The following is a 90,211-nucleotide window of genomic DNA, read 5'->3' on the forward strand; positions in this document are numbered from 1 at the left end:
GGCCCTGATCTCGCTCGGGACGGTACGGCAAGGCACCAACATGGTCTTCTTCACGCCGCCGGTGCAGAACCGCGCCGCGCTCGCGGCACGCATGGCGGGGCAGGGTGTGCGGATCAGCGATCCGGGCGAAGGTGCGATCCGGCTGGTGGTGCACAGGGATGTGGACGACGCCGCCCTGACGGCCGCAATCGCTGCGTTCGAGAGTTGTCTCTGACCTTCGTCTGAGGGTGACGAAGCCCGTTCGAACGGGCTTGACCACGCGATTTGGAAATCGCGTCCCAAGCGCCTTGCAAGGCGCTTTATCAAGGCGTTTCGAAACGCCTTTTTGCCGTCAGTGCACGGGCTTGATGAAGGTGCCGTTGTTGAGATCCCGCATCGCTTGCTGCAGTTCGGCGCGGGTGTTCATCACGATCGGCCCATGCCACGCCACGGGCTCCTCGATCGGGCGCCCAGAGACCAACAGGAACCGGGCGCCCTCGGGGCCCGATGTCACCGAAATCTCGTCCCCAGTGTCGAAGCGAACCAGCGTGCGATTGCCCGACATGTCACGGATGTTGATCTCCTCTCCGGCAACCTCCTTCTCGACGCGCACCCCCACGGGCGCGGAAGCGTCGCGGAACCGCGCCGCCCCTGCGAATACATAGGCGAAAGTGTTGGCGTAGGTGTCCACGGGCAGGACGCGGCGCGTGTTTGGCGGCATGGAAATGTCGAGATACTGGGGCTCGGCCGCGATCCCGTCCACGGGGCCGCGCACGCCCCAGAAACTGCCGGTGATCACGCGGGCCCGGGTGCCGTCATCCTCGATCACTTCGGGAATGTCGCTGCCCGCGATGTCCTGGTACCGCGGCGTGGTCATCTTCTGCGCACTGGGCAGATTTGCCCACAACTGAAACCCATGCATCTGCCCGGCGGCATTCCCGCGAGGCATTTCCTGGTGCAGGATCCCCGACCCGGCGGTCATCCACTGTACCGATCCTGCGCCAAGCGTGCCTCGATTGCCGAGGCTGTCACCGTGGTCCACCTCACCTTCCAGCACATAAGTGATCGTCTCGATCCCCCGGTGCGGGTGCCAGGGGAAACCTTTTTCATAGGCCCGCGGATCGTCGTTGCGGAAATCGTCCAGCAACAGGAAGGGATCGCTGTCGGACGGGTCGCCGAAGCCGAACACGCGGTGCAGGTGAACGCCCGCACCCTCCATCGTGGGTTGCGCCATATGTGTCGATTTCACGGGGCGAAAGGTCATCGCGCATCTCCTGCTGTCTGGCTGGAAACATGGCGGCCTTCGCGAGGCCCGGCAACGCGCGGGACGCACAGGGCTTGTGCGTCCTCACTCCTTCTTCATCGGCACGCCGTAGAGTTCGAGCTTGTGGCCCTTCAGCCGGTAACCCAGCTTCTCTGCGATCTTTTCTTGCAGCGCTTCGATCTCGGGCGAGACGAATTCGATCACCTTGCCCGAATTGAGGTCGATCAGGTGGTCGTGGTGGTCGCGCTCGGCATCCTCGTAGCGCGCGCGGCCATCGCCGAAATCGACCTTCTCAAGGATCCCGGCCTCCTCGAACAGTTTGACCGTGCGGTAGACCGTGGCGAGCGAGATGCTGGGATCGAGCGCGGTGGCGCGCGCGTAAAGCTCTTCCACATCCGGGTGGTCCCGCGCCGCGTCCAGAACCGTCGCGATCACGCGGCGCGGTCCGGTGATGCGCAGGCCCTTGGTCTCGCAGCGGCTGAGGATCGTATCTGTCATGTGCGTCCCGTGGATGGTGCCAAGACTGATACGCAATTGCGCCGCGCAGTTCCAGTGCCAAGGAACGGCCGCGCCTGCACCGTCTGCCCGGGGGCTTGCAGGTTTCGGATCAGCCCGGAAGCGTCGGCGCGCCCATCTGCCGGTGCAGGGCGGCACGCTGGGCTGCCGTCAGACCAAGCGCGGTGCAAAGATCGGTCAGGAAACGCGCCTCGGCCGGGCTGTCGAGCCTGATCGTCATCAGCGCCGCGCCGTAGACCCGGTCGCGCAGCCCCTCCGGCGTGTCCGCCGCGAGGCCTGCAGGATCGAGCGGGGCCTGCATCTGTGCCGTGACGAAAGCGACCTCGCCGGGGCTGGCGTCGCCCACGGTGGCGAGGATGCGTTGTTTCTCCTGCATGTCGATGCCGCCGTCGGACTTGGCCGCTTGGATCATCGCCCGGAGCAACAGCTTGGCGGTGTCCTCCTCCTCCCGGCCGGCCGCACCGTCGTCGATATGGCCCGACAGGATGTCGCCGAGGCTGGTGGTCGCGGCCGCCGCGCCGCCTGCCAATCCCAGAACGCCCGCGAGCCCGGCAAGCCCAAGCAAGCCGCCATCCCCTTCACCTCCGGCACCATCGCGCAGATTGTCGAACACACCGCCGAGGCCGCCGGACCCGTCACCGAACAGCCCGCCAAGGGTGCCTTCGGTCTCGGCCCCGCCGAACAGGCTGCCCGCCTCGGCCTGCCCACCGCCGAGCAAAGTTGCCAGCCCTTCGCCCCCGGACAGCTTGTCCACTCCCCGGGCCGCGGCGTAGCCGATGGCCACCTTGGCCAGCGTTCCCATGAAACTCATCCGATCTCTCCCTTCAACTGGGCACCAGCTTGCCACAGGCAACGCGGCCGGTCATCCGGGAAAGCCGTGGGGAAGCAAGCCAGGGCTCACCTCTGCCGGGGTGCTTGCATATCCTGCGGTCCCGACTCCGCAACCTACGCGCGCGGGGCCTTCTGCGCGGCCCGTGCCCGTCGGCTGAGCGCCCGGGCCAATGGCGCCACTGTCAAACCTTGTACCACGATCGAGAAGATCACGACCACATAGACCGCCGTCAGCAGCACCTGCGTCCACTCGGTTTCGGGCAGGGATAGAACCAGCGCCACCGAAATCCCGCCCTTCAGCCCGCCCCAGGTCATGATCGGGATCGCCTCCGGGGTCAGGTCGGCGGGACTGCGTACGAGATAGAGCGGGATTGCCACCGCCGCGAGCCGCGCGATCAGCGACAGGACAATCGCGCCGACGATCAGCCCGAAAGATGCGTGACTGAAGGTGACGGCGAAAATCTCGAACCCGATCATCAGGAAGAGGATCGCGTTCAGGATCTGGTCGATCAGGTGCCAGAACATGTCGACCTGGGTCCGCGTCAGCTCGGACATGCGGTGCTCGGACAGAACCTCGCCGATCATTAGCCCTGCGACCACGGCCATGATTGGAGCCGATACCCCCAGCCACACGGACAGGGAATACCCTCCGAGCGCCAGTGCCAGGGTCAGCATCACGTCAAGCGCGTAATCGTCCACCCGAACCATCAGCTTGAAGGTCAGCCAACCCAGCACCAGCCCGACCAGCGCCCCGCCCCCCGCCTCCCGCACGAACAGAAAGACCGCGTTGAAGAACCCCGCGTCCATGTGGGCCTGCGCCGGAAAGGCCAGTCCCACGAGGATCAGGAACACCACGTAACCGACCCCGTCATTGAACAGGCTCTCGCCCGCGATCTTGGTCTCCAGGCTCTTGGGCATGTTCGTCGAGCGCAGCACGCCCAGAACGGCGACGGGGTCGGTGGGCGAGATCAACGCCCCGAACACCAGCGCAATCAGAATGGGTGCGCCCGCAAGCGCCCAGAACCCCAGCCCCGCGACCAGGGTGGAGATCACCACCCCGAGGGTCGCCAAAAGCAGCACAATGCGGCCTTCGTGACGCAGATCCGAGATATTCACATGCAGCGCCCCGGCAAAGAGCAGCAGGCCCAGCATCCCGTCGAGCAGCGCGTCGGAGAACTCCAGCCGCGCCACCATTCCTGTCACGGCCTCGCGCATGACGCTCTGCGGAAAGAGCGCGTCGATCCCCATCACCGAGAGCGAGGCAGCAAGCGCCACCAGCAAGATCCCGATCGAGGGGGGCAGGCGTAGGTACAGGTGATTGATGACACCGAAGAGAGCGGCGATCACCACCAGCAGCGACGCGATCTGAAAGAAATCCATGGGCGGGCTCGTCCTCGGGTCCGGGTTGCGACTGCACCGGCAACGGAGTACCGAGAAGGGCGCTGACCGGAGATTTGCATGCCCCCCCGCGAGAGTATAGACGCCTTCGGTGCCGTGGCGCTGGTGGGCTTCGCCCTGCTGATGGGGCTCAACCAGGTCGCGATCAAGATCGTGGGCGATGGCCTGCAGCCGGTCTTTGCCGCAGGACTGCGCTCGCTGGGCGCGGTGATCTGCATCTGGCTCTGGATGCGGTTTCGCGGGCTGCCTCTTAAGGTGGCGGCGGGGACGGTCAAGGCGGGGCTGGCAATCGGAGCGCTCTTTGCGATCGAGTTCCTGTGCCTGTTCATCGCGCTCGACATCAATAACGTCACCCGGGTCAGCGTTCTGATGTATTCCATGCCAGTCTGGCTGACGTTGATTGGCCATTGGGTTCTGCCGGGCGAGCGGATGTCCGCGTCCAAGGCGGTCGGGCTGGCCTTGGCCTTCGCCGGGGTGATCGTGGCCTTTGCAAGCCGTGGCAGCGACCTGGTCACAGGGAGCTTCTGGGGCGATCTCTTGGCCCTCGGGGCGGCAATCAGCTGGGCGGGGATCGGACTGCTTGCCAAGGCCTCGGCGCTGAAGACCGTGCGCCCCGAGATGCAGCTGATGTGGCAGGTGGCGGTCTCGGCGGTGGTACTTCTGGCGCTGGCGCCGTTTTTCGGGCCACTGGTGCGGGATCTCGCGCCGATCCATGTCGGCTCGCTGCTGTTTCAGATCGTGGTTATCGTCTCTGCGGGCTACATCTTCTGGCTCTGGCTGTTGTCGATCTACCCCGCCGGAGGGGTGTCAAGCTTTGCCTTCCTGATGCCGCTGAGCGGTTTCGGGTTCGGCTGGCTGTTGCTGGACGAGCCCCTGAGCGCGAGCCTGTGGCTGTCTCTGGGGTTGCTGCTGGTGGGGCTCGTTCTGATCAACCGGCCGCGTCGGGCGCGCTGAGCGGGCCAAGCCCGTTGCAACGGGCTTAAGCGCCTTGCAAGGCGCTTGGCCCGGCTCCGGCCATCGGCGCGGATCAATTCAGGTAGGGCACCGGGTCGACGCTTTCGATCCCTTCGCGGATCTCGAAATGCAGGAAGGACGGATCGCCCGTGGCCACGGTCGCGACCTGCTGTCCCCGACGCACCGTATCGCCCTTCTCCACGGCGATATCTCCCACATTGGCGTAAACCGTCAGCAGGTTGTCGGGGTGCCGCAGCACCAGGATCGGCACCTGGTCCGTATCACGGGTGATCGCGGCGACCTCGCCGTCGCCCGCCGCCACCACGGGCGTGCCCGGGTCGGCAGCGATGCCGATGCCGTCGTTCCGGCCCTTGTCGTAATCGCGGATAATCCGGCCCGCGACCGGGAAGGCGAAGCTCGCACTGTCCGAGGCCTCGGTCTGGAACTGCCCCATGTCGGGCGCGTCGGGCACGGCGGCCACGGGTTCCGGCTCGGGCAGGGGGGTACTGGCACTCGGTGGGACCGGCGCGACGCTACCCTGCCCGGGCGCGGGCTGCTCGGGGGCGGCGGCAGGGGCCGCAGCCGCTGTGGTCAGCGGCACCAGCAGAACTTGTCCCTCGCGCACCGCGAGATCCGGACCCAGTCCGTTCCAGTCCGCCAAAGCTCGCACCGAGATGTCGTAGAGCCGCGCGATGGAATAGGCTGTCTCCCCGCGCTGCACCTTGTGTTGCATTGGTGTCGGGCCGGACAGTTCCGCCGAGGGCACGGCGCGCACCAGCGGGGTGTCTACGCTGCTGGTGCCTTCGGGCAGCTCCGCCCGTTCGATCGCGCCCGAAGCGAGGGCCGCGATATCCGTGGTGCCCACAGGCTCTGCCACCCGGGTCGGCAGGGCCAGAACCTCGCCCTCTCGCAGCACGGTTTCCGGGTTCAGCCCGTTGAACCGTGCCAGCGCGCCCGGGTCGACCCCGAGCCGCGCGGCGATGGTGTTGGCGGTGTCGCCCTGCCGCGACAGGACCACCTGATAGTCGGCATAGGAAATCACCCCGCGCTCATCGGGCTCGGGCCGTGGGGCGGCGGGCGCCCCCACTGCGCCGGCAGTCGAGAACGGGCCGCCGAATGCGTCCCGCATGTCGAAATCCATGGTCGAGGTGTCGCAGCCCGCCAGGGCCAGGGCGCTACAGATCGCCAATACCGAGGCGGTGCGCCGCGCGCCGCACTTGGGAGGCTGGGAGATGTCGGTCATGGGCTCAAGCCTTCTGCTCTTGTCGGGCCGTGGCGCGCCTCTTTTCGGGTCGCTGCGCACGACATCCTTCCTCGGGGGCCGGGACGCGCATTCAGGCGCTGTTCTCCGGCGCGATGCCTTCTACCAGGGGGACAAACCGCACGCTGCGCATCTCTTCATAGTCGAAACCGCTCTCGGTTCGCGTGACCTTGATCAGGCTCTGCACCGCATCCGACTGCCCCACCGGCACGACCATGATACCCCCCTCGCGCAGTTGCGCCAAGAGCGGACCGGGGGGATCTTCGGCGGCTGCGGTCACGAGGATACGGTCGAACGGGGCCTGGTCGGGCAAACCGAAGCTCCCGTCACCGGTCAGAACCGTCACATTGGTCAGATCGAGCGCCTTGAACCGGGCCTCGGCGGCACGGGTCAGGCGGCGGTGACGGTCCACGGTCCACACGCGGCGGGCAAGTTGGCTGAGGATCGCCGCCTGGTAGCCTGCGCCTGTGCCCACTTCGAGAACATGGTGGCGGGGCCCGATCTCGGCGGCCTGTGTCATCAACCCCACGATCGAGGGCTGGCTGATGGTCTGGCCACAGGCGATGGGCAAGGGCACGTCCTCATAGGCGCGGCCCGAAAACACGCCTTCGACGAAGAGGCCGCGGTCGATCTTTTCCATCGCCGTCAGGACCGCCCTGTCCCGAACCCCGCGCGAGCGCAGAGCATAGAGGAACTGCATGACCTGTTCCGGCGATGGGCTCATGCCAGGGCGGCCTCCAGGTCGGCGAGTTTGTCATAGGCGGTCAGGTCGGCGCGCATGGGCGTGACCGAGATATAGCCGTCGAGGTTGAGACTCACGTCGCTGCCTTGCTCGGCCGGCACGTTCTGTGCACTGCCCTGGACCCACAGGAACCGCCGGCCAGACGGCGACAGCTGCGCCTCTACCCGGAACCGCGCATGCGAACGAAGTCCTTGTGGGGCCGCGCGCACCCCTTTCACACCGGCGGCCAGCACCGGCGGGAAGTTGACGTTGTAGAAGGTGCCGTAACCCGGCCCACCCCACTGATCCGCAGCCAGCAGTTTGCGCACCACCGCGACCCCGTGGCGGCGAGCGGCGTCAAACGGGTCGTCGGCAGTCGCCATGGCGGGCCCGTAATACTGCGACAACGCGATGGCCTTGTGGCCTTGCAGCGCACCCTCCATGGCCCCGCCCAGGGTGCCGGAATAGAGTGCGTTCTCCCCGGAATTGTTACCCCGGTTCACCCCGGACAGGATCAGGTCCGGCGCATCCCCGTTCATCACGTCATAGAGACCGGCCATCACGCAATCGGCCGGGCTGCCCTCGGCGGCATAGCGGCGCGGGCCCAGCTCGGCGATCATGGTGGGTTGGGTATAGCTGATGCAATGGCCCACACCCGACTGCTCGAACGCCGGGGCCACGGTCCAGACCTCGCCGCCCGGACCGGCGATCTCGGCGGCGATTTCCGCCAGGACCTCGAGCCCGGGGGCGTTGATACCGTCGTCATTGGTAATAAGGATGCGCATGATCTGCCCTTGTGTCTGCCCTGATCCCTGTTAGCGGCGGCGCGCGGCGGGGACAAGGGAGGCCGGGCAGCGGGCGCGCCCCCGCCCTGCGCAGGGCACTCAGGCGTCTAGCAGGGCGAGCAGGCGTTTGGCCTCTGCGGCAGGCGCGCTCAGGCCGGTACGATCCTCGCCCGGGAAGAACCGGGCACGGGTGGCCGTGGGCATGGGCGCGGGAGTGAAGCTTGCGACCTTCGGCCCGGTCCGAACGGTCTCGGCGGCCCAGCTGGCCACAAGGGCCGCCTCGGCCGCCTTGGAGGCCCCGTAAAGCCCGAAGAATTTCTCGCCCGCCCGCGGATCGGCGCAGAAGATAGCGCGCCCCTCGGCGGCTTCGTTGAGCAGAGGCGCGACCATGCGGATCACTCGCTGGGTGGCCTCCACATTGGTGGCGAATGTCTTGGCGTAGTCCTTGGGGGCGGCGTGATCGACCGGCGACAGAGTGGGTGCATGGACCGCGCAATGCACCAGCAGGTCGATCCGGCCCCAGCGGTCGTAGATCGCCCGGCAGATCCCGGCAACCGCATCCTCCTTGGTCAGGTCGATCGGCGCGAGCGTCGCGCTGCCGCCCGCGGCCTGAATCCGGTCGTCGAGTTCTTCGAGCGCGCCCACGGTCCGCGCCAGTGCGATCACATGGGCGCCGCGCGCGGCCAGGGCCTCGGCCACCGCGTGCCCCAGCCCGCGGGAGGCGCCGGTCACCAGCGCAATCTTGTCGGTCAGATCATATGCCATGGGCGAGGGTGTAGGCTTGAGCGTCGGTGGAGCGCAAGGGGGTGTGTACCTGCGTCGCGCTTGACTTTGGCGTGCGCGGACGGAACAACCGGTGTAACCTCTGCAACGACAGGATGACAGCGATGAGCACCACGACCCTCTCCCAAGCCGCGTTCGGCGAGACGACACTTCTGCGCAAGGCCCTGCTGGTTCTGGGCGGATCGCTGTTCATCGCCATTGCGGCGCAGGTCAGCGTTCCGATGTTTCCGGTGCCGATGACCCTGCAGATGCTGGCGATCCTGCTGGTGGGCTTTGCCTTCGGCGCCCGCCTCGGGGCGGCGACGGTGCTGGTCTATCTCGGCCAGGGCCTGGCGGGGCTGCCGGTCTTTGCCAACGGCATGAACGGACTGGCCTTTGCCGGCCCGACCGCAGGCTTTCTGATCGGCTTCGTGACCGTGGCCTATGTCGCCGGGCTGGCCGCCGAGCGCGGGTTCGCCAAAGGGTTCGTCGGCACGACGGTGGCGGCCTTGGTGGCCTCGGCGCTGGTCTATATTCCCGGCGTGGCCTGGCCGATGCTGGTGGCGTCCTCCTTCGGGCTCGAGGCTGGCTGGGTCGGCATCGGCGCCGACAAGGCCTGGGCCTGGTTCATGGGGCCCTTCCTGATCGGGGATGCGGTTAAGGCCGTGATCGCCGCACTGGTTGTCTCCGGCGCCTGGAAAGTGCTGCGCCGCGCCTGACGCAGCCTCACCGAATAGCTAATTGCGAAACGCGGCCCATTGGGGCGGCGTTGTCGTTCGTGCAGGGGCCAAGCGCCTTGGAAGGCGCTTAAGCCCGTTGCAACGGGCTTGCCCCAGCGGCCGACGCGCACGCCAGCGGCACCGATTGGAGAGCCTCCGGGTTCTCGCTGCTCTCTGCCGAGAAGGCTGGGATCGTCTTGATCGGATCTATCCGGGCTCACGGCGTGAGGTCTGATCCGAAACCACGGTCCGCGCGGGATGCCTCGGTGGCTCTGACTTCTGGTGCCGCGTCCCGGTCGAGCGACGGCGTGTCCATGACCGTTCGCGACTGCCGCAGCCGCGCCAGCGCCGCCTTGCACATCCCCATCTCCAGCCAGCGGCATCCGGCGCAGATCCGGTCCAGGTCGTCAGGCACCAGCCGCGCCATGCGGTCCTGCGCCTGCCCCCAGGTGATCACCTCGCCTGCCGCCAGATCGAGCGCCGTGCCATGGGCCCGGTCCAGCCGCGCGATCTTGCCTTGATCCACACAAAGCCGTCCGCGCCGCTTGGGGCAGGGCGCGCAGATCGCGTCCGTATGGGCAGTCACGCTGATCTCGGTCGCGTCGCCACCGGGCGCGCGCAGGCGCGTCACCACGATCTCGTGCATGTTGGCCGTGAACCGGTCGGAATAGCCCTTGCCCTCGAACCCCAGGGCGCACAGGAAATGATGCGGCCGGAACCGGATCATTCCGCCGCGGGGCGCAGCTGGAACCCTTTCTCCAGCATGTCCGACGGGGCCACCGGATATTCGCCTGAAAAACATGCGTCGCAATATCGAGGGGCCGCCGGGTCCCGGCCTTCGGGAACGCCCGCGGCGCGGTAAAGCCCGTCCAGCGTGATGAAGCGCAGGCTGTTGACCCCCAGATGAGCGCACATCTCGTCCTCGGACATGGTGGCGGCCAGCAGCTTCTCCCGCTCCGGCGTGTCCACACCGTAGAAACACGGCCAGGAGGTCGGGGGTGACGCGATCCGGAAATGCACCTCTGCCGCTCCCGCATCGAGGATCATTTCCTTGATCTTGCGCGAGGTCGTGCCGCGCACCACCGAGTCGTCCACCAGGATCACCCGCTTGCCCTTGATCAGCGCGCGGTTGACGTTCAGCTTCAGGCGCACGCCCATGTTGCGGATCTGCTCGGTCGGCTCGATGAAGGTCCGGCCCATATACTGGTTACGGATGATTCCCATGGCATAGGGAATGCCCGACTCCTGGCTGTAGCCGATGGCGGCGGGCGTGCCACTGTCCGGCACCGGGCACACAAGGTCCGCGTCCACGGGCGCTTCCTTGGCCAGTTCCACCCCGATCATGCGGCGCGTGTCATAGACCGACCGGCCGCCGATGATGCTGTCGGGGCGGGAGAAATAGACATGCTCGAAGATGCAGAAGCGGCTGGCGCGACGCTCGAACGGGAAATAGCTTTGCACGCCTTCGTTTTCGGTGATTACCACCATCTCGCCCGGCTCGATCTCGCGCACGAACTCGGCCCCGATGATGTCGAGCGCGCAGGTCTCCGAGCTGAGCGCCCAGCCATCGCCGAGCTTGCCCAGCACCAGTGGGCGCACGCCCAGCGGATCACGCACGCCGATCAGCTTGGTGCGGGTCATGGCGACCACGGAAAACGCCCCTTCGCAGCGGCGCAGGGCGTCCTTCATCCGCTCGGGGATGTTGCGCTGCAGCGACCGTGCCATCAGGTGAATGATGCACTCGCTGTCCGAGGAGGACTGGAAGATCGAGCCGCGGTCGATCAGTTCGCGACGCAGGGCATCGGCATTGGTGATGTTGCCATTATGGGCGATCGCCGCGCCGCCCATGGAAAACTCGCCGAAGAATGGCTGCACATCGCGGATCTGGGTGTGCCCTTTGGATCCGGCGGTGGAGTATCGCACATGCCCGATGGCCAGATGGCCGGGCAGGGTTTCCATCAGTGACGCCTTGGTGAAGTTGTCCCGCACATAGCCGAAGCGTCGCGCGGAGTTGAACCCGATCCCCGGCGCATGGCTGACGATGCCGCCGGCCTCCTGGCCGCGATGCTGCAGCGCGTGCAGGCCGAGGGCCACGAAATTCGCCGCCTCCGGCAGGCCGACAACGCCGAACACACCGCATTCTTCATGCAGCTTGTCGTCGCCGTCATCGGAACGCACGGCGTCGAAGTCAAACGGATGGGCCGGGGGCATCTTGGGCGGCCGGTCGGCGGGCGTGTCTGGGTGGGACAACGGGCGCTCCGATTCCTTGGAGAGGTCGGGCTCGTCATACTGCGTCGCAGCGCGTCTGTCACGAAACTATCATGGAAATTGCGGGACGCGGCCGCGGGCGCGCTTAGCCGGACTGGCCCAAAGGCTCGAGGCCGCTCCCGATCGCGCTCAGAACAGGATCGCGCGGCTGCCCCGAGCGGTGGGGGTTTCAAGCTGGCGCAGGGCCTCGGCGGCCGCGACCTCGTCTTCGCAGGGCCAGCGGTCATATTCCGCCAGCCGGATCTTCGGGGCGTAGTCGCATGTTGCATCGCGTTCGATGAAATAGGTGACCTCGCAATCGTCGAATGCGTGGCCGTTCTGGTCGAAATAGGTATTGCGCACCCGCATGGAAAACCGTGCCTGGGCGAAGCGCGGGGTGCCCATCACCGTGGTCTGGATGAAGGCGAGCCCCGCCCGCACCAGGATGGAGCGATAGCTGCTCAAGGCCGCGTGCAGATCCTCGCGCGACTGCAGGACGAGAATGCGGTCGCCGAAATAGACCGCGACCGGAGTGGCATACATCTCGGTCAGGTCCATCAGCTGGCCCCGGGTGAAACGGTCGACGATGCAATTTGCGAAAACGTGAGAAGCGGGCGTCATGATCGATACTCCCAAAACGGGGCGGCGCCGCATCCGATAATCCGGATGGGGCGGTGTTACTACAGGTTGTCAACTGGGGCCCGCACCTGAGTGAAGGGTGCCGCAGCCGGGTCGTGAGCTTGCTGCGGGAGCGCTAACACCAAACCGCTTTGAACGTCTCTAGGCAAAATTCTCAATTGTGGATGTGACGTAGCGTTACGCTGGGAGGTCGCGGGGGATCGGTACCGAGGCCGCGCGTCGGTGCCCCGGAAAACCGGGGCGAGCGGCGCCGAAACGGGCCGGTTGTGCGTGATTCTGTCCCGCGGCCCCGGCCGATCAGGCGCCGCAGTTGCCCACCAGCTCTTCGTACCGCCCGACGATCCAGCCAGTCGCATCCTCGGGGATCTGCGCTTCGATCTGTGTGGTGAGCGAGCCGAACACCTCCGCCGACCGGCTGTCCTCGACCATCGCCATGCTGTCGCTGACCATGATGCGTTCATAGGCCAGCAGCGCCACAGCCACCAGCAGGATGCCCCGCACCGCCCCGAACAGGAAGCCGAGCCCCTGGTCCACCCCGCCGAGGGCCGTACGGTGGATCAACCCGGAAAAGAGCGGCGTGAAGACTGACACCACGATCAAAGTGACCGCAAAGACCCCGGCAAAGGCGGCGATGATCGCCAACTCGCAACTGTCCTGCAAGATCGGTCCGACATAGGGCAGTTCCTTGATCAAGGGCTCGACATCCCCGGCGAACAGGAAGGCCACGATGGCCGCCGCAATCCAGCCCGCGATCGCCATGACTTCACGCACGAGGCCCCGGGAAAACGCCAGCAGCGCCGAGATCACGATGACACCGGCAACGATGCCGTCCACCAGAGTAAAACCGTCCATTCCCGCGCGTCCCCTGTTGGGCTTATCCTGCCCCGAACATGTCCCCGACCACCGTGGCCAGATCCGGCATCTGCCGTGTTTCCAGCCCCGAGGTGGTCCCCGTCTTGCTGCCTGCCGGGGCAAGCGCCTTGGTGAAACCAAGTTTCGCGGCCTCTTTCAACCTGTTTTCGGTCTGGCCAACGGGGCGCAGGGCGCCCGAAAGGCTGATCTCGCCGAAGACGACCATCTCCGCCGGCAGGGCGATATCCTCCCGCGCCGAGAGCAGCGCGGTGGCCACGGCGAGGTCCGCCGCCGGCTCGCCGATGCGCAAGCCGCCCGCAACATTGAGATAAACATCAAGCCCGGTGAACGGGATGCCGCAGCGCGCCTCCAGCACCGCCAGGATCATCGACAGCCGCCCGCTGTCCCAGCCGACCACCGTGCGCCGCGCATTGGCGAGCGCCGAAGGCGCGACCAGCGCCTGCAATTCGCACAGTACCGGCCGGGTGCCCTCGATGCCCGCGAACACCACCGAGCCGGGGGCAGGCGCGTCGCGCCCCGACAGGAACAGCGCCGAGGGGTTGGCGACCTCGGCCAGCCCTGCGCCGGTCATTTCGAACACGCCGATCTCGTCGGCCGGGCCGAACCGGTTCTTGACCGAGCGCAGAATGCGGAACTGGTGGCCGCGCTCGCCCTCGAAATAAAGCACCGTGTCGACCATGTGCTCGACCACCCGGGGCCCCGCGATCTGTCCCTCCTTGGTCACATGGCCCACCAGGATCACGCTGGTGCCCGACCGCTTGGCAAAGGTGACCAGCTCATGGGCGCAGGCCCGCACCTGCGCCACCGAGCCCGGCGCGCTGTCCACGGTGTCGGACCAGAGCGTCTGGATCGAATCGAGAATGGCGAGATCCGGCGCCTCGGCCTCCAGCGTGGTGAGGATGTCGCGCAAGTTGGTCTCGGCCCCGAGCTTGACCGCCGCATCGGCCAGTCCCAGCCGCCGCGCGCGCATCCGTACCTGGCTCGTCGCCTCTTCGCCCGAAATATAGACGGCCTTGGCCCCCGCCCGGGCAAAGCTCGCCGCCGCCTGCAGCAAGAGCGTCGATTTCCCGATCCCCGGATCGCCGCCCACAAGCACGGCGGAGGCATCCACCAGCCCGCCGCCCAGCACCCGGTCCAACTCTTCCAGCTGCGAGGTCCGGCGCGGCGGCGGCGCGTCCTCGCTTGCCAGATCGCCCAGGGGCACTTTCTTGCCCCGGATCCCGCCCAGGCTCTTCTTCGACGGTCCCGCGCTCAGGGGCACCTCTTCGGAGATCGAATTCCACGCCCCGCAGCCGTCGCACCGGCCGGACCACTTGGAATGGGCGGCGCCGCACTCGGCGCAGACGAAACGGGTGGCGGGTTTGGCCATGTCAGGCGCTCCGGATGATGGGACGGCTCAAAGCCCACGTCACGGGCCGTGCGGGGCAGGCGGGTCCTGTCTCTTGCCTGATACTGCGGCGGGGGTCAAACCGCCCGGACGCTCCGCGAGATAGCTGAAAAGCAGTGACGCCAGAACACAGGCCGTGAACAGCCCCAGCCCCCAGGCGACCTCCACCCGCGCCAGCCCGACACCTTTGACGATGACCACGTAGAGCGCGATCAGGAACACGTCCGCCATCGCCAGCCGCCCGAGCCAGATCAGCCAGACGGGCTTCGTCGCAAGCAGCCCGAATTGCACGGCCGCCAAGGTCAGGGTCTTGGCATAGGGGGCAAGAATGGCAAGCACCGCCACCAGTGCGGCCAGCGCCGGGGCGCTGTCCCACAAGCTCGCGACCCCCGACAGTACCGAAATCTCGGCCAACCCGAAGATCGGCAACAGCCCCGCGCGCAAGAGCGGCGCGGTCCAGGCGATGGGAAACAGAACCAGCAGCGACAGGTTGGCCCAGGCCAGCACTCGCGCGTTCACATCCCGACCCCGCATGCTGCCGGTGCGCCCGCATGGCGCGCCAAGCGCCTCGGGGCGCAGTCGATCACCGTCACCATCATCCCGTCAGCTTAGGCAGCCACAGCCGGGCGGGCAATCCGACGCGGGACGACAACCCGGCTGAGGCTGGCCCGGGCGCACGGCCGCCCGCCCTTGGACAAGTCGCTCAGGGGGGCGGGGCGCTGCGTGCGGGCTTCTCCCGCAGCGCCCAGAGAACCAGCAACGGGGCTTCGACGGCGCGCATCGCATGCACGACGTTGAACGGATTGTACCAGGTGCCGCCTTGCGGGACGTGGACCCAACCCGCGCGGCCCTGCTGAAACTCCCCCGGGCTGAGAACGAGATAGGTCTCTTCGGGGCTGTGCCTGTGATCGGGGTATTGCACATGCGGGGCCAGCAGCGACATGCCGATCCAGACATCGTCGCGCGGCTCCAGCCCGCCGGGGCCGACGAGCATGGCATTGGCGTGGGCGTCGGCGAAATGCGCGCTCGCCCCCGGACCGCCCCCCTCGCGGCGGCGCCACTGGAGCGCGGGCTCAAGTGCGGCAAAGCACTCCGCAAGGTGTCGCAGGTCCGGCGAGTCGAACCGCGCAGGGTTGAGGAGGGCGTCGAGATGCGTGCAGACGGGCAACCGCGCGCCGATGGGGGCCGCGTTCGGGGCCGCTGTCTCGAGGCTGTTGAAGATACGGTCGAGCGACCGCGCTGAAACTGGCTCGGTCGCGCGGGCGGCATAACTCTGCCGTGCGGCGTCCAGAAACGCCTGCAGGGCTTGGATGCGTTCGGTCATTTCCGGATCCCGGCTCCAGGAGAACGTGCCGCCAATCGCGGCGGCATTCCCAGTCTAATCCGTGTACGGGCCCGGGCCCAAGGCGTGATGTCGTATCGCAAGCGACCTGCCGCCAAATGAAGCTTGGCGGCCACTCGACATGACGCGACCAGCGCCAAGTCGGCACTGGTCGCGGGGTTTGAGGCTGCGCGCGGATGCGCGCAGGCGTCAGTTCTTGATGATGTTGTGCTCGGGGCCGAAGGGGAACCCGGTGATGTTTTCCACCGTGTTGTCGTCGTTGATGACCAGGATGTCATGCTCGCGGTAGCCACCGGCACCCGGCTGACCCTCGGGGATCATCACCATCGGCTCCATGGACACCACCATCCCTGGCTTCAGCTCGGTTTCGATATCCTCGCGGAGCTCGACGCCCGCCTCGCGGCCGTAGTAGTGGCTCAGCACACCGAAGCTGTGCCCGTAGCCGAAGGAGCGATACTTCAGCAGGTCCCACTCGCGATACATCTCGTTGAGCTCGATCGCGATGTCCATGCAGCGCGCGCCGGGCTTGATCAGCTGCAGGCCACGCTCGTGCACCTTCACGTTCTTTTCCCAGATGTCGAGGCTGGCATCATCCACATGGTCACAGAACAGGGTCCGTTCCAGCGCGGTGTAATAGCCGAAGATCATCGGGAAGGTGTTGAGGCTGAGGATCTCGCCGGACTGCACCTTCTTGTTGGTCACCGGGTTATGGGCGCCGTCGGTGTTGATGCCGGACTGGAACCAGGTCCAGGTGTCCATCAGCTCGACGAAGGGGAAGGAGTTCGCGATCTCGCGGATCATCGCGGTGGTGCCGGCGATGGCCACTTCATGCTCGGGGACACCGGCCTTGACCGCTGCGGCCACGGCCGCGCCACCCACGTCGGCGACGCGCGCGCCTTCCTTGATCAGCTTGATCTCTTCGGCGGACTTGATGGTGCGCATCCACATGGCGGGCTGGCCGACATCGACGAACTCGACGCCCGGCAGCGCATCCTGCAGCAGCTGGCGGTACTCGAGCGAGACATGGTCGAACTCGATGCCGATGCGCTTGGCGCCCGGGGTCAGCTGCTGGATCGCGCGATAAAAGTTGTCGCGGCGCCAGTCGGTGTAGGTGATGTTGTTGCCAAAGCTCCGGCGGAAGGGCTGGCCGCCATCGATCCCGGCGGAGATCGTCGTGGCGTTCTTCTGGTCGATGACCATGCCGTATTTACGGCCGAAATAGCAATACAGCCAGCCGCTGTAATAGTTGATGCAGTGATACGAGGTGAAGAGCGACGCATCGACATCGTTCTTGGCCATCCAGTCGCGCAATTCGTTTTGCCGACGGGCCATCTCTGTGTCCGAAAAGGGCGAGAACTCTTTTTCGCCGTTATGCCATTCCATGACGTGGAGCATGTCGTCGACGTTGGTATTACCGTCCATCTCGAAGATCCTTCCTGCTGACAGTGACCCTGCTTGGGTAACAGCGCGCCGAGCGGAGGAAAAATTAATTGAAATGATTATACCATTAGCAATGCAAATGTGGTTATCGGCAAGCGGACCTCACTTGGTGCGCGCGCGCGTCGGAAGCCGGAAGGTGGACACATCCTCGGTAATCTTCTCGATCAGTTTCAGGGCGGCGTCGGACATCTTCACATGTTTGTAGAACAGGCCCACATGGATGTTTGCGAGGTTGGGAAACCCCTCGCCGGGGCTCAGTAGCCGCATTCCGGGCAGCAACGTCTTCTTGGTCAGCGCCGTGACGCCCATACCGTCCAGCACCGCCTTTTGCAGGGCAGACACGCCCAGGCTCTCGAACGAAATCCGCCAGTCCCGCCCTTCGGTGTTCAGCGCGTCGATCATGCGCTTGCGGTAGAAGCAGCCGTTGGGATGCGCGACGACCTTGAGCGGCTGGTCCGGATCGATTCTGTGGTCGCGGGCGCAGACCCAGACCGGATGCTCGGACCAGTAGACCGAGACATGGGGTGCGGGCATCGAATCGGTTATGGCTATGGTCATGTCGAGGTCGTCCACATGCAGCGCCGATAGAAGATCCGGGCTGCGGTTGCAGCGAATGTCCAATTGAACGGCAGGGTTCTCGCGGGCGAACCTGGTGATGATGCTCTGAAAATACTCGATCGCGTAATCCACCGGCAGGCCGACGCGGAGCGTGCCCAGGATGGACGCTTGCTGCAGGTTCGCAACGGCCCGGTCGTTGAGGCGCAACATCTCACGGGCATAGCCCAGCAGGGTCTGCCCGTCCGGCGTCAACTCCACCTGCTTGCCTTGTTGGGCCAGCAGTTTCTTGCCGGTGATCTCCTCGAGCCGCTTGATCTGAAGCGATATGGCCGGTTGCGTCCGGCCGAGAATGCGCCCGGTTTCCGTATAGTTACGCAGATCAACCACCGTCACGAAGGTCCGCAGCAGGTCGGTTTGCAGATTGGTGAATTTGCGCGCCATTAACAATCCTTATCCCGGCATTGTTACTATGAATTTTTGGCAGAGCACAAGCTACCGTAGGCTTCGGCGCATCTTTTGTCTCTGGGGGTGCCATGCCACGTTCGACCGTTTTTGCTGCTGAAATGCCCTGGCCGGACTATCAGAAACGGGTGCAATCGGGTGACGTGCCCGTTCTCATCCCGCTGGGATCGATGGAACAGCACGGCCATCACATGCCGATGCATGTGGACGTCCTGCTGCCGACCGAATTCGCCCGCCGCGTGGCCGAGAAGGTCGGGGCCCTCGTCGCACCGCCCTTTACATACGGATACAAGTCCCACCAGAAGTCCGGCGGCGGCAACTTCTTTCCCGGCACGACGAGCCTCGATGGTGCAAGCCTCGTGAACGCGCTCAAGGACGTGGTCAAGGAATTTGTCCGCCACGGCGTGCGCAACCTGTGCATCGTCAACGGGCATTTCGAGAACTCCTGGTTCATCACCGAGGCGATCGACCTGGCGTTGCGCGAACTCGGCTGGGGCGGCGTGCATGACGTCAAGATCGTCGTGCTGTCCTATTGGGACTTCGTGGACCAGGCCTCCATCGAGAAACTCTATCCCAATGGGTTTCTGGGGTGGGACATCGAACATGGCGGTGTTCTGGAAACATCGCTGATGCTGCGCCTGCACCCTGATCTGGTGTCGCTGCAGGACGCGGTTGAGCACGCGCCCGCGACCTTCCCGCCCTATGACGTCTACCCGGCCAAGCCCGAATGGACCCCGGCCAGCGGCACCCTGTCCTCGCCGAAAGAGGCGACCGCCGAGAAGGGCGACATCCTGCTGGAGGTGTGCACCGCGGGCATCGTCAACGCGCTGCAAACCGAGTTCGCCATGACCGCAGGCCCGTCCGGCAGCAACTGAACAACAGCCAAGAACAAAGAGAAAAATTCGTCCCAACAAGGAGTTTTCCAATGCCGACCAACCTGATCCGGCCCAGCCGCCGCAGCCTGTTGAAGATGACCGGCGCCGCGGCTCTCGCCACGCCGTTTCTGTCGATCCGTGCCGCCGCACAAACGACCGAGCTGTCGATGCTGGCCTGGTACGGTCACGCCGAGCCCGACATCGTCGGCGCGTTCGAAGAAGCCAACAACGTCAAGTTCGTCCCGAAATACTACACCGGCGGCGACAACATGCTGGGCCTGATAGCCCAGTCGCCGCGGGGCACCTTCGATGTGATCCTGTCTGATGCCGAATATGTGCAGCAGCTCAATGCCGCGGGCTTCATCGAAGAGCTCGATCCGGCCGATTACGCCTTCGACGATTTCTTCCCCGAGTTTCAGAAATTCCCCGGCCACTGGCAGGACGACAAGCTGTTCTCCGTGATCACGCGCTTCGGGTTTCTCGGCGTCGCCTACAACACCGATGCCTTCACGGCGGAAGAAGCCTCCAGCTACGATCTCTTTGCCGACGAGCGTCTGACCGGCAAGCTCGGCCATTTCGACTGGCACCTGCCCAATCTCGGCCAGATGAGCCTGCATGTGGGCAATGCCAGCCCCTACGACATCGACGAAGCCGCCTGGGAGCGCGTGCAGGAGCATACCATGGGTCTGCGCCGCCAGGCGGGCGGGTTCTTCGACTATGGCGGCACCTTCTCGTCGCTCGACAACGGCCAGATGCTGGCCTTTGCCGGGATCGGCGACTGGATCACCGGCACACTGGAGAAAAACGGCAGCCCCGTCCGCTCCGTCATCCCGGAACAGGGCGGCCTGCAATGGACCGAAAGCTTCTCGATCGGGAAGGGCTCGCGCAACCAGGAGATGGCCAAGAAGTGGATCCAGTACATCACCTCGCCCGAGGGCCAGGCAAAATCCGCCGACATGGCCGCATACCCCGCCATCGTGCCGTCGCAGGCTGGCTGGAAAGTGCTCAACGACACCAATCCGGCCGAGGCGCGGCGCCAGAACATGGTCCTGGGTGAGCGCAACGCGATGGACATGATCCGCGAGGGCCTGATCCAGTATCGCCAGCTCCCGGTTCAACAGAGCCTGGAGGACTGGAACGACTTCTGGTCCGACTACAAGGGCGCCTGACGCATACGCGGGGCGGGGGCGGCGGATCCAAGGCTGCCCCCGCATCGCATCCCGATTGCAGAGCCATGGGATTTCATATGACCAAGCGCCCGACATTCTTTTCCCTGATCCTGTCTCTGCCACTCCTGCTCTGGCAGTTGACCTTCTTTCTGTTTCCGCTTCTGTTCCTGGTCGCGATCAGCTTCTGGACAGTGCGTAATTTCCAGATGACGCCGGATCTGAACTTCGCCAACTGGGAGCGGATCCTGACGCGCGGCGTCTTCTGGGACGCCTATTTCCGCACGATGGTCCTGGCCACGACCGCGGCCGTGATCACCAGCGTGATCGCCTTCCCCGCGTCCTACGCGATCTCCTTCAAGATGAGCGAGAAAGCCAAGCGGTGGATGATCTTCATCCTGATCATCCCGTTCTTCACCAGCTACCTGGTGCGGGTCTATTCGTTGCAGGTGTTCCTGTCCGACGCGGGCATCGTGAACGCTGCGCTGGGCTATCTCGGCCTCGGACCCTTCACCATGCTGAACAACGCCTTCGGAATTCTCGTCGGCATGGTCACACTGACCCTGCCGCTCGTGATCCTGTTGCAGACCTTCAGCCTGAATTTCGTCAACCGGGACCTGATCGAGGCCGCGCACAACCTGCGGTGCGGGCGGCTGCGCACGGTGTTCGCGGTGATCGTGCCCTCGGCCAAGGTCGGCCTTGTGATCGCGGCACTCTTTGCCTTCATCCTCAGCTTCGGGGATTTCGTCAGCCCGCTTTACCTCGGCGGCGGCAACCCTCCGACGCTGTCGATCATGATCACAGACATCACCAAGTCCGGACAACAATGGCCGCGCGCCGCTGTGGTCGCGATCATGATGATCGCCACCCTGCTGACCGTTGCCTTCGCGGCGATCACATACGCCTACAAGGAGCGGGGCAAGTAAGATGGGCAACGAAAACCGTATCATCAACATCCTGCTCAAGGTGCATATCGCGCTTTGCCTGCTGTTCATTTTCGCGCCGATCGCGGGCAGCTTCGTGTTCTCGCTCAACTCCGACCGGTTCCCGTCCCTGCCTCTGGGGGAGTTCTCGACCGAGTGGTACCGCCTGATCTGGGAGGACCCGCTGGTCTGGCAGGGCTTCGGCAACACGCTGGTGGTGGGCCTGACGGTCGCCGTCATCGCGACCTTGCTGGGCTTCGGCGGGGCGTATACCGATTTCCGCTACAAGTTCACGGGCAAGTCCTTCTACGTGGCCTTGGCGCTCTTGCCGCCGACGATCCCGGTCGTGATCCTGGGGCTTGCAATGCTGGCCTTTCTCAGCCGGGTGAACCTGTCGGGCACGACGATTTCGGTCATCATCGCTCACGGTGTCATGTGCAGCCCCTTCGCCATGGCGATCATCCGGCTGCGTCTTTCGCAGATGGACCCGGACCTCGAAGCGGCCTCGTGGAACATGGGCGGCAACCAGTGGCAAACCCTGCGCTATGTCATCATCCCCTTCGCCAGACCCGCGATCTTCGCGGCGCTCTTCATCACCATGGCCGTGTCCTTCGATGAATTCGCGGTGGCCTGGTTCGTGTCGGGGCTCAACGAAACCTTGCCTGTCAAGATCCTCGGCTTCCTGCAAGGCCAGGTCAGCCCGCGCATCAACGCCATCGGGTCGCTCGCCTTCCTGAGTTCCATGACGCTGATCATCTTGGCCCAGCTTCTGCTGCGCAGCCCGGAGGACAAGAAATCATGAAAGCGAACGCACAAATGGACCAGTCGTCAGAACCGATCGTGAAGTTCGACAATGTCGTCAAGCGGTTCGGCAGCTTCACCGCGGTCAAGAAGGCGGATTTCGAGATCGGGCGCGGCGAGTTCCTCGCCATCATGGGCTCCTCGGGCTGCGGCAAGACCACGACCCTGCGGATGCTTGCCGGTCTTGAGGACCCTACCGAGGGGGCGATCTATCTCGATGGGGAGCAGGTCAACGGCAAGGCGACCTGGGATCGCGACACGCCGATGGTGTGGCAATCGCTGGCCCTGTTTCCCTTCCTGACCGTGCAGGAGAACGTCGAATTCGCGCTGAAAATGCGCGGCATCGGCAAGCAAGAGCGGCGGCAGCGTGCCGACAAGTGGCTCGACAAGATGCAGATCACCGAGTTCGCGGATCGCAACATCAACCAGCTTTCGGGCGGCCAGAAGCAGCGCGTGGCCCTGGCCCGTGCTCTCGTGACCGAGCCGAAGATCCTGTTGCTGGACGAGCCGCTCTCCGCGCTCGACGCGCATCTCAAGGTCCGGATGCAGTCGGTCTTGTCGAACCTGCAAAAGGACCTTGGCATCACCTTCGTCTACGTGACCCATTCCATGTCCGAAGCCTTCTCCATGGCCGACCGCGTGGTCATCATGAGCCGTGGCCAGATCGAACAGATCGGCACCCCCGAAGAGATCTACCGTGAGCCGCACAACCGCTTCGTCGCGGAGTTCCTCGGGTCCGCCAACATCTTCGACGGTGTGGTCGAGGGGCCCGCCGAGGACGGCGGCTGGCGCGTCAGCTACGAAGGCGGCGAAACGGTTCTGGACAAGTCCGAGCTGGCCGAGGCCCGCAAGGGACAGGCCGTGACCTTCATCGTCAGTGCCGAGAACATGCAACTGAGTCTGCCCGACAGCGGCCAGCCGGGGATCGCGGCGAGCGTTGCGGGCGAGGAATTCATCGGGGGCACCGCGATGGTGTTCCTGGAAACCGCCACGGGCCAGGAGCTCAAGGTGCAGAAAACCCACGAGGAGCTTTCGCAGCTCGATCTGCATGCCGGATCGCGCATCATCGTCCACTGGGCGCCTGACAGCTGTCACGTTCTGCCCGGCGAGACCGGCGCGCGGGACTAGACCGCGCGCGGCCCCGCTCGCGCCAGCCCGGCGCGGCCCGGGGCCGAGACCGAAAATTTGCCGTGCTGTGCCCGGTCGCGTGTATCCTGCGGAATGACGGACCAGAAAGACGGGCACCGGCATCGAAAAAAGGCGTGTGGGCGAGGAGGCTCGCGCGCGAGACCCGAAACAAGGGAGGACTTTCATGTTGATCCGATCAGGACCGTTCCGGGGGGTGAATCCACACACATCCCTGATATCGGCAGGGATAATCCTGCTTTTCGTGTTGCTTGTGCTGGCGTTTCCAAGCCGTTCGGCCGACTGGATCGACGCCGCCAGAACCCTTATCACGTTCTATTTCGGCTGGTGGTACGTGCTGCTTTCGGGCGTGTTTCTCGTATTCCTGATCGCAATCGCGTTCAGCAAATACGGCGCGATCCGGCTCGGAGACGCGGACGAGCGCCCGAAATACAGCTACTTTACCTGGTTCGCGATGCTCTATGCCGCGGGGCAGGGGATCGGGATCATCTTCTGGTCCATCGCCGAGCCGATGTTCCACTACTCGGGCGGCACGCCCTTCGCCGATGGCAGCGGCACCGCGGCCGCGGCGGACATGGCGATGCAGGTGACCTTCTTTCACTGGGGCCTGAACGCCTGGGCGATCTACTGCATCGTGGCCCTGGCCTTGTGTCTGGTCAGCTACCGGCTGAAGAAGCCGCTCGGCATCCGCTATACCCTCTATCCGTTGTTCGGGGACCGTGTCGAAGGCCCGCTGGGCGTGGTGATCGACGTGGTGGCGGTGTTCGCAACCATCTTCGGCATCGCGACCTCCCTTGGCCTGGGGGTCACGCAGATCAACGCGGGCCTCAACCACCTGTGGGGCGTTCCGATCTCCGAGACGGTCCAGCTTGTGCTGATTGCCGCGATCACGGCTGTGGCGCTGTGCTCGGTCCTGTCGGGCCTTGACCGAGGCATCAAGTGGCTGTCGCAGGTCAACATGTGGCTGACGATCGCCCTGCTGGTCTTCTTCTTCACCTGGGGGCCGACCCAATACCTGCTGGTGAGCCTGGGCGAGGTGACGCTGGCTTACTTTGTCAGCCTCTTCTCCTTCAACGTCTACATCGAAAGCGTGCCCGCCGAGGCAACCCGCTGGAGCGACATGTGGCAGGGCTGGTGGACGACCTTCTACTGGGGTTGGTGGATTTCCTGGGCGCCCTTCGTGGGGGTGTTCGTGGCGCGCGTGTCGCGGGGCCGGACGGTGCGGGAATTCATCCTCGGCGTCGTGGGCGTGTCCTCGATCCTGTCCTTCGTCTGGATCGTGGCCTATGGCGGCACCGCGCTCTGGGCCGAGGTTCTGGGGCCGGGGGGCGTGTCCGACGCGGTGAGCGCGAATGTCTCCATGGCGCTCTTTGCCACCTTCGATGCGATGGATGTGGGGGCCATCGGCTTGGTCGCCGGCGTGTTCGGCACGATCCTCGTGACGACCTATTTCGTGACCTCCTCGGATTCCGGCACGCTCGTTGTCGCCACGATCCTCAGCGAGGGCAACGAGCATCCGATGTATCGCCACCGCATGATCTGGGGCACGTTCGAAGGTGTCGTCGCCGCCGTCCTGCTGGTCGTTGGCGGGAGTGCCGCGCTCAGCACGCTGCAGACCGCGGCGATCATCGCCGCACTGCCGTTCTCGGTGATCATGGTGCTTATGTGTTTCGCGATCATCCGCTGCCTTGCGCTCGAACATGGCAAAGAGGCGATCAGATCCGCCGACAAGACCGCCTGATCCTGCGGTATCGGGTGGGCGCGGGAGCGCCCGCCCGTTCAGGCGTCGGCGTCCTCCGGGACCGCCTGGCGCCGCCAGGTTTCGGGGGGCACACCCTCGCGGGCCCGGAACACCTTGCTGAAATGGGACGCATCGCAAAACCCCGTCGCGGCGGCGATATGCGTAACGGACTGGTCGGTGCGCCGCAGCAACTGGCGCGCGACATTCAGCCGAACCGCGATACCGGCCTCCGCAGGTGACAGCTGCAGCGCCTCGCCGAAATGGCGTTGCAACTTGCGACGGCTGATGCCCAGACGCTTTGACAGCTGATCCACGGTCAACGGCGTCGCCACGTTCTGCCGCATCAGAAGCAGCGCCTTGCGGACCAGCTTGTCCGAGGTGCTGAATTCCAGCGGCAGCCCCGGCTGCGGGTTCTCCGGGGTCTGCGCCTCGTCGATGATCATGATGTTGAGGCTCTTGCGCGCCGCGGCCTGCCCGATATGGCGGTCCACCAGGAAAGCGGCGAGATGGGCCGAGCTTGCCCCCCCGGAACAGGTCAGCCGATCGCGGTCGACGACGAAGATCTGGTCCGAAACCGGGATCAGCCCCTCGAACTGTTCGAGAAAATCGTTGTGATGAAACCAGCTCACGCAGCAGCGATAGCCCTCCATCAGCCCCGCCTGGTGCAGGATGAACGCCCCGGTGCAGACCCCGACGATGGGGACATTGGCCTCGGCCGTGCGCTTGAGATAGGCGATGTATTCGGGGTTCAGATCCTGGATCGCCGGGATCAGTCCGCCCACAACGACCATGTAGTCAAAGGCGCGCGGATCGCCGAGACGCTGATCGGGCTGCACGGGAATCCCGCAGCTCGACACCACCGGGTTCATGGTCGCCGACAGAACCTTCCACGAACACCGGATCGGCCGGGAGCGGTCGCCCTCATCGGCCGCGAGCCGCAGCACATCGACGAAATTCGCGAACGCCGACAGGGTGAACTGCCGCGTCAGGATGAAGCCGACCTTCAAGGCTGGTTTGGTGCTCATTTCGGCCTTTCCCGCGCGATCACTTGGCCAGAATATACTACGCTTTTGGCGCAAGGATACAATGCGTGTGCCGTGCTCTGAGTCAATGTCCACCGAACGCACCCTTCCACATCCGAGGCTTTGCACATGACCCATTTCTCCGCGATGTCGCTGCTGAAAAATGCGCTTACCGGCCACAAGAACTGGCCCGAGCAATGGCCCGACAAACAGCCCAAGGACGAATACGACGTCATCATCGTCGGCGCTGGCGGCCACGGGCTGGGCGCGGCCTACTACCTGGCCAAGGAGCACGGCATCACCAATGTCGCCGTGATCGAGAAGGGCTGGCTCGGGGGTGGCAACACCGGCCGCAACACCACGATCATCCGTTCCAACTATCTCTATGACGAGAGCGCGAAGCTCTACGATCACGCACTCGATCTGTGGGAAAACCTCTCGACCGAGCTGAACTACAACGTGATGTATTCCAAGCGCGGCGTGATGATGCTGGCCCATAACGTGCATGACGTGCAGTCGTTTCAGCGCCATATCCATGCCAACCGTCTGAACGGGGTCGACAACCAGTGGCTGACCCCCAAGCAGGCCAAGGAATTCTGCCCGCCGCTCAATATCTCGCCCGATGCGCGCTATCCCGTGATGGGCGCGGCCCTGCAAAAGCGCGCCGGGACCGCGCGCCACGATGCCGTGGCCTGGGGCTATGCGCGGGCCGCGGCCAAGCGCGGCGTCGACATCATCCAGAACTGCCCCGTGATCGCGATCCGCCGTGCCGCCGATGGCTCGGTCGAGGGCGTCGATACCGCCAAGGGCTTCATCAAGGCCAAGAAGGTGGCCGTGTCCGCCGCCGGTCACACATCGGTGGTGATGGACAGTGCGGGCGTGCGCATGCCGCTGGAAAGCTACCCGCTCCAGGCGCTCGTGTCGGAACCGATCAAGCCGGTCTTCCCCTGCGTCGTGATGTCGAACACCGTGCACGCCTATATCAGCCAGTCCGACAAGGGCGAGCTGGTGATCGGCTCGGGCACCGACCAGTATACCAGCTATTCCCAGCGCGGCGGCCTGCCGCTGATCGAACACACGGTGTCGGCGATCTGCGAGGTCTTTCCGATCTTCAACCGGATGCGGATGCTGCGCAAATGGGGCGGCATCGTGGACGTGACCCCCGACCGGTCGGCCATTCTCGGCAAGACCCCGGTCAAGGGGCTCTATGTCAACTGCGGTTGGGGCACGGGTGGCTTCAAGGCGACCCCGGGGGCGGCGCACACTCTGGCCTGGACCGTGGCCAAGGACGAACCACACCCGATCAACGCCCCCTTCACGCTCGAACGCTTCACCACCGGCCGTCTCATCGACGAAGCCGCCGCAGCCGCTGTTGCGCACTGAGGAGACACGATTATGCTTTTGATCCACTGCCCCTATTGCGACGAGACCCTCCCCGAGCTGGAATTCGCCTATGCCGGCGAGGCGCATATCGACCGCCCCAAGGACCCCTCCGCGCTCAGCGATGAAGAATGGCGCGATTTCCTGTTCATCCGCACCAACGTCAAGGGCGTGCACGCCGAACGCTGGCGCCACATCAATGGGTGCGGGCGGTTCTTCAACGCCCTGCGCGACACGGTGAGCGACCGGTTCGTCACCACCTACAAGGCCGGAGAGGCCCGTCCCGACACCCAGAGCCTGGAGGCCGCAGAATGACCGAGTATCGCGTAGAAGGCCGGGGTCGCGTCAACCGCAACACGCCCGTCCGCTTCACCTTCGACGGCCAGACCTATGAGGGGCTCAAGGGCGACACGGTCGCCTCGGCCCTGCTGGCCAATGGCGTCCACCTGATGGGCCGCAGCTTCAAGTATCACCGTCCCCGTGGGGTGGTCACCGCTGGCTCCGAAGAGCCCAATGCGCTGGTCGGGACAACCCGCGGCAAGGGCCGGTTCGAGCCGAACACCCGCGCCACCATCCAGGAGATCTATCCCGGCCTGGAGACCGAGAGCCAGAACAAGTGGCCGTCGCTGAAATTCGACCTCGGCGCGATCAACGACCGGCTCTACATGCTGTTCTCCGCCGGGTTCTACTACAAGACCTTCATGTGGCCCCGCAGCTTCTGGGACAGCGTTTACGAGCCGCTGATTCGCAAGGCCGCGGGCCTGGGCAAGGCGCCCACCGAGGTCGACCCCGACACCTATGCGAGCCGCTACATGCATTGCGACGTGCTGGTCGTGGGCTCGGGGCCCTCGGGGATCGCCGCGGCGCTGACCGCGGGCCGGGCCGGGTCCAAGGTCGTTCTGGTGGACGAGAATGCCGAGATGGGCGGCACGCTGCTCTCCGAGCCCTCCGTGTCCATCGATGGCCAGCCCGCCTGGGAATGGCTCGAAGGGGCCATGGCCGAGCTTGACCGCATGCCCAACGTGCGCCGCATGACGCGTACCACGGCAATGGGCTATTATCACCAGAACATGATCGGCATGGTCGAGAAGCTGACCGATCACATGGCGGAAATCCCCGAAGGCGCGCCGCGCGAACGGATGTGGCGTGTCCGCGCCCGCGAGGTCGTTCTGGCCCAGGGCGCCATCGAGCGCCCGATGGTGTTCGACGGCAACGACACCCCCGGCATCCTCATGGCCGGGGCGGCGCAGACCTTCCTCAACCGCTTCGGCGTGCTCGTGGGCAAGTCGCCCGTCGTGCTGACCAGCCATGACAGCGCCTGGTACAGCGCCTTCGACATGGCCGATGCCGGTGCGTCGGTCGTGGCGATCGTCGATACCCGAAACGACGTGTCCCAGGCCCTGCGCGACGAGGCGCAGGCCCGGGGTCTCAAGACCTATCTCGGCTACACCGCCACCGGCACCAAGGGGCGGCTGCGGATCAAGGCGCTGCGGGTCAACCCGGTGCGCGACGGCAAGGTCGGCGCGGGGCACCTGCTGTTCTGCGATGCGGTTCTGATGTGCGGGGGCTGGACGCCGTCGCTGCACCTGTTCTCGCACACCAAGGGCTCGCTGCACTGGGATGCCGAGTCCAAGGCCTACCTGCCCGGCAAGAAGTCCGAGGATGTGCATATCGCCGGGGCCGGGCGTGGCCTCTGGGGCATCGCGTCCGCGCTCGAGGATGGCGCCAAGGCCGGCGCGGCCGCGGTCCAGTCGCTCGGCGGCAGCGCCGGGAGTGCCACCTACGCGGTGGCGGACGACCGCACCGGCACGGGCATCACCCAGAAGGAGCTGCCCACCGATCGCAGCCCGGGCAAGGCCAAGGCCTTCGTCGATTTCCAGAACGACGTGACCGCCAAGGACATCCGCCTCGCCGTGCGCGAGGGCATGAAGTCCATCGAACACGTCAAGCGCTATACCACCAACGGCATGGCGACCGACCAGGGCAAGCTCAGCAACATGAACGGGCTGACCATCGCCGCCGACGCGCTCGGCAAGGAGGCACCGCAGGTCGGGCTGACGACCTTCCGCCCGCCCTATACGCCGACCACCTTCGGGGCCTTCTGCGGCTATCACAAGGGGGCGCATTTCGAGGTGACCCGCAAGACGCCGATCGACCCCTGGGCCGAAGAGCACGGGGCCGCCTTCGAGCCGGTCGCCCTGTGGCGGCGCGCCTGGTACTTCCCGCAGGCGGGCGAGGACATGCACAAGGCCGTGGCCCGCGAGTGCAAGTCCACCCGCGAGAGCGTGGGCATGTTCGATGCCTCCACCCTGGGCAAGATCGAGGTCTCCGGCCCTGATGCGGTGGAGTTCATGAACCGGATGTATACCAACCCCTGGACCAAGCTGGGCGTCGGTCGCTGCCGTTATGGCCTGCTGCTGGGCGAGGACGGGTTCATCCGAGACGACGGGGTCATCGGACGGATGCGGGACGACCTGTTCCACGTCACCACCACGACCGGCGGTGCCGCGCGCGTGCTGAACATGATGGAGGATTACCTCCAGACCGAATGGCCCGAGCTCAAGGTCTGGCTGACCTCGACCACCGAGGAATGGGCGACCATCGCCCTGAACGGACCGAACGCGCGCAAGCTGCTCGCCCCCTTCGTCGAGGGCGCGGACATCTCGGCGGATGCCTTCCCGCACATGTCGGTGGTGGAATGCTCCGTCGCGGGCTTCCCCTCGCGGCTCTTCCGGATCAGCTTCACCGGCGAGCTGGGCTTCGAGATCAACGTGCCCGCCCGCCATGGCAAGGCCCTGTGGGAGAAGCTCTGGGAAGCCGGGCAGCAGTACGACATCTGTCCCTACGGCACCGAAACGATGCACGTGCTGCGCGCCGAGAAGGGCTACATCATCGTGGGCCAGGACACCGACGGCACGGTCACGCCCCAGGATGCGGGGATCGGTTGGGCCATCGGCAAGGCCAAGCCCGATTTCGTGGGCAAACGCTCGCTGCAACGGCCCGATATCGTCGCACCGGGGCGCAAGCAACTGGTCGGACTTCTGACCGAAGACCCCAAGACCGTGCTTGCCGAAGGCGCGCAGATCGTGGACGATCCCAAACAGGCCAAGCCGATGAAGATGATCGGACACGTCACCTCTTCCTACTGGTCCGAAACCCTCGGACGGTCCATCGCGATGGCGGTGGTGGAGGGCGGCTTCGACCGGATGGACAGCACGCTGCACATTCCGACCGAAAGCGGCGATGCCGTGCCGGCCAAAGTGACCGGAACCGTGTTTTATGACCCGGCGGGCGACCGCCTGAAGGTCGAATGAGGAGGCCAGGACCATGAATGCACCCGTGACATCCTTCGACGCCGTGTCCGTGGCGGTTCTGCCGCCGGTGGCCCGGTTCAACCTGCGCATCGCCCCCGCCGACGTGGCACAGGCCTCCGCGGCCTTCGGGCTGACCCTGCCAACGAAGATCGGGCAGGGCGCCCGGTCCGGGGACCGCGCAGCCTATTGCATAGGGCCGGACGAGTGGCTGCTGCACGCCGCCGAAGCGGATCAGCAGGCCGTCGTGTCCGCCTTCGGCAAGGCGCGGGCGGACACACCGCACAGCCTCGTGGTCATCTCCGACCGAGAGATGACGCTGTCGATCACCGGCCCGGCCGCGCTGGACCTGCTGTCGGTGGGCTGTCCTCTCGAGCTGTCGCGCCTCCCGGTAGGCGGCGCCAAGCGGACGGTGTTCGACTACGCGCAGGTCACGCTGATCCGCGATGGCGAAGACGCGTTCCGCCTGGAAGTGTGGCGATCGTTCTTTCCCCATGTGCACGGTCTTCTGGAGATCGCGACCCGCGAACTCGCCGTCGGTCTCTGACCGTCTGCACATCCCCCGGTCATGTCCGCGCCCCCGCCTGGGGGCGCGCCCCATAACACTTGCCTGAAAAGGAGCCTCTCCATGCTCAAGACCCTGAACACCGCGGGCATCTCCGACACCGCCATCGCCGAGGCGATCGGCCACGAGCTCGACCGCCAGCAGACCCAGATCGAACTGATCGCCTCCGAAAACATCGTCAGCGTCGATGTGCTGCGCGCCCAGGGCTCGGTTCTGACCAACAAATACGCCGAAGGCTACCCGGGCCGCCGCTACTATGGCGGGTGCGAGCATGTCGACACGGTCGAACAGATCGCGATCGACCGGGTGTGCGAACTGTTCGGAGCCCGCTTCGCCAACGTGCAGGCGCATTCCGGCGCCCAGGCCAACCAGGCGGTGTTTCTCGCCCTGCTCAAGCCCGGTGACCGGATCATGGGTCTCGACCTGGCCCATGGCGGCCACCTGACCCATGGCTCGCCGGTGACCATGTCCGGCAAGTGGTTCGACGTGGTCAGCTACGAGGTGTCGAGGGACGATCACCTGATCGACATGGACAATGTCCGCAAGGTCGCGCTGGACACCAAGCCCAAGCTGATCGTCGCCGGGGCCTCGGCCTATCCGCGGCACATGGATTTCGCGGCCTTCCGGGCGATTGCGGACGAGGTGGGCGCCTGGCTGATGGTGGACATGGCCCATTACGCAGGCCTGATCGCGGCGGGCGAATACCCCGACCCGGTGGTCCACGCCCATGTCGTGACCTCGACCACGCACAAGACCCTGCGCGGCCCGCGCGGCGGCATCATCCTGACCAATGACGAGGCGCTGGCCAAGAAGTTCAACTCCGCCGTGTTCCCCGGCAACCAGGGCGGCCCGTTGATGCATGTCATCGCGGCCAAGGCGGTGGCCTTCGGCGAAGCGCTGGAGCCGTCCTTCAAGCAATACGCCAAGGACGTGATCGCCAACGCGCGCGCCCTCTCCGAGGTGCTGGTTGCAGGCGGGCTCGGCGTGGTTTCGGGCGGCACGGATTGCCACATGGTCCTTGTGGACCTGCGCCCCAAGGGTGTGACCGGCAAGGCCGCTGAGAACGCGCTCGAACGCGCAGGGCTGACCTGCAACAAGAACGCGATCCCGTTCGACCCGGAAAAGCCCTTCGTGACCTCCGGGGTGCGGCTCGGCACCTCCGCGGGCACCACCCGTGGCTTCGGTGAGGCCGAGTTCCGCAAGGTGGGCGCGCTTGTCCTGCGGGTGATCGACGCGCTTGCCGAGAATGCCGAGGGCGACGCCGCCGTCGAGGCCGCGGTGCTGGAGGAGGTGCGCGCCCTGTGTGCCGCGCATCCGATCTACGCCGACGACGTGTAGTCCGATGTTCCTGTCGGTCTTCGATATCTTCAAGGTCGGCGTCGGTCCGTCCTCATCGCACACGATGGGGCCGATGACAGCAGCCGCGCGGTTCCTCGACGATCTGCGCGGCGGGGCCGAGAGAATTCCCGGCGCGGGCAAGCTTGCCCGCCTCGGCGCCTCGCTCCATGGCTCTCTGGCCTTTACCGGCAAGGGGCATGCCACGGACCGCGCGGTGATCCTGGGTCTGATCGGGTATCTGCCCGACACCCTGGACCCGGACGCCGCCGAGAAGCTCGAGGCCGAGGTCCGCCAGACCAAGCGCATCAGCCCGCCGGGGCTGGGCACGCTGGCCTTCGATCCCGAGACCGATCTTGTCTTCGACTACGGCCCGCCCTTGCCCGGTCACGCCAACGGGCTCGTTCTGAACGCCTATGACGAACAGGGCAATCTCTACATGACCCAGACCTACTATTCCGTGGGCGGCGGGTTCGTGGTCACCGAGGCCGAGCTGGAGCGCGAGAAGTCTGCCGCCTCCAACGATCTGCATGACGAGAAGGCAGCGATGGGCTATCCCTATCCGTTCGGCTCGGCGGCCGAGATGCTGGCAATGGGCCAGGCCTCCGGCCTCAGCATCGCGCAGATGAAACGCGCCAACGAAGAGGCCCATTCCGGTCCGGGCCTGAACAAGCGCATCGACGCGGTCTGCGCGGTGATGGACGCGTGTATCGACCGGGGCCTGCGGATGGACGGCATCCTGCCCGGCGGCCTGAAGGTCAAGCGCCGCGCGAAGGCGATCCACGAGCAACTGCTGGCAGAGCGCGGCCAGAACCAGAGCCAGCCTCACGTGGCCAATGACTGGTTGTCGGTCTACGCCATGGCGGTGAACGAAGAGAACGCCGCCGGCGGCCGGGTCGTGACCTCGCCCACCAACGGGGCCGCGGGGGTCGTGCCGGCCGTCATCCGGTACTACCGCGACCACTGCATCGGCGCGACCGCCGAGGGGGTGCGGACCTTCATGCTGACCGCCTCCGCCATCGGCGGGCTGATCAAGCACAACGCGTCGATCTCGGGGGCTGAGATGGGTTGCCAGGGCGAAGTGGGCTCTGCGTCGGCCATGGCGGCGGCGGGGTTCTGCGCGGCCATGGGCGGCACCAATGCGCAGATCGAGAATGCCGCCGAGATCGCGCTGGAGCATCATCTGGGCATGACCTGCGACCCGGCCGCAGGGCTCGTGCAGGTCCCCTGCATCGAGCGCAACGGCCTCGGCGCGATCAAGGCGGTCTCGGCCGCCAGCCTCGCCCTGCGCGGCGACGGCACCCATTTCATGCCGCTCGACAACTGTATCGAGACCATGCGCCAGACCGGCCATGACATGCTCACCAAGTACAAGGAGACGAGCCTTGGAGGCCTTGCTGTCAACCTCCCGGAATGCTGATGCCGGGACCCCGCCCGCGGCGGAGCCGCATTTCGTCCTGAACCTGTCCTGCGCCGCAGAGCCGGGGATCGTGGCCGCCGTCACCACGGCGCTGGCCGGGCAGGGGGCGAACCTGGTGGAAACCGCTCAGTTCTGGGACCGTCAGAGCGACCGGTTCTTCCTGCGCGTGGCGTTCCTGGGCCAGCCGGGGACCGATGTCGCCGGGATCGAGGCCGCCCTCGCGCCGACCCGCGCGCGCTTCGGCATGGATGTGACGGTCCTGGACTCGGCGCGCAAGCCGCGGATCCTGATCATGGTGTCGCGCTTCGATCACGCGCTGCTGCATCTGCTCTACCAGGTGCGGGTCGGCTGGCTCTCGGCCGAGGTCGTCGCGATCGTGTCGAACCACCCCGATGCCCGGCGCGTGGCCGAGCATGAAGGCGTCCCGTTCCACCATATCCCCGTCAGCCGCGACACCAAGCCCGAGGCCGAGGCTCGCCTGAAGGCCCTGGTGGCCGAAACCGGCGCCGACCTGGTCGTGCTGGCCCGCTACATGCAGGTGTTGTCCGATGACTTCTCCCGGGCCCTGGCTGGCCGGGTCATCAACATCCACCATTCGTTCCTGCCCAGTTTCAAGGGGGCCAAACCCTATCACCAGGCCCATGAGCGCGGGGTCAAGCTGATCGGCGCCACGGCCCATTACGTGACCGCCGATCTCGACGAGGGACCGATCATAGAACAAGAGGCCGAGCGCATCACCCACTCGATGACCCCCGACGATCTGGTGGCCGTGGGGCGCGATATCGAATCCCGTGTGCTGGCCCGCGCCGTCAAACGCCACCTGGAGGGGCGGGTGATGCTCAACGGGCAGAGAACGGTCGTCTTCACCTGACGCGAGGGCCTGCGCGTCCGGCCGGGCGCCTAGGAGTGCAAGGCCACGGCGATATCCGCCGCCAGCCGGGCATTGTTCTTGACCAGCGCGATGTTGGACCGCAGGCTCCGCCCCTCCGACAACTCGAAAATCCGCTGCAGCAGGAAGGGTGTCACGGCCTTGCCCGAGATGCCCTGAGCCGCCATCTCCGCCTGGGCCGTGGCGATGTAGCCGTTGATGATCTCCGCCGGGATCTCGTCGCCCGCCGGGATCGGATTGGCCACCAGCATCCCGCCCCCGAGCCGCAGCGCATCGCGCACCTTCTGGAACTCGGAAATCTCCGCCGCGCTGTCCAGCCGCAAGGGGATGTCCAGGTCCGACCCGCTGGTCCAGAAGGCCGGCAGCGTGTCGGTGCGATAGCCGACCACCGACACGCCCTGGGTTTCGAGAACTTCAAGGGTCTTCGGCACATCGAGGATCGCTTTCGCGCCCGCGGCGACGACGATCACATCGGTCCGGCCCAATTCGGTCAGATCCGCCGAGATGTCGAAGCTCGTCTCGGCCCCCTTGTGCACCCCCCCGATCCCGCCGGTCGCGAACACCCGGATGCCGGCCATCTGCGCCACGATCATGGTCGCGGCCACGGTGGTGCCGGCCGATTTCCCCTGGGAGATCGCATAGCCGATATCGGCCCGCGAGATCTTCAGCGCATCCTTCACCTTCGCCAGCGCCTCCAGCTCATCCGTCCCCAGGCCGATCTTCAGCACGCCATCCAGCACCGCGATGGTGGCCGGAATTGCACCGCGGGCGCGGATCTCCTCCTCCACGGCCCTGGCCATCTCCACGTTGTCGGGGAACGGCATGCCATGGGTGATGATCGTGCTTTCCAGCGCGACGACGGGGGCGTTGGTTTCCAGGGCGTTCCGAACATCCGCATGGACATCGACAAAGCTGGGCAGGTGGGTCATGGGGGCATTCCGTGGCGGATAAGGTTGCAGGCAGGGCGGATACGATCTCTTGCCGGATACCGGTCCAGATTTCCAGCCCGATCTCCACGGGGCACGGTTTGCGAAAAGAAGGGCCTGTCACCCGGCTGTCGATGCTCTAGCATGTCCGCCATGACCGACTCTCGCCTCTCCCCTCTGCCCACGCCCTGCCTGCTGGTCGACGAGGCCCGCATGACGCGCAACATCGAGCGCCTGGCGCAACATGCGGCGGCACTCGGGGTCTCTTTGCGGCCGCATCTGAAAACCACCAAGAGCATCGAGGCCGCCCGCCGCGTGCTGCCCGGGGGCAATGGCCCCGCCACGGTCTCCACCCTCGCCGAGGCCGAAGCGTTCGCCGAGGCCGGGATCACCGATATCCTCTACGGCGTGGGGATCAGCCCCGACAAGCTGGAGCGTGTGCTGGCCCTGCATCGCGCGGGCTGCCGGCTCATCGTCCTGCTCGACTGCGCCGCCCAGGCCGAGGCGGTCGCCGCGGCGGCGCGGGCCTCCGGCATCGCGATCCCGGCGATGATCGAGATCGACAGCGACGGCCACCGCAGCGGCCTGACGGCGCAGGACCCCACCCTGGTCGAGGTCGGCCGCATCCTGCACGCGGGCGGCGCGGAGCTTTGCGGCGTGCTGTGCCATGCCGGGGAGAGTTACGGCGCGGTCGGCCGCGCCGCACAGGCGCTTTGCGCCGAAGAGGAACGCCGCGCCGTGGTCGCCGCCGCCGGCGTCCTGCGCGCGGCGGGCCTGCCCTGTCCGGTGGTCAGCGTCGGATCGACCCCGACCGCCCATGCCGCAGAGCACCTCGACGGGGTCACCGAATTGCGCGCGGGTGTCTACGTGTTCTTCGATCTCGTCATGGCGGGGATCGAGGTCTGCCAGATCGACGATATCGCGCTGAGCGTGCTGACCACGGTCATCGGGCACCAGCCCTCGCGGGGCTGGACGATCTGCGATGCCGGCTGGATGGCAATGTCACGGGACCGGGGAACGGCGTCCCAGCGGGTCGACCAGGGCTACGGCGTAATCTGCGATGCCGAGGGGCAGGTGATCCCGGGCTTGATCGTGATCCAGGCCAACCAGGAACACGGCGTGATCGCCAAGCGTCCCGGGTTCGACGGGCCGATCCCCGAGTTTGCCGTCGGCACGCGGTTGCGGATCCTGCCGAACCACGCCTGTGCCACGGCGGCGCAACACCAGAACTACCATGTCATCCCCGACACCCCGGGCGCCGCGTTGAAGACCTGGCCCCGGTTCTCCGGCTGGTAGAGACCCGCGCCCGAGAGCACCGCTCGACCCGCAAAGATCCCGTTGTCGCACGCAGCCCGATGCAGGTGCCGGGCCCGCGCGCCAGCGCCCGTCCGCGCACCGCGCGGGGATATTTGGACGCGGGGCCATCTGGGCCGTTTCTGCGTTTGCGTTATTCCGCTACGGACTGTTCATGGACATCGTCATTGTTTCCGCGGTGATTGCATCGCTGTTTCTCGTCATCGGTGCGGCAGAGCCTCTTGCCGCGCGGTTGCGGCTGCCCTTCACCGTGATCCTCGCCGTCCTCGGCATCCTGATCGGGTCGGGCGCGATCTTCTTTCTGCGCACGGACCTGACCGATGCCCTCAACCCGGTGGCCGAGGCGATCCTCGGTCTGCCGATCAGCTCGAACGTGTTTCTCTACGTCTTCCTGCCCACGCTGCTGTTCCAGGCGACGCTGGGGATGAACCTGCGGCGCATGCTCGACGACTGGGTGCCGATCATGGTGCTGGCGGTGGTCGCGGTGGTCGTGGCGACGCTGAGTGTGGGCTACGCGCTGTCCTGGGCCAGCACCTTGCCGCTGGTGGCCTGCCTGCTGATCGGGGCCATCGTGTCGACGACCGACCCCTCGGCGGTGGTCTCGATCTTCCGGTCGATCTCGGCCCCCCGGCGCCTGTCGCGGATCATCGAGGGCGAGAGCCTGCTGAACGACGCCGCGGCCATCGCCCTGTTCGGGCTGTTCATGGGCTTCGTGATGATGGGGGTGCCCGATCCTAGGCTCGGCGAGGCCCTCGGCCAGTTCCCAATCCTGATCGCCGGAGGTGCCTTGACGGGCTGGCTCGCCGCGCGGGTGGCGGTCTGGATCATGGCGCTGTTCCGCGCCCACGAGTTGGCGATGATCTCGGTCTCGGTGGCCTTGCCCTACCTGGCCTATATCGGCTCGGAACAGGTCGTGGGCGCCTCGGGCGTGATCGCTGTGGTGGCCGCGGGGCTGACCCTGAACCTGACCGGACCCGGTCGCCTGCCGCCGCAGGCCTGGGCCAACCTGGGCGAGGTCTGGGACCTGCTGGCACACTGGGCCGGGGCGCTGATCTTCATCCTCGCCGCCCTGCTCATTCCGCGGCTGCTCGAAGGCGTGCGGCTGTCGGATTTCGTCCTGCTCGGGGTGGTGATCCTGGCGGCGCTCGCGGCCCGCGCCGTGGTGCTCTTTGGCCTGCTGCCGCTTCTGACGCTCATGCGGGTCTCGCCCCATGTGGAACGGCCCTATCGGACCGCGATCCTGTGGGGCGGGCTGCGCGGGGCCGTCACCCTTGCCCTTGCCCTGGCCGTCACCGAGAGCATCTGGGTCCCCGGCGAAGTCAAACGCCTCGTGGGTATCCTGGCCACCGGCTTCACCCTCTTCACGCTGCTGGTGCAGGGCACGACCCTGCGCGCGGTCATCGGTTGGCTCGGGCTCGACCAACTGTCGCCGATCGACGAGGCGATGTCCCGCCAGGTGATCGCGGTGTCGCTTCAGACCGTGCGCGAGGACGTGGCGCGCACCACCGAGGATTACGCCCTGACCCATGACGTGGTCCGGGCCGAGGCGAAGGCCTTTGGCGAACGGCTGGAACAGGCGGTCAAGGCCGCCGAGGACAGCGACGATATCCTCGATCGTGACCGGATCACCCTGGGCCTGATCGCCCTTGCGGGGTTCGAGCGCTACACGATCCTGGCGCGCGTGCGCGAGCGCACGATTTCCGCCCGTATGGCCGAGCAGACCCTGCTCGATGCCGACCGGCTGATCGAAGGGGCGCGGGCCGGGGGGCGCAACGGCTACCAGCGCGCCGCGCGCCGGTCTGTCGCTTACGGGCCGGGCTTCCGGGTGGCCGGGCTGCTGCGCCGCCGGTTCGGCCTGTCCGGCCCCCTCGTACGGATGACCGCGGACCGGTTCGAGCTTCTGCTGTCGCAACGCCTGACCCTGCGGGATCTCGACGCCTTCATCGAAGGCCGCATTCGGCGCATCCATGGGCGACGGGTCGCGGACCTGCTGCTCGAATTGCTGGCCCGGCGGATCGAGATGGTGGAGACCGCCCTCGACGGGCTGCGGTTGCAATATCCGGGCTACGCAGAAGAGCTGGAACGGCGCTTCATCCGCCGGACCGCCCTGCGGCTGGAAGAGCGTGAATACGCCGCCATGCGGGAGGACGGGCTGATCGGCGCCGAGGTCTTCACCACCCTCATGCAAGACCTTGCCACGCGCCGGGCCCAGGCAGAGCATCGCCCGCCGCTGGACATCGCCGTGCAGCGGCTCGAGCTGATCCGGCAGTTCCCGCTGTTTTCGGACCTCGATGACAAGACGTTGCGGCAATTGTCGCGGGCGCTGAAAACCCGCTACGTGAACGCTGGCAACATCGCCCTGCACAAGAACCGCCCCGTCCGGAGCGTGTATTTCATCGCCTCTGGGGCCGTCGAAGTCGAAAGCGCGGGGCAAACCTGGCGGCTCGGCCGGGGCGAGATGTTCGGGCAGATCGCGATCCTGATGAAGAAAGCGCGCCGCGCCGAAGCCCGGGCGATTGCCCCCACCACGCTGCTGGTCCTGGACGTGGCGCGGTTCCGGGCCCTGCTGAACCGCAGCGCCGCCCTGCGCGATGCCGTCCGGGCCAGTGCCGAGAAACGCGGCCTCGATCCGAACCAGATCCTCGCCCCCGCCGACCCCTGACCATGTCACGTCGTGGGCTACCGCACGCCCACGCGCCGACCACCGACCCATGCGGCGCACCATGACATCGACACCTGCGATAGGGGCGCGTATCGCGCGCGCCCCGCGCCGAACCCCTCAGCCTGTGTGTCCCAGAAGCGCCTGCACGTCGGGCGTGCCGCCCACCCGTGGCGGGACCGGCACGCGGCCACCCCGAGTGCTCCCGCGCGCCGGCTCCACGCGCACTTTGACCTCAGCCCCGGCATCCACACGGCACCCGTTCACCCCTTCGGTGGAACGACCGCGAAGACCGACTGCCGACAGGGCGCTGCCCCTGGACTGCACGCCCGGCCTGCCACCCCCCAGGATTTGGTTCCAAGGGACCGGGCAGACGCCGAGGGGGCATCACGAAGCTGGTGCCCATGGCCCCGTTGCAGGACACTCTGTGCGCGCATTTCATGCTGACAAAGATCACAAGTGCTCAAGCCGCCAGGGCGACAATTTCGACAATGGGCACTTCCGCTCCACGCAGCCGCTTCCAAGAGGAAATCCTGATCCTCCCAAGCCGACGGTGGGGCACGGGGCCCGGATCGATCTCGGAGCCGCAAGCTCTGCGATGCTGTAAGACGCCCGCGTACCACGCCATGGTCATCCTGCCAGCCACCAAGTGCGGACCTCAACCGGCCGCCCCAACGCGTCCAGCGAAAACCCGCAATCGAGAGAAATGCATGGAGGCGAGTACCGGAATCGAACCGGTGTACACGGATTTGCAATCCGCTGCGTCACCACTCCGCCAACTCGCCGCGCCAGGGTGCGCCGATGCTCTAGCACCGGGGGCGGGGCGGTGCAAGCGGCTCGGGGGGTGCTGCTGGCCCTGCGGGAGCTTCCGGACCCATCCGGGCCTCCGTGTCGCACCGCGCGCGCGTTGCCGAGCGCGCTGTGATATGGCAAACCAAGCCGAGCCAGTTGGAAAGATCACCCGATGACCGATTATGCCGCCCGCAGAACCATGATGGTCGATACACAGGTGCGCCCCTCCGACGTCACCAAGTTCAACATCATCGACGCGATGCTCCATGTCCGCCGCGAGGTCTTCACCCCCGACGACAAGCGCGAGATCGCCTATATCAGCGAGAATATTCCCCTCGGCGGCGGCCGCGTCATGCTGGAGCCGCGGACCCTGGCCAAGATGCTTGATGCCCTGGACATCCAGCCCGACGAGATGGTGCTCGACCTGGGCTGCGGGCTGGGCTACTCGGCGGCCCTGCTGGCGCGGCTGGCCGATGCGGTCGTCGCGGTCGAAGAGGTCGAAGACCTTGCCCGCGAGGCCGAGACGCTGCTGTCCTCCGAGAATGTCGACAACGCCGCCGTGATCCACGCGCCGCTTGCCGAAGGGGCGGCCAAACACGGCCCCTATGACGTGATCATCCTGCAGGGCGGGGTGGAGCGGATGCCCCCCGCCATCCTCGACCAGGTCAAGGAAGGCGGTCGCATCGCCGCGATCTTCATGGAGAAGGGCCTCGGCGCCTGCCGGCTCGGCTACAAGGTCGATGGCGACGTCAGCTGGCGTTTCGAGTTCAACGCATCTGCACCAGTTCTGAACGGTTTCGCCCAAGAACAGGCATTTATGCTTTAAACGCTCTCCACCAGCCTGCATATTCGAAAAAAAGTGATTCGATCACGAGAGAGGTGCAGGCAGTGTTCTCCAAATTCGTGCGTCATACCGTCCTCGGGGCGGCCGTCCTGTGCGCCGCGTCCGGTGCCGCAATGGCCCAATCCCTGACCGATGCGCTGGTCGATACCTACAAGAACAGCGAACTGATCGAGCAGAGCCGCGCGCTCCTGCGGTCCGCGGACGAGGACGTAGCAATCGCCGTGTCCCGGCTCCGCCCGATCCTGAACTACTCGGCCGATTACGGCTATTCGGACAATTTCGGCCGGGAAACCGACAATGGCTCGCTCGGGATCACTGCGTCCCTGCTGCTGTTCGACTTCGGCCGTACCCGGCTGGGGATCGAGGCCAACAAGGAACTGGTGCTGGCGACGCGCGAGGCCCTGCGCGCCACCGAGCAGGACGTCCTGCTGGAGGGGGTGAGCGCCTTCCTGAACGTCCGCGGCGCCAATGACAACGTGGACCTGCGGCGCAACAACGTGCGCGTGATCACCGAACAGCTGCGCGCCGCGCGCGATCGGTTCGAGGTCGGCGAGGTGACCCGCACGGATGTCGCCCAGGCCGAGGCCCGGCTGGCGGAGGCCAATGCCAACCTGACCCGCGCCCTGGGTCAGCAGGCCGCCGCGCGGGAGGTGTATCGCGCCGTGGTCGGACAGTTCCCGCAATCCCTGGCCCCGCCGCCCCCGTCACCGGCGATCCCCGCCACCGTCGAGGAGGCGACCTCGATCGCCGAGCGCACGCACCCCTCGATCCTGCAGGGCCGCCATAACGTGCGCGCCTCCGAGATCGTGGCGGAGGTCGCCCAGAAGGCGATCCTGCCCACGGCGAGCGCCACGGCCAACATCTCCCGGTCGATCCGCGACTCGCTCGATGACACGACCGATTCCAGCATCGGGCTGACGCTGTCGGGCCCGATCTACCAGGGCGGCGGTCTGAGCGCCCAGTACCGTCAGGCACTGGCGGGGGTCGAGAACGCCCGCGCCACCCTGAACCAGTCGGTGCTGGTGATCCGGCAGCGCGTCGGCATCGCCTGGGCCGAAATCCTCGTGACCCGGGCCAATATCGACTCCACCCGTCGCCAGGTCGAGGCCGCCGAGATCGCCTTCGAAGGTGTGACCGAGGAAGCCCGCCTGGGCGCGCGGACCACGCTCGATGTGCTGGACGCCGAACAGGATGTGCTCGACGCGCGCACAGCCCTGCTCTCGGCCGAGATCTCCGCGGTGCAGGCGGTCTATGACCTGTTGTCGGCCATGGGGCTGATGACCGTGGACTACCTCGGCCTGCCGGTGCCGACCTACGACCCGGCCGCGTATTTCAACGCGGTGTCCAATGCGCCGGCGACCAGTACGCAGGGTGCGCGGCTCGACCGGGTGCTGCAAAGCATCATGCGCGACTAACCGCCCAAGGGCGCGTGATTGTCCCGCGACCCGGGACAAGCGGCCGGTCGGGGCAGGTTTTTCTTGTGTGAGAAAGGATGCGTTCCTACACTATCTTGTAGTTCATGCGGGATGACGTGATGCCGAGAGCGCCCTTGAAGCCCATGCCAGCCGATGTCCTCGACACGATCCGGCAGCTTGCCGAACCGAAGCCCGCATCCAACCCGGACCACCCGCCGCCCCTGACCCTGACCGAGCCGATCGCGCCGCCGCCGCAGACCCGCGCGGCGCCCGGGCCCGCCCCGCGGGAGACCCCCTTCGTGGACCGTATCGTTACCCATCTCGCCCGACCGGAGGACGCGCCGTCCGGACCGCTGAGCCGTCCGCCGGACCTCGTCGCGCAACAGGGTACCGACGACACGCGCTCCGAAGACGGCGAAGACGATGCGCGCCCCTGCACCCTGCTGCTGACCCCCGAATTCCAGATCCGGCCGCCGGAGCCCTGGCGCCTGCCATTGCGGGTCGATCCGCTGGCGGGGGAGGATTACGCCGAGGATTCCGACCTCGACCGGTTCCCGGCCCATGACGCGGTCTCCGCACTGCCCGAGATGTCCGAAGCCCTGCGCGCCGCGGTCGGCAAGACCATGCGGGCCGCCCTGGCCGAGGCCGGAACCAGCGCGGAGGCGCAGGCGCTCGATCATCTCGTGGATGCGGAGGGACGGATCGACACCGGGGCCCTGCGGCAGCTGGTGCGCGACATCGTCCGGCAAGAACTGCGCGCCGAGATCGACGCGCTGGTTGCACGCCGCCTCCAGTCCCTCGTGCGGACCGAGATCACCCGCAGCCTGGACGCCCGCGCCCGCGATTGATCCCCGCCGCGCCGCCGATCACAGCTCCGGCACGGGCCGGGCCTGGGTCAGCACCGCGTCGAGATCCATATGGGTCTCCAGATGGGCGGCGAGGGCATCCAGCGTCTCCTCCACCTCCGTCTCGAAGCTGCGCGCGCTGACCGGCGCGCCCAGCCGCGTCAGCACCGCCGCCCGGAACGCATCCGACGCGAACAGCCCGTGCAGGTAGCAGCCGCGCACCCGGCCCGACGCGCTCACCGCCCCCTCGGCCCGGTCCCCGACCCGCAGCCAGGGTCGGGTGCAATCGGGCCCCTTGGTCTCACCCAGATGGATCTCGTAGCCCTCCAGCGCCGCGCCGCTCTCGACCTCCGTGGCCTGGGTCAGGCGCAGGTGCTTCTGCGGGCGCATCACGGTGGACACATCCAGCAGGCCGAGGCCCGGCACCTGCGTTGCGGCGCCCTCGATCCCCTCGGGGTCCGCGATGGTCCGGCCCAGCATCTGGTAGCCGCCGCAGACCCCGACCACATGCCCGCCACGCCGGACGATGGCCGCAAGGTCGATATCCCAGCCCTGGGCGCGGAAATGCGCCAGATCCGCGATGGTGGACTTGCTGCCGGGGATCAGCACCAGATCCGCGTCGAGCGGCAGGGGGCGCCCGGCCTCGATGATCTCGACGCTGAGGCCCGGCTCCGTGGCCAGCGGATCGAGATCGTCGAAATTGGCCAGCCGGTTGAGCCGTGGCACCACAACCTTGAACGCGCCGCCCCTGCGCGACGCCACGTCCATCACGTCCTCGGCGGGCAGGCGCCAGGCGTCCGCGAACCACGGGATCACGCCCAGCGGGGTCCATCCCGTCCGCTCGGCAATCGCCGTGACGCCGTCGTCGAACAGTCGAACATCGCCGCGGAACTTGTTGACTGCAAATGCGGAAATGCGGTTGCGGTCGGGTGGCGGCAGGATCGCGTGGGTGCCCACCAGCTGCGCGATCACGCCGCCCCGGTCGATATCGCCCACCAGGATCACGGGCGCCGCCACCGCCTCGGCAAAGCCCATATTGGCGATGTCGCCCGCGCGCAGGTTGATCTCCGCCGGGCTGCCCGCGCCCTCGATCAGCACCAGGTCGGCCTCGGCTGCGAGCCGCCGGTAGCTGTCGACCGCCGGGGCCAGCAGCTGCGGCTTGGCCTTGGCGTAGTCCCGCGCGCGCAAGGTGGCGAAGCGCTGGCCCTGGACGATCACCTGCGCGCCGGTGTCGGTCTCGGGTTTCAGCAGGACGGGGTTCATGTGCACGCTGGGGGCCACGCCCGCCGCGCGGGCCTGGAGCGCCTGGGCACGCCCGATCTCGCCCCCGTCGGCGGTGACCGCGGCGTTGTTGGACATGTTCTGCGGCTTGAAGGGGCGCACCACCAACCCGCGCCGGCTGAACGCCCGTGCGAGCCCCGCCACGATCATCGACTTGCCCACGTTGGAGCCCGCCCCCTGCACCATGATGGCTCGTGTCATGTCCCCTCCGCGTTTCGGCCCCGGCAGGAGTAGACCCGGCCCGGCCCCCTGGACAAGCCCGGATCGGCCCGCCGCCCGGTCAGCGCCCGGGAGGGGTGATGTCCCGCACGAAAAAACGCGTGCCCGACGGACACGCGTTCAATCGCGAAAACGGAAGGGGCGGGATCAGGCGGCTTTTGCCTGCTGCGCCGCGTTGCGACGCTCGCTCTCTTCGCGGGACAGGGCGACGGAGGTCCGCACGCCTTGCGCCACGAAATCCATGAGCCCGTTCACCACGCGCTCGTTCGGGTCGATGCCCGCGCAGGACAGGACTTCACGTCCATCGCGCGAACGCGCCCAGCGCGCAATCTGCTCCGGGCCGTTTCCGTATTTCTTGTCATCCGCAATTGCATCGTCCAGGGCGGCAAGCACAACGGCAGCGAAGAGTTTGCGCGCGCGCTGACCCTGTTCGTAGTTGAAAGCGGACGAGTCGACGAAGTCGGCCATGGGGTATCCTTGATTATTGCTCTTGTCTTTTAGGCGTAGCGCCGAATATGACGATTTCGCACCGATTCTGGGTTGCGTTTTTTCTATACCAGTTATGTTCCCTGTGCATAGCGTCGCCGTGGTTAACGCAACCTGATGCGGCTTGCTTCCGACACGTCCGCCAGATATAGGAGCGGCCACTCCTCGTTCAACCTTTTGCCATGGTTTCACCGCATGCCCAAGATCAACGGAAACGAAATACGCCCCGGCAATGTGCTGGAGCATAATGGCGGTTTGTGGGCCGCCGTGAAGGTCGATCACGTCAAGCCCGGCAAGGGCGGTGCGTTTGCCCAGGTGGAACTCCGCAACCTGCGTAACGGTTCCAAGCTCAACGAGCGGTTTCGTAGCGCCGACAAGGTGGAGCGGGTGCGGCTGGAGCAGAAGGACCAGCAATTCCTCTACGAGAGCGACGGAATGCTCGTGTTCATGGACAACGAGACCTACGAACAGATTGAATTGCCTGCAGAAATCCTGGGCGATCGGCGTCCGTTCCTGCAAGATGGCATGACGATCCAGATCGAGTATTACGAGTCCGAGGCGCTGAACGCGTCCCTGCCGCAGAAGGTCACCTGCACCGTGGTCGAGACCGAGCCGGTGGTGAAGGGGCAGACCGCGGCCAACTCGTTCAAGCCTGCGATCCTCGATAATGGGGTGAAGGTCATGGTGCCGCCTTTCGTGGGCCAGGACGAGGCGATCGTGGTGAACACCGAGACCATGGAATATTCCGAGCGCGCCTGAGCGAAATTTATTTCGCGCAACGCCCCGGCGGCGGCGCATTCCGAAAAACCCCGAAAAAGACCCAGGCGCGGTTTGGGCCAGCCGCGCCCCAAGGGCCGGATCCGGGTCTGAAACCTTCCCCGTGGGGAAGGTTTGCGCGGCGTCCTGTGCATTTCGATCAAGGTTCCCTTGGGTAAACCCGCCCGGTTTCGCCCGATCAGCGAATCACCGTTGCGCAAATCGCGTTGGAGCGTGCGCCGGAAATTGCGTCTGGAAGCGGCGCGATCCGGTCTATCTTCTTGAGGGCAAGCCCGGGACAACCGGGGTCTGCAACCACAGGGAGGACTACATATGACATTCAGGAATACCTTCATCGCGGCGGGTCTGGCCGCAGCACTGGCCGGGGCCGCCTGGGCCGGGGACACGCCCGCCCCCGAAGGCGCGGCGGTCTATTTCGTCAACCTCGAAGACGGGGCCACGGTGTCCAGCCCGGTGACGGTGGTCTTCGGGCTCGAAGGAATGGGGGTGGCCCCCGCCGGGGTCGAGAACGAGGCCACGGGGCATCATCACCTGCTGCTCAACCGCCCGGCCCTGGGCGAGGGCCCGGACGGGGCGGAGGAGCTGCTCTACGGCATTCCGGCCGATGAGAACCACATCCATTTCGGCGGGGGGCAGACGCAAGTGACGCTCGACCTGCCGCCGGGGGAGCACACCATGCAGCTGGTGGTGGGGGACATGAACCACGTGCCCCATGATCCGCCGATCATGACCGAGGTGATCACGGTCACCGTCGAGTAAGCGACGGGCCGGGGCTCAGGGCGTCCAGGTGACGCGGGCGGCCCCGGCCTCCATCGGTCCGTTGGCGCGGTCGAAGCGCAGGTAGGCCAGCGCCCGGTCACCGCTGCGGGTGCCGAGCACGCCGACGGGTTTGCCGCCTGCGGTGATCGCGTCGCCCGGAGCGGCCTCGCCCGCGACCGCGACCCGGGCGAGGCCCTTGCGCAGCTCGGTCTTGTGCTTCATGCGGGCGACGACCTCCTGGCCGACATAGCAGCCCTTCTTGAAATCGACGCCGTGCAGACGCTCGAACCCCATCTCGAGGATGTAGCTGTCATTTGGGATCAGTTCGGCCCCGGCCTCCGGCACAAGATGGGCGACGCGGAGCGCGTCCCAATCCGTCACCTCGGGCCCGCCCGCCACGCCGTAGAGGCGCCAGCCGAGGGCCGGGTCGCGCGGGTCCGCCAAGGCGCCTTCGGGCGCGGGGCCGAGGCCGCGGGCGACGGGCAGGTCGGTGATTTCAAGGGCCACGTCGGCGCGCAGCTTGAACATGGTCAGCCGTTTGAGCAGGTCGGGCGTTAGCGCTTCGGGGGCGTCGAGCAGCAGGGCGTCATCCTGCGCGAGCACGAAGAAATCCGCCAGGTACTTGCCCTGGGGGCTGAGCAGGGCGGCGTAGACGAGGCCATGCTCCAGCCCGTTGGCCAGATCGTTGGTGACCATGCCTTGCAGGAAATCGCGGGCGTCGCGGCCGGTCACGCGGATCACGGCGCGGGCCGGTGCGGCCTCGATCACGGGGTCGGTTGCGGGGCTGCTGTGGTCGGGCATTTCCCTCTCCCATTCAATCTGATCCTCACATATAGGTTTGGCGCCGGACCACAAGGGACCGGTTTTCGTCTGTTCCGCCCGGAGGGGCCATGCCCGCGCCCTTGTCGATCATCATGCCGGTTCTGAACGCCGAGCACGGGTTGCGCCGGTCGCTGCCGGCCCTGACCGAGGGGCTGGAGGCGGGGCTGATCGCGGAGCTGATCCTGTCCGATGGCGGCTCGAGCGATGCCACGGCGCGGGTGGCCGAGGCCGCGGGCGCGGTCTGGATCACCGGCGCGCCAGGGCGGGGCGGGCAGATCGCCCGCGGGGTGGCCGCGGCCAGGGCGCCGTGGCTGTTGATCCTGCATGCGGATACGGCCCTTGGGCCGGGTTGGAGCGGCGCGGTGATCGACGCGCTGCCGGAGGCCGGGCGCGCGCGCTACGGCGATTTGCGGTTCGACAGCGGGCATCCCATGGCGCGGGTCGTGGCGGGGTGGGCCAACCTGCGCACGCGGGCATTCGGGTTGCCCTATGGCGATCAGGGCTTGCTGATCCACCGGGATCTGCTGCGCAAGGTGGGGGGCATTCCGGATCTGCCGTTGATGGAGGATGTGGCCCTGGCGCGGGCCCTGCGCGGGCGGCTGGCGCCGCTGGGGGTGACGGTGTCGACCAGTGCGGCGCGGTACGAGCGGGAGGGCTGGCTGCGCCGGGGAGCGCGGAACCTGTCGCTGCTGGCGCGGTATCTGGGCGGGGCCGATCCCGCGCGGCTGGCGCGCGCCTATCGCGGGGCGTCGGGGCGGGATTGACCCTGCCGCGAGGCCGCCCTAGTCCTGTGCGGGTTGTTCAACGGAGCCTCCCATGAGCCCCCCGAAAAATCCCGCCAAAACTCCTGCGAAAAGCCCCTCGGTCAGCCTTGCCAACGGGCGCCCCTATCTCGCCATTCCCGGGCCCTCGGTCATTCCGGACCGGGTGTTGCAGGCCATGCACCGGCCCGCGCCCAACATCTATACCGGGGAGCTGGTCGAGATGGTTCACGGGATGGTGCCGGACCTGAAGGCGGTGGCGCGGTGTTCGGGGGACGTGGCGCTGTATGTCGCCAACGGGCACGGGGTCTGGGAGGCCGCGCTGGCCAATACCTGCGCGCGGGGCGACCGGGTTCTGGTGGTGGCCACGGGGATGTTCGCGCGCAACTGGGCAAACATGGCGACGGGGCTGGGCCTGGCGGTCGAGATCCTGGATTTCGGGGATCGGGGGACGTTCGATCCAGGCCTCGTGGAGGCGACCCTGCGCAGCGACACCCAAGGCACGATCAAGGCGGTGATGGCGGTGCAGGTGGATACCGCGACCTCGGTGCGCAACGACATCGCGGCCCTGCGCGCGGCGATGGATGCCTCGGGGCACGGGGCGTTGTTGATGGTGGATTGCATCGCGTGCCTGGCCTGCGACGACTTCCGCATGGAAGAGTGGGGCGTCGACGTGATGATGACCGGCTGCCAGAAGGGGCTGATGACGCCGCCGGGCATGGGGTTCGTTTATTTCAACGAGAAGGCGTCGGAGGCGCGGGCGCGGCTGGAGCTGGTCAGCCCCTATTGGGACTGGACCACGCGGGTCTCGCCCGAGGCGTTCTACCAGTATTTCTACGGCACCGCACCGACGCATCACTTGTACGGCTTGCGCGAGGCGCTGACGATGATCCTGCACGAGGAGGGGCTGGAGCCGGTTCTGTCGCGGCATGCGGCCCTGGCGCGCGCGGTCTGGGCGGCGCTGGAGGCCTGGGGGCAGGGGCCGGGGGCGGGGCATGTCGAGATGAACGTCGCCGATCCGGCCTTGCGGAGCCATGCGGTCACCTGTGTGCGGATGCAGGCGCCCCATGCGACGGCCCTGCGCGACTGGGTGACCGCGCATGCGGGCCTGACTCTGGGCATCGGGTTGGGGATGGCGCCACCGGGCGATCCGGCCTGGCACGGGTTTTTCCGTATCGGGCACATGGGCCATGTGAACGCGCATATGGTGCTGGGCGCACTCGGGGCGATCGATGCGGGCCTGAAGGCGCTGGGCATCCCCCACGGTCCGGGCGCGCTGGAGGCGGCGGCGGGGGTGGTGGCCGAGGCCTAGTCGCGCGGCTTGATGCCGTTGCGGTGCAGCGGCTTGAGCTTGATCCACTGGTCGATCAGGTAGGCCGCCGCCAGCGCCGGGACGAAGCCGTAGAGCGCCCAGACGAAGCCCAGAACGCAGAAGAGCACGACCCCGAAGGCGACGAGGAAGGGCAGGGTGTAGTCCTGCACCCGGCCCGGGGGGCGGTTCTGCTGGGGCATCTGGTTCTGCATCGGGGCCTCCGTGCATGGCGTCTGCAGGAGAAGATAACTCAAAACCCCCGTGATCCCAGTTAAGATTTCGTGGGCCTTCGGCAGCGATCAGGGCTTTGTGGCGGCCGCGAGCGCATCCGGCAGGCGCTCTGCCAGCAGATCGAGCATCTCCGGCGTGCCGCAGGAGATGCGGATGCAGCGGTCCTGAGGGGCGACGAAGGGCATGCGGACGAAGATGTCCCGGGCGATCAGGGCCTCCAGGATGGCCTTGGCCCGCGCGCCGTCACCGCCGCAATCCAGCGTGACGAAATTGGTGGCCGAGGGTAGGGCGCGCAGGCCATGGGCCGCGCCGATCTCGGCGATCCGGGTGCGGGCGGCGGCGGTCTTGGCCACCACCTTCGCGAGGTGGTCGCTGTCCTGTAGCGCGGCGAGGGCCGCGGCTTGCGAGACGCGGCTCATGCCGAAATGGTTGCGCACCTTGCCGAAGGCGGAAATCAGCCCGGGCGCGGCGATGCCGTAGCCGACCCGCGCGCCGGCCAGTCCCCGGGCCTTGGAGAAGGTGCGCAGGCGGATGACGCGGGGGTCGTCCGGGGCGATCTCGGGGGCGGTGCCGTCGGGGGCAAGCTCGATATAGGCTTCGTCCAGCAGCAGAAGACAGCCGGGCGGCAGCGCCGCGATCATGTCGGTGATCACACCGGCGGCGTGCCAGCTGCCCATGGGGTTGTCGGGGTTGGCGAGATAGATCGCCTTGGCATTCACCGCCCGGGCCATGTCCAGGAGTGCCTGGGGGTCCTCGTGGTCGTCGCGGTAAGGCACCGCATGGAGCGTGCCGCCGAAGCCCACCACATGGTAGTTGAAGGTCGGATAAGCCCCGGCGGAGGTCACGACCGTATCGCCCGGCGCCACCAGCAGCCGCACGAGATAGCCCAGCAGACCGTCGATGCCTTCGCCGACGATCACGTTCTCCATCCCGACCCGGTGATGGGCGGCCAGCGCCGCGCGCAGATCGTGACTTTCCGGGTCGCCATACATCCACGCGCCGGTCGCGGCCTCGGCCATGGCGGCCACGGCCCGGGGCGAGGGGCCAAAGGCGCTCTCGTTTGCGCCGAGCCGGGCGGCGAAGGGGCGGCCGCGGGCGCGTTCCTGGGTTTCGGGGCCGACGAAGGGGACCGTGGCGGGCAGGGACTGCGCGAGAGGGGTGAAGCGGGGGCCGGGCGTATGGGTCATGGTGCCGGATTAGCCTGCCGCGCGCCGCGCCGCAACGGGCCGCGGGTTGCGCGCGGGGCGTGAGTATTTGAGCGCAGAGGAAAGGGGCGCGTTAACCTTAAGGTTCCCGGGCCTGCGCGGGTGGGAGATCCGGTCTCGCGGCGGCGGCTGCGCGCGGTGTCTCGCGACGGCGCGAGGCCAGGTGCCCGGTTTGGCGCGCGTCCGGAACCGGGTGGGTTCTGCACCACCTTCAGGGGGAGGGGGTGCTGGTCACGTTCAAGTCTGCAAATATCCCTGCCGGGGGCGCCAAGAATGGCCACCGGGTGCGGCCGCGGGATTTCTTCGAAACCCGCTTTTCCGCACGCGGCGTCGTGCCTTCGGCAGACGCCGGGGTTTATCCGACTTCTTCGAGACGCTCCAGCGCGGCGCTGAGGGTGGCAAGCTCGGCCTCGCCAGCCGCGAGGCGTTCGCGGTTTTCCTCGACCACTTCGGCCGGGGCGGAGGCCACGAACTTCGCGTTCGACAGCCGCCCCCTGAGACCGCCCAGGTCTTTCTGGAGCTTGGCGAGGGTCTTGCCCAGCCGGTCCTTTTCGGCGCTGACGTCGATGATGTCCGCCAGTGGCAGGGCGAAGGTGCCGCCTTCGACCGGGATGGTCAGCGCGCCCTTGGGAGCCGTGTCTGCCTTGGTGATGCCTTCGATCCGGGCGAGCCGCTTGATCAGGGTTTCGTTATTGGCATAGGCGCGCTGTCCGGCCTCATCGAGCGCGACCTGCACCACGGGCACGTAGAGCCCCGCGGGCACCCGCATCTGGGCGCGCACGGAGCGCACGCTTTCGATCAGCGAGATCACCCAGTTCATTTCGCGGTCGGCGTCGACGTCGACCAGGTCGGCCCCGTAACTCGGCCAGTCCGCATGCACGAGCATCTTGTCGCGCTGTCCGGTTGTGCCCCAGAGCTCTTCGGTGATGAAGGGCATGATCGGGTGCAGCAGGATGAAGCACTGGTCCAGCACCCAGGCCATGACGGCGCGGGTTTCCGCCTTCGTGGCGTCATCGCCATCGAGCAGCAGCGGCTTGGCGAATTCCACGTACCAGTCGCAGACCTTGCCCCAGACGAAGGCATAAAGCGCATTGGCGGCGTCGTTGAACTTGTACTCGGCCAGGGCGGTATCGACCGCCTCGCGCACTTTCGCGGTCTCGCCGATGATCCAGCGGTTCACGGTTTCGGTGCAGCCGGGGGGCATGGCGGATTGGGTGTGGGCGGTGAAGACCTCGTTCATCTCGGCAAAGCGAGTGGCGTTCCACAGCTTGGTGCCGAAATTGCGGTAGCCCTGCACCCGTTGGAGGTCGAGTTTCAACACGCCGCCCAGGCTGGCCATGGCCGCCGAGGAGAAGCGCAGCGCATCCGCGCCGTACTCGTCGATGATCTCCAGCGGGTCGACGACGTTGCCGACGGATTTGGACATCTTCTTGCCCTTGGCGTCGCGCACGAGGCCGTGCAGGTAGACCTCGCGGAAGGGCACCTCGCCGGTGACGGCCAGTTGCATCATCATCATCCGCGCGACCCAGAAGAACAGGATGTCCTGGCCGGTCACGAGGGTGGAGGTGGGGAAATACTTGCGCAGCTCCTCGGTGTCCTCGGGCCAGCCCAGCGTGCCGATGGGCCAGAGACCCGACGAGAACCAGGTGTCGAGCACGTCCGGGTCCTGCACCAACGGGATCGCGTCGGGCACCGCTTCGGCCCGTTGGGCCGCCGCCACCGCGTCGGTCATCGGATCGACCCGGCCATCGGTGGGGCCGCTGCCCGGGGTGCCGCGCGGGAAGGAGCGCACGATGATCACCTTGTCGGCGTCGGGCAGGGCGTAGTAGCCCGCGGCCTTGGCCCGGGCTTCGTCCACCGAGTGGGCGACGAAATGCACGGCATTGGCGGGATCGAAATCAAGGGTTTCGACCCCGTTCACCTCGACCCGGCGGGGACCGTACCAGACCGGGATCTGGTGGCCCCACCACAGCTGGCGGGAGATGCACCAGGGCTCGATGTTGTCGAGCCAGTGGTAATAGGTTTTTTCCCCGCTTTCGGGCAGGATCTTGACGGTGCCATTGCGCACGGCGTCGAGCGCGGGGCCGACGATCTGCTCGGCATCCACGAACCACTGGTCGGTGAGCATCGGTTCGATCACCACTTTCGAACGGTCGCCGAAGGGCTGCATGATCGGTTTGGACTCGATCAGGGGGAGGAAGGCCGGGGCCTCCTCGGTCGCGGCCGCGCCCTCCTCGGTGGATGCGCCTGCGGCGGGGTTGGGGACCATGACGGCGAGGCCTTCGGCGGTGATCTGGTCGACCACCGCCTTGCGGGCTTCGAACCGGTCGAGCCCGCGCAGATCGTCGGGCACCAGGTTGAGGCTGTCGGCCTCGGCCTCGTCGAGCGTGCGGGTGCCTTCGGCGACTTCCATGGCGATGGCGGCGGCCTTGGCATAGGGGGCGCCGTCATCGCGCATCCGGGCCTTGGTATCCATCAGCCGGTACATCGGGATGCCGCAGCGCTTGGCGACCTGGTAGTCGTTGAAGTCATGCGCGCCGGTGATCTTCACCGCGCCCGAGCCGAAGGTCGGGTCCGGGTATTCATCGGTGATGATCGGGATCAGGCGGCGGTGTTCCTTGGGTCCGACAGGGATTTCACAGAGCTTTCCGACGATTGGCGCGTAACGTTCATCCGATGGGTGCACCGCGACCGCGCCGTCGCCCAGCATGGTTTCGGGCCGGGTCGTGGCGATGGAGATATAGTCGCGGGTCTCGCGCAGGGTGACGTTGCCGTCCGCGTCCTTCTCGACATATTCGTAGGTCTCGCCGCCCGCGAGCGGGTATTTGAAGTGCCACATATGACCTGGGGTCTCGATATTCTCGACCTCGAGATCGGAGATCGCGGTCTCGAAATGCGGGTCCCAGTTCACCAGCCGCTTGCCGCGGTAGATCAGGCCCTTGTCGTACATGTCGACGAAGACCTTGATGACCGCGTCGTGGAAATTCGGGCCGTTGCCCTTCTCGGGGTCGCCGTCGGCACCGCCCATGGTGAAGGCTTCGCGCGACCAGTCGCAGGAAGCGCCGATGCGCTTTAGCTGGCCGATGATGGTGCCGCGGGATTTGACCTTCTGTTCCCAGACGCGGGCGAGGAACGCAGCACGGCCCATCTCGGCGCGGGTCGGCTCGCCGTTCGCGGCCATTTCGCGTTCGGTCACCATCTGCGTGGCGATGCCCGCGTGGTCCGTGCCCGGCTGCCAGAGCGTGTCGTAGCCCTGCATCCGTTTCCACCGGACCAGGATGTCCTGGAGCGTGTTGTTGAACGCGTGCCCCATATGCAGAGAGCCCGTGACGTTGGGCGGCGGGATCATCACGCAGAAGGTCTCGTCCCGCGATGCGTTCGCGCCGGCCGCAAAGCATCCCTCCGCCTCCCACCGGGCATAGAGACGGGGTTCGGCCTCGGCGGCGTTGAAGGTTTTTTCCATGGGCATCGCGGTCATCCTTTGCACTTGGCCGAGGAGATAACGAAAGCCCGTGGAAAGGGAAAGGGGGCGGGCTGGACAGGGGCGCGCATGGGGCTAGAGTTCAGCGCGACAGAGCATGGGGAACATGATGGACAAGTTCGGGATCAGCCAATCGGCGGCGCGTATCGAAGACGTGCGGTTTCTGACCGGCGGTGGGCGGTATGTGGACGATATCGCCCCGGAGGACGCGCTGCACGGGGCGGTGTTGCGCTCGGACGTGGCCCATGGGGACATCACCGGGCTGGACACTTCGGCGGCGGCGGCGATGCCCGGTGTGGCCTTGGTGCTGACCGGGGAGGACCTGGCGGCGGCGGGCGTGCGGATGGACATGCAGGCCACGGTCCTGGCCAATCGTGACGGGTCCCGCGCGGCGGGGCCGAAGCGGCCCCTGCTGGCCCAGGGGCGCGTGCGTTTCGTGGGCGAGCCCATCGCCATGGTGTTCGCCGACACGCTGGCCCAGGCCCGGGACGCGGTGGAGGCGATCGCCCTGGAGATCGACGACCTGCCGGCCAAGATCGACCCGGTGCCGGGGGGCGCGACCCTCCACCCGGAGGCAGAGGACAACGTGGCCTTCGACTGGGCCTGCGGCGACGAGGCGGCGGTCGAGGCGGCCTTCGCCGCTGCCGCGCACCGGGTCGGGCTGGTGGTCGAGGACAACCGGATCATCGTGAATTCCATGGAGCCGCGCGGCTGTTATGCCGAGGTGACCGAGGGGCGTCTGCATCTGGCCCATAACGGCCAGGGCGTCTGGGCGATGAAGGGGCAGCTGTGCCGCAATCTCGGGCTGTCCCCCGAGGAGGTGCGCGTCACCAACCCGGATGTGGGCGGCGGGTTCGGGATGAAGGCGATGGCCTATCCGGAGTATTTCGTGGTGGCCCATGCGGCCCGGGTGCTGGGGCGTCCGTGCCGGTGGATGTCGGACCGGGGTGAGGCGATGCTGAGCGACAATGCGGGCCGCGACCTGGTCTCGGATGTGGAGCTGGCCTTTGACGAAGACCTGCGGCTGGTGGGGTTTCGGGCGGATGTGCTGAGCAATCTCGGCGCCTATAACTCCCAATTCGCGCAAGCGATCCAGACCAACCTGGCGATGAAGGTGATGACCGGCGTATATGACGTGCAGCACGCCTATATGCGGGTGCGCGGCATTTATACCAACACCACGCAGGTGGATGCGTATCGCGGGGCCGGGCGGCCCGAGGCGATCTATACCCTGGAGCGGGCGATGGATCACGCGGCGCGGACCCTCGGCGTCGATCCGTGGGAGTTGCGCAAGCGATGCTTCATCGCGCCCGATCAGATGCCCTATGCCGCGCCGTCGGGGGAGACCTATGACGTGGGCGAGTTCGCCCGGGTGCTGGACCGGGCCGCAGCGGAATCCGACCGCGCCGGGTTCGCCGCGCGCAAGGCCGCCAGTGCCGCGCAGGGGCGCTTGCGTGGGCAGGGGTTGTGTTACTACATCGAGGCCATTCTGGGCGATCCCAGCGAGGGTGCGAAGATGGTGTTCGAGGCGGACGGGACCGTCACGCTCTACGTGGGTACGCAGTCGAACGGGCAGGGGCACGAGACCGTGTTCATGCAGGTGCTGCACGAGATGACGGGCATTCCACCCGAGCGCATCCGGATCGTCCAGGGCGACAGCGATCTGATTGCCAAGGGGGGCGGCACCGGCGGGTCGCGGTCGGTCACGGTGCAGAGCCAGGCGACGCGCGCCATGGTGGACGTGGCCATCGCGGCCTTCGCGCCGTTCCTGGCCGAGCGGATGGGCGTCGATCCTGCGCAGGTCACGTTCGAGGACGGATCGTTCCGGGCCGAGGGGTCCAACGTGGTGATGACCATGATCGAGGCGGCGGAGGCCGCGCGCGCCGCGGGCGAGACCGCGCTTTTGACCCATGAGGCCGAGGCGACCCTGCCGGGCCGGTCCTTCCCCAATGGTGCCCATGTCTGCGAGGTGGAGATCGATCCGGAGACCGGCGTGGTCGCGGTGGACCGCTACACCGTGGTGGATGATTTCGGCGTGCTCATCAATCCGCGGCTTGCCGAGGGGCAGGTCCATGGCGGCGTGGTGCAGGGGATCGGGCAGGCGATCACCGAGCATGTGGTCTATGATGCGGATGGGCAGCTTCTGACCGCGAGCTTCATGGATTACGGCATGCCGCGGGCGGACGATGTGCCGATGATCGCCTTCTATACCGAGCCGGTGCCGTCGAAGAACAACGTGCTGGGCATGAAGGGGTGCGGCGAGGCCGGGACAGTGGGCGCGCTGGCGGCTGTGGCCAACGCGGTGCAGGATGCGGTCTGGGACCTGGGCCTGCGCAAGGTGGACATGCCCTTCACCCCGGCGCGGGTCTGGGAGATGCTGTCGGACCGCGCTCACGCGGCGGAATGAGCCGCTGAACGGGAAACGGCGCTCCGAAGAGCGCCGTTCGCCTTGGTCGAAGACCCGTCGTTTAAGCGGCGCGGCGCTTGCGCCGGGCCAGGCCGAGACCCGCGATCCCGGCGCCCAGCAGCAGAACACTCGCCGGCAGCGGCACGGGCGCGGTGGCCTCGTAGCCCTTCACCAGGAAGGCCAGACGGCCATTGGGCGACTTGTCCCAGGCGCCCGCATCCCAGTCGAAAACGAAGGTCCCCGACAGCGAGGTGATCGGTTCGCCGCTGTCGAGCGCGAAAATGACGCCGGTTTCGCCGGAATTGCTCAGGTCGTCGAAGATCGAGACGGACTGCGCGGCGCCGTTCGCTTCGGTCACGTTGATCGTCGCCGAAGTGCCGGTCGGGTTGGTCGGATCGAAGATGAAGTTGCCGGTGGGCACTTTTTCCTTTGTCTGCTCGCGGTTGAGCGCCTTGGCCACCAGTTTCACCGCACCCAGGTCGCCCACCAGCACGTCGTTGGAGGCGCTGATCACCTTGGTGCCGTCGCTCACGGTGTAGTCCAGAATGCCCGTGGCGGCATTGTAATCCAGGGTCCAGCCATAAGTCGCGCCGTTGACCCAGGTGACGTCCTGGGCATCGTTATCGCTGCCGGTGTCCTCGCCGGAGCGGACAAAGACATCCTTGCCGCCCCGCTTGCCGGTGGTCGGGGTCTGATCGACCTTGGTTTCGACATTGAAGAGCTTGTCGCCGACGGGATCGGTCAGCGTCACAAGGGTGGCCGCCGATACCATGGCGGGAGCAAGCGCCAGCGCGGCGCATGTGCAGAACAGGATTTTCATTGGAGCCTCAACTCGGGTTCACCATTACTGGATCGTGGACTATTGCGCGTGGTCCGAGTCGTCAATCGGCGGGCGGAGGCGGGCTATGGGAGCGTCTTGCAGAGCACGGGTCGCTTGGGCCGAGGGCGAGGTTTGCCTTTTCGGTGGAATAGATATAAAAATCAAGGACTTGCTTGGGATCATGCTTGAAGCCTTGGCAGGGGTCGGGATCGGATGGCCGGCCAGGTCGCGTCCATGACGTTGCGTCATCGATTTGTGGGCCTGTGGGGGGAGTGTTTTGGGTTCGGATGAATTGTGCCCAGTGTCAGAACAATTCCCGGGCGCCACGGGGACGTGAAACAGGTTTGATTTACACATTTGCGATAAGTTCGGGATACTATGAGCATGAGTACCCGGACCTGACCCATGGCGGCCCCTTCCGTCCATACCCCCACCGACCACATCGTCATTCTCGATGGGACGATGTCGTCGCTCATGCCCGGGCGGGAGACGAATGCGGGGCTGGCCTACAAGTTGATCCGGGACCGGCGCGACCCACATGTGACCCTGTTCTACGAGCCCGGCATCCAGTGGCAGGGCTGGCGCCGCAGCATCGAGGTGATCGCGGGGATCGGGATCAACCGGCAGATCCGCCGGGCCTACAGGTTTCTCGCCCATCGCTACCGGCCCGGGGATCGGATCTTCCTGCTGGGCTATTCGCGGGGGGCCTATGCGGTGCGGTCGCTGGCCGGGGTGATCGACCAGATGGGCCTGCTGCGCCCGGAGGCGGCGACCGATGCCCGGGTGGGGCAGCTCTATCGCTATTACCAGGAGCGGCGGGGCAGCCGTTGGGCGGCGAAATTCGCCGCGCGCTATTGCCACCGGGACGTGCCGATCGAGATGATCGGGGCCTGGGATACGGTCAAGGCGCTGGGCATCCGCGCGCCGGTTCTGTGGCGGCTGGCCCCCATGGCGACCGAGTTCCATTCCGACCAGCTGAGCGCGTCGGTCAGGCACGGGTTCCACGCGCTGGCGCTGAACGAGCGGCGGTTGGCTTTCGCGCCGGTGCTATGGACCTGTCCGCCCGGCTGGAACGGGCATGTGGAGCAGGTCTGGTTCCGCGGCACCCATGGCGATATCGGCGGGCAGCTTGCGGGCTTTGCCCCGGCGCGTCCGCTGGCGAACATTCCGCTGGTCTGGATACTGGAGCAGGCGGAGAGTTGTGGGCTGCGCCTGCCGGACCGGTGGCAGGACCGGTTCCCGCGCGACGCCGCGGCGCCCTCGATGGGGTCCTGGCGGCGTTGGGCCAAGCTGTTCGTGCTGCGCCGCGCGCGCAAGGTCGGTTTGGACCGGTCCGAGAGCCTGCACGAGTCGGTTCCCCGCATTCCGAAGATCCCGTTTCTGCGGCGCGCGACGCAAGGGCTGTGGACCATGCCGCGGGGGGATCTGCCCCGGCTGCGTGCCCGGCTGCGCATTCCGCGGCGTGGCGCCCGGTCCTGACAAGGTCCGCCGGATCCGGCGCAAGGGTTGGGGTTTGCGGGGCGGCGTAGTGCGCCGCGCGAGGAGCGGCGCGTGTTGGCGCGGGCGGGCTCAGCCGTTCAGGATCAGGCAGGTCGTCGTGCCGGTGGCATAGGGTTTGCCATCGGCCAGGCCGCGGATCTCGCCATGGGCCACGGCGGTGGTCCGGCCCCCGTGATCGACGACCCCTTCGGCGGCGATCCGGGTGCCCGGTGGCAGGGCGCGGGTGATGTTGATCTTGTACTCCAGCGTCGTGTAGAGGCGGCCCTTCGGCACGGTTGTCATCACCGCGCAGCCCATCGCGCTATCGAGCAGGGTGCCGTACCAGCCGCCATGGACCCCGCCCATGGGGTTGCAATGCGCCGGATCGGGCGTGCCGGTGAACACCACGCGGCCCGGAGCGACTTCGGTCAGACGGTAGCCTAGCGTTTCTGCCATGGGAGGACTTGGTAGTTTGCCTGACAGCACTGCCTGCATGAATGCAAGGCCCGTCACTGCCTTCAGGTCATCTAATGTCGAGGGGATGAAGGGTTCTGACACAACCTATCCAGTTGAAAGAACAGCAGTTTCAGTGCTTTATGACCGATTCTCGGGCGCATTGTAAGCATAAGTTGACGTAAATCAATTCTTCTCGAATCGGAAATAATGACCCAATATTGGTAAGTTCATCAGACCACTTTGGGAGGAAAACATGAAATCACTACTCGGGTCCGTGGCGCTGTGCGTCGCGGCGACCGGCGTCGCGCACGCGCAGGACAACATGGAAAAATTGTCCAACATGCAGAAAACCGGCGCGACATTCACCTTCATCGATCAGGGCGGCGACCGGGCCGAGGCGCTGCGCAACATCATCCAGCACATCAACGTGCCCGACGGCTTCGAGGTCAGCCTCTATGCGGTTGTGCCCGATGCCCGCTCGATGTCCATGGCGCCCCAGGGCACCGTCCTGTTCGCCGGCACGCGCAAGGACAAGGTCTGGTCCATCGTCGACCGGGATCGCGACAGGGTCGCCGATGAGGTCAAGGACTTCGCGCCTTCGGTCACCTTCGACATCCCCAACGGGCCGTGTTTCTCGCCGGACGGGTTCCTGTACATCGCCGAGCGGAACCGCATCCTGGTCTTCCCGGCTGCCGAGTTCTTCTTCGAGAGTCCGGATATCGCCGTGGGCACCGTGGTGCCGCAGGGCGAGTTGATCCCGGTCGAGGAAGAGAGCTTCAACCATTCCGCCCGGGTGTGCGACATCGGCCCGGACGGCAAGCTTTATGTCTCGCTGGGCCAGCCGCATAACGTGCAGCCGCTGGACAAGATCGAGATGTATGACGAGATCGGCATCGGCGGCATCATCCGGATGAACACCGACGGCTCAGAGCGCGAGGTCTATACCCGCGGCGTGCGCAACTCGGTCGGGCAGGATTTCAACCCGGCGACGGGTGAGTTGTGGTGGACCGACAACCAGGTCGACGGGATGGGCGACGATATACCGCCGGGCGAGTTGAACCGGCAGACCGAGGCGGGTCAGCATTTCGGCTTCCCCTGGACCAATGCCCGGGTCGAGATCGTCTCGGAGGCGGATTTCCCCCGGCCCGAGGGGGTGACCTTTGTCGAGCCGCAACTTGAGCTGACCGCCCATGCGGCGGATCTGGGCATGCGGTTCTACCACGACAGCAGCTTCCCCGAGGCGTATCATGGGGGCATCTTCTGGGCGCAGCACGGGTCCTGGAACCGCACCACGCCGGTGGGCGCCCGGGTGATGTTCACTGCCCTCGATCCCGAAACCGGGGATGCGGTGGGCGCGGAGGTATTCGCCGATGGCTGGCTGAACGAAGAGACCGGCGAGTATCGCGGGCGTCCGATGGACATCGAATTCCTGCCCGATGGCTCGATGCTGGTCTCGGATGACTTCGCCGGGGCGATCTGGCGGATCGCCTATGTTGGGATGCCCGCCGAATGAGGCAGGCCCTGATCACGGTTCTCGGCGGGCTGATGCTCGCCGGGGGCGCCCCGGCACCGGCGGTCGCGGATGACCCGGTCGCGGGGCGCAAGATCGCCAATATGTGCCGCACCTGTCACGGGTTGGACGGGATGGCGGCGATCCCCATCGCGCCCCATATCGGCGGGGAGCCGGAGGAGTACCTGGAGGCGCAGTTGATGGCCTTCAAGACCGGCGCGCGGGTCCACGAGATGATGAGCGTGGTCACCGCGGGGCTCAGCGCGCAGCAGATCTCGGACGTGGCGGCCTGGTATGCGGCCCATGCGGCGCGCGCCACGCTGCCCGAGGGCGTGCAGGCGGAGGATGCGCCGCAGGCCTGCGTGTCCTGCCATGGCGCGAACGGGATCTCGCAGCTGTTGGACGCGCCGAACCTGGCGGGAGAGACGAACATCTACATCGACACCCAGCTCAAGGCGTACAAACGAGGCCAGCGCCAGCATGACATCATGTCGGAGGTGGCCGCGGAGCTGTCCGATGCCGAGATCCGGGAGATCGCCGATTGGTACGCCGCGATCACGCTCGAGATCGAGATGGCGGAATAGGAAGACGCGCGCCGGGGCGGGGGGAGGCCCGCCCGCGACCTGCGCGGGATATCGGGTCGGGGTCGCTCAGGCCGCGACTTCGGCGAGCCCGGCCTTGGGCGTCACGCCGAGGGCCGCGCAGACCTCCCGGGTCAATTCGGGCTTGTTGAGCGTGTAGAAATGCAGGTCCTCGACCCCGCCCTCGCGCAACTCGGTGCACAGCTCGGTGGTCAATGCGATGGACAGAAGGTCCTCGCGACCATCCCGGATGGCCGCGGCATAAGCCTCGTCGAGCCAGGCGGGCACCTTGGTGCCGCAGCGCAGGGCGAACTGGCGCGCCCGTGTCCAATTCTCGATCGGGATGATGCCCGGGATGATGGGCGCGTCGATCCCCGCCTTGGCGCAGCGATCGCGGAAGCGGAAGAACGTCTCGGCCTCGAAGAAGAACTGGGTGATCGCCGAGTGGGCGCCCGCGTCGATCTTGCGCTTGAGGTAGTCGACATCCGCGTCGGCACTCGCGGCCTCCGGGTGCTGGTCCGGGTAGGCCCCCACGCGCAGGGTGAACTTGCCCGTGGCGGCCAGCGCCTCGATCAGCTCGACCGAGCTGGCAAAGCCGTCTCGGGCGGCGGTGAAGCGGTCGGCACCCTTGGGCGGGTCGCCGCGCAGGGCGACGATCTCGGTCACACCCGCCGCGGCGTAGCCCTCGGCGATCTCCAGGGTCTCGGCGCGGGTCGCCTCGACGCAGGTCAGGTGCGCGGCCACGTTCAGCCCGTAGTTCTGCCCGATCGTGGCCACCGCGTCATGGGTCAGCTTGCGGGTCGTGCCCCCCGCACCGTAGGTGACGGAGACGAAACTCGGGTCGAGCGGAGCAAGGGTCCGGACCGTATCCCACAGCCGGAAGGAGGCTGCGATGGACTGGGGCGGGAAGAATTCGAAAGACACGCGCGGTGCGGACATGGGGATTTCCTGATTTGGCTGCCCGGATGTTTCCCACACTTGCCAAACTGAGACAATTTCATAATCTTCAAGATGAACATGAAGGCGGCTCAGGTCATGCATCTGGAATTTCGACATCTGCGCACGGTCAAGGCGATCCACGAGGCCGGAGGTTTGGCCAAGGCGGCCGATCAGCTCAACATCACGCAATCGGCCTTGTCCCATCAGATCAAGGGGTTGGAGGACCAGGCGGGGCTGGAGCTGTTCGTGCGCCGCTCCAAGCCGCTGAAGCTGTCGGCGGCGGGCATGCGGCTGTTGCGGCTGGCCGAGCAGGTGCTGCCCCAGGTCGCCGCGCTGGAGGAAGAGTTCCGCGGGATCAAGGCGGGAAAGACCGGGCGGCTGCATATCGCCATCGAATGCCACGCCTGTTACGAGTGGCTGTTTCCGGTGCTGGAGCAGTTCCGCAAGGCCTGGCCGGACGTGGATGTGGACATCCGCCCGGGGCTGCAATTCCAGGCGCTGCCCGCCCTGCAGCGCGAAGAGGTGGACCTGGTGATCTCGTCGGATCCGGAAGAGTTGCCGGGCGTCGATTTCACCCCGCTCTTCGACTACGAGCCCGTGTTCGTCGCGTCCGCCGCCCATCCGCTGGCGGCCAAACCCTTTGTCGAGGCAGAGGATTTCCGAGACGAGCTGCTGATCACCTACCCGGTGGATCGCGCCCGGCTCGACGTGTTCTCCGAACTGCTGATCCCGGCGCGGATCGAGCCGCGCGCGGTCCGGCAGGTGGAGCTGACGGCGGTGATCCTTCTGCTGGTGGCGTCCAATCGGGGGGTCGCGGTGCTGCCCGACTGGGTGGTGCGGGAGGTGCGCTACAATTCGGACTATGTCACGCGGCCGCTGACGGAAACCGGCGTGACCAAGCGGCTCTATGCGGCCACGCGCGACACCGAGACCACGCTGCCCTTCATGTCCCATGTCATCCGGCTGGCGCGGACCGAGCCGATCAAGCTGCAACGGTCCGGGACCGCCGAAGAACCGCAAAGCGCCTGAGCCCCGCGCGCGGCAAAGCCTCTTCATCTGTGTCGACATACTCCGGGCGAGGCGCGCGCAGCGCGGCGGGGGCAGCGCCCCCAACCGGACCCTCAGCCCAGTGCGGCGATGATCCCGGTGAAATCCGCCGCCGTCAGGGATGCGCCGCCCACAAGCGCCCCGTCCACGTTGGACACGGCGAAGATCTCGGCGGCGTTGCCGGGCTTGACCGAGCCGCCATAGAGCAGCCGTACCGACCGCCCCACGCCTTCGCCGAAACGTTGTTCCAGTCGCGCGCGGATGAAATCATGCACCTCGCCGATCTGGTCGACGCTGGGCACCCGGCCCGTGCCGATGGCCCAGACCGGCTCATAGGCCACCACGAGATTGGCACCCGTGGCGGTGTCGGGGATGGAGCCCGCCAGTTGCCCGCCGATGATCGCCAGCGTGTTGGCGGCATCGCGTTCGGCCTCGGTCTCGCCCACGCAGACGATGGCGGTCAGCCCGGCCTGCCAGGCCGCGAGCGTCTGGGCGCGCACATCCGCGTCGCGCTCGCCGTCGTCCTGGCGCCGTTCGGAATGCCCCACGATCACGTAGCTGGCCCCGGCATCGCGCAGCATCGGCGCCGAGACATGGCCCGTATGGGCGCCCGAGGGGGCGGGATGGCAATACTGCCCGCCGATCTGCAGGGCGGTGCCCTCGGCCTGCGCCGCCATGGGCGCCAGGAGCGTCGCGGGCGGGCAGAGCAGGACCTCGGGTCCGTCCGCAGCGGCCGCGGCCGTGATCGCCTCCGCTTCCGCGAGGGCCGCGCGCAGCCCGTTCATCTTCCAGTTTCCCGCCGCCAGTTTCCGCCGCATGGCCTGTCCTCTCGTCGCGTTTCGTTGCCCAATGGATACGCGGGTTGGGCGGGCGGTGCATCCGCTTTCTGGCGCGGCATGGCCGGTTCGGTCTGCTTGAAGATGCGGCACCCGGCCGCCATCCCGCGGCGATCCCGGCGCGGCGCGGCGGCAAAAGCGGACAGAGGCCCGTGCGGCCCTATATGGACAAGGTATCCCGGTTTACCCTGGTCTGCCCCGCAGGCCCGCGCCCGACAGGAGGTTCGCCCATGCGCTGCATCTCTCTTTTCGCCGCCGCTCTCGCTGCCATGGGGCTTGCCGCCCCGGCAGAGGCCCAGGCCCGCAAGCCCAGCCATTGCATCGCCATCGCGGATGCTGCGCCGGGGATCGAGTACATTCAGAAGGCCAGTTTCGGACAGCCCCTGCAGGAGTTCACCGTGCGGCTGAGCTATATCGCCCATGCCAGCTTCCTGCTGGAGGGGCCGGAGGGCTTCTCGGCGGTCACCGATTACACCGGGTTTCTGGGCAACACGGATTTCTTTCCCGATGTGGTCACGATGAACAACGCCCATTCGACCCATTGGACCGACACCCCGGACCCGCGCATTCCCCACGTTTTGCCCGGATGGAACCCCAACGGCGCCAATCCGATCGAGCATTACCTGGAACTGGGCGAGGTGCTTGTGCGGAATGTGCCCACGGATGTGCGCTCGGGCTTCGGCACGGTGAGCGCGCCCCTGGGCAACTCGATCTTCGTGTTCGAAATTGCAGGGCTCTGCATCGGGCATCTGGGGCACCTGCATCACGCGCTCAACGATCGGCAATTCGCGGCGCTGGGCCGGCTCGACGTGGTGATGGCACCGGTCGACGGCGGCTATACGGTGCCGCAGGAGGTGATGATCGACCTGCTCAAGCGGCTGCGGTCCTCGGTCATCATTCCGATGCACTGGTTCGGGGACTTCACCCTGGAGAAGTTCCTGGACGGCATGGCCGATGAGTTCCGCATCGACCGGCGGGAGGAGAATTTCATCGAGGTCTCGCTCCGCAGCCTGCCGTCGGAGCCGACGGTGGTGGTGCTGCGCCCGGCCTGGCTGCGCGACGACGGCTGAGCTTGACCCGCCGGGGCGCTGCGGGGACAAGAACGCGACAGATCAGGAGACAGAGATGCTGGACACCGTGCCTGCCGATTTCGAGACCGCCGTGCGCGCCGCCCTGCCGGAGGCGGCCTTTCCCGAGTTGTCGGCGGCCTATCTCGAAGAGCCGCGGGGACGGTATGCGGGCTCCGGCGGGCTGCTGGTGGCGCCGGGCGCGACCGAGGAGGTGGCGACGCTGGTGCGGCTGGCCCAGGCGCACAAGGTGCCGATCATCCCCTACGGCGGCGGCACGGGCCTCGTGGGCGGGCAGATCGCGCCCGCGGGTCCGGTGCCGGTGATCCTGTCCCTGCGGCGGATGCGGTCCATCCGCGCGGTCTATCCCGAGGAGAACGTGCTGGTGGCCGACGCGGGCGCGGTGCTGGCCGAGGTGCAGCAGGCGGCCAGGGATGTCGGGCGGCTCTTTCCGCTGTCGCTGGCTTCCGAGGGCTCGGCCACCATCGGCGGGGTGTTGGCCACGAATGCGGGCGGGGTCAATGTGCTGCGCTACGGCAATGCGCGGGACTTGTGTCTTGGGCTGGAGGCGGTGATGCCGGATGGGGCGATCTGGCACGGGCTGACGCGGCTGCGGAAGAACAACATGGGCTACGATCTGCGCCACCTGCTGATCGGGGCGGAGGGCACGCTGGGGATCATCACCGGCGCGGCGCTGCGCCTGTCACCCCTGCCGCAGCGCCACGGGGTCGGGCTGCTGGTGGTCGACAGCCCCGCCGCGGCGCTCGACCTGCTGGCGCTTGCGGGGGAGGTTGCGGGCGACACGATTTCGGCCTTCGAGCTGATCTCGGGGCGCGGGTTCGAGTTCTTTGCCGAGACCATGCCGGAGATGCGCGCGCCCCTCGATCCGGTGCCCGCCTGGTCGGTGCTGATCGATCTGGCAGGTGCCAGCGGGTTCGATCCCGAGGGCGCGCTGGAGACGCTTTTTGCCCGGGCGGCGGAGGCGGGGCTGGTGTCTGACGGGGTGATCGCCCAGTCCGAGGCGCAGGCGGACGCGCTCTGGGCGCTGCGGGAGAACATCCCCGAGGCAAACCGGCGGATCGGGTCGGTGTCGTCTCATGACATCTCGGTGCCCCTGTCGGAGATCCCCAACTTCATCGAGACCGCCACGGCGCGGCTGGCCGGGATCGGGGATTACCGGATCAACTGCTTCGGCCATGTGGGCGACGGAAACCTGCACTATAACGTCTTCCCGCAACCGGGCCGCAGTCGGGCCGATCACGAGGACGAACGGCCCGCGATCAAGACCTGCGTGCATGATCTGGTGCATGAGCTGGGCGGGTCGGTTTCGGCCGAGCACGGGGTGGGGCGGCTGAAGGTCGAGGATCTTGAACGCTACGGCGATCCGGTGAAGCAGGCGGCGATGCGCGCGATCAAGGATGCGCTAGACCCACACGGGCTGATGAACCCCGGTGCGGTGCTGCGCGCCCGGACGTGACCGATCCGGCGCAAGGATCCGGGGGAAAAAAGCCCGGCGCCGTGAGGGTCACGGGCCGGGTCAGTCAACCTTAGGGAAACCTGTCGATCGCTGCATCGACAGTAATCACCATAGCGCCGAGTCGTTAGCAAACCGTTAGGATTTGACCGGTTTCCGGCACCCTGCATATGCAGGTGGCGGGCGTCCGGGCTACTCCGCCGCCACCGCCTTGGCGGTCAGCGCCTCCAGTGCGCCGGTCATCTTCGCCAGGTAGGCGGCGTCCGCGGGCAGCCCGTGGGTCGCGACCAGATCCGCCGGAGCATGATAGGCGACGCGCACCCGTCCGTCGGCATCCCGGTAGGCCAGCACGCGCAAGGGCAGGTCGAGCCCCGCGGTCTGCGCGTCCTGCATCGCGGGGGTGCCCAGGGCGGGGTTGCCGAAGATCAGGACCTCGGTGGGTCGCAGCTCCGCGCCGATCTTGGCTGCGCCGCCCGCATGGTCGATCCGGGCGAAGATCGTGGCGCCCGCGCCGGTCACGGCGGCTTCGAGCCGGTCGAGGGTTTGGGCCACGGTGTGGGGGCTGGCCTTTTCGATCATCTCGGCGGAGGCGGCGAGAGGCAGTGCGCTCAGAACCAGGGCGGCGAGGGGGAGGGGGCTGTGCATGGGGTGTCCTTTCGTGATCCCGCGGGTCTATCACCTTCCACGCCGGAGGCCCGTGACAAAGCCGTGACAGGCCCGTGATCACGCCCGCCGCGGAGCCGGTCAGTCGCCGTCGAAGGACGTCAGGGCGTGGACCCCCATATCCATCTCTTCGAGCAGCTTGCGTCCGCCGAGATCGGGCAGGTCGATCACGAAGGCGCAGCCCACCACCTCGGCCCCCAGCCGTTCGATCAACTGTATACCCGCCCGCGCGGTTCCGCCCGTGGCCAGAAGATCGTCGACCAGCAGCACACGCTCGCCGGGCTGGAAGGCGTCGTCGTGGATCTCCACCGTCGCCTTGCCGTATTCGAGCACGTAATCCTGCGCGATTGTCTTGCCGGGCAGCTTGCCCTTCTTGCGGATCGGCACGAAGCCGACGCTGAGTTGATGCGCCACGGCCCCGCCGAGGATGAAGCCCCGCGCCTCCAGCCCCGCGACCTTGTCGATCTTCACGTCCACGAACGGGTCGAGCAGCTGGTCCACGGCGATGCGAAAGCCGCGCGGGTCGGCGAAAAGGGTGGTGACATCGCGGAACATGATCCCCTCATGGGGGAAGTCGGGGATGGTGCGGATGTAGTCTCTGAGGGTTTTGCGGGGGGTCATGGGCAGTCTTTCCTAGGGTCCGAGACGCGCGCATCCTTGGCAATGCGCGCGCGCTGGTCAAGCAGCCTAGAGTCCGCTGGAGAAAAAGGCGCATCGGTCGATGCGAGACTTCGTTCAGAGCTTTGGGATCGGATGACCGCCGTGAGCCCGAACTAGTGGGCGCTCCACCTCGCACCGATGTCCGCTTCTCGGATTGCGGCTACCGCTTGGCGCACTCCGGCGTCATCAGCTCTGAGCGCGTCTGAAGGCAGGACGGGTGCGCGGTCAAAAAATCTGAACCGCTGCGATGCGTTCTGCGACCAAGGGCATCGAAACCCTTTGAGGAGTACACTGACAATGAGCATCGAGACACTTACCTTTGGTGGACGCGGCGGCGACGCATTTGACATCGCCGGGTTCGAAGCGATCGGCCTGAGTTCCGCCTCGCGGATCGACGAGCTGCGGCTGGACAATGCCCGCTACGGCGGCAACGGCGGGAAGAAAGAGAGCGGTCTGTCGTTCAGCAGCGACGAATACATCAATGAAATGGTGATCAGATCGGGAAGCCGGGTCGACCGGATCGAGCTGCGCACCAACCGCGGCCGCGAGTTGGTCCATGGCGGCAATGGCGGCACGCGACATGAGCTGACGAACATTCGCGTGCTCGGCCTTGGCGGGCGTTCCGGCAGCGAACTGGACCAGCTTGCCGTCCACTTCATCCGCGACTACCAGCCCAGCCAGCCGGAGCCCGGCCGCCATACCGCGATCATCGGCGTTGTGCCGCAGGGGGAGCGGATCGAGACCTTCGAGCTGGACCGCACCAGGGAGCTCAATGCCACCCGCCGCCTGTTCCAGACGACCTTCACGGCCAACCAGAGCAGTTCGTTCGGGGGGTCGCTCGGCAGCGCCAAAGGCGAGTTCACCGCAATGGCCAGCAAGTCCTTCGGGCTCACGCAAGTCGTCGAAAAGGAATTCCTGGAGGAGATCGAGACCGAAGAGGTGAACAGCGAGACGGTCACGCGCTCGCCGGGCCGGGGTTTCGTCGGGCTGGAGACGGTTCAGGTAGAGGTCTACCGTGTCGAAGCCCCCTCGCGCGACATCAACGATGCTGTCTGGTGGACCTTCCCCGTTGGCACGCCGGAATACATCGAAGTCCGCGAAGAGATTGGCATCCCGCCGCTCGAAAGCGTCATCGACATGACCGGCATCCTGAGCTTGCAACTGCCGGTGATGGCGCCCCGGAAGACCGAGCGGTTCGGCTGCGACTGGTACGCGGCCCAGCCCTGACACGGCCCGCGCCACTCCGGACAGTCCCCGTCCGAAGTGGCGCCCCGCCCGTCTGGGAGAGGCGCATCTTGCTGGGTGCCGCGCGTCGCGTGAATGATGTCTGAGTGCGGACAGCCGCCAATCGGGTCCAGGTCGGCGAAGTCGCGATTTGGCTGGCTTGCCGAGCCCTCTCCTTACCGAGAGGTCCGCCGAAATCCAAACGTTTCTGCTCCGCCAAAAAACGACCGACTGCGACTAAGCCAGTTCATCCAGAACCGCCGTTGGTGCATGCGCGGCGAAGGTCTGAAAAGTCCCGCATTGCACACAACCGCACAGGCGCGGCCTGACGCAGACCCATGCACAGGGATGACCGTGGACTGACGCGGTGTTCCGTCCAACCTTGCGAGACATACGCAAAAGGCCACCCGTTGCCGGGTGGCCTTGCGTGTTGGCAAATCCGGAGGCTCAGAGGTTTTGCGCCGTCATCTCCCGAGCGATGTGGTCTGCCTGCCGCATGGCCAGCGCCACGATGGTCAGGGTCGGGTTCTCTGCCGCGCCGGTGGTGAATTGCGAGCCGTCCGAGATGAACAGGTTTGGGATGTCGTGGGTTTGCCCCCACTTGTTCACCACCCCATCGCGCGCATTCTCGGACATCCGGTTGGTGCCGAGGTTATGCGTGCTGGGATAGGGCGGCGTCGGGAAGGTGCGGGTCGCCCCCACCGCCTCGTAGATCGCCTGCCCCTGTTGCCAGGCGTGGTTGCGCATGGCGATATCGTTGGGGTGGTCGTCGAAATGCACGTTCGGTGCCGGCAGCCCGTACTGGTCCAGAACATCGGTATTGAGCGTGACCCGGTTGGTCTCCTGGGGCATGTCCTCGCCCACGAGCCACATGCCCGCCATGTTCTCATAGGCATCGAGCGCGGAGGTGAATTCCCGCCCCCAGGCGCCGGGGTCGAGGAAGGCGGCCATGAAGGGCAGGCCGAGGCTGAGCGTCTCCATCTCGTAGCCGCCGACAAAGCCGCGGGACGGGTCGTGCCGGGCCTCGTCGGTGATGATCCCGGCCATGGTCGTGCCGCGCCACATCTTCACCGGCTTGTCGAAGGTCGCATAGACCGAGGCCGTCATGTGGCGCATGTAGTTGCGCCCGACCTGGCCAGACGAGTTCGCCAACCCATCGGGGAACATGGACGAGGCGGAGTTCAGCAGGAGCCGTGGGCTTTCGATCGAGTTGCCCGCCACGGCGACCACGCGGGCCTTCTGCAAATGCTGGTTGCCGTCCGCATCCGCGTAGAGCACGCCGGTGACCTTGCCCGTGTCGTCATGCTCGATCTTCAGAACATGGGCCTGGGTGCGCAGCTCGTAATTGCCGGTATCCAGTGCGCGCGGGATCTCGTCGTAGCTGGGCGACCACTTGGCCGCGACCTTGCAGCCCTGGAAACAGAAGCCCATCTGCTGGCACGGGGTGCCGTCCGCGTTGGTTGAACTCTTGATGGCCATCCGGCCGGTGTGCACGTCCTTGTAGCCGAGCGCCTTGGCGCCCGCTTCGAAAACCTTGTAGTTGTTGTTGCCGGGCAGGCCGGGCCGATCCCCGGTGCGGGTGACGTGCATCTTGTCTTCGGCCGCGGTGTACCACGGATCCATCTCCGCGGCATCGATCGGCCAGTCCAGCAGGGACGCGCCGGGCACGTTGCCATAGGTCGTGCGCGCCTTCCATTCATGCTCCTGGAACCGCAGGCTCGCGCCCGCCCAGTGCACCGCAGAGCCGCCGACGGATTTCACGATCCACGCGGGCAACCCGGAGAAATCCCGGCTGACCCGCCAGTCGCCGGAGGTCGTGCGCGCATCCAGCCAGGCCAACTGGCCAAAGCTCGCCCACTCATCCTGCAGGAAGTCCTGCGGTTCGTGGAACGCGCCCGCCTCCAGCGAGACCACTTTCACACCTTTTTGCGCCAGCTCATTGGCGAGCGTTCCGCCCCCCGCGCCGGTGCCGATAACCACGACGACAGAGTCGTCGTTCAGATCGAACGTCGTTGCCATGTCCGTCTCCTCCCTCAGACCCAATCGATGTCGTCGAAACCGTTTGCGAGATAGCCACCCTTGGTGAAACTCTCGCCTTCATACCCGAACAGAGGCCAGACCTCTTTCTGGTTATAAAGCCCGGTGACGAGACCGCCGCGGATCTGCTGGAAGAACGGGCTGTTTTCCATGCCGCGCAGGATGTCGACGCGGTCGCGCTCCCAGCCTATGGCGAGGTAGCTGTCATAGCCTGCGTTGCGCGCGGCGGCATTCAGGTCGGCAATGCCGTTCTCGATGGTCCCGGCGTCGTCGTCGGTGTCATAGCCCTTGACCGCGGCGGCGTAGAACTTGTCGCCCACGTGGTCGTGCGGATAGATATCCCGTGCCATCTGCACCAGCGTGGCGAAGGTTTCTGGTTTCAGCGCGACGGTTTCGGCCGCCCAGGCCGCGTCGCGCCCGGCGACAAACCCCGCGCCGACCACGAAGCTTGCGCCCGCCGCCGTGGCACGGGACAAAAGCGCCCGTCGTGTCAGGCCCTTGGGCCCTTTGGTCTCGATCATGTTTTCCTCCCAGAAATGATGCGCGGCCTCCCCGCCGCGCCTATTGAAAGCGTCCGCTGCGTTCGAGCACCTCGATCTGGTACCCGTCCGGATCGGCCACGAAGAAAAACCGCCCGACGAGCTTCCCGTCGGGGGCGAATTCCACCAATTTTCGGGGGTTGAGGCCCTCGGCCTCGAAGCGGGCGTGTTCCGCGTCCAGATCATCGACCGAGACCGCGAAATGCCCGTAACCATTGCCCAGGTCATAGGGCTCGGTCTGGCCCTTGTTGACTGTCAGCTCCAGCTCGAAGCCGGTCTCGTCATTACTGAGATAGACGAGCGTGAAGTCCGAGAAATCGAGCCTGTCGGCCACATCGAGCCCGAAGGCGCGCTTGTAGAAATCGACCGACCGCGCCTCGTCCAGAACGCGGATCATGCTGTGGATCGCCTTGGCCAATCCAACCTCCCTGGTGTCTTGTTCCTTGGACGATCAGGGTAACGCCAGGGCAACGAGGGCCGGGTAGTAGGGTTTTACTACTGCCCGTAATTTATGCGGTCATGCGCGGGCGGTCTACTCGGCCGCGATGCCGTTGCCGACCGCGCCGCGGGTCTCGATGTAAAGCAGGGCGGTGCAGCGCAGGAGCGAGGTGAAATTCACCGGCTCGCCACGCGCTTCGAGGACCTCGCCATGCAGGGTGGAGATAAAGGCCGGTGTGCTGCGGCCCTCGGCTTCGGCCATCTCGTCGAGGATGGCCCAGAAGCTGTTTTCCAGACGGATCGACGTGCTCTGCCCGTTCAGGCGCAAGCGCCGCGTGGTACAGGCGTACCGTTCGGGATCCTGATGAGAGAAGATCTGGCACATGGCTGGACACCCCTTCGCATACCTTGCGTTAAAGCTAGCGTGCCGGTCATTTTCTGTCCATTATGCACACGCAGCAGGGGGCTGCGCACCCATTCTCTCAAGTCCGGAAATATCCCGGGGGGTGCGGGGGGCTGGCCCCCCGCCGCGCCCGTTCAGAGCACCCGCCCGGCCACGGCGTCCAGCTTGGCGACCAGCGCCGGGTCGCGTTTCTCCGGCGCAGTGAGGATCGCGTAGTCCAGCGCCCGGTCGCAACCATGGGGGCAGGGGGCGCGGTCGGCCCCCAGCAGCTTGGGCAGGCGTGCGACCAGCCCCTTTGCCTTCTCGGAATTGCCCATCAGGGTCTTGATGATCTCGTTGACATCTACCTCGCCGTGGTCGGGATGCCAGCTGTCGTAATCGGTGATCATCGCGACGCTTGCGTAACACAACTCCGCCTCGCGCGCGAGCTTGGCCTCCGGCATGTTGGTCATGCCGATCACGTCGCAGCCCCAGCTTTCGCGGTACATCTTGCTCTCGGCGAGGGTAGAGAATTGCGGCCCCTCCATCGCGAGGTAGGTGCCGGTTTCATGCACTGTGATGCCCGCATCGCGCCCGGCCGTGAGGCAGGCGGCGCCGAGCCGGGGGCAGGTCGGATGCGCGACGCTGACATGGGCCACGCAGCCGGTGCCGAAAAACGATTTCTCCCGCGCGAAGGTCCGGTCGATGAACTGATCGACGATCACGAAATCGCCCGGTGCCATCTCTTCGCGGAACGATCCGCAGGCGGAGACCGAGATCACATCCGTCACGCCGAGCCGCTTCAGCGCATCGATATTGGCCCGGTACGGCACGGTGCTGGGGCTGTGCACATGGCCGCGGCCATGACGCGGCAGGAACGCCATCTTCACCCCGTCGAGCGTGCCGGTCAGGATCGCGTCCGAAGGCATGCCCCAGGGGCTGTCCACGGTGGTCCATGTGGCCCCTTCGAGCCCGTCGATCTCGTAGAGTCCAGATCCGCCGATAATTCCAATATATGTCTGCATCATAGCCCCCGCATTGTCCCCATAATGGCTAGGCAGCGCGGGACGCAAGGTCAATGGGCCGGGCCCGCCGGAGCGCGACCGTATTGCACCAAGTGCAGGGCGGCATTGCATCTCGGGGCTATGCAGGCCGGTCCAAACCGGGTACGACGCGCCCAACCCCCATTCCCGTTTCCCGAGGTTTCCCCGTGCCCCGAGCTCTGCTGGCATCCTTTGCCAATCGTATCGCCTTTTCCGCCCCGACCGCCGATGAAACCCTCAGCATCTCGCGCATTCGGATCGAGTTGTTGTCCGGCCTGACCGTGGCGCTGGCCCTCGTGCCCGAGGCCGTGGCGTTTGCCTTCGTGGCGGGGGTGCATCCGCTGGTGGGACTTTACGCGGCCTTCATCGTGGGTCTGATCACGGCGCTGATTGGGGGGCGGCCGGGCATGATCTCGGGCGCGACGGGCGCGCTGGCCGTGGTCATGGTGGCGCTGGTGGCCGAGCACGGGGTCGAGTACCTGTTCGCCACGGTGGTGTTGATGGGGATCCTCCAGATCCTCTTCGGCATCTTCAAGCTGGGCAAGTTCATTCGGCTGGTGCCGCATCCGGTAATGCTGGGCTTCGTCAACGGGCTGGCCATCGTGATCTTCCTGGCGCAGCTGACCCAGTTCAAGGTGCCCAACGACGCTGGAGAGATGGTCTGGATGACCGGCTGGCCGCTGGTGATGATGCTGGGTCTGGTGGCGCTGACCATGGCGATCATCTGGGGCATGCCCAAGATCACACGCGTCATTCCCGCGCCGCTGGCGGGGATCGGGATCGTGGCGGTTCTGGTCATCGCCTTCGGGATCGACGTGCCGCGGGTGGGGGATCTGGCATCTATCGCGGGGGGCTTGCCAAGCCTGCATATCCCCGTGGTGCCGCTGAACATGGAGACGCTTCAGATCATCGCGCCCTATGCCTTCATCCTCGCGGCCATCGGCCTGATCGAGAGCCTGCTGACCCTGAACCTCGTGGGGGAGATCACCGGCAAGCGGGGCGGCGCGAGCCAGGAGTGCATCGCCCAAGGCGTCGCCAATACCGTGACCGGATTTTTCGGCGGCATGGGCGGCTGCGCGATGATCGGCCAGTCGATGATCAACGTGAAATCCGGTGGGCGGACGCGGATCGCCGGGGTGGCGGCGGCGCTCTTTCTGTTGCTGTTCATCGTGGCGGCCTCGCCGCTGATCGAGCAGATCCCGCTCGCGGCCCTCGTGGGCGTGATGTTCATGGTGGTGATCGGCACCTTCGCCTGGCAATCCCTGACGATCCTGCGCCGGGTGCCGTTGACGGATGCGCTGGTTATCGTGCTGGTGACGGTGGTCACGGTGCTGACAGACCTTGCCATCGCGGTGGTGGTGGGCGTGATCGTCTCGGCGCTGGCCTATGCCTGGAACAACGCCTCGCGCATCCATGCCAAGACCTACACCACTTCCGAGGGAGCGAAGGTGTACCAGGTGCAGGGGCCGCTCTTTTTCGGCTCGTCCGCCGGGTTCGTCGAGCTGTTCGATGTGACCCATGATCCGGGTCAGGTCATCGTGGACTTCGCCGACAGCCGGGTGGTCGACCAATCTGCACTGACCGCCATCGAAGCCATGGCCGCAAAATACGCCGATGCGGGCAAGAACCTGCAACTGCGCCACCTGAGCCGGGACTGTCACCAGTTGCTGACCAAGGCGGGTCAGTTGATGATCGACAGCGACGATGACCCCGACTACGCCATCGCCGCCGACTACCAGGTCAAGACCGGTATCCTTGGCGGCGGACACTGAGCGGCGACGGGACACTTGCCAGACGGACGGGTTTGGGATTAGAGCGGAAGGGACGGGTGGCAGAGAAGACCCGTCCCCCCACATCGGTAATTCCTGGAAAGGTGTCGCGCCATGATTGTGCGTCGTCCGCTCTCCGCCCGTCTGGAAGCCTGGCTGATGCGCCATGAACAGCATCTGAAATGGCTCGCGCTGTGCCTGGGCGTGGCCAGCACCGTGGCCATCGTGCAGAACTGGCATCCTTGGCCCATGGTGCTGGGCTTGCCCTTCTGCCTGATCTGGATCCTCTGCGCCTGGCTCCATGGCGAGCGGCAGTTGAAATACATCAATATCCTGTTCAGCGCGCTCTATCTCTACGGTCTGACGCGCTACGCGCTGATCGGGGCCTGAGCGGCTCAGTCGTCCGGGCGCGCCAGCGAGAACAGATTGTCGACGCAGGCATAGTCCCTGTAGCCGAGCCGCGACAGCGGCCGAAAAGTGGTCACGTCGAACCGCCCGTCCACCAGGTGCTCGTCGCGCATGTGGATGCCCGTGACCTGACCGAAGACCACGAAATTCGATGGGCCCTCCAGTTGCACGATCTGCGTGAGCCTGCATTCCAGGTTGGCGGGGGCTGCGGCCACGCGGGCGCAGTCGATGGTCTCGCACGGCGCCTTCTCGATGCCCGCGCGGGCGAACTCGTCCACTTCCGCAGGGTAGCTGCCGGAGCTGACATTCATCACGTCGCGCAAGGCATAGGAGACGATGTTCACACAGAACACGCCGGTTTCGCGGATATTTGCCACGCTGTCCTTGGTGTCGCCGCGATCCTCCTTGGCGGAGGTCGAGGCGAACATCACCTGCGGCGGTACGTAAGCCACGGCGTTGAAGAAGGAGTAGGGGGCGAGGTTGTCCTGCCCGTCCGCGCCGCGGCTGGAAATCCAGCCGATAGGGCGCGGCGTGACGATGGCGTTGAACGGATTGTGGGGCAGCCCGTGTCCCTCTTCGGGGCGGTAGAACATGGAAACTCCTCGTTGTTTGCGCATCACCTAACGCCTGTGATAGGCGCGGAGCCAGCAAAAAACGGAGCGCCCCGGTGCAATTGCGGCAGGAAGAACCAGGCGATTGGTGGGAGGTGGAGGCGCTCTTCGATCTGTGCTTCGCGCCCGGTCGCGAGGCGCTGTCATCCTACCGGCTGCGCGACGGGGTTCCGCCAGTGGGCGCGCTGTGCCTGGTGGCGCCGAACGAGGACAATGCGCTGGGCGGGGTCGGTGGCGCGATCCGGTTCTGGCCGATCCGCGTGGGTGGGGCGGAGGCGCTGCTGCTCGGTCCGGTGGCGGTGCACCCGACCCGGCAGGGGGAGGGGTTGGGCGCGCTGCTGATCCAGGCGGGTCTGGAGAAGGCCGCGGCACTGGGCTGGACGCGGGTCCTGCTGGTGGGCGATGCGCCCTATTACGGCCGGTTCGGCTTTGTCCGGGCCGAGGGGATCGAGATGCCCCCGCCGACCAATCCCGACCGGGTGCTGGTCCAGGCGCTGAGCGCGGGCGCGTGGGACGATGTGCGCGGCGAGGTCACGCCCGCGACCCCGGCGCCGTAGACAGACCGGGCCCGGGCGTGTCAGGCTCGGGCATGGTCGGATCCCTCCCCAGGCCCTTGCGGCGCAGCCTGTCCCTGATCGCCCTTTGCGCGTTCGCGGGGCTCATGCCCGTCCCCCATGCCGTTGCGGCGCAGGGCTGCAGCGAGGATGCGATGGTGGTGTTCGACGGGTCCGGGTCGATGTCGGAGATGGGCTTCAACCTGATGGACGAGCCGCGCATCTTCGCCGCGCGGCGCGCCATCCGGCAGGTCATGCCGCAGGTCGCCCCGGTGCGGAATCTCGGCCTGCTGGTCTATGGCCCCGGCCCGCGGGAGGCGTGTGACAATATCGATCTGCGGTTTTCCCCGATCCCCGACGCCGCGCCCCGGAAGATCGCCGAGATTGACCGGCTCATGCCGTCGGGCAACACCCCGCTGACAGCGTCGGTGGCGCGCGCGGCAGAAGCGCTCGATTACCGGACCCGCCCCGGGGTCGTGGTGCTGGTCACGGACGGCAAGGAAACCTGCGGGGGTGCGCCATGTCAGCTTGCGGCCGAACTGGCGGCCGATGCGCCCGCGCTGACCGTGCATGTGATCGGCTTCAAGCTGCGCGGCGAGCATTTCAGCTGGGACAGCGAGAACCAGCATGATTACCGGCAGGGGCAGACCGTGGCGCGCTGCCTCGCGGATCAGACCGGTGGACTGTACCTGACCACGGAAACGGTGGATGAGCTGGTGGCCGCATTGCGCACCACGCTGGGCTGTCCGATTTTCGGTCGGCTGGAGGACGCGGTGCTGCCGGCGGGCTAGTTCTGGTGGCGCAGCCACTCCATCACCGCGGGGCGTACGGTCATGGCGCCCGAGGCGCGCGCCTGGGTGATCACGGCGCGGGCCTCGCGCAGGTCGGAGCGCCGCAACAGGTGCTTGACCGGCCCGATGGAGGCCGGGCGCATGGACAGCGACCGCAACCCCATGGCGGCAAAGCACAGCGCCTCGATCGGGCGGCCCGCATCCTCGCCGCAGAAGCTCAGCGGCGTGCCCACATCGCGGCAGCGGCTCACGATCAGCTCGATCAGGCTCAGGAAACTGACGTTCAGCGTGTCATAGCGGCGGCGCACCCGCTCGTTCTCGCGATCCGCGGCAAAGAAGAACTGTTTGAGATCATTGCCGCCGATGGAGACGAAATCCGCCATCTCGAAGAAGGAGTTGGGCGCAAAGGCCAGGCTGGGGGTTTCCAGCATCGCGCCGATCTCGACGCTCTCGGGCAGGGTGCGTCCAAGCGCGGCCTCGCGGTCGATCTCGCGCAGCAGGGCGTCGCGGGCGCGGGTAAATTCCTCCAGCTGGGCGATGAAGGGAAACATCACCGTCAGGGGCCGCCCGTTGGCCCCCCGGATCAGGGCCTGCAGCTGCATGCGCATCACGCCGGGCTTGTCCAGCCCGACCCGGATCGCGCGCCAACCCAGGGCCGGGTTCGGCTCGTCCTGGGGTTTCATGTAGGGCAGCACCTTGTCGGACCCGATATCCAGCGTCCGGAAGACCACGCGCTTGCCATCGGCCGCATCCAGCACCCGGGCGTAGATCTCGGCCAGTTCCGAGCGGCGTGGCACCTTGGAGCGGGTCAGGAATTGCAACTCGGTCCGGAAAAGCCCGACACCTTCGGCCCCCGAGCTCGGCAGCGACGGCAGATCCGCCATCAGCCCCGCGTTCATGGTCAGGGAAATCACGCTGCCGCAAAGGGTTTCGGCCGGTTTGTCGCGGATCGAGGCATAGCGCTCCTGCGCCTTGGCCTGCATGGCGATCTTGTCGGTGAAATGCGCCAGCACCCGGTCGTCGGGGCGCAGGTGCACGATTCCCTGCTCGCCGTCCACCAGCACCAGATCGCCATTCAGCGCCTCGGTCGTGATGCGTTTGGCATTGACGATCAGGGGGATCGCCAGGGCGCGCGCGACGATGGCCGCATGGGAGCCGACCGAGCCTTCCTCCAGGATGATGCCCTTGAGCGCACGACCGTAATCCAGAAGCTCGCCGGGGCCGATATTGCGCGCCACGAGGATCGGGTCGGCGGGGATCTCGGCCCCGGTTTCGCCGCCCTGGCCCGTGAGCAGCCGCAGAAGCCGGTTCGACAGGTCGTCGAGGTCATGCAGCCGCTCGCGAAGATAGGCGTCGGGCACGCGCTCCATCCGGGAGCGGGCGGCCGATTGCTCCTTCTCGACGGCCGCTTCGGCCGACAGGCCGCTGTCGATGCTTTCCTCCATGCGGCGCATCCAGCCGCGGGAGTTGGCGAACATCCGGTAAGCTTCGAGGATCTGGAGCTGTTCGGCATCGCCCTTGGGCGCGATGTCGAGCATTTCGTCCACGGAGACGCGCAACTGGTCCACCGCCCCGCGGAGGCGGACAAGTTCGGCTTCCGGGTCGTCTGAGACCAGCTTGGTGACGACCACGCGCGGCTCGTGCAGATAGACATGGCCCTTGGCGATGCCTTCCTGGGCGACGCCGCCGCGGATCATGATGGGGTTCTGATGCGGTGCGGCCAGCGCCGCCCCCTCGCCGGTGAAGGCGCCAAGCTCTTTCATCTCGGCCAGCACCATGGCCACGACTTCGAGGGCGTAGATCTCGTCGGTGGAATACTCCCGCTTGGCGCGGGATTGCACCACGAGCACACCGAGGGTTTCGCCAAGTCGCTGGATCGGGACGCCGAGGAAGCTCGAATAGACCTCCTCCCCGGTCTCCGGCATGTAGCGGAACCCCTTGGTGCTGGGCGCATCCGCGGTGTTGATCGCGCGCGAGGTTCGGGCGACGCGTCCGACAAGCCCCTCGCCGATGCGCATCCGGGTCTTGTGGACCGCTTCGGGATTGAGCCCTTCGGTCGCGCACAGCTCCAACGTGTCGGGATCCCGGAACAGGTAGATCGAGCAGACCTCGGTGCGCATGCTGTCGGCGATCAGGCTGGTGATCTTGTCCAGCCGTTCCTGGCCCGCGCCCGCCTCGGCAAGCGTGGCCTGCAAGCGTCTGAGAAGCTTGCGGCTTTCGGTCTCGATACTGTCGGCCATTCTGCCGTCCCGGTCCTTCGCCCGGCATTGCCGGGCTCCTGCGCTCAGGCCCGGTTAGACCATATTCCCCCGCCCATGGGAACGAAAATCAAAGCGCGCGCGGGCTGGGTCGACCGGGCCATCGGCGCTATGCGCGGAGGGGGCCGCCCTTGCCGGGCGTCAAGCTGCGCGGTCCAGCTCGAACGCATCATGCAGGGCCTGCACGGCCAGTTCCATGTACTTGCGCTCGATCAGTACCGAGATCTTGATCTCGGAGGTGGTGATGACGCGGATGTTGATCCCCTCGTCGCGCAGGGCCTGGAACATGCGCGCCGCCACGCCGGCGTGGCTGCGCATCCCGATGCCGACGACCGAGACCTTTGCCACATCCGTGTCGGCCACGAGTTCTTGGAAGTTGATCTCGCCCAGTTCCTTTGCTTCCTTGATCGCCCGTTCGGCCCGCAACACCTGGTCTGTGGGGCACGAGAACGTCATGTCTGTCCGCCCGTCCTCGGAGATGTTCTGGACGATCATGTCCACGTTCACCCCGGCCTCGGACAACGGCCCGAAGATGGCGGCGGCGATCCCGGGCCGGTCGGCCACGGAAATCAGGGTCATTTTCGCCTCGTCGCGGGAATAGGCGACGCCGGAGACAACATTGCTTTCCATAATCTCATCCTCATCGCAGACCAGCGTGCCTGACGTGTCGGTATTTTCCTCGAAGCTCGACAGTACCCGCAGGGGGACCTTGAAGCGCATGGCCAGCTCGACCGAGCGTGTTTGCAGGACCTTGGCGCCGAGCGAGGCCAGCTCGAGCATTTCCTCATAGGCGATGCGGTCCAGTTTGCGGGCCTTGTCTTCGATCCGGGGGTCGGTGGTGTAGACCCCGTCCACATCCGTGTAGATGTCGCAACGCACCGCGCCGAAGGCAGCGGCGAAGGCCACGGCGGTGGTGTCGGACCCACCCCGGCCCAGGGTGGTGATGCGGCCCTCGGGGCTGATCCCCTGGAAGCCCGCGATCACGGCCACCTGCATGCCCTCGTCGAACTTCGCGTCGAGATTGGCGCGGGGGATTTCCTCGATCCGGGCAGCGGCATGGGCGGAATTGGTGCGCAGGGGCACCTGCCAACCCTGCCAGGAGCGGGCGGGGATTTCCATCTCCTGCAAGGTGAGCGCAAGCAGGCCCGCGGTGACGTTCTCGCCCGAGGAGACCACGGCGTCGTATTCGCGGGCGTCGTAGAGCGGCGATGTCTTGCCCACCCAGCCGACCAGTTCGTTTGTCTTGCCGGACATGGCCGAGACGATCACGATTACCTTGTGACCGCGGGCAACCTCGCGCTGCACCTTCTCGGCGGCGTTCTTGATCTTGTCGAGATCGGCAACGGAGGTGCCGCCGAATTTCATCACCAGAATGGACATTTGCGTCTCTCGTCCCTCGTATTGCGCGCCCGTGTACGGGAACCGGGGGGGAGGGGCAAGAGACAGGGACGTCGCGGGGCCAAGCGCCTTCGAAGGCGCTTGAAAGGCGCTTGCAAGCGCCTTGGTCGCGCGCCATCCCACAGCCTTGTCCGAGTTACAGCGCGCGCAAGGGCCCGGCCGCCCGGTCCCGAAGCGGGCCGCCTGGGACGGTCTAAGCGCCTTCGAAGGCGCTTGGCCGCCGCCCTTACCCCCGCGCGAACCCCATCGTGCGGGGACGCGCGGCGGGTGCACCCGGAGGGCGCTGCGCGCCTAGAAGTGGACCGACTTGGCGTCGATCGGTGGGGTCAGGGGCGGGGCGAACTTGGTCAGGTTGATCCCTTCGACCGCTGTCTTGTACTCCTCGACCGTCGGGGTGCGCCCGAGGATCGCCGAGAGCACCACGACCGGGGTCGAGCCGAGCAGGGATTCGCCCTTCTTGGTTTCGCTGTCGGCCACCACGCGGCCCTGGAACAGGCGGGTGGAGGTTGCCAGGACAGTGTCACCCTTGGCCGCCTTCTCCTGGTTGCCCATGCACAGGTTGCAGCCCGGACGTTCGAGATAGAGGATATTCTCGTATTCCGTGCGCGCCTTTTCCTTCGGCGCGGAATCGTCGAACTCGAAGCCCGCGTATTTCTGCAGCACGTCCCAGTCGCCCTCTTCCTTCAATTCGTCGATGATGTTGTAGGTCGGCGCGGCGAGCACCAGCGGCGCCTTGAACTTGACCTCGCCATTGGCCTTTTCGAGATTGCGCAGCATCTGGGCCACGATCTTCACGTCGCCCTTGTGCACCATGCAGGAGCCCACGAAGCCGAGGTCGATCTTCTTCTCCGCGCCGTAATAGGAAATCGGCCGGATCGTGTCGTGGGTGTAGCGTTTCGAGACATCGGCGTTGTGCACATCCGGGTCCGCGATCATCGGCTCCACGATCTGGTCGAGGTTCACCACCACTTCGGCGAAGTACCGGGCGGTGTCATCGGGTTTCAGGGCGGGCTTTTCGCCCGACCGGATCTCGGCGATGCGCGCATCGGCCTTGGCGATCAGCCCGGCGAGCATCTGCACATCGTTGTCCATGCCCTTGTCGATCATCACCTGGATCCGTTGCTTGGCGATTTCGAGGGACTCGATCAGCGTGTCGTCGTTGGAGATGCAGATCGACGCCTTCGCCTTCATCTCGGCGGTCCAGTCGGTGAAGGTGAAGGCCTGGTCCGCCAGCAGCGTGCCGATATGCACCTCGATCACCCGGCCTTGGAAGACGTTGTCGCCGTGTTGGGCCAGCATCTGCGCCTGGGTGGCGTGGACCACGTCGCGGAAATCCATGTGATCGGCCATCTTGCCCTTGAAGGTCACCTTGACCGACTCCGGGATCGGCATGGTCGCCTCGCCCGTGGCGAGTGCGAGCGCCACCGTGCCGCTGTCGGCGCCGAAGGCCACGCCTTTGGACATGCGCGTGTGGCTGTCGCCGCCGATGATGATGTCCCAATCGCTCACGGTGATGTCGTTCAGGACCTTGTGGATCACGTCGGTCATCGAGTGATAGACGCCCTTGGGGTCGCGCGCGGTGATCAACCCGAACTTATGCATGAACGCCATCAGGCGCGGGGTGTTGGCTTGCGCCTTGAGGTCCCAGACCGAGGCGGTGTGACAGCCCGACTGGTATGCACCGTCCACGGTCGGCGACAGCACCGTGGCGGCCATCGCTTCCAGCTCCTGCGAAGTCATCAGGCCGGTGGTGTCCTGGGAGCCGACGATATTGACCTGCACCCGCACGTCCGAGCCCGCATGGAGCACCTTGCCCGGGGTGACGCCGCGGGCATTGGCGTTGAAGATCTTTTCGACGGCAGTCAGGCCCTGGCCCTCGTGAGAGATTTCCTTGGCCGGGGCAAAGACCGGCGTCGGCTCCACGCCCAGCGTTTCGGCGGCCAGGGTTTGCAGCTTCTTGCCGAAGACCACGGCATAAGAGCCGCCGGCCTTCATGAACTCGACGGCCTGCGGGCTGAACGCGGAAGAGACATCCGCCAGCTCTTCGCCGCCATCGGCGCTCATCAGCTTGCGCGCCTTGGTGTCGATCTTCAAAACGGTGCCTGTGTCGACGGAGTATTTCTGCTCCAGGATCGGGTTGCCGTCGTTGTTCAGGATCGGGTTGCCGTCCGCGTCGACCTTCTTGACCCAGTTCTTCAGATCAATGCCGATCCCGCCGGTCACGCCGACGGTGGTCATGAAGATCGGGGAGATGCCGTTGGTGCCCGCGACCACGGGGGCGATGTTGACGAAAGGCACGTAGGGGCTGGCCTGTTTGCCGGTCCAGAGTGCCACGTTGTTCACGCCGGACATGCGCGACGAGCCCACGCCCATGGTGCCCTTCTCGGCGATCAGCATGACGCGCTTGCCCGGATGCTGCAGCTTCAGTGCCTCGATCTCTTTCTGGGCGGCTTCGGAGATCATGCATTTACCGTGCAGTTCCCGGTCCGAGCGCGAGTGCGCCTGGTTGCCGGGGGAGAGCAAGTCGGTGGAGATATCGCCCTCGGCGGCGATATAGGTCACGACCTCGATCTCGTCCTCGATCTCGGGCAGCGTGGTGAAGAACTCCGCCCGGGCGTAGCTTTGAAGGATGCCGGTGGCCACGGCGTTGCCGGCCTCATGGGCCGCTTTCAGCCGGTCGGTATCGGCCTCGTAGAGGAACACCTGGGTCTTGAGTACCTCCGCCGCCTGGGCGGCGAGGCTGGCATCATCGCCGAGTGCGATGTCGAGCAGCACTTCGACCGAGGGCCCGCCGCGCATGTGCGACAGAAGCTCGAAAGCGAAATCGGGCGTGATCTCGGCCACTACCGACTCGCCAAGGATGATCTCCTTGAGGAATTGCGCCTTCGCCCCCGCCGCACTCGTGGTGCCGGGCAGGGTGTTGTAGATGAAGAATTGCAGCGAGGCCGCGCGATGTTCATGCGCCGGATCCTTGATCTGGGCGATGATTTCGCTCGTCAGGGCGGCGTCATCGATGGGCTTGGGTTGCAAGCCTTGTTCTTTGCGCGCGGCGATTTCTTCGAGATAGGCTGTGTACAAGCTCATGGCGGACCCGGTCGTTGAATGCTGTGGGGATGTGCCGTCCGGACTTTTGGGTCCGACGCACGGGCTGTATATTCTGTATACCGTGGTATGCTACGTGTTTCGGAGGTGCAAGCCGGCGAGACGTGGCATGTTGCCCCACATGTTACTGCGCGAGAGGCCCTCGGCGCGTCGCGACCCGACGCCGCGTACGCCGACAGGTGCATGTGGAACGTCTTTCTTGCCCCGAGTCTCCGGGGGTGTTTATGGAATTAAAACAGAAATTTGCATGGCGAACTTCAGCTGAGATATCAGCTTCAGGTCGCGCGCCCTGCGCCGTGTAAAATAGACCCGGGCGGCCGCTTGAATGGGTGCAATGCAGCGGGGTTGCGACCAGAGCGCGTCCATGGACAAGCCCCTTGTCCGACTCGGCGCTGCGACATCCTTGGACTGGATCCGCCGCCAACGCCCAAGCATCACGACCCGACCGGGCCAGAGGGCCCGCGGGGCTGGATCACAGCCCGCTCAGCCAGACCCCATGACCCCCCGAGCGAACGGGTCGGCGCCGAAGCGGCTGGGCGCCAGGCGGCGCAGGGCGCTCACGATGGCGGAAACTGACTCGTCGGGCGTGCGCATGTATGTATCGATGGTCAGGTCGGCCTCGGGCCACTCGTCGATCTGCCGCGCCTGTACGCTCTGCCAGTCGGGCAGGCCTTGCCGTGGACGTTCGGTCAGGCGTTTCTCCACCCGGCGGCGATGCTCCTGAAGATCGGAGCACTGGATATTGACCTGCACCATCTTGGCCTGACAGCCCATCGCAACGCTCATCCAGGCGTTGCGTGTCATGGCGATCGGGTTGACGCAATCGGCGATCACCACATGGCCGAGATCGAGGTTGGAGGTCGCCACCTGGTAGGCCACGTTGTAGCCCAGTGGCCCGATATCGGCCCCGAGCCGTGCTTTCAGCGGGGCCTCGATCCGGTCGATGACCAGGTGCACCGCGCCGATCTGCGCCGCCAGGGCCTCGGCAATGGTCGATTTGCCCGCTCCCGGCAAGCCGCCGAAAACAATCAGAACCCCAGGGTCCGGCAATGCGTCGTCAATAGGGGTGCGCTTGTCCATTCCACATCTCGAAGCAGCCGGAGGTGTCCAGGGTCAGGGCCTCGAACCGGTCGGCGAGGCCTTGTGCTGACTGGGCCGGAGTGAGATGCGCGGTGGGACCGCCCATGTCCGTCTGCACCCAGCCCGGGTGATAGATGCCGACCGAAATTCCCAGGCCCGCGAGGTCCGTGGCCAGGTTGCGCCCGAGGTTCAGCGCCGCCGCCTTGGACGCCCGGTAGATATAGGAGCGCCCCGGCGCGTGCGTGTGCGACGCCATTTGCGAGGAAATGATCGCGATCTTGGCCTGCCGGGCCTGCTGCAGCTGTGGCAGGAGCGACTGGACCGACAGGAACACCCCCATCACGTTGGTCTCGAACATCCGCGCCCACATCTGCGGCGGGTAGCCATCGGCCAGGTTTTCTTCCCGATCGAGATAGATCCCGGCATTGCAGACCAGCAGATCGATCGGGCGTCCGTCCAGATGCGCGCTCAGCGCCGCATGGCTGTCTGGGTCCGTGACATTGAGCGGGTGCCATGACACGCCGTCGATCGTCTCCGGCGGGGCCGTGCGATAGGTGCCCAGAACGGAATGTCCACGCGCCGCAAGCACGCGGGTCAATTCCAGTCCGATGCCTCGAGAGGCGCCTGTCACCACGCTCTGCATGCGGTCAGTTCGATTTCGTGCGGTTCGAGAAGGGCAGGGGCAGGATGGGCACACCCTCCTCTGCGAGCGCCCGGGCCTCGTCGAGCCGCGCCTCGCCATGGATTGCGCGCGTTGGCGCGTCGCCGAGATGCATCGCCCGGGCCTCGGTCGCGAAATCCGTGCCGACATAGTCCGACGAGGCCTCGACCTCGGCCCGCAGGCGGGCAATGGCCTGCGCCAGGGGGCTGTCGGGCTCGGAAAGAGAAAAACTCTTGCCATCGGCGCCCGGCGCGGTCGCGGCAGCTTCGGGTGGGAGGGGGGCGATTTCGCGGCTGCGAGAGGCCTGAACGCGGGGCGCCATGAGGGTCTTGTCAACCTCTGGCGAGCCGCAGACGGCACAGCTCGTCATCCGCGATTTGCGAAGTTTTTCAAAGGCATCGGCGGAATGAAACCATGCGTCGAAAACATGGTCACGGTCACATTTCAGAGTGTAACGGATCATGTAAAAACGGCCTTGCAATGAGACTGGGAACCGGACCAGCGAACCTACAGTATGCCGAACGTCCTAAAAAGCAAAGAACTGCGCAAGGGTTTGCCGGTATGTCGCGGCTGCTCACGCGCCTCGGGTCACAGATGCACGAGACTGGGGTCGAAATCGCGCAGGATCCGGCGCAACTCCGGCTCCGTGACCCGGGCGGCGGCCTTCTTGCGCGAGAACCACTTGCGCTTGCGGGCCTTCTGCTCGGGGAATTTTTCCGCCAGGCGGCTGACCTTCACGGGGAACACCGCGACGACGACCGGCAGCCGGTCCCGGTCTTCAAGCGCCTTGAGATAGGAATAGAGCCCGAGGCAGGTCTCGGAGATCCGGCCCTCGATCCCGGCTTCTTCCCAGGCTTCGCGGGCCGCGCTCGCGGTGGCAGAAAGGCCCGCTTCGGGCCAGCCCTTGGGGATGATCCAGCGCCCGGTCTCGCGGCTGGTAATCAAGAGGATCTGCACCTTGCCGTTCACCACCCGGTAGGGCAGCACGCCGAACTGGGTGCGTACATCGCGCTTGCCGGATTTGCCCAGTTGCAGGGGATGCTGCTTGTTTCTGGCGGCTACGACCATGATCCATGTCACCCGGCGCTGCGGCGGCGACCCCTGCCGCTTCATTGTGGGGGAAGCTACAAGTTGCGGCCAGGGGATGCCAGCCGTGATTTGCCGACCCCGTGCCATTTGAAACCCGGCTTCATCTCTCTATGTCACGGGATATGCGAGCGTTCTGGAGAGAGTGACATGCGATTTCTCAGAAGCCTGATCTTTGCGAGCGTCCCCCTTGTGGCGGTGGTCGGGCTTGTCGCGGGCAGCAGCGTTGCCGCCCGGCCGGCGACCTCCGATCCCTTGCCGGACGGGGCCGGGGCCTTCATGGCGATCGAGGGCGTGCCCTTGAACCTGTCCGACTGGGCCGGGCAGCCGGTTCTGGTGGTCAATACCGCATCGCGCTGTGGCTTTACCGATCAGTACGCGGGTCTGCAGGCGCTCCAGGACCGTTACGGCACCGACAGGCTGACCGTTCTGGCGGTGCCCTCGGACAGCTTCAACCAGGAATTGGCCACGGCCGAAGAGGTCGCGGAGTTCTGTGCGCTGAACTATGATCTGACGCTACCGATGACCGACATCACCCCGGTGCGCGGCACCGGGGCGCATCCTTTCTACGCCTGGCTGGCCGAGACACAAAACGTCGTGCCCCGTTGGAATTTCACCAAGATCCTGCTCGATGGCGAAGGGCGGTTCGTGGCCCATTTCGACACCGCAACGCGGCCCCTCTCGCCCCGGATCACGCGGGAAATCGACGCCTTGATCGCCCGGTGACGCCGCTTTTCATCGGGGCCGAGATCTATCGCAACTCGACCTATGGCGGCTGGCATCCGTTGCGCATCCCGCGTGTTTCGACGGCCATGGACCTGTCCCGTGCGCTGGGCTGGTTGCCGCGCGGCCAGTACCGCGTCAGCCCGCGCGCCAAGCCCGCGGCCCTGCATATCTGGCACGATCCGGACTACGTGGCCGCGTTGGTGCAGGCCGAGGCCGATGGCACGGTCAGCGACGCCGTGCGTGCCCGGCACAACCTCGGCACGCCCTCCAACCCGGTCTTCGGCGAGGTCTTTCGCCGCCCGGCCACTGCGGCGGGCGGCTCCATGCTGGCGGGGGCGATCCTCGGGGCGGGGCCTGGCGTGGTCTATCACCCGGCGGGCGGCACCCATCACGGACTGCCGGACCGGGCCAACGGATTTTGCTATCTCAACGATCCGGTGCTGGCGATGTTGTCGCTGCGGCAGGCCGGTCTGCGCCGCATTGCATACGTGGATATCGACGCGCATCATTGCGACGGGGTGGCGGTGGCCTTTCGGGGCGATCCGGATGTGTTGATGATCTCGCTCCACGAGGAAAAACGCTGGCCCTTCACCGGCGCGCTGGAGGAGACCGAAGGCGGCTCGGCCCTCAACCTGCCGGTGCCGCGGGGGCTGAACGATACGGAGATGGCCTTCATCCGCGACGCACTGATCGTGCCTGCGGTGGCAGCCTTCGCGCCCGAAGCCATCGTGCTGCAATGCGGTGCGGATGCGGTGGAGGAAGACCCCCTGTCGCGTCTCGCCTTGTCCAACAACGCCCACTGGGCGGTGGTGTCCGCCTTGGGGGCGCTGACCGACCGGTACCTGGTTCTGGGGGGCGGGGGCTACAACCCCTGGACGGTCGGGCGCCTGTGGGCCGGGGTATGGGCGACCCTGAACGGGCTGGAGATCCCGGAGCGTTTACCGCCCGAGGCCGAGGCGGTGCAGCGGTGCCTGTCCTGGGCCGGGGCGAAGATGACCCGGGCGCCGGAACCGGCCCTGTTTACCACTTTGCGCGATGCGCCGCGTCCGGGACCGGTGCGCGATGTGCTGCGCGTGCGCGTGGCGGTGTTGCAGGCGCGTTCCGCGGTTTTGGTCGGCTAATTGGTCCCTAAAAAGTTGGCCGGCCCCTTGTTTCCTTGGGGCCGGCCGTTCGCGACGCACCTTTTTTGCTCTGTCGAGCGTATTGGGCTTTGGGGCGTCGGTTTGGCGGGCGGGGAGGGAGGGGCCCCGCCGCGCCTTGGGGGTTTGTTAAGGGCTTTGTTTTACTCGTTGCTTGAGCCTTTTGCGCCCTTGATTGCGGCGAG

General features: G+C 66.4%; 84 protein-coding genes and 1 tRNA gene (1 of these 85 only partly in view). 39 read left to right on the plus strand and 46 right to left on the minus strand.

All coding sequences use genetic code 11. The features are described 5' to 3' along the window. Nucleotides 1-214: the 3' end of a low-specificity L-threonine aldolase gene (ltaE, locus tag PVW48_RS07620; RefSeq protein WP_274580911.1), read on the plus strand. 821 nt of this gene lie to the left of the window's left edge; the window shows 214 of its 1,035 coding nt (coding positions 822-1,035); its start codon lies beyond the left edge, outside the window; the stop codon is at nucleotides 212-214. A 117-nt stretch (nucleotides 215-331) separates the two neighbouring features. On the opposite strand, the gene PVW48_RS07625 is transcribed toward ltaE, so the two are convergent. From PVW48_RS07625 to PVW48_RS07640, 4 genes are all read right to left on the minus strand, one after another. After that, nucleotides 332-1,243 carry a pirin family protein gene (locus tag PVW48_RS07625; RefSeq protein WP_274580912.1) on the minus strand — a complete coding sequence of 304 codons (912 nt, stop codon included), beginning with the start codon at nucleotides 1,241-1,243 and terminating at the stop codon, nucleotides 332-334. Nucleotides 1,244-1,327: 84 nt separating this feature from the next. After that, entirely contained in the window at nucleotides 1,328-1,741 is a 414-nt protein-coding gene (locus PVW48_RS07630; RefSeq protein ID WP_274580913.1) for a Fur family transcriptional regulator, read from the minus strand. Nucleotides 1,742-1,850: 109 nt separating this feature from the next. Next, complete coding sequence (locus tag PVW48_RS07635) at nucleotides 1,851-2,570, minus strand: DUF533 domain-containing protein (protein ID WP_274580914.1); 720 nt, start codon at nucleotides 2,568-2,570, stop codon at nucleotides 1,851-1,853. 134 nt (nucleotides 2,571-2,704) lie between these two features. Next, entirely contained in the window at nucleotides 2,705-3,970 is a 1,266-nt protein-coding gene (locus PVW48_RS07640) for a cation:proton antiporter (protein WP_274580915.1), read from the minus strand. Between the two features lie 78 nt (nucleotides 3,971-4,048). Here PVW48_RS07640 and PVW48_RS07645 point away from each other — a divergent pair, with 78 nt between their 5' ends. Continuing rightward, on the plus strand, nucleotides 4,049-4,942 hold the full coding sequence (locus tag PVW48_RS07645) for a DMT family transporter (RefSeq protein WP_274580916.1): 894 nt from the start codon (nucleotides 4,049-4,051) through the stop codon (nucleotides 4,940-4,942). 73 nt (nucleotides 4,943-5,015) lie between these two features. On the opposite strand, the gene PVW48_RS07650 is transcribed toward PVW48_RS07645, so the two are convergent. The 4 genes from PVW48_RS07650 to PVW48_RS07665 all read right to left on the minus strand — a co-directional run bounded on the left by PVW48_RS07650 (nucleotide 5,016) and on the right by PVW48_RS07665 (nucleotide 8,474). Next, nucleotides 5,016-6,185, minus strand: a complete 1,170-nt coding sequence (locus PVW48_RS07650) for a LysM peptidoglycan-binding domain-containing protein (RefSeq protein WP_274580917.1) — start codon at nucleotides 6,183-6,185, stop codon at nucleotides 5,016-5,018. A 91-nt stretch (nucleotides 6,186-6,276) separates the two neighbouring features. Continuing rightward, nucleotides 6,277-6,927, minus strand: coding sequence for a protein-L-isoaspartate(D-aspartate) O-methyltransferase (locus tag PVW48_RS07655; protein ID WP_012178805.1), 651 nt, complete (start codon nucleotides 6,925-6,927; stop codon nucleotides 6,277-6,279). Continuing rightward, on the minus strand, nucleotides 6,924-7,709 hold the full coding sequence (gene surE, locus PVW48_RS07660) for a 5'/3'-nucleotidase SurE (protein WP_012178804.1): 786 nt from the start codon (nucleotides 7,707-7,709) through the stop codon (nucleotides 6,924-6,926). The genes PVW48_RS07655 and surE overlap by 4 nt, the downstream gene beginning before the upstream one ends. A gap of 99 nt (nucleotides 7,710-7,808) precedes the next feature. After that, nucleotides 7,809-8,474: an SDR family NAD(P)-dependent oxidoreductase gene (locus PVW48_RS07665; RefSeq protein ID WP_274580918.1), complete on the minus strand. Its 666-nt coding sequence runs from the start codon at nucleotides 8,472-8,474 to the stop codon at nucleotides 7,809-7,811. Nucleotides 8,475-8,596: 122 nt separating this feature from the next. Here PVW48_RS07665 and PVW48_RS07670 point away from each other — a divergent pair, with 122 nt between their 5' ends. Continuing rightward, nucleotides 8,597-9,190 (plus strand): biotin transporter BioY, encoded by a 594-nt coding sequence (locus tag PVW48_RS07670; RefSeq protein ID WP_274580919.1) that lies wholly within the window; start codon nucleotides 8,597-8,599, stop codon nucleotides 9,188-9,190. Between the two features lie 217 nt (nucleotides 9,191-9,407). Here the strand turns inward: PVW48_RS07670 and PVW48_RS07675 are convergent, their stop codons facing one another. The 9 genes from PVW48_RS07675 to PVW48_RS07715 form a co-directional block, all read right to left on the minus strand. Next, complete coding sequence (locus PVW48_RS07675; protein WP_274580920.1) at nucleotides 9,408-9,917, minus strand: DUF1284 domain-containing protein; 510 nt, start codon at nucleotides 9,915-9,917, stop codon at nucleotides 9,408-9,410. Further along, nucleotides 9,914-11,401, minus strand: a complete 1,488-nt coding sequence (purF, locus tag PVW48_RS07680; RefSeq protein ID WP_044028704.1) for an amidophosphoribosyltransferase — start codon at nucleotides 11,399-11,401, stop codon at nucleotides 9,914-9,916. The genes PVW48_RS07675 and purF overlap by 4 nt, the downstream gene beginning before the upstream one ends. A 186-nt stretch (nucleotides 11,402-11,587) precedes the next feature. Beyond that, nucleotides 11,588-12,058 carry a hypothetical protein gene (locus tag PVW48_RS07685; RefSeq protein ID WP_274580921.1) on the minus strand — a complete coding sequence of 157 codons (471 nt, stop codon included), beginning with the start codon at nucleotides 12,056-12,058 and terminating at the stop codon, nucleotides 11,588-11,590. Nucleotides 12,059-12,373: 315 nt separating this feature from the next. Then, nucleotides 12,374-12,928, minus strand: a complete 555-nt coding sequence (locus PVW48_RS07690; RefSeq protein ID WP_012178798.1) for a CvpA family protein — start codon at nucleotides 12,926-12,928, stop codon at nucleotides 12,374-12,376. Between the two features lie 22 nt (nucleotides 12,929-12,950). Beyond that, complete coding sequence (radA, locus tag PVW48_RS07695; protein WP_274580922.1) at nucleotides 12,951-14,318, minus strand: DNA repair protein RadA; 1,368 nt, start codon at nucleotides 14,316-14,318, stop codon at nucleotides 12,951-12,953. 39 nt (nucleotides 14,319-14,357) lie between these two features. Next, nucleotides 14,358-14,855, minus strand: a complete 498-nt coding sequence (locus PVW48_RS07700; RefSeq protein WP_274580923.1) for a paraquat-inducible protein A — start codon at nucleotides 14,853-14,855, stop codon at nucleotides 14,358-14,360. Between the two features lie 184 nt (nucleotides 14,856-15,039). Continuing rightward, entirely contained in the window at nucleotides 15,040-15,660 is a 621-nt protein-coding gene (locus PVW48_RS07705) for a dimethylsulfoniopropionate lyase (protein WP_274580924.1), read from the minus strand. 207 nt (nucleotides 15,661-15,867) lie between these two features. Continuing rightward, nucleotides 15,868-17,100, minus strand: coding sequence for a M24 family metallopeptidase (locus PVW48_RS07710; RefSeq protein ID WP_012178794.1), 1,233 nt, complete (start codon nucleotides 17,098-17,100; stop codon nucleotides 15,868-15,870). A 120-nt stretch (nucleotides 17,101-17,220) separates the two neighbouring features. Further along, nucleotides 17,221-18,117, minus strand: coding sequence for a LysR substrate-binding domain-containing protein (locus PVW48_RS07715; RefSeq protein WP_012178793.1), 897 nt, complete (start codon nucleotides 18,115-18,117; stop codon nucleotides 17,221-17,223). 92 nt (nucleotides 18,118-18,209) lie between these two features. On the opposite strand from PVW48_RS07715, the gene PVW48_RS07720 reads away from it, so the two are divergent. The 6 genes from PVW48_RS07720 (at nucleotide 18,210) to PVW48_RS07745 (ending at nucleotide 24,790) form a co-directional block, all read left to right on the plus strand. Then, nucleotides 18,210-19,013 carry a creatininase gene (locus tag PVW48_RS07720; RefSeq protein ID WP_274580925.1) on the plus strand — a complete coding sequence of 268 codons (804 nt, stop codon included), beginning with the start codon at nucleotides 18,210-18,212 and terminating at the stop codon, nucleotides 19,011-19,013. A 50-nt stretch (nucleotides 19,014-19,063) separates the two neighbouring features. Further along, nucleotides 19,064-20,182: a polyamine ABC transporter substrate-binding protein gene (locus tag PVW48_RS07725; RefSeq protein ID WP_012178791.1), complete on the plus strand. Its 1,119-nt coding sequence runs from the start codon at nucleotides 19,064-19,066 to the stop codon at nucleotides 20,180-20,182. A gap of 77 nt (nucleotides 20,183-20,259) precedes the next feature. After that, a complete protein-coding gene (locus tag PVW48_RS07730) occupies nucleotides 20,260-21,105 on the plus strand; it encodes an ABC transporter permease (protein WP_274580926.1) in 846 nt (281 codons plus the stop codon). A gap of 1 nt (nucleotide 21,106) precedes the next feature. Next, nucleotides 21,107-21,904 (plus strand): ABC transporter permease, encoded by a 798-nt coding sequence (locus PVW48_RS07735; RefSeq protein WP_274580927.1) that lies wholly within the window; start codon nucleotides 21,107-21,109, stop codon nucleotides 21,902-21,904. Then, on the plus strand, nucleotides 21,901-23,031 hold the full coding sequence (locus PVW48_RS07740) for an ABC transporter ATP-binding protein (protein WP_274580928.1): 1,131 nt from the start codon (nucleotides 21,901-21,903) through the stop codon (nucleotides 23,029-23,031). The genes PVW48_RS07735 and PVW48_RS07740 overlap by 4 nt, the downstream gene beginning before the upstream one ends. 184 nt (nucleotides 23,032-23,215) lie before the next feature. Then, nucleotides 23,216-24,790, plus strand: a complete 1,575-nt coding sequence (locus PVW48_RS07745) for a BCCT family transporter (RefSeq protein ID WP_012178787.1) — start codon at nucleotides 23,216-23,218, stop codon at nucleotides 24,788-24,790. 38 nt (nucleotides 24,791-24,828) lie between these two features. Here PVW48_RS07745 and PVW48_RS07750 read toward each other — a convergent pair whose 3' ends face one another. Further along, on the minus strand, nucleotides 24,829-25,815 hold the full coding sequence (locus tag PVW48_RS07750) for a GlxA family transcriptional regulator (protein ID WP_274580929.1): 987 nt from the start codon (nucleotides 25,813-25,815) through the stop codon (nucleotides 24,829-24,831). A gap of 126 nt (nucleotides 25,816-25,941) precedes the next feature. Here PVW48_RS07750 and PVW48_RS07755 point away from each other — a divergent pair, with 126 nt between their 5' ends. The 7 genes from PVW48_RS07755 to purU all read left to right on the plus strand — a co-directional run bounded on the left by PVW48_RS07755 (nucleotide 25,942) and on the right by purU (nucleotide 34,694). After that, nucleotides 25,942-27,195, plus strand: coding sequence for a sarcosine oxidase subunit beta family protein (locus tag PVW48_RS07755; protein WP_012178785.1), 1,254 nt, complete (start codon nucleotides 25,942-25,944; stop codon nucleotides 27,193-27,195). 12 nt (nucleotides 27,196-27,207) lie between these two features. Then, nucleotides 27,208-27,507, plus strand: coding sequence for a sarcosine oxidase subunit delta (locus PVW48_RS07760; protein WP_012178784.1), 300 nt, complete (start codon nucleotides 27,208-27,210; stop codon nucleotides 27,505-27,507). Then, complete coding sequence (locus PVW48_RS07765; protein WP_274580930.1) at nucleotides 27,504-30,506, plus strand: sarcosine oxidase subunit alpha; 3,003 nt, start codon at nucleotides 27,504-27,506, stop codon at nucleotides 30,504-30,506. Before PVW48_RS07760 ends, PVW48_RS07765 begins: the two co-directional genes overlap by 4 nt. Before the next feature lie 13 nt (nucleotides 30,507-30,519). Then, nucleotides 30,520-31,050 carry a sarcosine oxidase subunit gamma gene (locus tag PVW48_RS07770; RefSeq protein ID WP_274580931.1) on the plus strand — a complete coding sequence of 177 codons (531 nt, stop codon included), beginning with the start codon at nucleotides 30,520-30,522 and terminating at the stop codon, nucleotides 31,048-31,050. Nucleotides 31,051-31,131: 81 nt separating this feature from the next. Beyond that, a complete protein-coding gene (glyA, locus tag PVW48_RS07775; RefSeq protein ID WP_274580932.1) occupies nucleotides 31,132-32,406 on the plus strand; it encodes a serine hydroxymethyltransferase in 1,275 nt (424 codons plus the stop codon). 4 nt (nucleotides 32,407-32,410) lie between these two features. Then, a complete protein-coding gene (locus PVW48_RS07780; RefSeq protein ID WP_274580933.1) occupies nucleotides 32,411-33,823 on the plus strand; it encodes an L-serine ammonia-lyase in 1,413 nt (470 codons plus the stop codon). Further along, nucleotides 33,789-34,694 carry a formyltetrahydrofolate deformylase gene (purU, locus tag PVW48_RS07785; RefSeq protein WP_274580934.1) on the plus strand — a complete coding sequence of 302 codons (906 nt, stop codon included), beginning with the start codon at nucleotides 33,789-33,791 and terminating at the stop codon, nucleotides 34,692-34,694. The genes PVW48_RS07780 and purU overlap by 35 nt, the downstream gene beginning before the upstream one ends. Nucleotides 34,695-34,723: 29 nt before the next feature. Here purU and PVW48_RS07790 read toward each other — a convergent pair whose 3' ends face one another. Beyond that, nucleotides 34,724-35,641, minus strand: coding sequence for a pseudouridine-5'-phosphate glycosidase (locus PVW48_RS07790; protein WP_274580935.1), 918 nt, complete (start codon nucleotides 35,639-35,641; stop codon nucleotides 34,724-34,726). A 141-nt stretch (nucleotides 35,642-35,782) separates the two neighbouring features. Here PVW48_RS07790 and PVW48_RS07795 point away from each other — a divergent pair, with 141 nt between their 5' ends. Together PVW48_RS07795 and PVW48_RS07800 are read left to right on the plus strand one after the other, a co-directional pair. After that, on the plus strand, nucleotides 35,783-36,934 hold the full coding sequence (locus PVW48_RS07795) for an alanine racemase (RefSeq protein WP_443112669.1): 1,152 nt from the start codon (nucleotides 35,783-35,785) through the stop codon (nucleotides 36,932-36,934). A 172-nt stretch (nucleotides 36,935-37,106) separates the two neighbouring features. After that, complete coding sequence (locus PVW48_RS07800) at nucleotides 37,107-39,614, plus strand: cation:proton antiporter (protein WP_274580937.1); 2,508 nt, start codon at nucleotides 37,107-37,109, stop codon at nucleotides 39,612-39,614. Between the two features lie 708 nt (nucleotides 39,615-40,322). Here PVW48_RS07800 and PVW48_RS07805 read toward each other — a convergent pair. Beyond that, nucleotides 40,323-40,396: transfer RNA gene (locus PVW48_RS07805), tRNA-Cys, on the minus strand. Between the two features lie 179 nt (nucleotides 40,397-40,575). Between PVW48_RS07805 and PVW48_RS07810 the strand changes: the two genes are divergently transcribed. From PVW48_RS07810 to PVW48_RS07820, 3 genes are all read left to right on the plus strand, one after another. Beyond that, complete coding sequence (locus tag PVW48_RS07810; protein ID WP_012178769.1) at nucleotides 40,576-41,229, plus strand: protein-L-isoaspartate O-methyltransferase family protein; 654 nt, start codon at nucleotides 40,576-40,578, stop codon at nucleotides 41,227-41,229. 131 nt (nucleotides 41,230-41,360) lie between these two features. Further along, nucleotides 41,361-42,662: a TolC family outer membrane protein gene (locus PVW48_RS07815; RefSeq protein WP_083768424.1), complete on the plus strand. Its 1,302-nt coding sequence runs from the start codon at nucleotides 41,361-41,363 to the stop codon at nucleotides 42,660-42,662. Nucleotides 42,663-42,805: 143 nt separating this feature from the next. Then, entirely contained in the window at nucleotides 42,806-43,510 is a 705-nt protein-coding gene (locus tag PVW48_RS07820; protein ID WP_274580938.1) for a hypothetical protein, read from the plus strand. An 18-nt stretch (nucleotides 43,511-43,528) separates the two neighbouring features. Here the strand turns inward: PVW48_RS07820 and PVW48_RS07825 are convergent, their stop codons facing one another. Together PVW48_RS07825 and PVW48_RS07830 are read right to left on the minus strand one after the other, a co-directional pair. Beyond that, a complete protein-coding gene (locus tag PVW48_RS07825) occupies nucleotides 43,529-44,989 on the minus strand; it encodes a cobyric acid synthase (protein WP_274580939.1) in 1,461 nt (486 codons plus the stop codon). Nucleotides 44,990-45,154: 165 nt separating this feature from the next. Continuing rightward, on the minus strand, nucleotides 45,155-45,475 hold the full coding sequence (locus PVW48_RS07830) for a DUF6280 family protein (protein ID WP_012178765.1): 321 nt from the start codon (nucleotides 45,473-45,475) through the stop codon (nucleotides 45,155-45,157). A 213-nt stretch (nucleotides 45,476-45,688) separates the two neighbouring features. Here PVW48_RS07830 and efp point away from each other — a divergent pair, with 213 nt between their 5' ends. Continuing rightward, nucleotides 45,689-46,252 carry an elongation factor P gene (gene efp / locus PVW48_RS07835; RefSeq protein ID WP_274580940.1) on the plus strand — a complete coding sequence of 188 codons (564 nt, stop codon included), beginning with the start codon at nucleotides 45,689-45,691 and terminating at the stop codon, nucleotides 46,250-46,252. Nucleotides 46,253-46,582: 330 nt separating this feature from the next. After that, nucleotides 46,583-47,029 (plus strand): DUF4399 domain-containing protein, encoded by a 447-nt coding sequence (locus PVW48_RS07840; protein WP_012178763.1) that lies wholly within the window; start codon nucleotides 46,583-46,585, stop codon nucleotides 47,027-47,029. Between the two features lie 15 nt (nucleotides 47,030-47,044). On the opposite strand, the gene ygfZ is transcribed toward PVW48_RS07840, so the two are convergent. After that, nucleotides 47,045-47,830 carry a CAF17-like 4Fe-4S cluster assembly/insertion protein YgfZ gene (gene ygfZ, locus PVW48_RS07845; RefSeq protein ID WP_274580941.1) on the minus strand — a complete coding sequence of 262 codons (786 nt, stop codon included), beginning with the start codon at nucleotides 47,828-47,830 and terminating at the stop codon, nucleotides 47,045-47,047. Between the two features lie 89 nt (nucleotides 47,831-47,919). Between ygfZ and PVW48_RS07850 the strand changes: the two genes are divergently transcribed. Continuing rightward, entirely contained in the window at nucleotides 47,920-48,615 is a 696-nt protein-coding gene (locus tag PVW48_RS07850) for a TIGR04283 family arsenosugar biosynthesis glycosyltransferase (protein WP_274580942.1), read from the plus strand. Between the two features lie 52 nt (nucleotides 48,616-48,667). Continuing rightward, on the plus strand, nucleotides 48,668-49,924 hold the full coding sequence (locus tag PVW48_RS07855) for a pyridoxal-phosphate-dependent aminotransferase family protein (RefSeq protein WP_274580943.1): 1,257 nt from the start codon (nucleotides 48,668-48,670) through the stop codon (nucleotides 49,922-49,924). Here the strand turns inward: PVW48_RS07855 and PVW48_RS07860 are convergent. The 3 genes from PVW48_RS07860 to PVW48_RS07870 form a co-directional block, all read right to left on the minus strand. Next, complete coding sequence (locus PVW48_RS07860) at nucleotides 49,921-50,136, minus strand: hypothetical protein (protein ID WP_012178759.1); 216 nt, start codon at nucleotides 50,134-50,136, stop codon at nucleotides 49,921-49,923. The genes PVW48_RS07855 and PVW48_RS07860 overlap by 4 nt on opposite strands. An 87-nt stretch (nucleotides 50,137-50,223) precedes the next feature. Beyond that, a complete protein-coding gene (locus PVW48_RS07865; protein WP_274580944.1) occupies nucleotides 50,224-51,342 on the minus strand; it encodes a pyridoxal phosphate-dependent aminotransferase in 1,119 nt (372 codons plus the stop codon). Nucleotides 51,343-51,715: 373 nt separating this feature from the next. Beyond that, nucleotides 51,716-54,829 (minus strand): valine--tRNA ligase, encoded by a 3,114-nt coding sequence (locus PVW48_RS07870; protein WP_274580945.1) that lies wholly within the window; start codon nucleotides 54,827-54,829, stop codon nucleotides 51,716-51,718. 121 nt (nucleotides 54,830-54,950) lie between these two features. On the opposite strand from PVW48_RS07870, the gene PVW48_RS07875 reads away from it, so the two are divergent. Beyond that, nucleotides 54,951-57,248: a xanthine dehydrogenase family protein molybdopterin-binding subunit gene (locus PVW48_RS07875; protein ID WP_274580978.1), complete on the plus strand. Its 2,298-nt coding sequence runs from the start codon at nucleotides 54,951-54,953 to the stop codon at nucleotides 57,246-57,248. A gap of 61 nt (nucleotides 57,249-57,309) precedes the next feature. On the opposite strand, the gene PVW48_RS07880 is transcribed toward PVW48_RS07875, so the two are convergent. Next, nucleotides 57,310-58,068, minus strand: a complete 759-nt coding sequence (locus PVW48_RS07880) for a VPLPA-CTERM sorting domain-containing protein (protein ID WP_274580946.1) — start codon at nucleotides 58,066-58,068, stop codon at nucleotides 57,310-57,312. Nucleotides 58,069-58,473: 405 nt separating this feature from the next. Here PVW48_RS07880 and PVW48_RS07885 point away from each other — a divergent pair, with 405 nt between their 5' ends. Then, the gene (locus tag PVW48_RS07885) at nucleotides 58,474-59,547 is read left to right on the plus strand and encodes a DUF2235 domain-containing protein (protein WP_274580947.1); all 1,074 of its coding nucleotides are present in this window, start codon (nucleotides 58,474-58,476) and stop codon (nucleotides 59,545-59,547) included. A 90-nt stretch (nucleotides 59,548-59,637) separates the two neighbouring features. On the opposite strand, the gene PVW48_RS07890 is transcribed toward PVW48_RS07885, so the two are convergent. Continuing rightward, the gene (locus PVW48_RS07890; protein ID WP_274580948.1) at nucleotides 59,638-60,105 is read right to left on the minus strand and encodes a PaaI family thioesterase; all 468 of its coding nucleotides are present in this window, start codon (nucleotides 60,103-60,105) and stop codon (nucleotides 59,638-59,640) included. 151 nt (nucleotides 60,106-60,256) lie between these two features. Here PVW48_RS07890 and PVW48_RS07895 point away from each other — a divergent pair, with 151 nt between their 5' ends. Beyond that, nucleotides 60,257-61,516 carry a PQQ-dependent sugar dehydrogenase gene (locus PVW48_RS07895; RefSeq protein ID WP_012178752.1) on the plus strand — a complete coding sequence of 420 codons (1,260 nt, stop codon included), beginning with the start codon at nucleotides 60,257-60,259 and terminating at the stop codon, nucleotides 61,514-61,516. Then, on the plus strand, nucleotides 61,513-62,097 hold the full coding sequence (locus tag PVW48_RS07900) for a c-type cytochrome (protein ID WP_012178751.1): 585 nt from the start codon (nucleotides 61,513-61,515) through the stop codon (nucleotides 62,095-62,097). Before PVW48_RS07895 ends, PVW48_RS07900 begins: the two co-directional genes overlap by 4 nt. A 66-nt stretch (nucleotides 62,098-62,163) precedes the next feature. Here PVW48_RS07900 and metF read toward each other — a convergent pair whose 3' ends face one another. Continuing rightward, the gene (metF, locus tag PVW48_RS07905; RefSeq protein WP_274580949.1) at nucleotides 62,164-63,033 is read right to left on the minus strand and encodes a methylenetetrahydrofolate reductase [NAD(P)H]; all 870 of its coding nucleotides are present in this window, start codon (nucleotides 63,031-63,033) and stop codon (nucleotides 62,164-62,166) included. Nucleotides 63,034-63,129: 96 nt separating this feature from the next. Between metF and PVW48_RS07910 the strand changes: the two genes are divergently transcribed. After that, nucleotides 63,130-64,062, plus strand: a complete 933-nt coding sequence (locus PVW48_RS07910; protein ID WP_274580979.1) for a LysR family transcriptional regulator — start codon at nucleotides 63,130-63,132, stop codon at nucleotides 64,060-64,062. Between the two features lie 92 nt (nucleotides 64,063-64,154). Here the strand turns inward: PVW48_RS07910 and tpiA are convergent, their stop codons facing one another. Beyond that, on the minus strand, nucleotides 64,155-64,898 hold the full coding sequence (tpiA, locus tag PVW48_RS07915; protein WP_274580950.1) for a triose-phosphate isomerase: 744 nt from the start codon (nucleotides 64,896-64,898) through the stop codon (nucleotides 64,155-64,157). 248 nt (nucleotides 64,899-65,146) lie between these two features. Here tpiA and PVW48_RS07920 point away from each other — a divergent pair, with 248 nt between their 5' ends. Together PVW48_RS07920 and PVW48_RS07925 are read left to right on the plus strand one after the other, a co-directional pair. Next, complete coding sequence (locus tag PVW48_RS07920) at nucleotides 65,147-65,986, plus strand: MBL fold metallo-hydrolase (protein ID WP_012178747.1); 840 nt, start codon at nucleotides 65,147-65,149, stop codon at nucleotides 65,984-65,986. A gap of 55 nt (nucleotides 65,987-66,041) precedes the next feature. Next, nucleotides 66,042-67,460, plus strand: coding sequence for an FAD-binding oxidoreductase (locus tag PVW48_RS07925; RefSeq protein WP_012178746.1), 1,419 nt, complete (start codon nucleotides 66,042-66,044; stop codon nucleotides 67,458-67,460). A 189-nt stretch (nucleotides 67,461-67,649) separates the two neighbouring features. Here PVW48_RS07925 and PVW48_RS07930 read toward each other — a convergent pair whose 3' ends face one another. Then, nucleotides 67,650-68,102 carry a DUF302 domain-containing protein gene (locus PVW48_RS07930; RefSeq protein ID WP_274580951.1) on the minus strand — a complete coding sequence of 151 codons (453 nt, stop codon included), beginning with the start codon at nucleotides 68,100-68,102 and terminating at the stop codon, nucleotides 67,650-67,652. 99 nt (nucleotides 68,103-68,201) lie between these two features. Beyond that, complete coding sequence (locus tag PVW48_RS07935; protein ID WP_274580952.1) at nucleotides 68,202-68,741, minus strand: adenine phosphoribosyltransferase; 540 nt, start codon at nucleotides 68,739-68,741, stop codon at nucleotides 68,202-68,204. Nucleotides 68,742-69,077: 336 nt separating this feature from the next. Here PVW48_RS07935 and PVW48_RS07940 point away from each other — a divergent pair, with 336 nt between their 5' ends. Beyond that, complete coding sequence (locus tag PVW48_RS07940; protein WP_274580953.1) at nucleotides 69,078-70,007, plus strand: jacalin-like lectin; 930 nt, start codon at nucleotides 69,078-69,080, stop codon at nucleotides 70,005-70,007. 444 nt (nucleotides 70,008-70,451) lie between these two features. Here PVW48_RS07940 and PVW48_RS07945 read toward each other — a convergent pair whose 3' ends face one another. From PVW48_RS07945 to PVW48_RS07965, 5 genes are all read right to left on the minus strand, one after another. Then, entirely contained in the window at nucleotides 70,452-72,023 is a 1,572-nt protein-coding gene (locus PVW48_RS07945) for a GMC family oxidoreductase (protein WP_274580954.1), read from the minus strand. A 14-nt stretch (nucleotides 72,024-72,037) separates the two neighbouring features. After that, complete coding sequence (locus PVW48_RS07950; RefSeq protein ID WP_012178741.1) at nucleotides 72,038-72,562, minus strand: hypothetical protein; 525 nt, start codon at nucleotides 72,560-72,562, stop codon at nucleotides 72,038-72,040. A gap of 40 nt (nucleotides 72,563-72,602) precedes the next feature. Beyond that, a complete protein-coding gene (locus tag PVW48_RS07955; RefSeq protein WP_012178740.1) occupies nucleotides 72,603-72,998 on the minus strand; it encodes a VOC family protein in 396 nt (131 codons plus the stop codon). Nucleotides 72,999-73,112: 114 nt separating this feature from the next. Next, nucleotides 73,113-73,403, minus strand: coding sequence for a ribbon-helix-helix domain-containing protein (locus PVW48_RS07960; RefSeq protein WP_274580956.1), 291 nt, complete (start codon nucleotides 73,401-73,403; stop codon nucleotides 73,113-73,115). A gap of 152 nt (nucleotides 73,404-73,555) precedes the next feature. Then, a complete protein-coding gene (locus PVW48_RS07965) occupies nucleotides 73,556-74,428 on the minus strand; it encodes an S-methyl-5'-thioadenosine phosphorylase (RefSeq protein ID WP_274580957.1) in 873 nt (290 codons plus the stop codon). A 182-nt stretch (nucleotides 74,429-74,610) separates the two neighbouring features. Between PVW48_RS07965 and PVW48_RS07970 the strand changes: the two genes are divergently transcribed. Beyond that, nucleotides 74,611-76,215: a SulP family inorganic anion transporter gene (locus PVW48_RS07970; protein WP_274580958.1), complete on the plus strand. Its 1,605-nt coding sequence runs from the start codon at nucleotides 74,611-74,613 to the stop codon at nucleotides 76,213-76,215. Nucleotides 76,216-76,326: 111 nt separating this feature from the next. Continuing rightward, nucleotides 76,327-76,602: a hypothetical protein gene (locus PVW48_RS07975; RefSeq protein WP_012178736.1), complete on the plus strand. Its 276-nt coding sequence runs from the start codon at nucleotides 76,327-76,329 to the stop codon at nucleotides 76,600-76,602. A gap of 5 nt (nucleotides 76,603-76,607) precedes the next feature. Here PVW48_RS07975 and PVW48_RS07980 read toward each other — a convergent pair whose 3' ends face one another. Further along, entirely contained in the window at nucleotides 76,608-77,213 is a 606-nt protein-coding gene (locus tag PVW48_RS07980; protein WP_274580959.1) for a flavin reductase family protein, read from the minus strand. A gap of 74 nt (nucleotides 77,214-77,287) precedes the next feature. On the opposite strand from PVW48_RS07980, the gene PVW48_RS07985 reads away from it, so the two are divergent. Together PVW48_RS07985 and PVW48_RS07990 are read left to right on the plus strand one after the other, a co-directional pair. Beyond that, nucleotides 77,288-77,788, plus strand: coding sequence for a GNAT family N-acetyltransferase (locus PVW48_RS07985; RefSeq protein ID WP_012178734.1), 501 nt, complete (start codon nucleotides 77,288-77,290; stop codon nucleotides 77,786-77,788). A 32-nt stretch (nucleotides 77,789-77,820) separates the two neighbouring features. Next, nucleotides 77,821-78,576 (plus strand): vWA domain-containing protein, encoded by a 756-nt coding sequence (locus PVW48_RS07990; RefSeq protein WP_274580960.1) that lies wholly within the window; start codon nucleotides 77,821-77,823, stop codon nucleotides 78,574-78,576. Here the strand turns inward: PVW48_RS07990 and ptsP are convergent. The 8 genes from ptsP to PVW48_RS08030 all read right to left on the minus strand — a co-directional run bounded on the left by ptsP (nucleotide 78,573) and on the right by PVW48_RS08030 (nucleotide 88,143). Then, nucleotides 78,573-80,816 (minus strand): phosphoenolpyruvate--protein phosphotransferase, encoded by a 2,244-nt coding sequence (gene ptsP, locus PVW48_RS07995; protein WP_274580961.1) that lies wholly within the window; start codon nucleotides 80,814-80,816, stop codon nucleotides 78,573-78,575. The genes PVW48_RS07990 and ptsP overlap by 4 nt on opposite strands. 159 nt (nucleotides 80,817-80,975) lie before the next feature. Further along, nucleotides 80,976-82,214 carry an aspartate kinase gene (locus PVW48_RS08000; protein WP_012178731.1) on the minus strand — a complete coding sequence of 413 codons (1,239 nt, stop codon included), beginning with the start codon at nucleotides 82,212-82,214 and terminating at the stop codon, nucleotides 80,976-80,978. Nucleotides 82,215-82,523: 309 nt separating this feature from the next. Next, a complete protein-coding gene (locus PVW48_RS08005) occupies nucleotides 82,524-85,316 on the minus strand; it encodes a bifunctional aconitate hydratase 2/2-methylisocitrate dehydratase (protein ID WP_274580962.1) in 2,793 nt (930 codons plus the stop codon). 240 nt (nucleotides 85,317-85,556) lie between these two features. Then, nucleotides 85,557-85,700 carry a hypothetical protein gene (locus PVW48_RS08010; protein ID WP_274580963.1) on the minus strand — a complete coding sequence of 48 codons (144 nt, stop codon included), beginning with the start codon at nucleotides 85,698-85,700 and terminating at the stop codon, nucleotides 85,557-85,559. A gap of 117 nt (nucleotides 85,701-85,817) precedes the next feature. Then, complete coding sequence (locus PVW48_RS08015; RefSeq protein WP_274580964.1) at nucleotides 85,818-86,414, minus strand: AAA family ATPase; 597 nt, start codon at nucleotides 86,412-86,414, stop codon at nucleotides 85,818-85,820. Continuing rightward, nucleotides 86,392-87,057, minus strand: a complete 666-nt coding sequence (locus PVW48_RS08020; protein ID WP_012178728.1) for an SDR family oxidoreductase — start codon at nucleotides 87,055-87,057, stop codon at nucleotides 86,392-86,394. The genes PVW48_RS08015 and PVW48_RS08020 overlap by 23 nt, the downstream gene beginning before the upstream one ends. 4 nt (nucleotides 87,058-87,061) lie before the next feature. After that, the gene (locus PVW48_RS08025) at nucleotides 87,062-87,538 is read right to left on the minus strand and encodes a DUF1178 family protein (protein WP_012178727.1); all 477 of its coding nucleotides are present in this window, start codon (nucleotides 87,536-87,538) and stop codon (nucleotides 87,062-87,064) included. Between the two features lie 125 nt (nucleotides 87,539-87,663). Next, nucleotides 87,664-88,143 carry an NUDIX hydrolase gene (locus PVW48_RS08030; protein WP_274580980.1) on the minus strand — a complete coding sequence of 160 codons (480 nt, stop codon included), beginning with the start codon at nucleotides 88,141-88,143 and terminating at the stop codon, nucleotides 87,664-87,666. A 168-nt stretch (nucleotides 88,144-88,311) separates the two neighbouring features. Between PVW48_RS08030 and PVW48_RS08035 the strand changes: the two genes are divergently transcribed. Both PVW48_RS08035 and PVW48_RS08040 read left to right on the plus strand, forming a co-directional pair. Beyond that, entirely contained in the window at nucleotides 88,312-88,887 is a 576-nt protein-coding gene (locus PVW48_RS08035; RefSeq protein WP_274580965.1) for a glutathione peroxidase, read from the plus strand. Further along, nucleotides 88,884-90,008, plus strand: a complete 1,125-nt coding sequence (locus tag PVW48_RS08040) for an acetoin utilization protein AcuC (protein ID WP_274580966.1) — start codon at nucleotides 88,884-88,886, stop codon at nucleotides 90,006-90,008. The genes PVW48_RS08035 and PVW48_RS08040 overlap by 4 nt, the downstream gene beginning before the upstream one ends. The last annotated feature ends 203 nt before the right edge of the window (nucleotides 90,009-90,211 follow it).

The organism is Dinoroseobacter sp. PD6 (assembly GCF_028807315.1).
Taxonomy (GTDB): Bacteria; Pseudomonadota; Alphaproteobacteria; order Rhodobacterales; family Rhodobacteraceae; genus Dinoroseobacter; species Dinoroseobacter shibae.

Bases quoted from the DNA above. Each gene is read 5' to 3' on its own strand.
- purF (WP_044028704.1), bottom strand. From the start codon at position 11,401: ATGCCCCCGGCCCATCCGTTTGACTTCGACGCCGTGCGTTCCGATGAC.
- PVW48_RS07770 (WP_274580931.1), top strand. From the start codon at position 30,520: ATGAATGCACCCGTGACATCCTTCGACGCCGTGTCCGTGGCGGTTCTG.
- PVW48_RS07850 (WP_274580942.1), top strand. From the start codon at position 47,920: ATGCCCGCGCCCTTGTCGATCATCATGCCGGTTCTGAACGCCGAGCAC.
- PVW48_RS07800 (WP_274580937.1), top strand. From the start codon at position 37,107: ATGGACATCGTCATTGTTTCCGCGGTGATTGCATCGCTGTTTCTCGTC.
- PVW48_RS07640 (WP_274580915.1), bottom strand. From the start codon at position 3,970: ATGGATTTCTTTCAGATCGCGTCGCTGCTGGTGGTGATCGCCGCTCTC.
- PVW48_RS07635 (WP_274580914.1), bottom strand. From the start codon at position 2,570: ATGAGTTTCATGGGAACGCTGGCCAAGGTGGCCATCGGCTACGCCGCG.
- PVW48_RS07855 (WP_274580943.1), top strand. From the start codon at position 48,668: ATGAGCCCCCCGAAAAATCCCGCCAAAACTCCTGCGAAAAGCCCCTCG.
- PVW48_RS07910 (WP_274580979.1), top strand. From the start codon at position 63,130: ATGCATCTGGAATTTCGACATCTGCGCACGGTCAAGGCGATCCACGAG.
- PVW48_RS07980 (WP_274580959.1), bottom strand. From the start codon at position 77,213: ATGTTCTACCGCCCCGAAGAGGGACACGGGCTGCCCCACAATCCGTTC.
- PVW48_RS07685 (WP_274580921.1), bottom strand. From the start codon at position 12,058: ATGACGCCCGCTTCTCACGTTTTCGCAAATTGCATCGTCGACCGTTTC.
- PVW48_RS07945 (WP_274580954.1), bottom strand. From the start codon at position 72,023: ATGGCAACGACGTTCGATCTGAACGACGACTCTGTCGTCGTGGTTATC.
- PVW48_RS07750 (WP_274580929.1), bottom strand. From the start codon at position 25,815: ATGAGCACCAAACCAGCCTTGAAGGTCGGCTTCATCCTGACGCGGCAG.
- PVW48_RS07755 (WP_012178785.1), top strand. From the start codon at position 25,942: ATGACCCATTTCTCCGCGATGTCGCTGCTGAAAAATGCGCTTACCGGC.
- PVW48_RS08035 (WP_274580965.1), top strand. From the start codon at position 88,312: ATGCGATTTCTCAGAAGCCTGATCTTTGCGAGCGTCCCCCTTGTGGCG.
- PVW48_RS07710 (WP_012178794.1), bottom strand. From the start codon at position 17,100: ATGGACGGTAATACCAACGTCGACGACATGCTCCACGTCATGGAATGG.
- PVW48_RS07645 (WP_274580916.1), top strand. From the start codon at position 4,049: ATGCCCCCCCGCGAGAGTATAGACGCCTTCGGTGCCGTGGCGCTGGTG.
- PVW48_RS08000 (WP_012178731.1), bottom strand. From the start codon at position 82,214: ATGTCCATTCTGGTGATGAAATTCGGCGGCACCTCCGTTGCCGATCTC.
- surE (WP_012178804.1), bottom strand. From the start codon at position 7,709: ATGCGCATCCTTATTACCAATGACGACGGTATCAACGCCCCCGGGCTC.
- PVW48_RS07950 (WP_012178741.1), bottom strand. From the start codon at position 72,562: ATGATCGAGACCAAAGGGCCCAAGGGCCTGACACGACGGGCGCTTTTG.
- PVW48_RS07675 (WP_274580920.1), bottom strand. From the start codon at position 9,917: ATGATCCGGTTCCGGCCGCATCATTTCCTGTGCGCCCTGGGGTTCGAG.
- PVW48_RS07730 (WP_274580926.1), top strand. From the start codon at position 20,260: ATGACCAAGCGCCCGACATTCTTTTCCCTGATCCTGTCTCTGCCACTC.
- PVW48_RS07840 (WP_012178763.1), top strand. From the start codon at position 46,583: ATGACATTCAGGAATACCTTCATCGCGGCGGGTCTGGCCGCAGCACTG.
- PVW48_RS07690 (WP_012178798.1), bottom strand. From the start codon at position 12,928: ATGGACGGTTTTACTCTGGTGGACGGCATCGTTGCCGGTGTCATCGTG.
- PVW48_RS07765 (WP_274580930.1), top strand. From the start codon at position 27,504: ATGACCGAGTATCGCGTAGAAGGCCGGGGTCGCGTCAACCGCAACACG.
- PVW48_RS07820 (WP_274580938.1), top strand. From the start codon at position 42,806: ATGCCAGCCGATGTCCTCGACACGATCCGGCAGCTTGCCGAACCGAAG.
- PVW48_RS07630 (WP_274580913.1), bottom strand. From the start codon at position 1,741: ATGACAGATACGATCCTCAGCCGCTGCGAGACCAAGGGCCTGCGCATC.
- glyA (WP_274580932.1), top strand. From the start codon at position 31,132: ATGCTCAAGACCCTGAACACCGCGGGCATCTCCGACACCGCCATCGCC.
- PVW48_RS08010 (WP_274580963.1), bottom strand. From the start codon at position 85,700: ATGGACGCGCTCTGGTCGCAACCCCGCTGCATTGCACCCATTCAAGCG.
- PVW48_RS07860 (WP_012178759.1), bottom strand. From the start codon at position 50,136: ATGCAGAACCAGATGCCCCAGCAGAACCGCCCCCCGGGCCGGGTGCAG.
- PVW48_RS07880 (WP_274580946.1), bottom strand. From the start codon at position 58,068: ATGAAAATCCTGTTCTGCACATGCGCCGCGCTGGCGCTTGCTCCCGCC.
- PVW48_RS07760 (WP_012178784.1), top strand. From the start codon at position 27,208: ATGCTTTTGATCCACTGCCCCTATTGCGACGAGACCCTCCCCGAGCTG.
- PVW48_RS07655 (WP_012178805.1), bottom strand. From the start codon at position 6,927: ATGAGCCCATCGCCGGAACAGGTCATGCAGTTCCTCTATGCTCTGCGC.
- PVW48_RS07815 (WP_083768424.1), top strand. From the start codon at position 41,361: ATGGCCCAATCCCTGACCGATGCGCTGGTCGATACCTACAAGAACAGC.
- PVW48_RS07735 (WP_274580927.1), top strand. From the start codon at position 21,107: ATGGGCAACGAAAACCGTATCATCAACATCCTGCTCAAGGTGCATATC.
- PVW48_RS07930 (WP_274580951.1), bottom strand. From the start codon at position 68,102: ATGCACAGCCCCCTCCCCCTCGCCGCCCTGGTTCTGAGCGCACTGCCT.
- ptsP (WP_274580961.1), bottom strand. From the start codon at position 80,816: ATGGCCGACAGTATCGAGACCGAAAGCCGCAAGCTTCTCAGACGCTTG.
- PVW48_RS07920 (WP_012178747.1), top strand. From the start codon at position 65,147: ATGCGCTGCATCTCTCTTTTCGCCGCCGCTCTCGCTGCCATGGGGCTT.
- efp (WP_274580940.1), top strand. From the start codon at position 45,689: ATGCCCAAGATCAACGGAAACGAAATACGCCCCGGCAATGTGCTGGAG.
- PVW48_RS07810 (WP_012178769.1), top strand. From the start codon at position 40,576: ATGACCGATTATGCCGCCCGCAGAACCATGATGGTCGATACACAGGTG.
- PVW48_RS07875 (WP_274580978.1), top strand. From the start codon at position 54,951: ATGGACAAGTTCGGGATCAGCCAATCGGCGGCGCGTATCGAAGACGTG.
- PVW48_RS07715 (WP_012178793.1), bottom strand. From the start codon at position 18,117: ATGGCGCGCAAATTCACCAATCTGCAAACCGACCTGCTGCGGACCTTC.
- PVW48_RS07830 (WP_012178765.1), bottom strand. From the start codon at position 45,475: ATGGCCGACTTCGTCGACTCGTCCGCTTTCAACTACGAACAGGGTCAG.
- PVW48_RS07795 (WP_443112669.1), top strand. From the start codon at position 35,783: ATGTCCGCCATGACCGACTCTCGCCTCTCCCCTCTGCCCACGCCCTGC.
- PVW48_RS07745 (WP_012178787.1), top strand. From the start codon at position 23,216: ATGTTGATCCGATCAGGACCGTTCCGGGGGGTGAATCCACACACATCC.
- PVW48_RS07960 (WP_274580956.1), bottom strand. From the start codon at position 73,403: ATGTGCCAGATCTTCTCTCATCAGGATCCCGAACGGTACGCCTGTACC.
- PVW48_RS08025 (WP_012178727.1), bottom strand. From the start codon at position 87,538: ATGATCCGTTACACTCTGAAATGTGACCGTGACCATGTTTTCGACGCA.
- PVW48_RS07725 (WP_012178791.1), top strand. From the start codon at position 19,064: ATGCCGACCAACCTGATCCGGCCCAGCCGCCGCAGCCTGTTGAAGATG.
- PVW48_RS08005 (WP_274580962.1), bottom strand. From the start codon at position 85,316: ATGAGCTTGTACACAGCCTATCTCGAAGAAATCGCCGCGCGCAAAGAA.
- PVW48_RS07705 (WP_274580924.1), bottom strand. From the start codon at position 15,660: ATGACCGAACGCATCCAAGCCCTGCAGGCGTTTCTGGACGCCGCACGG.
- PVW48_RS08020 (WP_012178728.1), bottom strand. From the start codon at position 87,057: ATGCAGAGCGTGGTGACAGGCGCCTCTCGAGGCATCGGACTGGAATTG.
- PVW48_RS07825 (WP_274580939.1), bottom strand. From the start codon at position 44,989: ATGACACGAGCCATCATGGTGCAGGGGGCGGGCTCCAACGTGGGCAAG.
- PVW48_RS07665 (WP_274580918.1), bottom strand. From the start codon at position 8,474: ATGGCATATGATCTGACCGACAAGATTGCGCTGGTGACCGGCGCCTCC.
- PVW48_RS07870 (WP_274580945.1), bottom strand. From the start codon at position 54,829: ATGCCCATGGAAAAAACCTTCAACGCCGCCGAGGCCGAACCCCGTCTC.
- PVW48_RS07895 (WP_012178752.1), top strand. From the start codon at position 60,257: ATGAAATCACTACTCGGGTCCGTGGCGCTGTGCGTCGCGGCGACCGGC.
- PVW48_RS07990 (WP_274580960.1), top strand. From the start codon at position 77,821: ATGGTCGGATCCCTCCCCAGGCCCTTGCGGCGCAGCCTGTCCCTGATC.
- radA (WP_274580922.1), bottom strand. From the start codon at position 14,318: ATGGCCAAACCCGCCACCCGTTTCGTCTGCGCCGAGTGCGGCGCCGCC.
- PVW48_RS07940 (WP_274580953.1), top strand. From the start codon at position 69,078: ATGAGCATCGAGACACTTACCTTTGGTGGACGCGGCGGCGACGCATTT.
- PVW48_RS07670 (WP_274580919.1), top strand. From the start codon at position 8,597: ATGAGCACCACGACCCTCTCCCAAGCCGCGTTCGGCGAGACGACACTT.
- tpiA (WP_274580950.1), bottom strand. From the start codon at position 64,898: ATGCGGCGGAAACTGGCGGCGGGAAACTGGAAGATGAACGGGCTGCGC.
- PVW48_RS07965 (WP_274580957.1), bottom strand. From the start codon at position 74,428: ATGATGCAGACATATATTGGAATTATCGGCGGATCTGGACTCTACGAG.
- PVW48_RS07650 (WP_274580917.1), bottom strand. From the start codon at position 6,185: ATGACCGACATCTCCCAGCCTCCCAAGTGCGGCGCGCGGCGCACCGCC.
- PVW48_RS07900 (WP_012178751.1), top strand. From the start codon at position 61,513: ATGAGGCAGGCCCTGATCACGGTTCTCGGCGGGCTGATGCTCGCCGGG.
- PVW48_RS07925 (WP_012178746.1), top strand. From the start codon at position 66,042: ATGCTGGACACCGTGCCTGCCGATTTCGAGACCGCCGTGCGCGCCGCC.
- PVW48_RS07935 (WP_274580952.1), bottom strand. From the start codon at position 68,741: ATGACCCCCCGCAAAACCCTCAGAGACTACATCCGCACCATCCCCGAC.
- PVW48_RS08015 (WP_274580964.1), bottom strand. From the start codon at position 86,414: ATGGACAAGCGCACCCCTATTGACGACGCATTGCCGGACCCTGGGGTT.
- ygfZ (WP_274580941.1), bottom strand. From the start codon at position 47,830: ATGCCCGACCACAGCAGCCCCGCAACCGACCCCGTGATCGAGGCCGCA.
- PVW48_RS07625 (WP_274580912.1), bottom strand. From the start codon at position 1,243: ATGACCTTTCGCCCCGTGAAATCGACACATATGGCGCAACCCACGATG.
- metF (WP_274580949.1), bottom strand. From the start codon at position 63,033: ATGTCCGCACCGCGCGTGTCTTTCGAATTCTTCCCGCCCCAGTCCATC.
- PVW48_RS07720 (WP_274580925.1), top strand. From the start codon at position 18,210: ATGCCACGTTCGACCGTTTTTGCTGCTGAAATGCCCTGGCCGGACTAT.
- PVW48_RS07885 (WP_274580947.1), top strand. From the start codon at position 58,474: ATGGCGGCCCCTTCCGTCCATACCCCCACCGACCACATCGTCATTCTC.
- PVW48_RS08030 (WP_274580980.1), bottom strand. From the start codon at position 88,143: ATGGTCGTAGCCGCCAGAAACAAGCAGCATCCCCTGCAACTGGGCAAA.
- PVW48_RS07975 (WP_012178736.1), top strand. From the start codon at position 76,327: ATGATTGTGCGTCGTCCGCTCTCCGCCCGTCTGGAAGCCTGGCTGATG.
- PVW48_RS07790 (WP_274580935.1), bottom strand. From the start codon at position 35,641: ATGACCCACCTGCCCAGCTTTGTCGATGTCCATGCGGATGTTCGGAAC.
- PVW48_RS07865 (WP_274580944.1), bottom strand. From the start codon at position 51,342: ATGACCCATACGCCCGGCCCCCGCTTCACCCCTCTCGCGCAGTCCCTG.
- PVW48_RS07780 (WP_274580933.1), top strand. From the start codon at position 32,411: ATGTTCCTGTCGGTCTTCGATATCTTCAAGGTCGGCGTCGGTCCGTCC.
- PVW48_RS07740 (WP_274580928.1), top strand. From the start codon at position 21,901: ATGAAAGCGAACGCACAAATGGACCAGTCGTCAGAACCGATCGTGAAG.